This window comes from Sulfitobacter sp. W027 (genome assembly GCF_025143985.1).
Classification (GTDB): Bacteria; Pseudomonadota; Alphaproteobacteria; order Rhodobacterales; family Rhodobacteraceae; genus Sulfitobacter.
Genome location: NZ_CP083564.1, coordinates 1,910,894 through 2,023,122, shown reverse-complemented (window position 1 = coordinate 2,023,122; position 112,229 = coordinate 1,910,894). Strand labels below are relative to the sequence as shown.

114 protein-coding genes, 1 tRNA gene and 1 riboswitch (2 of these 116 running past the window's edge) are annotated in these 112,229 nt (G+C 60.9%); of the genes, 73 read left to right on the top strand and 42 right to left on the bottom strand.

The features are described 5' to 3' along the window. Window positions 1-655 carry the 5' portion of a cellulase family glycosylhydrolase gene (locus tag K3759_RS09905; protein ID WP_259981476.1) on the bottom strand. Its footprint begins 311 nt before the window's first position, so 655 of the gene's 966 nt are visible here — the first part of the coding sequence; the start codon lies at window positions 653-655; its stop codon lies beyond the left edge, outside the window. Window positions 656-935: 280 nt separating this feature from the next. Here K3759_RS09905 and K3759_RS09900 point away from each other — a divergent pair, with 280 nt between their 5' ends. After that, a complete protein-coding gene (locus tag K3759_RS09900; protein ID WP_259981475.1) occupies window positions 936-2,069 on the top strand; it encodes a GNAT family N-acetyltransferase in 1,134 nt (377 codons plus the stop codon). On the opposite strand, the gene K3759_RS09895 is transcribed toward K3759_RS09900, so the two are convergent. Continuing rightward, complete coding sequence (locus K3759_RS09895) at window positions 2,050-3,360, bottom strand: polysaccharide biosynthesis/export family protein (protein ID WP_259981474.1); 1,311 nt, start codon at window positions 3,358-3,360, stop codon at window positions 2,050-2,052. The genes K3759_RS09900 and K3759_RS09895 overlap by 20 nt on opposite strands. Window positions 3,361-3,507: 147 nt before the next feature. On the opposite strand from K3759_RS09895, the gene K3759_RS09890 reads away from it, so the two are divergent. From K3759_RS09890 to K3759_RS09880, 3 genes are read left to right on the top strand one after another with little or no spacing between them, the layout of a single operon-like run. After that, entirely contained in the window at window positions 3,508-4,908 is a 1,401-nt protein-coding gene (locus K3759_RS09890) for a hypothetical protein (protein WP_259981472.1), read from the top strand. A 22-nt stretch (window positions 4,909-4,930) separates the two neighbouring features. Further along, window positions 4,931-5,164 carry a hypothetical protein gene (locus K3759_RS09885; RefSeq protein WP_259981470.1) on the top strand — a complete coding sequence of 78 codons (234 nt, stop codon included), beginning with the start codon at window positions 4,931-4,933 and terminating at the stop codon, window positions 5,162-5,164. Further along, on the top strand, window positions 5,161-5,415 hold the full coding sequence (locus K3759_RS09880) for a hypothetical protein (RefSeq protein WP_259981468.1): 255 nt from the start codon (window positions 5,161-5,163) through the stop codon (window positions 5,413-5,415). The genes K3759_RS09885 and K3759_RS09880 overlap by 4 nt, the downstream gene beginning before the upstream one ends. 37 nt (window positions 5,416-5,452) lie before the next feature. Here K3759_RS09880 and K3759_RS09875 read toward each other — a convergent pair whose 3' ends face one another. The 14 genes from K3759_RS09875 to K3759_RS09810 form a co-directional block, all read right to left on the bottom strand. Then, window positions 5,453-6,550, bottom strand: a complete 1,098-nt coding sequence (locus K3759_RS09875) for a UDP-glucuronic acid decarboxylase family protein (protein WP_259981465.1) — start codon at window positions 6,548-6,550, stop codon at window positions 5,453-5,455. Window positions 6,551-6,867: 317 nt separating this feature from the next. Then, window positions 6,868-7,620, bottom strand: a complete 753-nt coding sequence (locus K3759_RS09870; protein ID WP_259981464.1) for an ABC transporter permease — start codon at window positions 7,618-7,620, stop codon at window positions 6,868-6,870. After that, entirely contained in the window at window positions 7,620-8,387 is a 768-nt protein-coding gene (locus tag K3759_RS09865) for an ABC transporter ATP-binding protein (protein ID WP_259981462.1), read from the bottom strand. The genes K3759_RS09870 and K3759_RS09865 overlap by 1 nt, the downstream gene beginning before the upstream one ends. Continuing rightward, window positions 8,354-9,037 (bottom strand): TenA family protein, encoded by a 684-nt coding sequence (locus K3759_RS09860; RefSeq protein WP_259981460.1) that lies wholly within the window; start codon window positions 9,035-9,037, stop codon window positions 8,354-8,356. The genes K3759_RS09865 and K3759_RS09860 overlap by 34 nt, the downstream gene beginning before the upstream one ends. Continuing rightward, the gene (locus K3759_RS09855; protein WP_409202481.1) at window positions 9,034-9,981 is read right to left on the bottom strand and encodes an ABC transporter substrate-binding protein; all 948 of its coding nucleotides are present in this window, start codon (window positions 9,979-9,981) and stop codon (window positions 9,034-9,036) included. The genes K3759_RS09860 and K3759_RS09855 overlap by 4 nt, the downstream gene beginning before the upstream one ends. Window positions 9,982-10,018: 37 nt before the next feature. After that, window positions 10,019-10,981: a HesA/MoeB/ThiF family protein gene (locus K3759_RS09850; RefSeq protein WP_259981457.1), complete on the bottom strand. Its 963-nt coding sequence runs from the start codon at window positions 10,979-10,981 to the stop codon at window positions 10,019-10,021. Then, window positions 10,978-11,574 (bottom strand): thiamine phosphate synthase, encoded by a 597-nt coding sequence (locus K3759_RS09845; RefSeq protein ID WP_259981455.1) that lies wholly within the window; start codon window positions 11,572-11,574, stop codon window positions 10,978-10,980. Before K3759_RS09845 ends, K3759_RS09850 begins: the two co-directional genes overlap by 4 nt. Beyond that, window positions 11,571-12,332: a thiazole synthase gene (locus K3759_RS09840; protein ID WP_259981453.1), complete on the bottom strand. Its 762-nt coding sequence runs from the start codon at window positions 12,330-12,332 to the stop codon at window positions 11,571-11,573. Before K3759_RS09840 ends, K3759_RS09845 begins: the two co-directional genes overlap by 4 nt. Before the next feature lie 3 nt (window positions 12,333-12,335). Beyond that, window positions 12,336-12,533 carry a sulfur carrier protein ThiS gene (thiS, locus tag K3759_RS09835; protein WP_259981452.1) on the bottom strand — a complete coding sequence of 66 codons (198 nt, stop codon included), beginning with the start codon at window positions 12,531-12,533 and terminating at the stop codon, window positions 12,336-12,338. Then, complete coding sequence (locus tag K3759_RS09830; RefSeq protein WP_259981451.1) at window positions 12,523-13,503, bottom strand: FAD-dependent oxidoreductase; 981 nt, start codon at window positions 13,501-13,503, stop codon at window positions 12,523-12,525. The genes thiS and K3759_RS09830 overlap by 11 nt, the downstream gene beginning before the upstream one ends. Next, a complete protein-coding gene (thiD, locus tag K3759_RS09825) occupies window positions 13,496-14,299 on the bottom strand; it encodes a bifunctional hydroxymethylpyrimidine kinase/phosphomethylpyrimidine kinase (protein WP_259981450.1) in 804 nt (267 codons plus the stop codon). The genes K3759_RS09830 and thiD overlap by 8 nt, the downstream gene beginning before the upstream one ends. A gap of 66 nt (window positions 14,300-14,365) precedes the next feature. Next, a riboswitch (TPP riboswitch) is annotated at window positions 14,366-14,462 on the bottom strand. 111 nt (window positions 14,463-14,573) lie between these two features. Further along, window positions 14,574-17,903 carry an error-prone DNA polymerase gene (locus K3759_RS09820; RefSeq protein WP_259981449.1) on the bottom strand — a complete coding sequence of 1,110 codons (3,330 nt, stop codon included), beginning with the start codon at window positions 17,901-17,903 and terminating at the stop codon, window positions 14,574-14,576. Beyond that, window positions 17,903-19,390, bottom strand: a complete 1,488-nt coding sequence (locus K3759_RS09815) for a DNA polymerase Y family protein (protein WP_259985615.1) — start codon at window positions 19,388-19,390, stop codon at window positions 17,903-17,905. Before K3759_RS09815 ends, K3759_RS09820 begins: the two co-directional genes overlap by 1 nt. Further along, window positions 19,338-20,072, bottom strand: a complete 735-nt coding sequence (locus tag K3759_RS09810; protein ID WP_259981446.1) for an ImuA family protein — start codon at window positions 20,070-20,072, stop codon at window positions 19,338-19,340. Before K3759_RS09810 ends, K3759_RS09815 begins: the two co-directional genes overlap by 53 nt. Window positions 20,073-20,216: 144 nt before the next feature. Here K3759_RS09810 and K3759_RS09805 point away from each other — a divergent pair, with 144 nt between their 5' ends. Further along, complete coding sequence (locus K3759_RS09805; RefSeq protein ID WP_259981444.1) at window positions 20,217-20,396, top strand: hypothetical protein; 180 nt, start codon at window positions 20,217-20,219, stop codon at window positions 20,394-20,396. Next, window positions 20,393-20,872, top strand: a complete 480-nt coding sequence (locus K3759_RS09800) for an SOS response-associated peptidase family protein (protein ID WP_259985613.1) — start codon at window positions 20,393-20,395, stop codon at window positions 20,870-20,872. Before K3759_RS09805 ends, K3759_RS09800 begins: the two co-directional genes overlap by 4 nt. Here K3759_RS09800 and K3759_RS09795 read toward each other — a convergent pair. Both K3759_RS09795 and K3759_RS09790 read right to left on the bottom strand, forming a co-directional pair. Continuing rightward, complete coding sequence (locus K3759_RS09795; RefSeq protein WP_259981442.1) at window positions 20,869-22,299, bottom strand: UdgX family uracil-DNA binding protein; 1,431 nt, start codon at window positions 22,297-22,299, stop codon at window positions 20,869-20,871. The genes K3759_RS09800 and K3759_RS09795 overlap by 4 nt on opposite strands. After that, complete coding sequence (locus K3759_RS09790) at window positions 22,299-23,534, bottom strand: putative DNA modification/repair radical SAM protein (RefSeq protein ID WP_259981440.1); 1,236 nt, start codon at window positions 23,532-23,534, stop codon at window positions 22,299-22,301. The genes K3759_RS09795 and K3759_RS09790 overlap by 1 nt, the downstream gene beginning before the upstream one ends. Window positions 23,535-23,760: 226 nt before the next feature. Here K3759_RS09790 and dctP point away from each other — a divergent pair, with 226 nt between their 5' ends. From dctP to choV, 14 genes are all read left to right on the top strand, one after another. Further along, window positions 23,761-24,732: a TRAP transporter substrate-binding protein DctP gene (gene dctP, locus K3759_RS09785; RefSeq protein WP_259981438.1), complete on the top strand. Its 972-nt coding sequence runs from the start codon at window positions 23,761-23,763 to the stop codon at window positions 24,730-24,732. Between the two features lie 7 nt (window positions 24,733-24,739). Then, window positions 24,740-25,234 carry a TRAP transporter small permease gene (locus K3759_RS09780; protein WP_259981436.1) on the top strand — a complete coding sequence of 165 codons (495 nt, stop codon included), beginning with the start codon at window positions 24,740-24,742 and terminating at the stop codon, window positions 25,232-25,234. 1 nt (window position 25,235) lies between these two features. Next, a complete protein-coding gene (locus tag K3759_RS09775) occupies window positions 25,236-26,552 on the top strand; it encodes a TRAP transporter large permease (RefSeq protein WP_259981433.1) in 1,317 nt (438 codons plus the stop codon). A 177-nt stretch (window positions 26,553-26,729) separates the two neighbouring features. Further along, on the top strand, window positions 26,730-28,247 hold the full coding sequence (locus tag K3759_RS09770; protein ID WP_259981430.1) for a malonyl-CoA synthase: 1,518 nt from the start codon (window positions 26,730-26,732) through the stop codon (window positions 28,245-28,247). A gap of 198 nt (window positions 28,248-28,445) precedes the next feature. After that, complete coding sequence (locus tag K3759_RS09765; protein WP_259981428.1) at window positions 28,446-31,304, top strand: monovalent cation/H+ antiporter subunit A; 2,859 nt, start codon at window positions 28,446-28,448, stop codon at window positions 31,302-31,304. 1 nt (window position 31,305) lies between these two features. Further along, window positions 31,306-31,653 carry a Na+/H+ antiporter subunit C gene (locus K3759_RS09760; protein ID WP_120350813.1) on the top strand — a complete coding sequence of 116 codons (348 nt, stop codon included), beginning with the start codon at window positions 31,306-31,308 and terminating at the stop codon, window positions 31,651-31,653. Further along, window positions 31,650-33,194, top strand: coding sequence for a monovalent cation/H+ antiporter subunit D (locus K3759_RS09755; RefSeq protein ID WP_259981427.1), 1,545 nt, complete (start codon window positions 31,650-31,652; stop codon window positions 33,192-33,194). The genes K3759_RS09760 and K3759_RS09755 overlap by 4 nt, the downstream gene beginning before the upstream one ends. Window position 33,195: 1 nt before the next feature. Beyond that, a complete protein-coding gene (locus K3759_RS09750) occupies window positions 33,196-33,696 on the top strand; it encodes a Na+/H+ antiporter subunit E (RefSeq protein WP_259981425.1) in 501 nt (166 codons plus the stop codon). A gap of 68 nt (window positions 33,697-33,764) precedes the next feature. Then, window positions 33,765-33,980, top strand: a complete 216-nt coding sequence (locus tag K3759_RS09745; RefSeq protein ID WP_243254371.1) for a K+/H+ antiporter subunit F — start codon at window positions 33,765-33,767, stop codon at window positions 33,978-33,980. After that, the gene (gene mnhG / locus K3759_RS09740; protein WP_259981423.1) at window positions 33,977-34,372 is read left to right on the top strand and encodes a monovalent cation/H(+) antiporter subunit G; all 396 of its coding nucleotides are present in this window, start codon (window positions 33,977-33,979) and stop codon (window positions 34,370-34,372) included. Before K3759_RS09745 ends, mnhG begins: the two co-directional genes overlap by 4 nt. A gap of 119 nt (window positions 34,373-34,491) precedes the next feature. Beyond that, window positions 34,492-36,120: a caspase family protein gene (locus K3759_RS09735; protein ID WP_259981421.1), complete on the top strand. Its 1,629-nt coding sequence runs from the start codon at window positions 34,492-34,494 to the stop codon at window positions 36,118-36,120. A gap of 128 nt (window positions 36,121-36,248) precedes the next feature. After that, on the top strand, window positions 36,249-37,169 hold the full coding sequence (locus K3759_RS09730) for a choline ABC transporter substrate-binding protein (RefSeq protein WP_259981420.1): 921 nt from the start codon (window positions 36,249-36,251) through the stop codon (window positions 37,167-37,169). 86 nt (window positions 37,170-37,255) lie between these two features. Beyond that, on the top strand, window positions 37,256-38,089 hold the full coding sequence (gene choW, locus K3759_RS09725; RefSeq protein WP_007120044.1) for a choline ABC transporter permease subunit: 834 nt from the start codon (window positions 37,256-37,258) through the stop codon (window positions 38,087-38,089). After that, a complete protein-coding gene (choV, locus tag K3759_RS09720; RefSeq protein ID WP_259981419.1) occupies window positions 38,086-39,105 on the top strand; it encodes a choline ABC transporter ATP-binding protein in 1,020 nt (339 codons plus the stop codon). Before choW ends, choV begins: the two co-directional genes overlap by 4 nt. Window positions 39,106-39,182: 77 nt before the next feature. Here choV and cueR read toward each other — a convergent pair whose 3' ends face one another. Then, on the bottom strand, window positions 39,183-39,578 hold the full coding sequence (gene cueR / locus K3759_RS09715; protein WP_259981417.1) for a Cu(I)-responsive transcriptional regulator: 396 nt from the start codon (window positions 39,576-39,578) through the stop codon (window positions 39,183-39,185). 9 nt (window positions 39,579-39,587) lie between these two features. After that, window positions 39,588-42,095, bottom strand: coding sequence for a heavy metal translocating P-type ATPase (locus K3759_RS09710; protein ID WP_259981415.1), 2,508 nt, complete (start codon window positions 42,093-42,095; stop codon window positions 39,588-39,590). Between the two features lie 309 nt (window positions 42,096-42,404). On the opposite strand from K3759_RS09710, the gene K3759_RS09705 reads away from it, so the two are divergent. Then, the gene (locus K3759_RS09705) at window positions 42,405-47,639 is read left to right on the top strand and encodes a DUF11 domain-containing protein (protein WP_259981414.1); all 5,235 of its coding nucleotides are present in this window, start codon (window positions 42,405-42,407) and stop codon (window positions 47,637-47,639) included. A gap of 245 nt (window positions 47,640-47,884) precedes the next feature. Here the strand turns inward: K3759_RS09705 and egtB are convergent, their stop codons facing one another. Beyond that, window positions 47,885-49,147, bottom strand: coding sequence for an ergothioneine biosynthesis protein EgtB (gene egtB, locus K3759_RS09700; protein ID WP_259981412.1), 1,263 nt, complete (start codon window positions 49,145-49,147; stop codon window positions 47,885-47,887). 224 nt (window positions 49,148-49,371) lie between these two features. On the opposite strand from egtB, the gene purU reads away from it, so the two are divergent. The 15 genes from purU to K3759_RS09625 all read left to right on the top strand — a co-directional run bounded on the left by purU (window position 49,372) and on the right by K3759_RS09625 (window position 60,799). Then, window positions 49,372-50,256, top strand: coding sequence for a formyltetrahydrofolate deformylase (gene purU, locus K3759_RS09695; RefSeq protein ID WP_259981410.1), 885 nt, complete (start codon window positions 49,372-49,374; stop codon window positions 50,254-50,256). A 336-nt stretch (window positions 50,257-50,592) separates the two neighbouring features. Continuing rightward, complete coding sequence (locus K3759_RS09690; protein ID WP_259981407.1) at window positions 50,593-51,780, top strand: integrase arm-type DNA-binding domain-containing protein; 1,188 nt, start codon at window positions 50,593-50,595, stop codon at window positions 51,778-51,780. A gap of 73 nt (window positions 51,781-51,853) precedes the next feature. After that, a complete protein-coding gene (locus K3759_RS09685; protein WP_259981406.1) occupies window positions 51,854-52,033 on the top strand; it encodes an AlpA family transcriptional regulator in 180 nt (59 codons plus the stop codon). Beyond that, window positions 52,026-52,742: a hypothetical protein gene (locus tag K3759_RS09680; RefSeq protein ID WP_259981403.1), complete on the top strand. Its 717-nt coding sequence runs from the start codon at window positions 52,026-52,028 to the stop codon at window positions 52,740-52,742. The genes K3759_RS09685 and K3759_RS09680 overlap by 8 nt, the downstream gene beginning before the upstream one ends. 112 nt (window positions 52,743-52,854) lie before the next feature. Beyond that, on the top strand, window positions 52,855-53,034 hold the full coding sequence (locus K3759_RS09675) for an AlpA family transcriptional regulator (protein ID WP_259981402.1): 180 nt from the start codon (window positions 52,855-52,857) through the stop codon (window positions 53,032-53,034). Between the two features lie 112 nt (window positions 53,035-53,146). After that, the gene (locus K3759_RS09670) at window positions 53,147-53,512 is read left to right on the top strand and encodes a hypothetical protein (protein ID WP_259981400.1); all 366 of its coding nucleotides are present in this window, start codon (window positions 53,147-53,149) and stop codon (window positions 53,510-53,512) included. A 100-nt stretch (window positions 53,513-53,612) separates the two neighbouring features. Next, window positions 53,613-54,053: a hypothetical protein gene (locus K3759_RS09665; RefSeq protein ID WP_259981399.1), complete on the top strand. Its 441-nt coding sequence runs from the start codon at window positions 53,613-53,615 to the stop codon at window positions 54,051-54,053. Beyond that, entirely contained in the window at window positions 54,053-55,231 is a 1,179-nt protein-coding gene (locus K3759_RS09660; RefSeq protein WP_259981396.1) for a helicase RepA family protein, read from the top strand. Before K3759_RS09665 ends, K3759_RS09660 begins: the two co-directional genes overlap by 1 nt. A 187-nt stretch (window positions 55,232-55,418) precedes the next feature. Further along, complete coding sequence (locus K3759_RS09655; protein WP_259981393.1) at window positions 55,419-55,865, top strand: DUF5681 domain-containing protein; 447 nt, start codon at window positions 55,419-55,421, stop codon at window positions 55,863-55,865. Continuing rightward, window positions 55,862-56,140 (top strand): hypothetical protein, encoded by a 279-nt coding sequence (locus K3759_RS09650; protein WP_259981391.1) that lies wholly within the window; start codon window positions 55,862-55,864, stop codon window positions 56,138-56,140. The genes K3759_RS09655 and K3759_RS09650 overlap by 4 nt, the downstream gene beginning before the upstream one ends. Window positions 56,141-56,142: 2 nt before the next feature. Beyond that, window positions 56,143-56,430, top strand: coding sequence for a hypothetical protein (locus K3759_RS09645; protein WP_259981390.1), 288 nt, complete (start codon window positions 56,143-56,145; stop codon window positions 56,428-56,430). A gap of 42 nt (window positions 56,431-56,472) precedes the next feature. Next, entirely contained in the window at window positions 56,473-56,727 is a 255-nt protein-coding gene (locus K3759_RS09640; protein WP_259981388.1) for a hypothetical protein, read from the top strand. A 26-nt stretch (window positions 56,728-56,753) separates the two neighbouring features. Then, complete coding sequence (locus K3759_RS09635; protein WP_259981387.1) at window positions 56,754-56,885, top strand: hypothetical protein; 132 nt, start codon at window positions 56,754-56,756, stop codon at window positions 56,883-56,885. 9 nt (window positions 56,886-56,894) lie between these two features. Further along, window positions 56,895-58,232 carry a hypothetical protein gene (locus tag K3759_RS09630; protein WP_259981386.1) on the top strand — a complete coding sequence of 446 codons (1,338 nt, stop codon included), beginning with the start codon at window positions 56,895-56,897 and terminating at the stop codon, window positions 58,230-58,232. Beyond that, the gene (locus tag K3759_RS09625; protein WP_259981383.1) at window positions 58,232-60,799 is read left to right on the top strand and encodes a hypothetical protein; all 2,568 of its coding nucleotides are present in this window, start codon (window positions 58,232-58,234) and stop codon (window positions 60,797-60,799) included. The genes K3759_RS09630 and K3759_RS09625 overlap by 1 nt, the downstream gene beginning before the upstream one ends. A 16-nt stretch (window positions 60,800-60,815) precedes the next feature. On the opposite strand, the gene K3759_RS09620 is transcribed toward K3759_RS09625, so the two are convergent. Then, a complete protein-coding gene (locus tag K3759_RS09620) occupies window positions 60,816-61,625 on the bottom strand; it encodes a hypothetical protein (RefSeq protein WP_259981382.1) in 810 nt (269 codons plus the stop codon). Between the two features lie 585 nt (window positions 61,626-62,210). Here K3759_RS09620 and K3759_RS20285 point away from each other — a divergent pair. Next, the gene (locus K3759_RS20285) at window positions 62,211-62,774 is read left to right on the top strand and encodes an excalibur calcium-binding domain-containing protein (RefSeq protein WP_409202517.1); all 564 of its coding nucleotides are present in this window, start codon (window positions 62,211-62,213) and stop codon (window positions 62,772-62,774) included. A 149-nt stretch (window positions 62,775-62,923) separates the two neighbouring features. Here K3759_RS20285 and K3759_RS09615 read toward each other — a convergent pair whose 3' ends face one another. After that, window positions 62,924-63,448 carry a nicotinate phosphoribosyltransferase gene (locus tag K3759_RS09615; protein ID WP_259981380.1) on the bottom strand — a complete coding sequence of 175 codons (525 nt, stop codon included), beginning with the start codon at window positions 63,446-63,448 and terminating at the stop codon, window positions 62,924-62,926. A 164-nt stretch (window positions 63,449-63,612) separates the two neighbouring features. Between K3759_RS09615 and K3759_RS09610 the strand changes: the two genes are divergently transcribed. After that, on the top strand, window positions 63,613-63,981 hold the full coding sequence (locus K3759_RS09610; RefSeq protein WP_259981378.1) for a response regulator: 369 nt from the start codon (window positions 63,613-63,615) through the stop codon (window positions 63,979-63,981). Window positions 63,982-64,682: 701 nt separating this feature from the next. Here K3759_RS09610 and K3759_RS09605 read toward each other — a convergent pair. Beyond that, on the bottom strand, window positions 64,683-64,919 hold the full coding sequence (locus tag K3759_RS09605) for a helix-turn-helix transcriptional regulator (protein ID WP_259981377.1): 237 nt from the start codon (window positions 64,917-64,919) through the stop codon (window positions 64,683-64,685). A gap of 104 nt (window positions 64,920-65,023) precedes the next feature. Between K3759_RS09605 and K3759_RS09600 the strand changes: the two genes are divergently transcribed. The 4 genes from K3759_RS09600 to K3759_RS09585 all read left to right on the top strand — a co-directional run bounded on the left by K3759_RS09600 (window position 65,024) and on the right by K3759_RS09585 (window position 67,190). Then, window positions 65,024-65,629, top strand: coding sequence for a hypothetical protein (locus K3759_RS09600; protein WP_259981374.1), 606 nt, complete (start codon window positions 65,024-65,026; stop codon window positions 65,627-65,629). 55 nt (window positions 65,630-65,684) lie between these two features. Further along, a complete protein-coding gene (locus tag K3759_RS09595; RefSeq protein ID WP_259981373.1) occupies window positions 65,685-66,104 on the top strand; it encodes a hypothetical protein in 420 nt (139 codons plus the stop codon). Then, entirely contained in the window at window positions 66,101-66,613 is a 513-nt protein-coding gene (locus K3759_RS09590) for a hypothetical protein (protein ID WP_259981372.1), read from the top strand. The genes K3759_RS09595 and K3759_RS09590 overlap by 4 nt, the downstream gene beginning before the upstream one ends. Window positions 66,614-66,683: 70 nt before the next feature. Continuing rightward, a complete protein-coding gene (locus K3759_RS09585; protein WP_259981371.1) occupies window positions 66,684-67,190 on the top strand; it encodes a hypothetical protein in 507 nt (168 codons plus the stop codon). Window positions 67,191-68,613: 1,423 nt separating this feature from the next. On the opposite strand, the gene K3759_RS09580 is transcribed toward K3759_RS09585, so the two are convergent. Beyond that, a tRNA-Thr gene (locus tag K3759_RS09580) sits at window positions 68,614-68,689 on the bottom strand. Window positions 68,690-68,816: 127 nt separating this feature from the next. On the opposite strand from K3759_RS09580, the gene K3759_RS09575 reads away from it, so the two are divergent. After that, a complete protein-coding gene (locus K3759_RS09575) occupies window positions 68,817-69,692 on the top strand; it encodes a hypothetical protein (protein WP_259981370.1) in 876 nt (291 codons plus the stop codon). On the opposite strand, the gene K3759_RS09570 is transcribed toward K3759_RS09575, so the two are convergent. Both K3759_RS09570 and K3759_RS09565 read right to left on the bottom strand, forming a co-directional pair. Beyond that, window positions 69,689-71,095: a pyridoxal-dependent decarboxylase gene (locus tag K3759_RS09570; protein WP_259981369.1), complete on the bottom strand. Its 1,407-nt coding sequence runs from the start codon at window positions 71,093-71,095 to the stop codon at window positions 69,689-69,691. The two genes, K3759_RS09575 and K3759_RS09570, sit on opposite strands and share 4 nt — an antisense overlap. Next, window positions 71,092-71,289 (bottom strand): hypothetical protein, encoded by a 198-nt coding sequence (locus tag K3759_RS09565; RefSeq protein WP_259981367.1) that lies wholly within the window; start codon window positions 71,287-71,289, stop codon window positions 71,092-71,094. Before K3759_RS09565 ends, K3759_RS09570 begins: the two co-directional genes overlap by 4 nt. Between K3759_RS09565 and hpaR the strand changes: the two genes are divergently transcribed. Then, window positions 71,282-71,752, top strand: coding sequence for a homoprotocatechuate degradation operon regulator HpaR (gene hpaR / locus K3759_RS09560; protein ID WP_311198989.1), 471 nt, complete (start codon window positions 71,282-71,284; stop codon window positions 71,750-71,752). The two genes, K3759_RS09565 and hpaR, sit on opposite strands and share 8 nt — an antisense overlap. Before the next feature lie 12 nt (window positions 71,753-71,764). Here the strand turns inward: hpaR and K3759_RS09555 are convergent, their stop codons facing one another. Further along, window positions 71,765-72,643, bottom strand: coding sequence for a 2-dehydro-3-deoxygalactonokinase (locus K3759_RS09555; RefSeq protein WP_259981365.1), 879 nt, complete (start codon window positions 72,641-72,643; stop codon window positions 71,765-71,767). A 172-nt stretch (window positions 72,644-72,815) separates the two neighbouring features. Here K3759_RS09555 and K3759_RS09550 point away from each other — a divergent pair, with 172 nt between their 5' ends. The 14 genes from K3759_RS09550 (at window position 72,816) to K3759_RS09485 (ending at window position 86,991) form a co-directional block, all read left to right on the top strand. After that, the gene (locus tag K3759_RS09550) at window positions 72,816-75,107 is read left to right on the top strand and encodes a bifunctional salicylyl-CoA 5-hydroxylase/oxidoreductase (protein WP_259981364.1); all 2,292 of its coding nucleotides are present in this window, start codon (window positions 72,816-72,818) and stop codon (window positions 75,105-75,107) included. Beyond that, window positions 75,104-75,835: an SDR family NAD(P)-dependent oxidoreductase gene (locus K3759_RS09545; protein ID WP_259981363.1), complete on the top strand. Its 732-nt coding sequence runs from the start codon at window positions 75,104-75,106 to the stop codon at window positions 75,833-75,835. The genes K3759_RS09550 and K3759_RS09545 overlap by 4 nt, the downstream gene beginning before the upstream one ends. Next, a complete protein-coding gene (locus K3759_RS09540; RefSeq protein ID WP_259981361.1) occupies window positions 75,832-76,293 on the top strand; it encodes a MarR family winged helix-turn-helix transcriptional regulator in 462 nt (153 codons plus the stop codon). The genes K3759_RS09545 and K3759_RS09540 overlap by 4 nt, the downstream gene beginning before the upstream one ends. Continuing rightward, the gene (locus tag K3759_RS09535; protein WP_259981359.1) at window positions 76,283-77,083 is read left to right on the top strand and encodes an enoyl-CoA hydratase family protein; all 801 of its coding nucleotides are present in this window, start codon (window positions 76,283-76,285) and stop codon (window positions 77,081-77,083) included. The genes K3759_RS09540 and K3759_RS09535 overlap by 11 nt, the downstream gene beginning before the upstream one ends. A 47-nt stretch (window positions 77,084-77,130) precedes the next feature. After that, entirely contained in the window at window positions 77,131-78,279 is a 1,149-nt protein-coding gene (locus K3759_RS09530; protein WP_259981357.1) for an acyl-CoA dehydrogenase family protein, read from the top strand. Beyond that, window positions 78,279-79,937 carry an AMP-binding protein gene (locus tag K3759_RS09525; protein WP_259981355.1) on the top strand — a complete coding sequence of 553 codons (1,659 nt, stop codon included), beginning with the start codon at window positions 78,279-78,281 and terminating at the stop codon, window positions 79,935-79,937. The genes K3759_RS09530 and K3759_RS09525 overlap by 1 nt, the downstream gene beginning before the upstream one ends. Beyond that, window positions 79,898-80,725, top strand: coding sequence for a tryptophan 2,3-dioxygenase (locus K3759_RS09520; protein ID WP_259981353.1), 828 nt, complete (start codon window positions 79,898-79,900; stop codon window positions 80,723-80,725). The genes K3759_RS09525 and K3759_RS09520 overlap by 40 nt, the downstream gene beginning before the upstream one ends. Continuing rightward, window positions 80,726-81,913 (top strand): kynureninase, encoded by a 1,188-nt coding sequence (kynU, locus tag K3759_RS09515; RefSeq protein ID WP_259981351.1) that lies wholly within the window; start codon window positions 80,726-80,728, stop codon window positions 81,911-81,913. Between the two features lie 86 nt (window positions 81,914-81,999). After that, window positions 82,000-83,145 (top strand): ABC transporter substrate-binding protein, encoded by a 1,146-nt coding sequence (locus K3759_RS09510; protein ID WP_259981349.1) that lies wholly within the window; start codon window positions 82,000-82,002, stop codon window positions 83,143-83,145. Between the two features lie 87 nt (window positions 83,146-83,232). After that, entirely contained in the window at window positions 83,233-84,150 is a 918-nt protein-coding gene (locus K3759_RS09505) for a branched-chain amino acid ABC transporter permease (protein WP_259981348.1), read from the top strand. A gap of 1 nt (window position 84,151) precedes the next feature. Beyond that, on the top strand, window positions 84,152-85,135 hold the full coding sequence (locus K3759_RS09500) for a branched-chain amino acid ABC transporter permease (protein ID WP_259981346.1): 984 nt from the start codon (window positions 84,152-84,154) through the stop codon (window positions 85,133-85,135). Then, entirely contained in the window at window positions 85,128-85,883 is a 756-nt protein-coding gene (locus tag K3759_RS09495; protein WP_259981345.1) for an ABC transporter ATP-binding protein, read from the top strand. The genes K3759_RS09500 and K3759_RS09495 overlap by 8 nt, the downstream gene beginning before the upstream one ends. Next, entirely contained in the window at window positions 85,880-86,569 is a 690-nt protein-coding gene (locus tag K3759_RS09490) for an ABC transporter ATP-binding protein (protein WP_259981344.1), read from the top strand. Before K3759_RS09495 ends, K3759_RS09490 begins: the two co-directional genes overlap by 4 nt. Window positions 86,570-86,592: 23 nt before the next feature. After that, window positions 86,593-86,991 (top strand): RidA family protein, encoded by a 399-nt coding sequence (locus K3759_RS09485; protein WP_259981343.1) that lies wholly within the window; start codon window positions 86,593-86,595, stop codon window positions 86,989-86,991. A gap of 67 nt (window positions 86,992-87,058) precedes the next feature. Here the strand turns inward: K3759_RS09485 and K3759_RS09480 are convergent, their stop codons facing one another. The 3 genes from K3759_RS09480 to K3759_RS09470 are packed head-to-tail and all read right to left on the bottom strand — an operon-like array spanning window position 87,059 to window position 89,092. Then, on the bottom strand, window positions 87,059-87,865 hold the full coding sequence (locus K3759_RS09480; protein ID WP_259981341.1) for a metal ABC transporter permease: 807 nt from the start codon (window positions 87,863-87,865) through the stop codon (window positions 87,059-87,061). Further along, window positions 87,858-88,616 carry a metal ABC transporter ATP-binding protein gene (locus K3759_RS09475; RefSeq protein ID WP_259981339.1) on the bottom strand — a complete coding sequence of 253 codons (759 nt, stop codon included), beginning with the start codon at window positions 88,614-88,616 and terminating at the stop codon, window positions 87,858-87,860. The genes K3759_RS09480 and K3759_RS09475 overlap by 8 nt, the downstream gene beginning before the upstream one ends. Then, entirely contained in the window at window positions 88,613-89,092 is a 480-nt protein-coding gene (locus tag K3759_RS09470) for a Fur family transcriptional regulator (RefSeq protein WP_093925919.1), read from the bottom strand. The genes K3759_RS09475 and K3759_RS09470 overlap by 4 nt, the downstream gene beginning before the upstream one ends. An 83-nt stretch (window positions 89,093-89,175) precedes the next feature. Between K3759_RS09470 and K3759_RS09465 the strand changes: the two genes are divergently transcribed. Further along, window positions 89,176-90,228 carry a zinc ABC transporter substrate-binding protein gene (locus K3759_RS09465; protein WP_259981338.1) on the top strand — a complete coding sequence of 351 codons (1,053 nt, stop codon included), beginning with the start codon at window positions 89,176-89,178 and terminating at the stop codon, window positions 90,226-90,228. 83 nt (window positions 90,229-90,311) lie between these two features. Here the strand turns inward: K3759_RS09465 and K3759_RS09460 are convergent, their stop codons facing one another. From K3759_RS09460 to K3759_RS09445, 4 genes are all read right to left on the bottom strand, one after another. After that, window positions 90,312-92,333 (bottom strand): PhoX family phosphatase, encoded by a 2,022-nt coding sequence (locus tag K3759_RS09460; protein ID WP_259981336.1) that lies wholly within the window; start codon window positions 92,331-92,333, stop codon window positions 90,312-90,314. 63 nt (window positions 92,334-92,396) lie between these two features. Further along, window positions 92,397-93,455 carry a YeeE/YedE family protein gene (locus tag K3759_RS09455; RefSeq protein WP_259981335.1) on the bottom strand — a complete coding sequence of 353 codons (1,059 nt, stop codon included), beginning with the start codon at window positions 93,453-93,455 and terminating at the stop codon, window positions 92,397-92,399. After that, window positions 93,448-93,786 carry a helix-turn-helix transcriptional regulator gene (locus K3759_RS09450; RefSeq protein ID WP_259981334.1) on the bottom strand — a complete coding sequence of 113 codons (339 nt, stop codon included), beginning with the start codon at window positions 93,784-93,786 and terminating at the stop codon, window positions 93,448-93,450. Before K3759_RS09450 ends, K3759_RS09455 begins: the two co-directional genes overlap by 8 nt. Then, the gene (locus K3759_RS09445) at window positions 93,783-94,145 is read right to left on the bottom strand and encodes a hypothetical protein (RefSeq protein ID WP_259981333.1); all 363 of its coding nucleotides are present in this window, start codon (window positions 94,143-94,145) and stop codon (window positions 93,783-93,785) included. Before K3759_RS09445 ends, K3759_RS09450 begins: the two co-directional genes overlap by 4 nt. A 97-nt stretch (window positions 94,146-94,242) precedes the next feature. Here K3759_RS09445 and K3759_RS09440 point away from each other — a divergent pair, with 97 nt between their 5' ends. The 12 genes from K3759_RS09440 (at window position 94,243) to K3759_RS09385 (ending at window position 104,759) form a co-directional block, all read left to right on the top strand. Continuing rightward, on the top strand, window positions 94,243-94,980 hold the full coding sequence (locus K3759_RS09440) for a cytochrome c biogenesis CcdA family protein (protein WP_243260813.1): 738 nt from the start codon (window positions 94,243-94,245) through the stop codon (window positions 94,978-94,980). A 22-nt stretch (window positions 94,981-95,002) separates the two neighbouring features. Next, on the top strand, window positions 95,003-95,587 hold the full coding sequence (locus tag K3759_RS09435; protein ID WP_409202480.1) for a thioredoxin family protein: 585 nt from the start codon (window positions 95,003-95,005) through the stop codon (window positions 95,585-95,587). A gap of 136 nt (window positions 95,588-95,723) precedes the next feature. Further along, on the top strand, window positions 95,724-96,197 hold the full coding sequence (gene soxX, locus K3759_RS09430) for a sulfur oxidation c-type cytochrome SoxX (RefSeq protein WP_409202479.1): 474 nt from the start codon (window positions 95,724-95,726) through the stop codon (window positions 96,195-96,197). 114 nt (window positions 96,198-96,311) lie between these two features. Next, on the top strand, window positions 96,312-96,731 hold the full coding sequence (soxY, locus tag K3759_RS09425) for a thiosulfate oxidation carrier protein SoxY (RefSeq protein WP_067628363.1): 420 nt from the start codon (window positions 96,312-96,314) through the stop codon (window positions 96,729-96,731). 33 nt (window positions 96,732-96,764) lie between these two features. Next, the gene (gene soxZ, locus K3759_RS09420) at window positions 96,765-97,094 is read left to right on the top strand and encodes a thiosulfate oxidation carrier complex protein SoxZ (protein WP_067941571.1); all 330 of its coding nucleotides are present in this window, start codon (window positions 96,765-96,767) and stop codon (window positions 97,092-97,094) included. Between the two features lie 41 nt (window positions 97,095-97,135). Further along, window positions 97,136-97,984, top strand: coding sequence for a sulfur oxidation c-type cytochrome SoxA (soxA, locus tag K3759_RS09415; protein ID WP_067628358.1), 849 nt, complete (start codon window positions 97,136-97,138; stop codon window positions 97,982-97,984). Between the two features lie 88 nt (window positions 97,985-98,072). After that, complete coding sequence (soxB, locus tag K3759_RS09410; RefSeq protein ID WP_259981330.1) at window positions 98,073-99,773, top strand: thiosulfohydrolase SoxB; 1,701 nt, start codon at window positions 98,073-98,075, stop codon at window positions 99,771-99,773. Between the two features lie 73 nt (window positions 99,774-99,846). Continuing rightward, window positions 99,847-101,106, top strand: coding sequence for a sulfite dehydrogenase (gene soxC / locus K3759_RS09405; RefSeq protein WP_259981328.1), 1,260 nt, complete (start codon window positions 99,847-99,849; stop codon window positions 101,104-101,106). Beyond that, on the top strand, window positions 101,090-102,151 hold the full coding sequence (locus K3759_RS09400; RefSeq protein ID WP_259981327.1) for a c-type cytochrome: 1,062 nt from the start codon (window positions 101,090-101,092) through the stop codon (window positions 102,149-102,151). Before soxC ends, K3759_RS09400 begins: the two co-directional genes overlap by 17 nt. Before the next feature lie 121 nt (window positions 102,152-102,272). Continuing rightward, the gene (locus K3759_RS09395; protein ID WP_259949629.1) at window positions 102,273-102,929 is read left to right on the top strand and encodes an ATP-dependent Clp protease proteolytic subunit; all 657 of its coding nucleotides are present in this window, start codon (window positions 102,273-102,275) and stop codon (window positions 102,927-102,929) included. Window positions 102,930-103,052: 123 nt separating this feature from the next. Further along, window positions 103,053-104,321 carry an ATP-dependent Clp protease ATP-binding subunit ClpX gene (clpX, locus tag K3759_RS09390; protein ID WP_007120001.1) on the top strand — a complete coding sequence of 423 codons (1,269 nt, stop codon included), beginning with the start codon at window positions 103,053-103,055 and terminating at the stop codon, window positions 104,319-104,321. 69 nt (window positions 104,322-104,390) lie between these two features. After that, the gene (locus tag K3759_RS09385) at window positions 104,391-104,759 is read left to right on the top strand and encodes a RidA family protein (RefSeq protein ID WP_259981326.1); all 369 of its coding nucleotides are present in this window, start codon (window positions 104,391-104,393) and stop codon (window positions 104,757-104,759) included. Here the strand turns inward: K3759_RS09385 and K3759_RS09380 are convergent. Next, window positions 104,756-106,531 (bottom strand): FkbM family methyltransferase, encoded by a 1,776-nt coding sequence (locus K3759_RS09380; protein ID WP_259981325.1) that lies wholly within the window; start codon window positions 106,529-106,531, stop codon window positions 104,756-104,758. The two genes, K3759_RS09385 and K3759_RS09380, sit on opposite strands and share 4 nt — an antisense overlap. Window positions 106,532-106,655: 124 nt before the next feature. On the opposite strand from K3759_RS09380, the gene K3759_RS09375 reads away from it, so the two are divergent. Both K3759_RS09375 and K3759_RS09370 read left to right on the top strand, forming a co-directional pair. Next, a complete protein-coding gene (locus tag K3759_RS09375; protein WP_259981324.1) occupies window positions 106,656-107,039 on the top strand; it encodes an NADH:ubiquinone oxidoreductase subunit NDUFA12 in 384 nt (127 codons plus the stop codon). Between the two features lie 55 nt (window positions 107,040-107,094). Then, window positions 107,095-107,457, top strand: a complete 363-nt coding sequence (locus K3759_RS09370; RefSeq protein WP_259981323.1) for a DUF2155 domain-containing protein — start codon at window positions 107,095-107,097, stop codon at window positions 107,455-107,457. Here the strand turns inward: K3759_RS09370 and aat are convergent. The 6 genes from aat to K3759_RS09340 form a co-directional block, all read right to left on the bottom strand. Then, window positions 107,421-108,056, bottom strand: a complete 636-nt coding sequence (aat, locus tag K3759_RS09365) for a leucyl/phenylalanyl-tRNA--protein transferase (RefSeq protein ID WP_259981321.1) — start codon at window positions 108,054-108,056, stop codon at window positions 107,421-107,423. The genes K3759_RS09370 and aat overlap by 37 nt on opposite strands. Before the next feature lie 6 nt (window positions 108,057-108,062). After that, a complete protein-coding gene (accC, locus tag K3759_RS09360) occupies window positions 108,063-109,415 on the bottom strand; it encodes an acetyl-CoA carboxylase biotin carboxylase subunit (RefSeq protein WP_259981320.1) in 1,353 nt (450 codons plus the stop codon). Window positions 109,416-109,424: 9 nt separating this feature from the next. Next, entirely contained in the window at window positions 109,425-109,931 is a 507-nt protein-coding gene (accB, locus tag K3759_RS09355; protein WP_259981319.1) for an acetyl-CoA carboxylase biotin carboxyl carrier protein, read from the bottom strand. A gap of 198 nt (window positions 109,932-110,129) precedes the next feature. Continuing rightward, the gene (locus tag K3759_RS09350) at window positions 110,130-110,882 is read right to left on the bottom strand and encodes an ABC transporter ATP-binding protein (RefSeq protein WP_259981317.1); all 753 of its coding nucleotides are present in this window, start codon (window positions 110,880-110,882) and stop codon (window positions 110,130-110,132) included. Window positions 110,883-110,932: 50 nt separating this feature from the next. After that, window positions 110,933-111,697 (bottom strand): ABC transporter ATP-binding protein, encoded by a 765-nt coding sequence (locus K3759_RS09345; RefSeq protein WP_259981315.1) that lies wholly within the window; start codon window positions 111,695-111,697, stop codon window positions 110,933-110,935. A 10-nt stretch (window positions 111,698-111,707) separates the two neighbouring features. Then, on the bottom strand, window positions 111,708-112,229 hold the 3' end of the coding sequence (locus K3759_RS09340) for a branched-chain amino acid ABC transporter permease (RefSeq protein ID WP_259981314.1). Its footprint extends 684 nt past the window's final position; the window shows 522 of its 1,206 coding nt (coding positions 685-1,206); its start codon lies off the right edge, out of view — the gene reads right to left on this strand; the stop codon is at window positions 111,708-111,710.

The following is a 112,229-nucleotide window of genomic DNA, read 5'->3' as shown; positions in this document are numbered from 1 at the left end:
GATAGCCGTAGGGGTGGAACGCAAAGATATCAAAGCAGCGTCCCGCTCCGAGACTGAAAAGTGTCTTCATGGTGCTTTCTGGGGGCAGCGTTCGACGACTGTCCGCGGCGATGCCGCCTAGTACTACGAACCCATTAGGATCAATGGCGCGCACGGCCTCATTCGCACGTGCGAGAAGGAGCGTATACGCGCCCAAATAAGGCTCTGCGGGCTCTTTGTCGCTTAGCCAGCCATAGCCCGTTAGATTGGGTTCGTTAAACACCTCCCAATAGTGCACCCCCTGCGCCGCATAGCGCCTAACCACTGCACGTGAGAACTTACTGAATTCGGCGTCGATAACGCCCCAGTCTTTTGGGAGGGCCTGAGGGATATAGGTCATGATTCCCAATACATTTATGCCCCGCGCGTTGTAGGCTTGCACCATCCGATCGTAGCTGCCCCACTGGTAAGTACCGCCGGGTTTTGGCTGGATCAGCGACCAATGAAACTCCGCTCGAACCCATTTTACTCCTGTGTCCGCGATCAGGTCGATAACGCCGGGATCTCTAGCGTGGGGATCGCTAATGCCGACAATTCCGCGCGCGGGACTGCGGGACGTTGTGCGGCATTCGGCAGTCGCGGCGCGGACGGTTCCCGGATCAGGGCGGGTAGACATTAGGTCCGCCATTGCCGGGTAGGCTGGCAACAGTCCACATAGAATTACTAAAAGAGATTTTATCATGATGATCGTTCCTTTGATAAAGGGAACCACTGACGCAAGGACCGGAGCCGGTGCGTGAGTGGTGAGGTTACCAGCGCAGGCGTGACGCCACAACGAACACGGGCTCTAGACCATGAATCCTGCGAGAGACCGCCTATGCGGCAGCTATCGCTGAGTGGGGTTTCACTCTATTATTAGAATAAGCAGCTGAGGATATTATCGGCGCTAGGCTGAATTGAAACGTGACGATATCCATTATTTTGGAGGCACGACTTTGTTAAAAACCAGAATGCTGACGGCCAGAGATGCGCTGGCATCGGACAGTTATCTGGCGTCACTCACCGGCGTCGCTGAAACTCATCCAACTATCTGCCCGGCATGGCTGGGTGCCTATTATCGCGCTTTTGGTAATGCTGATCGTGACCCCGTTCTTCTGGTACAGCGCGAGGATGGCTCGACGGCCGGTTATCTTGCGTTGACCCGGCGCAGGGGAGGGATGGGGAACCTTTCGCGAGACCTGTGGTCAACAACGAATGGTCATTCTCAATACACGGCTCTCTGGGCGCAGGAAGGGGAGGAGGCCGACGTGGTCACTGCGATCTTCGAAACTCTTGGTAGGCGCAATGATTGGGACCGGATATACCTTCAGGGTCTGCCGGAGTTCTGGCTCGACGTGATCCGGGCGCAGGTGCCGCACTACCACCCCGCAGTCGTTCATCAGTTTGAAAACCGCATGGTGGCCGCGGGTCCCGACGCAATCCTGCCCGAACACCTACCGTCAAAAAAAACGCTGCGGAAGCTTCGGGGACAGATGAGACAACTGTCCGATCAAGGCATTCTGCAGTTAGTCAAGACCACAGACCCCACCGAGCTTGGCCCAACGCTGGCGCGGTACATTTCCGCCGAACGCAACAGCTGGAAACGGCAGGAGAGCGGAGAATTGTTAGCGGATGATCCGGCTGTTGACGCGTTTTACTATGACATTGTTGCACAGGCAGGGCGCGCGTTTCGCCCGACAATCTGGACCTACGAGTACGAAGGAGACGTCGTCGCGGGACTGCTGATGCTCGAAAACCCTGCCGAATGGGTCATGCTCAAAGTATTCTACCACGCTGAATATGCGCGCTATTCTCTGGGGCGGAACCTACTGTTCGCAGCAGTGGCAGCGGCGCGGAATGACGCCACCTGTATCAAACTGGACACGTTTTCCCACCTTGCCAAATATGATAGTTTTGCCAGTCACGCTGAATGCCATGGGGACCTAATCGGATGGAATGGTGGATTGCGGGCACGGTCGCTGCGCGCGGCCTACGGCGGTTTGTCTCGCCTGCGCGCCTACCGGTTAAAGCCTAGTCAGTCACTCGTGTAATCAGCAGCGTATCGCCTGGCATCATTGCAGTCGCAGCGGTGACCATAGCGGGCGCGCTACCCAAGTGGATCGGTCTAGTCAGATGATAGGTTACAGCCCCCTCAGTCGACCCGGTCCCGGTGCCCCTGATGTAGGGCGCTGATAGCGCTGCCGCTCTTTCCACGGCGTTAAGCCGGGCACGCTCTTCGATTAATTCTGTTTGTACAGTTTCAAGTTGCGCACCAATGGAAAGCCGTAAGCTACCCGCAAAATTCTCCAAGGCCAGCTGGAGAACGTGTCGGTCCACTTCTGCGTTAGCTATGGCATCGACGATCTCAAGCTGCGTAGATGTCGCTTGTGAAAGGGCCGTCTGGGCGTCAAGCACTTGATTGATCCGTACAAGCCCATCCTTTTTTAGCGCCAGAACGTCAGTTAATCGCGCGTCCAGCGCCACGATCGTGTCTTTTACAATGTCGCGCCGAGCCCGCAGCGCAGAGAGCCGTTCAGTCGTGGCTTCGGATTGCCGCAAAAGCGAGCTGTATTCAGAAAGATTGGTGGTAATCCAGTCATGGAACTGCTCGTTATGGGTATGGCGCAACACAGTAAACTGAGGGTCATCGGCAACAGTACCCGGAAACCGCAACATTGGTTGCCCGGCAAGTTCTGACCAAATTTCTTGTTTCTCCGTAATGTCGCGTGTTGCGAATACGGCAATACTTCGATCCAGCGAGCCTACTGACATTACCCGCGCAATACCTGACAGATCGACTGCCACTACAGCATCTGCATCCACTTGGAAGTCAGCGTCAAAGGCAATGGCAGCCATAGTGGTCTGCGCGTTCAACCGCACTTCGCGCGCCTGCAAGTTGGCGATCCGCTGAACCAGTGCCGAAAGTGCCTCAGCGCTCCGATAGGCTGTGAGCACATTGTTAAAGTTGTCGATGGCTGCGTTGCGTTGACCACCTGCGCGGACCACGGCCTGCCCAACACTTAAGCCGGGGAACCAATCATAAGCTCCAGGAACGGCCACAGCCCCGTCGACAAATATGTCAGCGCGGCGCAGCACCTGAACGGTTACACTCGGCTCGGTTACCAAACCAGACTGCAGCATTTCGCGCAGCAACGTCTGCTCAATTTCTGCGGCTGTTAGACCGCCAATTTCTTGCCGGCCCAAAAGCGGCACTGCGACTCGTCCAGTAAGATCTATTACATACTCACCGGACAAATCTTCACGGTCATAGAATTCGATCGCAATTTCATCGCCGGGAACCACGGGAATGTCCTGCGCCAGCGCAGATGTAAACAATGTCATGAAAAACGAAACGCACAATGCCGTTTTCCGAGAAGCGCTTCGGTTCATATCAAAATGCCCAATAAGCTAGCTAAGTAAAGGATAACCTGATTATAATTAGTTGTCATGCGTTTCTGCCGCGAGCTTAACTGCGACGGAGGATCAAATTTGTCTGAACAACCTCTGCACAATCACTGGAGCGACCTGTACCAGCGACGGTGGCTGGTGTTGTTTACCATGATTGTTGCCAGCCTTGTTGCTTACCTGTTCAGCACCTCGGTCGCGCCCGTCTATCAGGCGAAGACGACGTTCTTTCTTTCCTCGGCGCAACCGGCACCGCAATTTGTTGCACAAACGCCCGACGCCGCTCCGCGACCATTGCTACCAATTGCGGATGAAAAGACTGCCGCTCTCGACGTTGGTATTCTGCGCGGTCGGGTGCTGCTTGAGCGCCTGTCTGATCAGGTCGGCATGGCTCCAGAGGCATTGGCCAAGGCAATGGTGGTTACGGTCAGTGGAGAATTCATGATCGACGTGTTTCTCAGAGACCGCGACCCCGAGCGTGCGGCTGAGATTGCCAATGCCGTTCCAGATGCCTACGCAGCGTTCCACGAAAGATCAATGCGTGAGCGCGCCGAGGTCGTGGCCGACGCGATTTCAGCATCGCTTGAAAAGCTTGAGGCAGAACGCGAAGCGCTGCTTATACAACTTCAAAATACGCGGCGCGAAAGTGTCAGCACCGCAGATCTCAGTGCCTTGGCCGCCCTACAAATGCGTCGAGAGGCAGCCTTGATTGAACGAGAGGGGTTGGACGCGCAGATTAACCGCGAGGAAGCGCGCCGTCAGTCGTTGGCAAATACTTTAGAGTCAGAGGCAGAATTGTACCGCGCCGGGCAGACGATGGAAACCACTCGAACGGCCGATGAGATGCTTACCGCGTTGCTTGAACTGCGGGTACAACTGGCGTCAGAGGGCAGCGCACCTAATAGCCCGCGTGTGCGTAGGATTCAGGAACAGGTCGACGAACTCGAACGTCAGATGGACATTGAACGTGCGAAAATCGGCAGTGCAGTCGCTAAGTCCTTTGGGAGCATGCACGAGGAACTGCGGCTGCAACACGCTCTCAGCGTCGCATCTCAGGCTGGGCTCAGAGCGGCGCGCTCGGCCGCTGACAGCCGATTAACCGAAGAGACCGTCCGCTTTACTGAAGCCTTGGCCGCTGTGACGAATTCCGACCAGATCGCCACCAGACTGGCCGCGCTGGTCACTCAAATTGACACCGCCCGCACCAATCTCGATGCTGCGCGTATCCAAGCCGCAAACGTTAAGGCACCGCTCGTTGTCGTGGAGGCAGCGGCTGTGCCAACGCGCCCCGCATTTCCGTTACCGATTTTGAACGCAATTGTGGCTGCGCTGACGGCGCTAATGTTGGGCAGCTATTTTGCGTTGTTGCTGGCACATAATGATCGGGTGGGAACCCGGTTACGTTTGAGAGCAACGCAGATACCGTTACTAGACGATAATGATTTATCCGTGCTTAACCCTGCCGCCATCAAGGGTGAGATATGATCCTGCGACACAGGAGGTACTATTGGCTGACCAATTATCGCCACAAGCGCAGTATGCTGTGAAAGCACAGGCAATGCGGGCCAACGCGCAAATCGAACGCACTTACTTTGCGTATCTCAGTCGCTATGCACGAATGACCCGGCAGCTGGGGCGGCTTTACGGGGCTTTTGCATTGGGGGTCCTTTCGGCGGGACTCGCTGTTTTTGCTGTTATGATCGTGCTGAACGCAATCTTTCAATACGCACCTCCATTATGACTTTCGCGCAAAAGAAACAGACGCCCCGCGATGTCATCCATCGCACAATCATGCGAGATGCCTATACGCGGATCGCGCGTGGCGAAGTACTAATGGATGGTGAATGGATCGCTCCTGAAGAAGTTAAACACCGCCGCCGGAGGATGCGGCTAAGCGCAACGGGGCGTTTAATCGAAACCTTGGTGTTTCAAACTATTATCGCGCTGGCCGGATTTGGATTGCTGCTATTGCCTGTACTTTTACTCGTTTAGGTACATATCAAGGTTCGCATGGCAGGCTGCCAAGTTTTCAGCTTATTGCTTTGGAGAGCGCACTAAGCGATGTGCCTGGTTGAGGCGTGGCATTATGCAAGTGCGGCCAGACGCCCAATCCCCCCAACGGCATAACAGGCTCTTGAATGGCGCGTTTTAATAGTTTGCTATGCAGCAGCCGGGTTGAACGTCGCTTGGCCTTTAGGACGCCGTCGAAGTAAGGGATTGTCCTGCGCAAACCTTCGTCCAATTTGACCTTCGGCTGCCAGCCCAAATGCCGCCGCGCCTTACTGATGTCCGGGCAACGACGGGTTGGGTCATCCTGCGGTAGCTCAAGGAAGTTCAGTTTGATTTCGCAATTCAGGATATCACCGATCATAGCGGCCAGTTCGGCTATCGTGAACTCCTCTGGGTTGCCAAGGTTGCACGGATCGACAACATCTTCGGATTCCATCAGAGTCCTAAGGCCTCGCACCATATCGGATACAAAGCAGAATGACCGCGTTTGCGTGCCGCTACCGAACATCGTGACAAGTTCGCCTTTAAGCGCCTGCAGAATAAATGTTGAGACTACGCGGCCATCGTTTTCGGCCATGCGGGGCCCATAGGTATTAAATATCCGCGCTATGCGAATATCGACACCATACATGCGAGAATAGTCGAAAAAGAGCGATTCAGCGGCGCGTTTCCCCTCGTCGTAGCACGAGCGTGGACCGAATGACGTAACGCAGCCGCGGTAGTCTTCGGGTTGAGGGTGCACTTCGGGCTCGCCGTAAACCTCAGACGTCGAGGCCTGCAAAACCCTCGCGCCTGTACGACGGGCAAGTTCCAGCACATTGATCGAACCTAGTACATTGGTGCGCATGGTTCGCACAGGATCTGTTTGGTAGTGGATTGGACTTGCTGGACAAGCCAGGTTGTAAATCCGGTCGACGCTTTCGACAAAATTTAAGGGAAGTTCCACATCCCATTGGTTGAAGTGGAAGTTAGGGTAGGCGCTTAGAGGGGCGATATTGGTGAAAGAACTGGTTTGCAGGTTATCTACACAAAGAACCTGATGGCCCTCGATAGAGAGTTCTTCACAAAGTTTCGAACCGATGAAGCCGGCACCACCCGTGACAATTACGTTGGCCATAAGATCCCCCCCCCAGGGAATATGAGAAACTGGAAACAATAAAATGGTAAGTTCGACGCGAAAAAGGCAGCTGTAGAGAATGGCAGCGTAGTGCGGATCAACAATCCGTGAGCTGAATAGAAGATTGTCGACTTTTTTAGCGTAAAGTTAACATAAGGTCAACTTTTTTGAGTTTCAGAAGGTTTTGCCAAGGGAGGTAAGATAAGCGGCCTGGTTTATGCCAGCCTCTGCCTATGAAGCCGAAAATGTGTCATATGATGCTGTTGTGCCGCCTAATGGCCTGAATTCACTGCCAACCGCGTTCTACGTCGAGCCCCCTATATATAGAACCGCCGCGCCGCCCAGCGGGCCAGTGCCTCTACCACTATCCAAAACACCAGCGACAGCGCTGCCAGCAAGGTCAATGCCGCGAACATCAGCGCCGTCTGGCCGCGGCCATTTGCCATCAGCATCAAATGCCCCAGCCCGCGTGAGGAACCAACCCATTCACCGATGAGCACCGCCAGCGGCCCATAGACCACTGCAAGGCGCAGGCCCGAGATCAGGCCGGGCACGGCATAGGGCAGACGCAGCAGAAGCGTTTCGCGCCAGCGGTTGGCACCCGAGAGCCGCGAAAGATCGTTTAGTCCCGTGGGCAGCGCCATCAACCGGTCGAAAAGGGCAGAGGCGATGGGGAAATAGGTAACGAGTGCGATGGTCACGATTTTGGACGGCATGCCGTAGCCGAGCCAGAGTGTGATCACTGGGGCGAGGGCGAAGACAGGCACGGCTTGGGCCACCACCAGCATCGGGCGCAGCAGCCAGCGCGCGCGGCGCGAAAGGGTGAGCAGCAGCGCGGTCTCGATCCCCAGAAAAATGCCGAGGCTCAAGCCAAGCGCGAGATTGCCTGCCGACCAAAGCGCGTTCTGCCACAACAGCGCGGCATGCGCGCCGAGCGCCTGGACAACGAGCCATGGCCCCGGCAGGATGAATCGCGGCACGCCGCTGAGAGTGACAACCAACTGCCAAATCGTGAGAGCGAGCAGAAAACTTGCCGCGCCACGCCATATTCTATGTAAGGCAATTGGCATCAGGCGGCTTTATTTGGCGACGCCAGCCCCATGCGACCAAGCAGATCGGCTTGGGCGGTGAGGGTCTCTGGCGCGTCAATACGACGGGGTGGGCGCGTGGCGGGAAGGGTGCAGGGGGTGACCCCTTGCCGCTCCACGATCCACGCGTGATCGGCCAGTCGCAGGGCCTCAGCAGGGTCGTGGGTGATTAAGACAACGGTTCGCCCCTTGAGGAGCCGCGCGGCCAAGTCCTGCATCTTATGGCGGGTCAGTACGTCGAGCGCAGAGAATGGTTCATCCAGCAGGACCACGGGGCGGTCTTCGTACAGGGTGCGCGCAAGCGCGACGCGTTGGCGCTGACCGGCGGAGAGTTCGGCAGGTTTGCGGGCCATTTCTGCGCCAAGCCCGACCTCCACCAGAAGCGCGCATGCACGGTCCGGGTCGGGCCGTTCTCCGCGCAGGCGGGTCGCGATTACGACATTCTCAATGGCGCTGGCCCAGGGCAGCAACTGGTCGTCCTGCGCCATCATCGCCACCCGAGGCGGGAGGGGGGCTTGGTCTTGCGCCTCAATCCGACCTTCGAAGCGCGCCGCACAGGGTAGATTAGCGATCAACCGCAACAGCGAGGTTTTACCGACCCCGGACGGGCCGAGCAGCACGCTCCATCGACTGGCAGGCAGGGTGATGTCGCATCCGTTGATCAAGGTGGCCTCGGCCCCCTCAAGCCCCCCCGACAAATGAATGGCTGGCCCCGTCATGCCGATGCGGGCGAGAACGCCATGTCCCAAAAGCCCACCTCAAGCCGCGTGGCGGTATCGAAGTGCGCTTGCAGGGTTTTCGCGCGCGGTAATGATTGCCAATCTGGCCCAAGACGCCGCTCTACGGCACCGTCTATGAGCGCCCCCACGTCCCGGCAAAGCGCTTGATACTCCTGCCCTCCATAGACGGCGCACCAGTCCGCATAGGGGCCACTGCTGCCTTGAAGGTTTAGCCCAATCTCCCCATAGCCCAGCACGCAGGGCGCGAGGGCGGCCATGAGATCGAGGAAATCCCCTGAATAGCCGGCCTCAAGCACATAACGCGTATAGGCGAGGTTGCCAGATGCCTCTGCCGTGGCCTCAAGCGCTGCGCGGTCAATGCCGTGGGCCGCACAGGTTTCCACATGCAGGGGCATTTCCACATGGACCAGCGCATGGACTGTGGCGCTGGCGGCGGCCATCTCATCCAGCGTTTCCGCCTTTGCTGCAGCCAGCGCCCAAGAGCGGGCGAAGTGGATGAGAAAGACGTAATCCTGCCGCAGGTAATGCAGGTAGCTCGCCTGTGGCAGGGTGCCGTCGCGCAGCCCTTCGACGAAGGCATGGCGGGTGTAATCCCGCCAATCCTGTCCGGCCCCAGCGCGCCATGCGGCAAAGGCTCGGCCATAGTCGGTGGCCGTCATGGCTTGGCCTTCGCGGTCACATCCACTACCAGATCGGTGGCAGGGATTGTCGTCTTAACCACGCCGCTTTCCTGCATGAAGGTCTCAAAACGATCGTAGCGCCCATGGTCCACGGCAGCGGGGCGGGTAGCAAAACGCGGCCAAGTGTCTTCCCACGCGCGGGTGTTCAACTCGTTACGCAACTCGGCGTCGGAGGCAAAGAAGGTCTCTCCGCTGGCGGTCGGATCATTCACGATATCCGCTGCGGCGCGCTCAGTAGCGCGTAGGAAGCGGGCGATCATGTCGCGGTCCATATCCTCGGCATTGGCGACGTAGATCAGTTCGTCATAAGCGGGCACGCCTTCGGCTTCGGGATAGAAGCAGCGGCCTTCATGGCCTTCGATCTGCATCTGGTTCAACTCGAAATTGCGGAACGCGCCGATTACACCATCAACTTGGCCTGACATCAACGCGGGCGAGATCGACCAACCGATGTTGATCTGCTCAACCTCTGAGGGGTCCACACCATTGTTGCTCAGCATTGCGTCCAGCAGCATCTCCTGCACGCCCGCCACGGCAAAGCCGACCTTGCGGCCTTTAAGGTCGGCCATCTCCTCCACCGGGCCATCGGCGCGGACGACAAGGCAGGTGAGCGGGGTCTCAATCAACGTGCCGACACGGCGCAGGTCCAGCCCTTCGCGCTGGGCCAAATGCAGTTCTGGTTGGTAGGAGACCGCAAGATCGACCTGACCCGCCGCGACCATGCGCGGCGGCTCATTCGGGTCGGCGGGGGAGATCAGTTCAACCTCCAGCCCCGCATCGGTGAAATAGCCGTTCTCCTGCGCCAGAATGATCGGCCCATGATCGGGGTTGATGAACCAGTCCAGCATGACGGTCATCTTGTCTTGGGCCATGGCGGGGGCGGTGATCAGTGTGAAGGCGAGGGGGGCGAAGATATTTTTCAAGGGAGAGGCTCCAATATAGTGTTTGTTCAGGAAAGGATTAGGCGCCGGGCAGGGCCAGCAGGGCGATCTGGACCGGCCAGCGGGTGCGAAGGGTGTTAGCGGCGTGATGGGCGCGCAGGCCGGTGCGGCAGGCGAGCACGATGCGCGATGTATCGGGTGGTAGCGGCAGGTCTGGCAGCGCCTCGGGCGGGACATGGCGTGCTTGGGCCGAGAAGGGGGCGGGCGCTTCGGTGCGTAGGTCGATGACCAGATCGCGGGGGGTGATCTGGCATTCGGCTATGAAAGGCGTCAGCGTTTCAGGCTCGGGCGCGGCGTCAAATCGAAAGCCCGACATGCGCCAATGTGCGGCGTCCCAGATCATCAGCTGCCCAAGCGGGGAGGGCGACAGCCCCAGCAGCACCGAGAGCGCCATCTGCGCCTGCGCCGCGCCGATCATCCCCACCACAGGGCCCAAGACGCCCGCCGTGTCACAGGTGGCTGCCGTCTGCGGCAGGTCGGGGAAAACGGCGCGGAGCGACGGGGCAGGCCCACAGAAGCCGCCAACATAGCCCGACAGTCCAAGCGCGGAGGCCGAGATCAGCGGTTTGCCCTGTGCCAAGGCCCCATCCGAAAGCGTCAGACTGGCGGCGAACGTATCCGCGCAGTCGAGGGCGATATCGCATTCCGCAAGCAACGCGGGCGCATTGGCGGGGGTGAGCCATTCAGCGCGGGGCGTAACCGTCGCCTCGGGGTTCAGAGCCGCCATCGCCTCGGCGGCGGCCTTGACCTTGGACCTGCCAATATCATCCATCCGGTAGAGCGGTTGGCGGTGCAGATTGCTCATCGCCACCACATCGCCATCGACCAACGTGATCTGCCCAACACCGGCCCCGACGAGATATTGCAGCACCGGCACCGCCAGCGCTCCGGCACCAACGACCAGCACATGCGCCGCAGCCAGCCGAGCCTGTCCCTCGGCACCGACCTGCGGCAGAACGGTCTGGCGGGCATAGCGGCTCATGCCGTCACCTCAAGCCATTCGCGCATCCGCGCTTCGGGGTCGGGGTTCAGGGTGATATCCGTGACCGCCGCCACCGTATCGGCCCCGGCGGCAAAGACCCCCGGCGCGCGGGCGACGCTCATTCCGCCGATGGCGCAAAGCGGGATATCCCCGATCCGCGCTTTCCATTCCGTCAGCCGGTCGAGCCCCTGTTCGGTCCATTTCATCTTTTTCAGGATCGTCGGATAGACGGGGCCAAGCGCGATGTAATCGGGGGCGAGGGCCAGCGCGCGGCCAAGCTCAGCATGGTCATGGGTGGATAGGCCCAGCTTGAGTCCCGCCCGGCGGATGGCGGGGATGTCGGCCACGTCCAGATCCTCTTGGCCCAGATGCAGCCACTCGGCCCCCAGTTCGATCGCCAGTTGCCAGTGGTCATTCACCACCAGCAGCGCGCCGTGCTGGCGGCAGAGGTCAAGCGCGGTGGTGATCTCGCTCCGCAACACCTCTTCAGGTGCATCCTTGATGCGAAGTTGCACCAGCCTCACGCCCAAGGGCACTGCCCGTGCTACCCATGCAGCGCTGTCAAAAACGGGATAAAAACGCGGGAGGGTCATAGCCAAGCCTTTCCGATCACGGGGGTGGAGGGCACGGCCATGTCGCGTTGACCCATGGGACCAGAAGCGGCGGCAAGAGCCCCCGCGCGGCAGGCCAGTGCAAAGGCTTCGGCCATGGCGGCGGGGTCGTGGGCCTCGGCGACGGCGGTGTTCAGGAGCACCGCGTCGAACCCCATCTCCAAAGCCTGCGCCGCATGGCTGGGCAGGCCGAGACCTGCGTCAATTACCATGGCCACATCGGGAAATGCCGCCCGCAGGCTGCGCAGCCCGTGGAGATTGTTCAGCCCCAGCCCGGAGCCGATTGGAGCACCCCAAGGCATCAGCACCCGGCAGCCCGCATCGACCAGTCGGGCAGCCAGCACCTGATCTTCTGTGGTATAGGGGAAGACCTCGAACCCATCGGCGCAGAGCGCCTCGGCGGCCTCGACCAGCCCGAAGGGATCGGGTTGCAGGGTGTCGGCATGACCGATGACCTCCAGCTTGATCCAATTGGTGCCGAAATACTCCCGCGCCATCTGCGCTGTAGTGATCGCCTCGCGCGCGGAATGGCAACCGGCGGTATTGGGCAGCAGATGCACGCCAAGCCCGCGCACCATGTCCCAAAACGCCTGACCCGCGCCCTGTTCGCGGCGCAGCGAAACGGTTGCAACCGGGGCGGCACTTTGGCGAAAGGCGGCCTCCATCACGGTGGGCGACGGGTAGCGCGCGGTGCCCAGCATCAGCGGCAGGGGCAGGGCGGTGCCGTAAAAGTCGCGCATCGTTCAGCCCCCCTGCATGGCGCTGAGAACTTCGAGCCGGTCGCCATCGCTGAGCGTCGTCGCACTCCGAGCGCCTGCGGGAACGAAGGCGCCGTTGAGCGCGGTGGCGACTTTCGCCTCGCCCCAGCCTAGTTCGGCCAAGGCCGCGCCAAGCTGCGCGGCGGTGATCTCACGCGTCTCGCCGTTCACTTCAATCTTCACGGAATAAATCCCTCGTTGTCGCTGTTGCAAGAAAGGCCGCCGCTTGTTCGGCCAAGGCCGGCGCCATTAAAAATCCATGCCGAAACAATCCATTAAGGTGCAGCACTGCACCGCGTTGCACGATGCCGGGCAGGTTGTCGGCAAAGGCCGGGCGCAGGTCCGCGCCCATCTCGACGATCTCCCCTTCGGCAAAGCGCGGGTCGAGCGCATAGGCCGCCGAGAGCAATTCCAGCGCCGAGCGAGCCGTCATCTTGGCGCGGCTGGCGCTTTCGATCTGGGTCGCGCCCAGCATGTAAAGTCCGTCGCCACGCGGCACCACATAAAGCGGGTGGCGCGGGTGCAGCAGGCGGATCGGGCGGGTGAGGGTGATCTCAGGCGCGCGCAGCAAGATCATCTCGCCGCGCACCGCACGCAGGCTGGGTAGGTCGGCGCTGGCGGCCATGCCTCGGCAGTCAATCACCGGGCCTGTGACCTCCGAAGGGGTGAGGGGCGTGGTCTCGACCTTCACTCCTTGGGCGGTGAGCGTTTCGGACAGATCATGCAGCGCTTGGCGCGGGTTCAGATGCGCTTCTTCAGCAAAGAACAGCCCGCGCCGATGACGCCCTGCGAGGTCCGGTTCTAGGGTCGCGATGGCCTCCGCGTCGGAAGTGCTGTGGCTTTCGGTCCGGTCGGCAAACCGCTGGATTTCAGCGCGGTCACGTTCGGGGGCGAGGACCAGCGTGCCCCTGTGGGTGACTTCCGTGACCTCTCCCCACAGCACCGCGGCACGCCGTCCGTGGCTCACCACCGCAGGTTCGCTTACCGCCCCTTCGCAGAAGGGCGCGAGCATCCCGCCCGCCCACCACGAACACCCATGCGGGCCGGGCGTGCCTTTGCGGTCAACCAACCGAGGCCGTAGCCCCTGCGCCAGACAGGCCTGTGCGGCCCAGAGCCCCGCAACCCCTGCGCCGATGATGGTGACGTCACTCATTGCGCCAGACCGCGTGGAAATGGTGCACCGGCCCGTGGCCGCTGCCGATGTTGAGGGTGTCGGCAGCGGCAATGGCGCGTTGCAGATAGGCGTGGGCCGCCTGTACGGCGTCTTGCAGCCTCTGCCCCCGCGCCAGCCCTGCGGCGATGGCAGCAGAGAGGGTGCAGCCGGTGCCGTGGGTGTTCGCGGTATGCTGGCGGGGCGCGGAAAGGCGCAGGGTTTCATCGTCGGTGATCAGCAGATCGACGCAGGTCTGCCCCTTGCCATGCCCACCCTTCATCAGCACCGCGCCGGGACCGGCAGAGAGCAGGGCGCGGCCCTGTTCCAGCATGGTGGCCTCATCGGTGGCTTCCGGCCTGTCCAGCAGCCGTGCGGCCTCGGGCAGGTTCGGCGTCAGCACATGGGCGAGGGGCAGCATCCGGTCGCGCAGGGTCGCCACCGCCTCGGCAGAGAGCAGCGCATCGCCGGATTTCGCCACCATCACCGGGTCGAGCACCACAGGAGCAGCGCAGCTTGCCAGCCCCTCGGCCACAGTATTGATCGTCTCTGGATCGCCCAACATACCGACTTTGACCACGCCAATCGCCAGATCGTCAAAAACCGCTGCCATCTGTGCGCGGATCATTTTGGGGGAGATCATCTCGACCCCGGTGACCGCGCGGGTGTTCTGCGCGGTCACGGCGGTGAGCACGCTCGCCCCATAGACGCCAAGCGCGCTGAAGGTCTTGAGGTCGGCCTGAATCCCCGCCCCGCCGCCGCTGTCGGACCCCGCAATCGTCAGTGCTTGAAACGCCATTTGGCCCCCATGTGTTAGATGGGCCTAGGGCGTGTGGATACGGGATAAACGACGGGCCGCATGGGGCCGATGCGTGGTTCCGTTCCCTACGCCGGTACGACCCGGATCAGGTTCGATGGGTCGGTTTTCACCTCTCAGCCTTGCGGCACCCCAACGGATTGCGGGCAGGCTAGCGAGGCGGGGTGGCGGGGTCAACTGGTGACGGTTATTTTATGTATTGTATATAATTTTCAGATTCTTGCGGGAGTTACTTCATCTACTACATGAAGATTCGTTAATGAAAATCCCGCGACTTGGGGATCACACGCGCGTCGCGTGGATGCGAATGCATCGCCACCTGACCGGGCAGCGGGTGGGTTGGATGATCGCCCCGCGTAGTGATCCCGGGCATCGGTGCGTCCGACAGCGAAGCAAGCCTGTCAGAGCGGTCCTCAAGCCGGTCGGCCACCACATGGATCACCCGCCCGTCGGTCTGCACGCGGCCCTCGACCACCAGAAGCCGCGCCGACATGATCGTGGGGCGGTAGAGCTTGAACATATTGGGCCAGATCACGAGGTTCGCCACGCCGAATTCATCCTCCAGCGTGATGAAACACACCCCCTTGGCGCTGCCGGGTTTTTGCCGCACCAGCACCAGCCCGGCCAGTTTCACCCGCCTCCCATGCCCCATGCGCGAGAGGTCCCGGGCCGAGGAAAACCCCTGTGCGGCGAGGCTGGAGCGGTAGAAAGACATCGGATGCGCCTTCAGCGATAGCCGCAGCGTCTGGTAGTCGGCCACCACCTGTTCGGCTTTCGGCATCACCGGCAGATGCACTTCCGGCTCCGGTCCGCGGGCCGAAGCCTCGGCATGGTCGAAGATCGGCAAGGCAGGCGCGTCGCGCAGCCCTTGTGCCTGCCAAAGCGCCTGGCGCCGGTCGATCCCCATGCTGCGCATCGTGTCGGCGGCAGCGAGTTGACGGATCGCCTTGGCGTCGAGGCCTGCGCGGCTCTTGAGGTCCTCGACATCCGCGTAAGGCATCTCGCGCCGGTCCATGATCCGCGCGCCGGCCTTCTCCTGCAGCCCGTCCACCATGCGCAGCCCCAAGCGCAGGGCAAATCCGTCGCCGCAGGGTTCCAGCGTGCAGTTCCAGTCCGAGAGGTTCACATCCACATCGCGCACCTCGACCTGATGCTCGCGGGCGTCCCGCACGATCTGCGCGGGCGCATAAAACCCCATCGGCTGCGAGTTCAAGAGCGCGCAGGCAAAGGCCGCCGGGTAGTGGCATTTCATCCAAGACGAGACGTAGACCAGCTTGGCAAAACTCGCCGCATGGCTTTCGGGAAATCCGTATTCGCCAAACCCCTTGATCTGGTCGAAACAGCGCTGCGCGAAGACCGGGTCATAGCCGCGCTTGGTCATCCGGCCCACCATCTTGTCCTGTAGCTTTTCAATCGTCCCGCGCGAGCGGAAGGTGGCCATGGCCTTGCGCAGTTCATTGGCCTCGGCGGGCGAGAACCGTGCCGCGTCGATGGAGATCTTCATCGCCTGTTCCTGAAAGATCGGCACGCCCAAGGTCCGGCTGAGGATGCTGAACAATTCGTCCTGCGGATAGGCCGGGCCGGGGGCGGGGTAGACGACGCTTTCCAGCCCCTGACGGCGGCGCAGATAGGGGTGGACCATGTCGCCTTGGATCGGGCCGGGGCGGACGATGGCGACTTCGATCACTAGATCGTAGAAGACGCGCGGGCGCAGTTTCGGCAGCATCGCCATCTGCGCGCGGCTTTCGACCTGAAAGACCCCCAGACTGTCGCCCCGGCAGAGCATATCATAGGTGGGCCGCCCGGTGGCGTCGTCCTCGTGGTCCTCCACCGGGACGGTCGCCAGTTCCAGAGGGCGGTCGTAATGCGCCTCAATGAGGTCGAAACATTTGGCGATACAGGTCAGCATGCCGAGGGCCAGGATATCGACCTTGAAGATCTGCAACGCGTCGATGTCGTCCTTGTCCCATTCGATGAAACTGCGCTCGGGCATGGCGCCGTTGCCGATGGGCACGATCTCGGTCAGGGGGCGTTCGGTCAGGATGAAGCCGCCGACGTGTTGGGATAGGTGGCGCGGCATGCCAATCATCTGGCTGGCCAGTTTCAGCACCATGCGCAGATAGGGGTCGGACAGGTCCAGCCCCGCCTCGCGGGCGCGGTCGTCGTCCATCTGGCCCTCGAAACTGCCCCAGATCGTGCCCGCAAGCTTTGAGGTCACGTCTTCGCTGAGCCCCATCGCCTTGCCGACCTCGCGGATCGCCGAGCGCGGGCGGTAATGAATCACCGTGGCGCAAAGCCCGGCGCGGTGGCGGCCGTATTTGCCATACATATACTGGATGACTTCCTCGCGTCGTTCATGTTCGAAATCCACGTCGATGTCGGGCGGCTCGTCGCGTTCCTCGGACAGGAACCGCTCGAAGAGCAGGTTGTGCACCGCCGGGTCGACCGAGGTGATGCCGAGGCAGAAACAGACGGCGGAATTGGCCGCAGAGCCGCGCCCCTGGCAGAGGATCGGCGGCTGTGCCTCCTCGCGGGCGAAGCGGACGATGTCGTAGATGGTCAGGAAATAGCGGGCGATCTTTTTGGACCCGATGAGGGCGAATTCCTTGTGAATGGTCTTCTCCACCGCCTCGGGCACGCCGTCGGGGTAGCGCCGCGCAGCACCCTCCCATGTGAGGCGGGCGAGTTCCTCCATGGGCGTGCGGCCTTCGGGGACGATCTCATGCGGGTATTCATAGGCCAGATCGGTGAGGCGGAACGCGATGCGGTCGGCCAGACGGCGCGTCTCGGCGATGGCATGGGGCCAGTCGGCGAAGAGGCGCAGCATCGCCTCGGGCGATTTCAGGTGCCGTTCGGCATTGGCGGCCAGCAGGTAGCCCGCCTTGGGCACGATCACGCCCTCGCGGATCGCCACCATCACGTCCTGCAAGGGCCGCCGGTGGCGCGCGTGGTAGAGCACGTCGTTGGTGGCCAAAATCCTCAGCCCATGGGCGCGGGCCAGTGCGTCCAAGCGGTTGATCCGGGCCCGGTCATCGCCACGATAAAGGAAGCTTGCGCCCACATGCCGCATGTCCGGCAGTGCTTTCACCAGACGCGGCAGGCCAGCGGCAAAGACATCGAGGTTTTCGGGCGGCATGACGATGAGGTGCAGCCCTTCGGCATGGCTTTGCAGCATCTCAAGCGTCAGATGGGTCTCGCCCTTTTGCTGCCATTCGCCGTCGACCGATTGCATCTTGCCCGCCGAGAGCAGGGTGGAAAGCCGCGCATAGGCGGCGCGGTCCTGCGGGTAGGCGAGGATCTCGGTGCCGCAGAGCAGCACCAGCCGTGCGCCGATCAGCGGGCGGATATGGGCCTTTTCCGCCTCCACATGCAGCCGCACCACGCCCGCCAGGGTGTTGTGATCCGCGATGCCGAGGCTGTCGTAGCCAAGCTGATAGGCCCGCTCCACCAGATCCACCGCATCCGAGGCGGCGCGCAGGAAGGAGAAGCAACTGGCCAGCCCAAATTCGACGTAGTCCGCCCGGGGCGGGGCGCTGAATACGTCCTCGCCCAGCGTGCGGCGTTTATGTCCCTCTTGCTCCGGCATCAGGCGAACATCCCATGCAGAAACCAGCGCGGCTCGGCCCCGCGGCCGTCGTGGATCACGCCCTCGCGGTAGAGCCAGAAGCGCTGGCCGCCTTCGACCTCCACCTTGTAGTAATCGCGCAGACGGGTGCCGGGGCGGTCGCGCCACCATTCGGGGGCAATGCGCTCGGGGCCCGCGTGGCGGGTGGTCTTGTAGGTGACGCGGCGCCAGTTGAACTGCGAGGGCGGGCCTTCGGGCACGGCATAGATGACGCGCACTTCTTCGGGCGGGGTGAGCAGCCGCAGGGGGCGCTCGCGCAGCAGCGTGGGGGCGGCGGTGGGGGTGGCCTGCAGCGCCGGGGCGCGTTCTTCCACCCGTTCGGGCTTATGGGTCTCGCGCCACTGCGGCCAGCTGACCTTTCCCGGCCCCAGCTTGGCCACCAGACGGTCCAAGAGCCCGGCCACATCCGCCGAGGGGTCGCGCTTGCCGTCGAGGTGGTCCTGCATCAGCGGCAGCGGCTCGCTGGCCAGCGCCTCCAGCGTCAGCAAATCAAAACCGAAGCCGCTGTCGATATTCTCCAGCTTGCCGTCGAAGAGCCGGCGCAGATGCGCGGCATCCCGGCTGGCGCGGGCGGTGGCGACGTCGAGGCCGCGCCAGTCGCCGTCGATGCGGTAGACCGTCAGCCGCAGCCGCCGCGCGCCCAGTTCGGCGCGGGCCAGTTGCCCGCAGAGGTCCTCGACCAATGCGGGCAGATGCGGGGCGGGGTCAAGCACCGGCTCGGGCAGGCGGCTGCGGGCCATGAAATGGCGGTGATCGGGCGGGGCGTTGAGCGGGTCAGAGGCTTTGCCCAAGGCCTTGTCGAGCAGGATCAGCGGGTTGCGCTCGGGCTTCAGGCTGGCGAAGCGGCGCATCAGCGCGGCGCGGGGCAGATCGCTGAGCGCGCCGATGGTCTTGAGACCGAGCCGGTCCAAGAGCCGCGTGGTCTGTGCGTCGAGCCGCAGGGCGGCGACGGGCAGGGGGGCGAGGGCGGAGGCCACATCCTCGGCGGTGCAAATCTGCGCGCCGGAGCCGAAGCGCGCCAGCGCCTGCGCAGCGCCGGGGGTGGGGGCCATGGCAAGCCGCGCGGTCAGCCCCTGCAGGGCAAAGCGGCTGCGGATGTCGCGCAGCATCGCCGCCTCGCCGCCGAAGAGATGGGTGCAGCCGGTCACGTCGAGCAGCAGGCCGTGGTCGACGTCCCGCGCCGTCCAGGGGCACCAGCGCCGCGCCCAATGTATCAGCCGCTTGATCAGGGCGATATCCCCTTCCAGATCGGCGGGCTCGACATGCAGATCGGGGTGGATCGCCTGCACGTCGACCACCCGCGCGCCGATCTCGATGCCCCGGGCGCGGGCGGCGGCGCTCAGCCCATGGACCACCGGCCCATGGGTCCCATCGCGGGACAGGACCACCGGCACCTCATCCCCCGGAACGCTGCGGTATTGGCTGATCACCCGGCGCCACCGCTCCATCGTCAGCTCGGGGAACCAGACGGAGACGATCCGCGGCGCGGGGGCTGTGGCGTTTGTCGGGCTCATGGGCGGCCACCCAGCGGCCGGGCGCATGGCCACGTGCACGAAACAGCTCGAGGTCCCACCGCGCCGCGCCGGGGGCCTGCGCATCGTATGGATGGGCCTGAGAGGGCAGCGAGGAAATGCGCCACCGCATCCGCGCCGCACTCAAGCCGCCGGGATCGCCGCTGCGAATGAGATAGAGCGGCACATTTGAGGCCTCGGCCCTGAGCGACAGCCGTTTGGTGGCGGTGAAATCCAGCACCTCGGGCCCGCCATGGACCTCGCCCACCACGGCCGAGAGCCCCGCGCAGGCCGCGCCTTCCTCCATCGTCCAGAGCACGTCGCGCGGGTGGCTGGCAGTGACCAGAAGCACCGGCTGTTCCAGCCCGAAAGCCGCAAGGCTCGGGGTATAGGGCGCGCCGTTCTCGCGCCGCGACAGGAAGTCCTGCACCCAGAGCACCGGGCCCTTGCCGCGCGGCAGCAGCGACAGCACGAAACCGGTGGCCGGGGCGCTGGCGAAGGCACCGGGAAAGACATCCGTCAGCGGCGCATGACTGGCCAAAACCCCCGGTTCGGGGGGTGTCGACGGCCTGCGCCGCGGCAGGGTAAGGACCTGCCCATATGTAGAATCGGTTGTCATGCACGACTCCATATGTTCACATTTTGTTCTATTCATAAACGATGAACTGCGGTTCTGTCAAAGATTTGAGCGGTGCCGCGAAGCTCTTGCCGGGGCGCGGAAAAACCGCATCTACTGAGCCAAGGGCGGCGACAGGAGGCGAAAATGTGCAATCTCTACTCCCTCACCAAGGGGCAGGACGCGATCCGCGGCTGGTTCGACGGGATCGAGGACCGCGCGGGCAATCTGCCGCCGATGCCCGGCATCTACCCCGATTATCCGGCCCCGGTGGTGCGCCACGGCGACACCGGCCCGGTGCTGGAGATGATGCGGTGCTGGAGATGATGCGGTGGGGGATGCCCTCGCCGGCCTTTGCGCTCAAGGGCAAGAAGACCGACCGAGGTGTGACCAACATCCGCAACATCGCCTCACCGCATTGGCGGCGCTGGCTGGTGCCGGAGCAGCGCTGCGTCGTGCCCTTCACCGCCTTTTCCGAGCCGCTGAACCGCCCCGGCGAACGCTCACGTCCGATCTGGTTCGCGCTTGGCGAGGACCGCCCACTGGCCTTTTTTGCCGGGGTCTGGACGCAGTGGACGTCCGTGCGAAAGCTCAAGGATGGTGAGACCACCGACAACCTTTTCGGTTTCCTGACCACCGAGCCCAATGCCGAGGTCGGCGCCGTGCACCCCAAGGCGATGCCGGTGATCCTGACCACGCCCGATGAGGTGCAACGCTGGCTGAGCGCCGAGACCGCCGACCTGCCAAAGCTGCAACGCCCGCTACCCGACGGTGCCCTTCAGGTCATCGATCCCGAGGATTAAGCCGCCTCGGCCATCATCCGCGCCGCCATCGCCAGATCGGAGCGGAACTGCGCCTCGGCCTCCTCGCGCACACGGGGGTCGGGTACGCGCAGCAGGTAGGAGGGGTGTAGGGTGATCAGCACCGGGATGCCCTCCGGCCCCGCCTCGATTGTGCCGCGCCGCTTGAGAATGCCCGTGCCCTTGCCGGTGAGGCTCTGCGCCGCGGTGGCGCCCATCGCGAGGATGAGCTTCGGCTGCACCTGCGCCACTTCGGCGTTCATCCACCAACGGCACTGGTCGATCTCGGGCGTCTCGGGGCGCTGGTGAATGCGGCGCTTGCCCCGGGCGGTGAATTTGAAGTGTTTGACGGCATTGGTGACAAAGGCCGCCTCGCGGTCGAGCCCGGCCTCACCGGCGATGCGGTCGAACATCTGTCCCGCCGGCCCGACGAAGGGACGGCCCGCGAGATCCTCCTGATCGCCGGGCTGTTCGCCCACGACCATGAGATCGGCATCCCGCGGCCCTTCACCCGGCACGGCTTGCGTTGCGTGGCAATGCAGCGGGCAGCGGGTGCAAGCGCGGATGGCATAGGGCAGTTCTTCCATCGGGCCGTCCCAAGCGGATGAGAAGGCTGAAAGCTGCGCCTGCACGCGGTCCATGCGGACGGGTGGCAGGGTCGGTGCCGCTTCGGCCATGGCGCGGGCGCGGGCCGGGGCTTCGGCGATCATCTGGGGGATGAAAGCGGCCTCGGGCATGTTTTTCCAGTATTTCTTGGGCATCTCGGACTGCATCGCCTTCACCATGAGGCGGGCGGGGTTAAAGATGTTCTGGAAATAGGTGATCCATAGCTGCTCGCCCGCGTCTTCGGGCAGGTCGGGTTTTTCGTGGCCCTCTTGGAACGTGAGTTTGCCGTTCTCGAAGATCGCCGAGACATCGGGCGTCAGGATGCGCCAATCCATGTCCGCAAACCGCCGCACGAAGAAATCCGCCGTGGGCTCCACCGTATGATGCGTGGGCTCGAACCACGCGGCGAAGCTGCGGCGCGGGGCGTTCGGGTCACCGATCTCGCGGAAGCGGACGAAGGCCTTCATCTTGTGTTGGCAGCGGCGGACGTTCTTCTCCATCCCCCGCAAGACCGCGAGATCGGCATCGCCCCGGTCGGACATCAGATGCGGCGCGTCCTTTACGCGCCAGAGAAAGGCATAGAGCCGCGCGAAACGTTCGGGATCGCTGTGCCAGACCGCCGTCTCGGCCATCGAGATAAAGCTGCGCGGCACCGCGACGCGGCCCGTAGCCACCGGTGCGGCCTCGCCGCCAAAGAGGTCCGGCACGGCGGCATGGTCGCCCCAGAGGATCTGCTCGGGCGGCACGCCGGCGGCCAGAAAACCGCGCGCCGCTTCGCGCCATGCCTTCGCGGTGCCGATCGGGGGCAGGGAGACGCGGTGCATCAGAACAGGGTCAACTGCTCGGGCGGCGGCGCGAAACGCGCGCGCAAGTTGGCGCTGTCGGTGAGCGTGCCGGGCGACCAACCGCCTGCCGTGACAAAGGCGCGGGCCTTTTTCATCGAGGCGCCCATGCGGGTCAGGTCTTCGTAGCGCAGGGACCGATGGCGGCGGGCGGCGAGGATGCGATTCACCGTTTTGACGCCAAACCCCGGCACCCGCAGCAGCATCTCGCGGCTGGCGCGGTTGACGTCGAGCGGGAAGTGTTCGCGGTGCACCAGCGCCCATGCGAGCTTGGGGTCGACCTCAAGGTCGAGATTGCCGTCGCGGGTGACGGAGGTGATCTCGTCCAGTTGAAAATCATAGAAGCGCAGCAGCCAATCGGCCTGATACAGCCGGTGTTCGCGTTGCAGCGGCGGGCGGATCAGCGGCAGTTTGGCGGAACTGTCGGGGATCGGTGAAAAGGCGGAGTAATAAACCCGCTTAAGCTTGTAGCTGGAGTAAAGCCGCGTCGATTGGCCCAGCACTGTGGCGTCGTTCGACCCATCCGCGCCGATGATCATCTGGGTGGATTGACCGGCGGGCGCGAAGCGGGGCGGGCGCTTGCCAGAGAAGGATTTCTCTTTGCTCGCCTCCTTGGTCATCCGCACATTCGCCATCGCGCGGCGGATCTGCTCGGGCTTCTTCTCGGGCGCATATTGCTGGACCGCGCTGTCGGTGGGCAGTTCCACGTTAATGGATAGACGGTCGGCCAGAAGACCGGCTTCCTCAATCAACTCGGGCGAGGCATCGGGGATGGTCTTGAGGTGGATATAGCCACGAAAGTTCTCCTCGTGCCGCAGCTTGCGGGCGATCTGCACCATGTCGGACATGGTCGCATCGGGGGAGCGGATCACGCCCGAGGACAAGAACAGCCCTTCGATATAGTTGCGGCGGTAGAACTCAATGGTCAGTTTCACCACCTCATCCACGCTGAACCGCGCCCGATCCACGTTGGACGACACGCGGTTGATGCAATAGCTGCAATCGTAGATGCAGAAATTGGTCATCAGGATCTTGAGCAGGCTGATGCACCGCCCGTCGGGGGCGTATGCGTGGCAGATGCCGCTGCCTTCATTGGAGCCCAGCCCCTTACCATCGCGCGAGTCGCGTTTGGTGGAGCCGGAGGAGGCGCAGGAGGCGTCGTATTTCGCCGCATCGCTGAGAATCGCCAGTTTTTGATCGAGTGTCTGTTTTGCCATGCGTTCTATATATGTTCTCATGGCGGGGCTGTCATTAAACTATCTTAATGCCCCGACAATCTGCGCAGGGAGCCGCTTATGGTGCGGGAGCGGGCGGGGATGAGAGTTTGAATTGACGTAGCGAAATCTTGTCGCTACGAATTACATGCAGATACATATTATGCATATGCATGCGAGGGCACCGGGGCAAAGATCGCGGGCCTTTGATCACAACTGGGAGACGATCATGAAAACAACAACCACGCTCAGCGCGGCGCTCTTTGCCGTCAGCACCCTTGCCACCACCAGCACCGCCAGCGCCGACGAAGTGACGCTGCGCGCCGTTTCGGCCTTTACCCTTGGCACCGCCTTTAGTCGCGAGTTTGAATCCTTTGTCGAATGGATCAACGAGAACGGCAAGGGGGTCGTGCAGATCAATATGGTCGGCGGGCCGGAGGCCGTGCCGCCCTTTGAATTGGGCAACGCGGTGCAATCTGGCGTTGTCGATATCGCCAATAACACCACGGCCTATTACCCGAACCTGCTGCCCACGGGCGACGCGCTGCATCTGGCGGAAAACACCATTCAAGAGCAGCGCGAGAACGGCTGTTATGAGTTGGTCGACCGCATCCACCAAGAACAGATGAACGTCAAATACCTGGGCCATGGCGGCGACGGGATCGGCTATCACCTCTATCTGACCAAGCCGGTCGAAGGGCCGGACCTCAGCGGTCTGACCATCCGCACCACGCCGGTCTATCAAGCGATGTTCACGCAACTGGGGGCCAACCTCGTGCGCACCGCGCCGGGCGAAGTCTATAGCGCGTTGGAACGTGGTGCGATCGACGGCTATGGCTGGCCGAGCCAAGGCGTATTGGATCTGGGTTGGGACGAGCAGACGAAATACCGTGTCGATCCGAGCTTCTATAACGTCGACGTGAACCTGCTGGTGAACCTCGACACATGGAACGGGCTGACCGACGAACAGCGCGCCAAGCTCGAAGAGGGCGCTGCTTGGATGGAAGAGCTTAACAACGACAACGCCGACCGCAACGCGACGGAATACGCCGCACAGGCGGATGCGGGGATCGAGACGATCACCTTCAGCGATGCCGATGCCAAAGCTTGGACCAATGCCGCGCGCGATGCCGGTTGGGCGGCGGTTGAAGAGGTCGACGCCGATCTTGCGCAGCAGATGCGCGCCTGCATGACCAAGTGATCGCCCGATGATCTCAACATTGTTTGACCGGACACTCCGGGGGCTGGCCGTTTTCTCGGCCGGTATCCTCGGGGTGATCGCGGTGTTTATCGCGATCAACGTGGTACTGCGCAATCTCGGCTTGCCGGTGGTCTATGGCGCGCTGGATGCAATCCAATATGCGTTGATGATTGCCACCTTCCTTGGCGCGCCTTGGGTGCTGTCAATCGGCGGGCATGTGAAGGTTGATCTGATCACCAGCAACCTATCGCGGGGCACCGCCCATGCTTTGACCCGGATCACCAGCGCCATCGGCGCGGTGACGGCGGGGGTGCTGGGCTGGTACGGGCTGCAAGCGGTGCTGGCCTCTGCCGCACGTGGGTCGATGATCCGCACGTCATTCGTGATCCCGGAGTGGTGGATGCTGGCCTTTGTGCCGCTGTCGCTGGCGCTTTGTACGATCATCTTTATCCGTCGTCTGCTCTATCCGGAAACGGCCGAGCGTAGTTTGAGTGGTCTTTGAGATGGATTGGGGCCTGACACTGACCTTGATGCTGGGCGGATTGGCGGTTTTGCTGTTGATCGGTCTGCCGGTCGCCTTTGCCTTCATCGCCGTGACAACCGTGGGCGCGTATTTCGTGCTGGGCGGAGACCGCGGCATCCTGCAACTGGCACGCAACTCAGCGCAGTCGGTGGCGAATTTCCAGCTCGCGCCGATACCGCTGTTTATCTTGATGGGAGAGATCCTCTTTCAAACCGGGGTCGCGCATCGCGCCATTGACGCGATTGAGCGGGTGGTGACGCGGATACCGGGCCGCATGTCGGTCGTGACGATCTTTGGCGGCACGATCTTTGCAGCCCTCTCCGGCTCAACCATCGCCAATACCGCGATGCTGGGTGGCACGCTGCTGCCGGGGATGCTGAAACGCGGCTATCATCCGTCGATGGCGATGGGGCCAATCATGGCCTCGGGCGCGATTGCGATGTTGATCCCGCCCTCGGCGCTGGCGGTTCTGGTAGGCTCGCTCGCGGGCATCTCCATCGCCGGGCTGCTGATTGCGGGGGTGTTGCCTGCGCTGCTGCTGGCGGTGCTTTTCGTGGCCTATGTGGTGGGGCGGAGCCTTCTGGACCCGAAGGTCGCGCCGCCCGATGTCTATGAGGAAATGCCGCTGCGCGAACGTTGGACGCCCTTCGTGATCTATGTGCTGCCGCTGTCGGTGCTTTTTGCTGTGGTCATCGGCTCGCTTCTGGCGGGGATCGCAACGCCCACGGAAAGTGCCGCCCTCGGCAGCATCACCGCTGTGATCATCGGGGCGGCCTACCGCGCGCTGAGTTGGGAGAAGATGGGCCGCGCCTTGATGGAGACGCTGAAGCTGTCGGTGATGATCCTGTTCATCATCGCGGCCAGCCAGACCTTCGCGCAGGTGCTGTCTTTCTCGGGGGCGACCAATGGGCTGATAAACGCAATCAACGCGGTCGATCCGACGCCTTTGATGGTGCTTTTGGGGATGATCGCGATCCTGCTGTTTCTGGGGTGTTTCATCGATCAGGTGTCGATGCTCATGGTCACCGTGCCGGTTTTCGTGCCTCTGGCGAATGCGATGGAGATCAACGAGCTGACCCTCGGCGTCGTTTATCTGCTGACCATGGAGATCGGTTTGCTGACCCCGCCCTTCGGTCTGCTGCTGTTTGTCATGCGCGGGGTCGCCCCGCCGGAAATTCGTATGCCGCAGATCTATGCCTCGGTGATGCCGTTCTTGCTGATCAAGCTCTTCGTTCTGGCCCTCATCGTCTGGCTACCGGGCATCGGCACTTGGCTGCCCAGCCTGATGGGCCGGTAAAGACCTCAAGGGCGGTGAGGACCAGCGCCGCCCTGCAAGTTGCTGCCATAATTCGACATTTGCCTGCACCATGTGCTCGGCAGGGGCGTGCGTCCGCTTGCATTACCCCGCGTAATACGTTTGTAATCCCGCGCGGGGGCTATGCTTTCCCACCCCTAACACGCGAGGAGCACCGTGATGGCAAACCCCCTTTATGACACCCTGTTTGGCCGTCACGCTGGCAAGACAACAGCCTTTCTGCATCTCGAAGGCGGGGTGACCCTGACCCATGCGGGATTTCTGGGCCGTGCCGCGCGATTTGCCCATGTACTGACCGGGCTGGGGCTGAAACCCGGTGACCGGCTGGCGGTGCAGATCGACAAATCCGCCGACGCATTGGCGCTCTATGCCGCTTGCGTGCAGGCCGGGGTGATCTTCTTGCCGCTCAATGCTGCCTATACCGCGGATGAGGTGCGCTATTTCGTGACCGACAGCGGGGCGGCGGCCTTCGTCTGCCAGCCCGCGCGCCGCAATGAGATGGCCCCGGTGGCCAAGGCCGCAGGCTGTCAGCTTGAGACCTTGGGCACCGAAAACGATGGCAGCTTTGCAGATCGTGCGACTTCGGCCTCCGACAAGTTCGAGACCGTCGCGCGGGCGGCGGATGACCTCGCGGCCTTCCTCTATACCTCCGGGACCACGGGGCGCTCTAAGGGCGCGATTCTGACGCAGGCGAACCTCTTGTCGAACGCGCAGACGCTGGCTGAATTGTGGCGCTTCACCGCGCGGGACGTGTTGCTTCATGCGCTGCCGATCTTTCACACCCATGGTCTGTTTGTAGCGACGAATGTGACGCTGGTGGCGGGGGGCGCGATGATCTTCATGCCCAAGCTCGACATCGACCGGTTGATCGACCGGATGCCCCACGCCACCGCGATGATGGGCGTGCCGACCTTCTACACCCGACTATTGGACGACGCGCGTTTCACCCGTGAGACGGCGGCGAATATGCGGCTGTTCATCTCCGGCTCGGCCCCGCTTTTGGCGGAAACCCATGTCGATTTCGAGGACCGCACCGGCCACCGGATCCTTGAACGCTATGGCATGACCGAGACCAATATGAATACCTCAAACCCCTATGAGGGCGAGCGCCGTGCGGGTACCGTGGGGCTGCCGCTGCCGGATGTAGAGTTGAAGATCACCGACCCCAAGACCGGCGCGATCCTCCCGGACGGAGAGATCGGCAGCATCGAGGTGCGCGGCCCGAATGTGTTCAAGGGCTATTGGCAGATGCCAGAGAAGACCGCCGCCGAGCTGCGCGAAGACGGTTTCTTTATCACCGGCGATCTGGGGCGGCGCGATGCGGATGGGTACGTCACCATCGTGGGGCGCGACAAGGACCTGATCATTTCGGGCGGCTACAACATTTATCCGAAGGAAGTCGAATTGCTGCTCGATGACCAACCCGGCGTGCTGGAAAGCGCGGTGATCGGTGTGCCGCATCCCGATTTTGGGGAGACTGTGGTGGCGCTGCTGGTGGCGCGCAAGGATGCAGTGTTGGACCTTGATCAGATTTCCACAGATATGGCCGCGTCGCTGGCCAAATTCAAACAGCCGCGCAAGCTGATCGTGCTGCCGGAACTGCCGCGCAACACCATGGGCAAGGTGCAAAAGAACGTGCTACGCGACACCTACCGGGACTTGTTTCAAACAAGTTGAGGGACATGGGCGGGCAGGGGGCTGACGCCTGCACGGCGACATGTCTCGTGTGAAATCGGCATCCGCCTGACCGCCACGGGTCTGCCTTGGCTGCGTAACCTGCGACAAACTGGCGTTTAATGCCCGGTTTCGCTTGAGGTGCCGGGAAAATTTCTACAGAACGTGGTGACCTTTCAGTCCGCCAGATCAGGAGTTCGCGTGTCCCTCTTCCTTATCGTTGCCTTGCCTTTCCTTGGCGCATTGTTACCCGGACTGATGAACTCTGCAGGGCGTCAAGCCTGTGCCGGGGTGACCTTTATGGTGACCCTCGTGGCGCTGGTGGGCTTGCTGACGCATCTGCCTGCCGTGCTGGCGGGCGAATTGGTCACCGCGCGGGTTGACTGGATCCCGCAGCTTGGCTTGAACCTGACCCTGATGCTCGACAGTCTGGGCTTTTTCTTTGCCTGTCTGATCCTTGGCATCGGTCTGTTGATCATCGCCTATGCGCGGTACTATCTGGCGCGGGGCGATCATATGGGGGAGTTTTTCACCTATCTGCTGCTGTTCCAAGGCGCGATGGTCGGTATCGTCCTCAGCGATAACGTACTGATCCTGCTGATCTTCTGGGAGCTGACCTCGCTGTCGTCCTTCCTGCTGATCGGCTATTGGAAGCACCTGCCCGAAGGCCGCCAAGGCGCGCGGATGGCGCTGACCGTGACCGGCATGGGCGGGCTGGCGATGATCGGTGGCATGTTGCTGCTGGGTCAGATCGTCGGCAGCTATGACCTGAGCGTGATCTTGGAAAACCGCGAGCTGATCCAAGCCTCGCCGCTCTATCTGCCCGCGCTGATCCTGATCTTGCTGGGCTGTTTTACCAAATCCGCGCAGTTCCCGTTCCACTTCTGGTTGCCGCACGCGATGGCCGCGCCGACACCGGTTTCGGCCTATCTGCACTCTGCCACGATGGTGAAGGCAGGCATTTTCCTGATGGCACGGATGTGGCCGGTGCTGTCGGGCACGCCTGAATGGTTTGTCATCGTCACCACGGCGGGGCTGATCACCATGGTGCTGGGCGCGGTGATCGCGCTGTTTAAACATGACCTGAAGGCTTTGCTGGCCTTCTCGACCGTCAGCCACCTTGGCCTGATCACCATGCTTTTAGGGACCGGCACGGCCTTTGGTGCGCTGGCGGCGGTGTTTCACATCTTGAATCACGCGACCTTTAAGGCCGCGCTCTTTATGTCGGCGGGGATCGTGGATCACGCAGTGCATACGCGCGACATCCGCCGCTTGGGCGGGTTGCGGCATCTGATGCCGGTGACCTTTGTCATCGCCACGCTGGCGGCGCTGTCGATGGCGGGGATTCCGTTGCTCAACGGCTTCCTGTCGAAAGAAATGATGCTGGAAGAGACCCTGCACACCACGCTGTTTGACATGCCGTGGCTGGTGCCGGGGCTGGCGACCTTTGGCGCGCTCTTCTCGGCGGCCTATAGTTTCCGTCTAATCGGCCATGTCTTCTTGGGCAAAGAGCGCGACGACTACCCTGACCATCCGCATGATCCCAAGCCCGGTCTGTGGCTGCCGCCCGCGCTGTTGATCATTCCCGTGGTTGTGATCGGCCTTGCGCCCTTCTTGGCCGAGCCGTTCGTCAAGCTGGTAACCGCATCGGTTCTGGGCGGCGCAGCCGAGATGCCTTCGGCGCATTTCAAAATCTGGCATGGGCTGGGTCCGGCGCTTTATATGTCGATTATCGCGGTTGTTGGCGGTCTGATCCTACTGGCGCTCTTCAGCCCGCTGCTGCGGCTTTGGGAGGCCACGCCCCGGCCCGAGGCCAAGTCGATCTTTGACCGGATCATTGCGGCCTTTGTCGGTCTATCTCAGGCGATATCGCTGCGTCTGCACAACGGGGCCTTCTCGCGCTATGCCGCGATTATGGCCGTAACCGTGGTGGTGGTGGGCTATTATGCTTGGGCCACCGGAACCGTAGGCGCGGCGACCCGTGAGTTGCAGCCGGCCAATGCGGTTCAGATCGCGGGCTGGCTGATGCTGGTGGCGGCGGCCTGTGGGCTGGTGTTCCTGCACCGCAACCGCCTGCTGTCGCTTATCTTGATCGGCATCGTCGGCCTGATCGTCTCGGCCGGTTTCGTCTTCTTCAGTGCGCCCGACTTGGCGATGACCCAGCTGACGGTTGAGGTGGTCACGATCATCTTGCTGTTGCTGGCGCTGAACTTCCTGCCCAACCGCACCCCGATCGAAAGCAGCGTTTTGCGGCGCAGCCGCGATGTGGTGGTGTCCGTCGGTGCTGGTCTGGCGACCATGGCACTATCTTACCACTATCTGCTGCGCGACACCGTGGCGCCGAGCATTTCTGAATTCCACCTTGCCAACTCCTACAAGGGCGGCGGCGGCACCAATGTGGTGAACGTGATCCTCGTCGATTTCCGGGGGTTCGACACCTACGGCGAGATCATCGTGCTGGGCATCGCCGCACTGCTGATCTACGCGCTGACCGAGACGCTGCTGTCCGGCCCAGTACGCGCACGCCTACTTAACCGCAAACCGGACCAGCCACGGGCAGGGGACCGGCACCCGATGATGATGGTGGTGATGACCCGCGTAATCATGCCGGTGGTGATGATAGTCGGCTTCTACATCTTCCTGCGCGGCCATAACGAGCCGGGTGGCGGTTTTATCGCCGGGCTGATCGTCTCGATCGCCGTGGTGATGCAATATATGGCCAGTGGCTTTGCCTGGGCCTCCGCGCGGTTGCGCTATCCCTATCACGGGATCATCGGCACGGGCGTTTTGATCGCGGGGCTGACGGGGATTGGCTCATGGCTTTTTGCCAAGCCGTTCCTGACCTCGGATTTCACCTATGTGCGCATCCCGCCCTTCGACAAGTTCGAACTGGCGACTGCCGCGCTCTTTGACCTTGGCGTGTTCCTTGCCGTCGTCGGTGCAGTAATGCTGTCGCTGGAAAGCTTCTCGCGGCTTGCCCGCCGGGCGCATGTGCCGGAGGCCGATCATCCGATGGACATCGACCCATCGCGTGAAGACAACACCAAGGCGGAGGCATAATATGGAACTTCTCGTCGCATCCGCCATCGGCATCCTGACGGCTTCGGGCCTCTACCTCGTGCTGCGCTTGCGGAGCTTTCCGGTTATCATGGGTACATCGCTGCTGACCTATGCGGTGAACGTTTTCCTCTTCGCGTCGGGCCGTCTGACAGTGGGCGCGCCGCCGATCCTGACGGATGCCGCACGCTATACCGATCCCCTGCCGCAAGCGCTGGTGCTGACCGCCATCGTGATTTCCTTTGGCATGACAGCCGTGGTGGTGATGATCGCGCTTGGCGCCTATCTGGGCAACAATGACGACCATGTCGACGACCCGCTGACCGATACCAAGGCGGAGGACCGCACATGACCCATTGGCTGATCCTGCCCATCGTGCTGCCCGCCTTTATCGCCCCCTTCATCGTGCTGGCGGCGCGCTATCACATCACCATTCAGCGGGTGCTATCGCTGTTTGGCGCTGTGGCCTTGATCCTTATTGGGCTTGGCTTGTCGCTTGAGGCGTCCAGCGGCGATGTCATTCTCTACCGTCTCAGCGATTGGGCCGCGCCCTTTGGCATTGTGCTAGTGGGCGACCGCCTGTCGACCCTGATGGTCACGCTGACGGCGGTGCTGGCGCTTTTCGTGCTGCTTTATGTCATCGGCTCGAAATGGGACGAACGCGGGCGGCATTTCCATGCGCTGTTCCAGTTCCAACTGATGGGCATCATGGGCGCTTTCCTGACGGGCGACCTTTTCAACCTCTTCGTCTTTTTCGAAGTGCTGCTGATCGCCTCCTACGGTTTGATGATTCATGCCGGCGGCACGCCACGGCTGCGGGCGGGGGTGCAATATGTGCTCTATAACCTCTTGGGCTCGACGCTGTTCCTCTTTGCGCTTGGCGCGATCTATGCCGAGACGGGGACGCTCAACATGGCCGATCTGGCGCAGCGGGTGGCCTTGATCGATGCAGGCGCGACCGTGGGCATCCGCATCGCAGCGGTGCTGCTCTTGATGGTCTTCGCGGTCAAAGCTGCCGTGGTGCCGCTGCACTTCTGGCTGCCATCCAGCTATGCCGAAGCACCCGGCCCGGTGGCGGCGCTTTTCGCCATCATGACCAAGGTCGGCGCCTATGCAATCATCCGCGTCTATACGCTGATCTTCTCGCCCGAACTGGCAACCACGGCGGATTTGCACACCACATGGCTGCTCCCTGCCGCGCTGCTGTCGCTGGCGCTTGGCATGATCGGGGTGCTGGCGGCCAAGCAGTTGGACCGTATGGTGGCCTTCTCCGTCATCGGCTCCATGGGCATGGTGATGATCTCTATCGCGCTGTTCACGCCCGAGGGGATCGCGGCGGCGCTTTACTATATCGTGCATTCGACATTGGCTGCGGGCGCGCTGTTCTTGATTGCCGATCTGGCGCGGGCAGGGCGGGACAACCTTGATCTGACGGCGCAGCCGCAGGTGTCGGGGGCCAAGCTGACCGCCGCTCTGTTCTTTATTGCGGCAATCGCCATGGTCGGTGTGCCGCCGCTTTCGGGCTTTGTCGGTAAGCTGCTGATCATGGGCGCCGCCGCCGAGAACGAGTTCTGGGTCTGGATCTGGGCCGTGATCCTGGGCGCGAGCCTTCTGAGCCTTGTCGGCTTTGGCCGCGCGGGCAGTGTGGTCTTTTGGAAGTCCCGGAGCATCGCGCCCGAAGAGGGGGGCAACCCTGCCGAAGCGCCCTCTGCATTGAGCTATGTGGCGGTCGGTGGTCTTTTGGCGCTGTTAGTGGCGCATACGCTGCTGGCGGGCCCGGCCACGCAATATGCCACAGCGATCTCAAAACAACTGTTCAGCCCTGAGCGTTACCTGACCACCGTGCTGGAGACCCCCGGCAAGCTGTCGGACGGCAAAGAGGAGGCCCATTGACATGATGCGACCTATCCGTTGGCTTTTGCCGCATCCGTTTCTGACCCTGCTGCTGACTGTCGTCTGGATTCTGCTGCAAAATGAATTCAGCGCTGGCATGGCGGTCTTTGGTCTGATCCTTGGGATCGTGATCCCGGCGCTGACCGCGCGTTGGTGGACCGACCGGCCCCAAGGCATTCGCCCGCTGCGCATGATCGCCTATGTTATCTTGGTCCTGTGGGATATCATCATCGCCAATATCCAAGTGGCGTGGATCATCTTGACCAAGTCCAACGCCAGCATGTCGCCCGCCTGGGTTGTCGTGCCGCTGGACCTGAAAGAACCCGAAGCGATCAGCATTTTGGCGGGCACCATCACGCTGACCCCCGGCACCGTCTCGGCTGATCTGTCGGACACGGGCCGCTATCTGCTGGTCCATGCGCTGGACGCACCCGACCCTGATGCGGTGCGCGATGAGATCAAAGACCGTTATGAACGCCGGCTGAAGGAGATTTTCCTGTGACCCAAGCAAGTGATTTTCTCACCCTCACGCTCTATGGCGCGCTGACGCTGGTCGCCATTGCACAGTTCATGGCGATGATCCGACTGTGGATCGGCCCCGGCACCGGGGACCGCATTCTGGCGCTGGATACGATGTTCATTAACGCCATTGGCATCATCGTGCTTTTGGGCATCCTGCAAGGCACGCAGATTTATTTTGAGGCGGCGCTGATCATTGCCATGCTGGGTTTCGTCTCAACCGTGGCCTATGCCCGTTTCGTTCTGCGCGGAGATATCATCGAATGAGCCCTGAGATCATCGCCACCTATGCCGTCGCCGTCTTGCTGGTCATCGGCAGCTTCTTTGTCACTGTCGCCGGGATCGGCCTGCTCAAGCTGAACGACCCCATGACCCGTCTGCACGCCCCGACCAAAGCTGCGACACTGGGCATTGGGGCGTATCTGCTTGCGGCTATGATTAATTCTTTCCTCTCGGGGACGGGGTCATTGCATGAATTGCTGATCATGGCCTTTATCTTTGTCACCGCGCCCGTCTCGGCCAATTTCATGGCAAAGGCGAATATCCACCGCCGCGATTGCCTGCCCAATCCGCCGGAACTGCCGGACGGAGACATATGGGCCACGTTGAACGTCCCCGAGGAAGACCGCGACGTCGAAGAGACGCTGCCCAACGCCTGAGGTCCGGCGGAACCGGTAGGATTCGTTTCAAACTGTTACGATGGTGGAAACCTTTTCGTGCCAGCATAGGTTAATGGGCGATGCCGCCCAACCAATGCCGCTTGAAAGGAGACTGCCCTATGCGTCTGACCGCGATCCTCATTATGTTGTTGCTGCCCCTCGCGGCAGTGGCCCAAGACCGCGTAGCCTTGGTGATTGGCATCTCCGCCTATGAGGGCGCTGCCGCCACCGATGGCCCCCGCGAAGATGCCGAAGCGCTCACCGACGCGCTGGAGGGGCAGGGGTTCGAGGTCACCACGCTGATCGACGCTGAGAGCGCCGCCCTCAAAGAGGAGCTTTCCGACTTCGCGTTTCAGGCTGAAACGGCAGATATTGCGCTGGTCTATTATGCTGGGCAGCGTATCGCCTCTGGTGGTCAGAGCTATCTGATCCCGGCAGACGCGCCTTTGGCTCCGGCTTCGGCGCTTCGGAGCGAGGGGGTGGCGCTGCCAGCATTGCTACGCGCGGCGGGGAAGGCGCGACAGATACGGCTCGTGGTGCTCGACAATTGCCATGCGGCCCCGCTCCAGTCGAACACTCCCTTGCCGCCGCCCGAGCCGCGTCAAGGCACGCTGGTGATCACTTCCGGAGAGGTGGGCGCCTGTGACGCCAGCGGCAACAGCCCCGGGATCTTCGCCACCACGCTGGCAGAGGCATTGGCCGAGCCGGAGGTTGAGATTGGGGCAATGTTGGACGGCTTCCGCGCCGAGCTGCGCAGCCGCAGTGGTGGCAGCCTCTCTGCGCGCCGCTTTGGTCGGTTGAACCCCACGCCGACCTTCATCGGCGGTTCTGGCGCAACGGAAAAGGCCGAGGCCCCCCGAACATGGTCGGGCCTGAACGAAGCGCAGGGTCAGCGCTTGGCGGAATTGGCACGTGCGGGGGATACCCGGTCTCAGCTGGGCTTGGCTGCGCTGTTAAGCGACGCTGACGATCCGCGCTACGACCCTCAGACCGCCGCTCAATACCTCCAGCAGGCTGTGGCGACTGGCTCGCCGGAGGCGCGGTATCAGTTGGCGCAGCTTTATGAAAAGGGGCAAGGCGTGGCGCAGGATCACGCCCGCGCCCTCGAACTCTACCAAGCCGCTGCCGCCCGGGGCCATGCGGCGGCGCTGAACGATCTGGGCTTCATCTACTTACAGGGCGCATTGGGACAGAAGGCCGACCCCGATCAGGCGCTTGACTACTTCCGCCGTGCAGCCGATAGGCGACACCCGGCAGCCATGTTCAACTTTGCCGCGATGATCGACGACGGCAAAGTGCCCGGTCGCGGCGCTGCGGATGCCGCGCTTTATCTCTACCGCGCCCTGCGGGGAGGGGACGGCACGCTGCTGGGGCTGATGCAGGATGAGCCGCAATTGTTCGACAGTGAGACCCGTAAGGCGCTGCAGCGCAAGCTCTCGGATGTGGGCTTTTATGACGGTGCGATCGATGGGCTTTATGGGGCCGGAACCCAAGCTGCGATCCGCGCTGCATTTGGCATGGACGAGACCGAGGTGCAGGCGGAAGCTGCTGAAACCATTGCCGAAACGGAAGAAGGCGACGCCGTGGCGGACCCAGTAGTTAAAGCCTCCGCGACGCCGGAGGAAGCGCCCACCGAAGAGCGGGCAGAGGCGGGCGAACCTTCGCCTGAGATCGATGCCGAACCCGAGCCCGGTGCGGATAAAAACGTCACCCCCGTTTTGCGCCCCAAACAAGCCAAGCGGGAGTGACCCCTGAAACAAGTAGTATTGAATTTCGCCCTGAATTAAGTTGGCGAAATTAATCCGGTTGCAATATCAGGGCCGATGGCTTTTGATTGGCGCATCAGTCAATAAAAACTTCTCTGGGGAGAACACCAATGAAAAAACTGCTTACGACTTCCGTTTTGGCGATGACTGCAGCGACTTCACTCGCTGCTGCCGAATGTACCGAAGTCACCTTCTCTGACGTAGGCTGGACCGACATCACCGCGACCACCGCCGCCGCTTCCGTGGTGCTGGACGCGCTTGGCTATGACACCGAGACAAAGATCCTCGCCGTGCCGGTGACCTACACGTCGATGGCTGCGGGCGACATTGACGTATTCTTGGGCAACTGGATGCCCACCATGGAAGGCGATATCGCCAAATACCGCGAAGAGGGCAGCGTCGACACCGTGCGCGCCAACCTTGAAGGCGCGAAATACACGCTGGCCGTGAACAAAGCTGCCGCCGACATGGGCATCAAAACCTTTGCCGACATCGCCGCCAATGCCGATGCGCTGGAAGGCAAGATTTACGGCATCGAGCCGGGCAATGACGGCAACCGCCTGATCCAATCGATGATTGACGACAATGCCTTTGACCTTGGTGAGTTTGAAGTCGTGGAGTCTTCCGAGCAAGGCATGCTGGCTCAGGTGGAGCGTGCCACCCGCAAGGAAGAGCCTGTTGTCTTCCTTGGCTGGGAACCCCACCCGATGAACGCCAACTTTGATCTGACCTATCTGGAAGGTGGCGATGATTTCTTCGGCCCCGATCTGGGCGGTGCAACGGTCTATACCAACACCCGCGCCGGTTTTGTTGAAGAGTGCCCGAACCTTGGCAAATTCCTGAACAACCTTGAGTTCACACTGGCCATGGAGAACGAGATCATGGGCGCGATCCTCGATGATGGTGAAAAGCCGGAAGAGGCCGCCGCCGCTTGGATCAAAGCGAACCCCGACGTGCTGGGCACTTGGCTTGACGGTGTGACCACTGTTGACGGTGGCGATGCGATGGAAGCTGTCGCTGCGCTGAAGTGATCCTCACGCTATGATGGAAAAGACCCGCCCCAAAGCGATGGGGCGGGTCATTCTCATGCGCAATTCTCCAATCCTGAAGGACTGACATGGACTGGCTGACAGAAAACAAGATCCCCGTGGCCGATGTGGCCGAAGACGCGCTGGATTGGCTGCAAACGAACGGGGCGTGGTTCTTTGACGGGCTGGCGGACCTGATGGAACGGCTGATTGAGGCGATCCTCTGGGTGCTGCAAACCCCGCATCCGCTCATTCTGATCGCCGTCTTCGCCGCGATCACTTGGGGTATTCAACGCAATTGGAAAACCGTGGCCTTTGTGGTGCTGGGCTTCCTGTTCATCCTCAACCAAGACTACTGGGAAGAAACGATGGAGAGCCTGACGCTCGTGCTCTCGGCCTGTGTGGTCTGTATGGGCGTGGGCGTGCCGATTGGCATCGCCGTGGCGCATCGGCCCCGGCTTTATGCGTGGGTGGCCCCGGTTTTGGACCTGATGCAGACGCTGCCGACTTTCGTCTATCTGATCCCTGCGATCGTCTTTTTCGGCATCGGTATGGTGCCGGGGCTGATCGCCACGGTGATCTTCGTGCTGCCCGCGCCGATCCGGTTGACGCAACTGGGCATCTCCTCGACCCCTAAGGCGCTTTTGGAGGCCGCGCAGGCCTTTGGCGCTAAGCCACGTCAGACGCTGTGGAAGATCGAACTGCCCTATGCTTTGCCGCAAATCATGACAGGTCTGAACCAGACGATCATGCTGTCGCTGTCGATGGTGGTGATTGCAGCACTGGTGGGCGCAGATGGCTTAGGTGTGCCGGTGGTGCGTGCCTTGAACCAAGTGAACACAGGCTTGGGATTTGAATCCGGGTTGGTGATTGTCGTCGTGGCGATCATGCTCGACCGTATCCTGCGGGTGGGACGGAAATGAGTAAAGCAGTAGAATTCGATAACGTATCCATCGTCTTTGGCGACAAGCCGGAGAAGGCTCTGCCGCTGATGGACGAGGGCCAAAGCCGCGCCGACATTGAATCGGCGACAGGGCAGGTGCTGGGCGTGCATGACTGCTCGCTCACCGTTGAGAATGGCGAGATCCTCGTGCTGATGGGGCTTTCGGGCTCGGGCAAATCGACGCTTCTGCGTGCGGTTAATGGGTTGAACCCAATGGTGCGCGGCACGGTGCATGTGCATGACGAAAACTGGTCTTGTGACATTCATGCCAGCAATGCCGCCGAGCTGCGCCGCGTGCGCCGTGAATGTGTGTCGATGGTGTTTCAGCAGTTCGGCCTGCTGCCCTGGCGCACGGTGCGCGACAATGTGGCGCTTGGGCTGGAACTGTCGAATGTCCCCAAGGCCGAGCGGTTGGAACGGGCCGAGCGGCAGTTGAAACTGGTGGGCCTCAGCGATTGGGCCGACCGCAAGGTAGGCGAGCTTTCGGGCGGGATGCAGCAGCGTGTGGGCCTTGCCCGCGCCTTTGCTACCGAGGCGCCCATTTTGTTGATGGATGAGCCATTCTCGGCGCTCGACCCGTTGATCCGTACGCGGTTGCAAGATGAGCTGCTGGACCTGCAGCGCGAGTTGAATCGTACGATCATCTTCGTGAGCCACGATCTTGATGAAGCCTTTAAGCTGGGCGGGCGCATCGCCATCATGGAAGGCGGCCGCATCGTGCAGATCGGCACTCCGCGCGAGATTTTCTCGAACCCTGCATCGGACTATGTGGCGGAGTTCGTGGCCAATATGAACCCGCTTGAGGTTCTGACGGCGCGCGACGTGATGGGCGCGGATGACGGTGCTGCCACCCAAGGCGAAACCACATCCGAGACCCCGGTGCGCGAATTGATGGACCGTCTGCGTGGGGCCGATGCCGCGATTGCCGTTATGGAAGACGGCGCTCAGATCGGGACGGTCACAGCACATAGTATCGTGGACCGCCTCAAAGCCTAGGCTGTGGTCCGACTTGAACGCAAAATGGCGCCGCCCAGATTGGCTGCGCGGCGCCTTTTTTGTATTTAGAGCGATGGTTATGACGCCGCGGCCGTGCCAAGCGTCTTTAATATCGGGCAGTCGGGTCGATCGTCCCCGGCACAGTTGTGGACCAGCGTGCTTAACGTGTCGCGCATCTCTTGCAGGCCGCTGATCTTGGCTTCGATCTGCGCCAGATGATCTTCGGCAATCGCGCGCACGTCGGCACTGGCACGGTTCTTATCCTCCCAAAGCGCTAGCAGGTTGCGGCAATCTTCGATGCTGAACCCCAACGTTCTGGCACGGCCCAGAAAGGCCAGCTTGTGCATCTCGCTTTCCCGGAAGGCGCGGTAGCCATTGGCGTCGCGCAGCGGTTTGACCAGCCCGATATCCTCGTAATAGCGGATGGTTTTCGGCGGCAGGCCCGTGTGTTGTGAGACTTCTCCAATGTTCATAATGCGCTCCTATTCTGCGGCCACGGGGGTGGCGGCCCGTGGTTCTTTTTCTGGGGTGGCGTTTTCGGCCAAGGGGGCTGCGATCCAGCGCAGGCGCAGCGCGTTGCTGAGGACGAACACGCTCGACAATGCCATCGCCCCGGCGGCCAGCGCGGGCGACAAGAGCCAGCCGGTCAGCGGGTAGAAGGCACCCGCCGCCACCGGGATCAGCAGCACGTTATAGCCAAATGCCCAAAAGAGGTTTTGACGGATATTGGCCATGCTGCGTTGGCTTACATCGATGGCATTGACCACGCCGCGCAGGTCGCCCGACATCAGCACCACATCTGCGGCCTCAATCGCCACATCGGTGCCGGTGCCGATGGCAAGGCCTACATCGGCCTGTGCCAAAGCGGGTGCATCGTTAATGCCGTCGCCAACGAAGGCGATGCGGTTGCCGCCCTCTCTCAACTTGTCGATGGCGGCCACTTTGCCATCCGGCAGCACTTCGGCGATGACCCGATCAATGCCCAGTTGCGCCGCGATAGCATCTGCGGTGCCCCGGTTGTCACCAGTGATCATCGCTACATCAAGACCAAGGTCGTGCAGCCCCGCGATGGCTTCTGGCGTGCCGGGTTTGATCGGGTCGGCTACGGCGATCACAGCGGCGAGTTTCCCGTCCAAAGTGGCATAGAGCGGGGTTTTCCCGGCCTTCGCCATCTCTGACGCGATCCGCCCGGTGTCGCCCAAATCGATCCCGTCGCGGATCATAAGGCGGTCCGCACCCAAGGTAACCTTGCGGCCCAAGACCGTCGCGCTGACGCCAAAACCGGTGTGGGATTGGAAATCGCTGACCTCGCCGGGCACAGGGCCCGCAGCTTCTGCCCGGCGCAGGATGGCTTGGGCGATGGGGTGCTCCGAGCGTGCTTCGACCGCGCCGATCAGGGGCAGCACCTCATCTTCGGTCAGGTCGTCCATCAGCACCAGATCGGTAAGTTCGGGCTTGCCCTTGGTCAGCGTGCCGGTCTTGTCCAGCGCCACGGTCTTGACGCCTTGCAGGCTTTGCAGCGCATCGCCCTGACGGAAGAGCACGCCCAATTGCGCCGCGCGTCCGGTGGCCACCATGATGGAGGTCGGTGTGGCCAGACCCATCGCACAGGGGCATGCGATGATCAGCACCGCCACCGCCGCCACCAAGGCGTGGCTGAGCGAGGGGCCGAAGGCGAGCCAGACCCCGAAGGTCACCTGTGCCACGGCAATCACGGCGGGAACGAACCACAGGGTGATGCGATTGACCAAGTCTTGAATAGGCAACTTTGCACCTTGGGCCTCTTCGACCATGCGGATGATCTGCGCCAGCATCGTGTCGCCGCCGACTTTGGTCGCGCGAAACGTGAGGCTGCCGGTGCCATTGACCGTGCCGCCGACAACCTCTGATTCCGTGGCTTTCTCAACCGGGACAGGCTCACCCGTGATCATGCTTTCATCGACGTAGGATTGGCCCGCAACAACAACGCCGTCGGTCGCGATCTTTTCGCCGGGACGCAGGTGGATGATGTCGCCCGCAATGATCTCATCAATGGGCAGCTCAACGACCGCGCCGTCCCGTTCGACCCGCGCGCTGCTGGCACGCAGGCCCATCAGTTTGGCAATCGCCGCCCCGGTGCGCCCCTTGGCGCGGGCCTCAAGATAGCGGCCTAGTAAGATCAGCGTCACAATCACCGCCGCGGCTTCGAAATAGACCACGCGGCTGCCTTCCGGCAGCAGTCCCGGCGCAAAAAGGGCGGTCACCGAAAAGAGCCACGCCGCCCCTGAGCCGAGCGCCACCAGCGAGTTCATATCCGGTGCGCCCTTTGTCAAAGCGGGCAGGCCCTTGGTGTAGAAATGCCGCCCCGGCCATGCCAGCACGAGGGTGGTGAGGATGAACTGGATGAACCAGCTTGTCTCCATCCCGATGGTCGCCGCTATCCAATGGTGGAATGCCGGAATCAGATGGCCGCCCATTTCCAACACGAATACCGGCAGCGTTAGGGCGGCGGCCAGCAGGGTCATCCGCTTGAGATGGGTGGCCTCTGCTTCTTTGCGCGCTGCGGCGTCGGGGCTGCCTGTGTCTGGGGCATCGACGGTCGCCGGATAGCCTGCCTGCGCCGCCGCGTCGCGAAGGGCGGGCAGCAGATCGGCATCTTCCAATGTTTCCACCTGCGCCTCTTCGGTCGCGAGGTTCACCGAGGCCGAAATCACGCCCGGCACAGCAAGAAGCGCCCGTTCCACACGGCCCACGCAGGATGCGCAGCTCATGTTGGAAAGAGTTAACCGATGTATCGCCGTCCGGGCCTGGTAGCCCGCCTGCGTTAAGGCAGTGGTAATATTTGCCGCATCAAACCCCGGCTCTGCCGTGATCCGCACGTTCTCAGAAGCGAGGTTCACCCGCGCTTCACGCACCCCATCGACCGCGTTCAGTGCTTTCTCCACCCGTCCAACACAGGACGCGCAACTCATGTTCTGCACGCCAAAAGTGAGTGTATCTGCTTTGTCCATTTCAGGCCCTCTATGCATGGTTAACCCTGATATGGGGCTTCCAGTGACTGGAGGGTCAAGAGCTCATATGAGAAAAAGTTAACCAGACGACTGAAGAGGCGCGAATCAGAGCTAATGAACTGCCAAGCGGCGCGAGGGTTCCCCCCGATATTCGCGTTCATTCAGGCAAAACCGCCTATCCCCGCGAAGTATCAGCGCCTAGAAGCACGGCCCCGCTATATTCGGAAGCATATCTTAATACCTTTCTGCACAACTGCTCCCAACTCGCTTCGTCGCTAGGCTGGTTAAAAAGGGTAGTGAGCAAAAGATATGCATTTTGACTTTCGTTTTATTGGCTTGTTTGTGGCGCACATTTCGGGGTGGCTCACGTATTTCGCCCGGCCGGGCAATGGGGCGGATACATCCACGCTGCGGTTTGTCTGTGCTGCACTTTTGGGTCTGCTTCCTCTCGCTCTCCTTCCCAAGGCCGCCTTGGCGCAGCAGTTGATCCTTGCTCCTGTCGGCGCGCCCACTGTGGTTGGGGCTGGAATCGGGAAACGCGCACTGTGGTCTAACGCGGGCACGGTCGGCGGCGTGGCAGTGGATATCGTGGGGGAGATGGCCTTTGCGGGGCGGGACCATATCTTCACCACCGGCAACGGATTGATCCAGATCACTTCGACCGGGCAAGATCCGCATTTTATCGATTTCTATATCTATGAGGCCGGCACCCATAACATCACGACCAATTCTGGCGGTGTGCCGGTGGTGGCCGACGTCTTCTTTCAGGTCAATGACATCGACGGACCTTTGAATGAGCAAGTCTATGTGAATATCTGCGACGGCTCGGTCGAATACGTTCGGATCGATCGAAGTGCGACCACCTATCGCGGCTATATCGAAGGGCCGGATGCGAACCTCGGGACAGAGGTATTCTATCTTGCCGGGGACCGCAGCTATAGCAACCAGCCGGTGTCCGGGCTTGAGATCTTCTATCCGCAGGCCTCGACATTCAGCTTTGGCCGTACCGCGAACAATGGCTTCCTCGTGTTGCTCGCCAACCCGACCTATGATGAAGCGCAGACCTATGACCTGCAGTGCGGCGACTTTAAAGCGCCGGTGTTGCAGGACGACCTGAAAGAGCAAGTTCTAGGTGAGCCGGTCGTGCTGAATATCCTCTTCAACGACAGTGTGGCGACAGAAAACAATAATGCCCCCGCCAATAATTCGGGTGAGCCGAGCGAATATTCCAGACAGGCGGTCGATCTGATCCCCCCCACCGGCGCGCTGAATATCGTAACCGATTCCGACGGCCACCGTGTCGGATTTGATGTGTTGGGGGAAGGGACGTGGAGCTATGATGATCTGACCGGAGAGTTGACCTTCACCCCCTTCGCGGCCTTTTTCGCAGCGCCGACACCGATCAATTACCGCTATCAGTCACCCATCGTCCTGCCCAACGAGCCGCAGGCCTATTCCGCCCCGGCGCAGGTCTCAATCGATGTGGGCTCTGTCGGTTTGCTGAAGCTCGCGCAATTGGTGGATACAAACCTGAACGGCTATGCCGATCCCGGGGAGACGATTGCCTATGTCTTCACGGCGGAAAACTTCGGCAACGTCGATCTGACCAATGTGCAGCTTGCCGAGACGCAGTTCAGTGGCAAGGGCGTGCCGCCTGTGATTACCTTTCAGGCGGCGACATCGCTGTCGCCCGAAGGCACGCTTCTGGTCGGGGAACGGGCGGTCTACACGGCGACCTATACATTGGTGCCCGAAGATTTGGACACCACGATCTCCAATCAGGCAGAGGTAACCGCGCAAACGCCGGGTGGGACGAATGTGTCCGATCTATCCGACTCGGAAAACCCCGGCGATGGGGATGGCACCCCTTCGAACGGGCCGGGGGAAGGGCGCGATGATCCGACGACGATCTACGCCGGATCCGGCCCGGATCGGGGGGATGCGCCGATCACCTATGGTGATCCGCAACATGCCGACACCTCGCAATATTGGATCGGCGCGCTTAATGGCGACGGCGACGGTTCGGCGCAGCATTCCGTCGACGGGACGGGCGACGACTTGGACGGAAAAGACGACGAAAGCGAAGAAGCCTTTCCACAGCTCTACGGCGATCTGACCCGCACGGCGACAGTGGTCGTGAATGAGCCATCGCCCGGCAGTGGCTATCTACAGGCCTTCGTCGATTTCGGGGGCGATGGTCTTTTCCTTGGGGATCAGGTCGCGACCGATATCCAAGACGGCGGCCCGCAGGATCTCGACGGGGTGGTGAATGGTGAGATTTCATTCCCCATTGCCGTGCCCGTGACAGCGGTGCTGACCCCGACATTCGCCCGTCTGCGCTGGTCTTCGGCTGCCGGGGTGGATGCCCTGACCGCCGCCTCCGATGGGGAGGTTGAGGACTGCGGTATCACGATCAAGACCCCGCCGGATGCTGACCGTGGCGATGCGCCAGCGAGCTATGGCGATCCGCAGCATATCATCGAAGGCCCCGGTGCGCCTGAGGTCTATCTGGGCACGGTCCCACCGGACATTGATCTCTTGGCACAGAACTCCATCGGTGCCACGGGCGACGATGCGGATGGGTCCGACGACGAAGACGGGGTGGTTCTGCCGCAGTTCTATCGCGGGGGGCTGGCCGAGATTGCGGTCACGGTCAGCGATCTCAGCGGCGCTGCAAGATCGTCGTATCTACAGGCCTTTATCGACTTTGACGGGGACGGCACCTTTAACCAAGCCGGGGAGCAGGTGGCCCTGAACCTGCAAGATGGCGACCCGCTTGATAAGGATGGTGCCACCAACGGGTCGATCCTCTTTGAAGTCGCGGTTCCCGCTGGGGCCACAACCCTGCCCACCTATGCCCGCTTTCGCTGGTCGACCGACAGCACTGGTCTTAACACCGCTTTTGAGGGCGAAGTGGAAGACTACACGCTCACCATCTCCAGCGATCCGCCGCCGCTCGTTTGCGATGCATCGCTCTATGCGATCGTCGACAGCCCCTCAACCCTTGTGCGGATGACCTTCCGTGACGGCGGGGGCAGCTACGCCACAACGGTGAATTCCTCTGCTTCAACAGGGGATGACCGGGATGGGGCATGGGGATATAACGCGCTGGATGGCTATATCTATGGCGTGGATGCGAACACCCGCAGGCTCTACCGGATCGATGGGTCTGGGAGCATCACGGACTTTGGCAATATCTCAGGCGCGGACGATGCATTGAATGCCGGGGATATCCTGCCCAATGGTCGGCTGATCTACGAAGTAGACCAAGGTACCTGGCAGATCGTCGACCTGACCAACCCCGCCGCGCCAATCGCATTGGGAACGATCAATCTTACCATTGGAGTTAACCCGGAAGACCTCGCCTATAACCCCGTCGATGGGATCATGTATGGGATCGACAGAAACTCCGGTTTCCTGTTCCGCGCGGCGGTCAATAACGGCACACCGGGGAGTGTGACACCGCAAGCGATTGGACCGGCTGTCTATGCGGGCATGTTCGACGCGCTGTGGTTCGACCGTGACGGCAGGCTTTATGGCTATTCCAACACCACCAATAACCTCTACGTCATCTCCACCACGACGGGTGTGCCGCAGCTGATCTCTACCCTCACCTTTGACGAAGGCGGGCGCAGCGATGGTATCTCTTGCCGGGGGCCTGCGCCGATCCCGCTGGGGGCCATCTCGGGCAATATCTATGAGGATGCGGACGCGTCGGATGTGAAGGACAATGGGGAAACCAATTTCGGCGCAGGCGTGGGCATCTCGGTCTACGCCGACAATGGCACCCCCGCCAATACCGCCGATGACATCTTCCTCGTGACGACCGATACGCAGGCCGATGGCACCTATGCGGTGGGCGACCTGATGGTAAACACGACCTACCGTGTCGCGCTGGATGAGGCGGACCCCGATCTGCCCTCGGGGCTGACCATTGGCACTTCTAACCCGCTGATTGGCGTCCCGGTCTCGGGCAATAGCGTCACCACGGATCAGGATTTCGGGTTCGACCCGGCGGGCAGTGACCTTGAGCTGACAAAGATCGCCGTGGCCACCGGCACCAGCACCCCGATCAGCAATGTCTCAGAAGGGGACACGATTGATTGGATCATCACCATTACCAACGTCAGCGGCGGCTCGCCCTCAGGCGTGAAGGTGATTGACCAAATCCCCAGCGGCTTTGCCTATGTCTCTGACGATGCCCCTGCCACCGGGGATACCTATGACCCCAATACCGGCTTGTGGTTCGTGGATGAGCTGCTCAGCGGGGCAAGCGAGACCCTGACCATCACCACCACGGTGCTTGGCAGCGGAGATTTCACCAATCAGGCCGAGATTATCTATAGCTCGCTGCCCGATCCCGACAGTGATCCCAACACCGGGCCACTGACCGATGACCTGTTCGACCAACTGCCTGATGACGATGAGGCATCCTATTCAGTGAACCTGGTGACGGGCGAGCGGATCTTGTCGGGTCGGGTCTTTATCGACAACGGCGCTGGCGGCGGCACTGCGCATGACGCGCTGCTCAACGGAAGCGAAGGCGGGGCGTCCTCGGCAGTTCTGGAGATCCTCGACAGCGGCGGCGCGGTGCTGGCAACACCCGGCGTGGCGACGGATGGAACGTGGAGCTATGGGCTCTCAGGTGCCTACAGCGGGGCCATTACAATCCGCGCAATCCCGGCCAATGACTACCGCGCGATCTCGGAAGCAACGAGCGGGCTTCCCGACCTTGTGAATGCCAATCCGCATGATGGCGAATTTACCTTCACGCCAGAAGCCTTCGGTAATCGCATGGGGTTGGACATTGGCCTGCTGAAACTTCCCACTTTAACGAACGATCGGACAACGACGGTTGCACAGGGTCAAGTCGTCACCCTGCCGCATATCTATACAGCCACCTCCGAGGGGCAGGTGACCTTCTCCTACGCCGGGGCCACCTCGACCCCAACCGGTGCCTTCAGCGCAGCACTTTACCAAGACATTGGCTGCGACGATGCTCTTGATGGGCCGATCACCGGCCCCATCGGGGTCACCACGGGGCAAACCATCTGTATCGTCTCGCGGGTCTCTGCAGGGTCCGGCGCTGGGCAGGGCAGTTCTTACGTCTATCAGGTGCTCGCGGCGACCTCCTTCGCCCGCACTACGGTGACGAGTTCGGCCAGCAACACCGACGAGGTCTCGGTCGGGGGGCAATCCACCCAGATTGAACTGCGCAAAACGGTGGAGAATGAGACCCAAGGCACGTTGGAGAGCACCACCAACCTCGGCAGCGTGAATGACATCCTGCTCTACCGGATTTATCTGCGCAACAACGCGACCACGCAGGCGTCGAACGTCAAGATCTATGACATGACCCCGCCCTATACGAGCTTGTCGGAGCCCATCGTTAATCCACAACAGGTCTCGCCCAACCTCAGTTGCGATCTGGTGCGTCCCGCGAGCAATGTGGCGGGCTATGCTGGTGCGATCGAGTGGAACTGCACCGGGCAAATGTTGCCGGGCGGGACGGGCGCTGTGCAGTTCAGGGTTGGGATTCAATGATCCTTGGCCCCTCGCGGGCCGGGGCATCCTGATGCCCCGGCACTTCGGCCTCATCTGCGTTGTGCGAGACATCGACTGGACACAAGCGTTGATGGGGATGGAAGTATGTCGGGGAGACTCGTGCGCTCAGATGTTTCAATGCCAAGCATTACCCCGCGCCGCGCGCCAAACGATAGGTCCTCATTTCCTCTGTGGACGTGGATAGAGGAAAGTCCAACCACTGGGGCACAGCCGATCCTCCGGTCTTATCCCGCGTCCTGTGCCAAACGCAGGCCCATCATCTGCCAACGCTGATGCGGATAGAAGAACGTCCGATAGCTCGGGCGCAGCTGGTCCTTGGGCGTGGCGCAGGAGCCGCCACGCAGCACCCGCTGGTTGACCATGAACTTACCATTGTATTCGCCCAAAGCGCCCTCCGGCGGGCGGAAACCGGGGTAGGGGGCGAAGTCTGAGGCGGTCCACTCCCAAACGTCGCCCCAAGTGCCTTTCCCGGGAAGGGGGCGCAGGGCGCCGAGCGCTTCGGCATCACCCATCAGGTTGCCGCTGATCGGGACATCGCGAAAGGCAACCTCATGCTCCGCCTCGGTGGGCAGGCGGGCTCCGGCCCAGCGGGCAAAGGCCTCGGCTTCGTAATAGCTGACGTGAACCACCGGTGCGTCGAGCGCTACGGGCTGCGGCCCGCGCAGGGTGAAGGTCCACCATGTGCCATCCTGCTGCCACCAGTAGAGCGGGTGCTCCCATGCCTCGCGCTGCGCCACGGCGTGGCCTTCCATCAGCCAAAGCCGCGCGTCCCCGTATCCGCCGTCTTCCATGAAAGCGATCCATTCGCGGTTGGTCACCGGCCGGTCCGCGATCTCGAAAGGGTCGAGCCAGACCCTGTGGCGCGGCCCTTCGCAGTCGTAGGCAAAGCCGCGCCCGTCATGGCCGATCTCAACGAGGCCGCCCGCGTGGCGGTTAAAGTTCAGCGGGCTTTCTTCGGTGACCGGCAACGGTTCAGGGTCTTTGTAGGTGGGCAGGAGAGGGTTAAAGCTCAGCCCGTGGAGAAGGTCGGTGATCAGCAACTCCTGATGTTGCATCTCATGATGGCAGCCCAGTTCTACCAGTTGTGCGATCTCATCAGTATCATTGCGGCTGGCGTTCATCAGATCGTTCAGACTGTTCTCCACATGGTCCCGATAGGCCCGCACCGCAGCGCCATCGGGGCGTGAGACCAAGCCACGTTTGTCACGCGCATGACGCGGCCCGGCCTGCACATAGTAGGAGTTGAACAGCACGGCGAAACGGTCATCGGGAGAGCTATAATCCGTGACGCGAGGCTTGAGGATGAACTCCTCAAAGAACCACGTCGTATGGGCCAGATGCCATTTCACCGGCGAGGCATCCTCCATACTCTGCAGCATCATGTCTTCGGGGCAAAGTGGCGCAGCCAAGGCCTGCGTCCGGCTGCGGGTTGTCGTGAAAAGACTTAATGCCTCATCAGGGGACAGGGGCTGGGGCTTGGCGTTCATCTTGGGTGCTCCTTTGGTGGTCCGCAGACAGGCTCCACTATGGGGAAATTTAAGGCCGCCGCGTAGATTTCAAGCGATAACAGGTGCTCACAATTAGGAATGGGCCGCTTTGGCGCCGCCGCGCGCGTCCTATTGCTTGCCTTCCCAAGCTGAGCCTGCAATCGGTTGCACGAGTAAAACAGGCCCCAAGCCGCCTCGTTCAATCGCCCCAAGGACCGCCCCCGATGACCCAATTCTGCCTGACCGTGACCTGCCCCTCGACACGGGGGATCGTTGCCGCGATCGCCAATTACATCGCCGAAACCGGCTGTAACATCACCGACAGTGCGCAGTTCGATGATACGGAGAACGGCCAGTTTTTCATGCGCATCAGCGCGGAGGCCGAAACCGGAGCCACGCTTGAGACCCTGCGCGAGGGCTTCGCCGCCGTCGCGGAACCCTTTGGCATGGCTTATGAATTCCACGACCAAGGCACCACGATGAAGGTCGTGGTCATGGTTTCGCGCTTTGGCCATTGCCTGAACGATCTGCTCTACCGGGTGCGGATCGGCGCGCTGCCGATTGAGATCGTCGCCGTGATTTCGAACCACATGGATTACCAAAAGGTCGTGGCGAACCATGACATTCCGTTTCACTGCATCAAAGTGACCAAGGAAAACAAACCGCAGGCCGAGGCGCGGATTATGGAGGTGGTGGAGGATACCGGCGCCGAACTGATCGTGCTGGCGCGCTACATGCAGATCCTGTCAGACGCCATGTGCCAGAAAATGTCGGGGCGGATTATCAACATCCACCATTCCTTCCTGCCGTCCTTCAAAGGGGCGAACCCCTATAAACAGGCCTATGAGCGGGGCGTGAAATTGATCGGTGCCACGTCGCATTACGTCACCGCCGATTTGGACGAAGGGCCGATTATCGAACAGGACACCGTGCGGGTCACCCATGCGCAAAGCGCGTCTGACTATGTCTCGCTGGGCCGTGATGTCGAGGCCAGCGTCTTGGCCCGGGCGATTCATGCCCATGCCCACCGCCGGGTGTTTCTGAACGGTAACAAAACCGTGGTCTTTCCGGCATTTCCGGGGAGTTACAGTTCAAAGCTGATGGGGTGAGGGGGCGAAGCCTCGTGATCGCCGGATATGGCATGGATCACGGAGGCTTAGCACCTGCGTGATATCTGGGGCAGGGCGTGTAATCGGCCCGCCAAAGCCTGTGCGGATACGTTCAACGCTCTGACAATACACCATCAGGGCTGTGCGGAACGGAGAGGGTGATCAAGCTGGAGAAGTGGTGCCCCCACACGGCATTGAACTAACGTATCATCTGGTGTCAGCCTGTTCCAATAAATCTCCAAACCGCTGTTTTTAGTGCGTTTGGTTGTATCGTCCTGTTTCATCCAGTGCCATGCTATGCTACATATAGGGGTGGATTGATAGGGGGATAGGAATTTGGCGGCATTGAACAAGCTTTCTTCGGCCAAGGTCAGAAATGCCGCTCCGGGCAAATACTCGGACGGGGGCGGGCTTTGGTTGGTTAAGCGCGATGACGGTGGTGCTCAATGGGTGCTGCGAGTCACCGTCCACGGGCGGCGGCGCGAAATGGGTATCGGCAACCTTCAGGCTGTTTCGTTGAAGGAAGCAAGAGCGGCGGCAGAGAAATGGCGAGCCGTGGTGCGAGAAGGTAAAGACCCCATCAAAGAGCGTGACCGGCTGAAGCGATTGGCCGCTAAGGATGAGCACACCCTATCATCGGTTGCGCTAGAGGCATTCGAGGCTCGCAAGTCTCAGCTTAAGGGTGACGGTAAGGCCGGGCGCTGGTTCTCCCCGCTCGAACTGCATGTGCTTCCGAAAATCGGCAAGGTTCCCGTAGAGGAAATTGATCAGCAAGATATCAAAAACGCCTTGGAACCCATCTGGCATGAGAAGGCGGACACGGCCCGGAAAGCAATGAACCGCTTGAACATAACACTGGAGCATGCAGCAGCAATGGGTCTCAATGTGGATCTTCAGGCAATCATGAAAGCGAAAGCGCTTCTGGGGAAGTCGCGGCACAAGGCGAAGAACATTCCCTATATGCCTTGGCCAGAGGTGCCAGCTTTTTACAAGAGCCTTGCTGAGCAGACGCCCACCCATCTTGCATTGCGCCTGCTGATCCTGACATCGGTTCGGTCATATGGAGTTCGCTTTTGTCATTTGGATCAAATTGAAGGCGACGTGTGGACCGTACCCGAAGATAACACAAAAGGGCAGGTTGGTGCTGTAACCGACTTCCGAGTGCCGCTATCGAAAGAGGCTCTCGCCGTCATTGAACTGGCGAAGCCGCTAGCGCGGGATGGATACCTGTTCCCCGGTGCTCGAAAAGGAGTGATTTCGGATGCAGCGATGAGCCGCCATATGGAGCGGCAGGGGTTGGAGGCTCGTCCGCATGGGTTCCGATCAAGCTTCAAGACTTGGTGCGAAGAAACCACCGACGTACCCGAAGTGGTTGTTGAAACGTCATTGGCGCATGTCGACGGCAACAAGGTCAAGCGGTCCTACCGTCGGACGGACCTACTGGAGCGCCGTCGCCCGCTGATGGCTCGTTGGGCGGATCACGTCACAGGCAAGAATGCCAGCAAGGTGATCAGAATTGCGTAAGCCCCGTTCCTTAAATTTTGCCTTAACCGCAATCTGCTACGAATGGCATCATTCATTTAACAAAGAGATAACGATGACTGATAAAATTCTACGCTGCCGAGACGTTCAGGAGGTCACTGGTCTCAGCAGGTCAACAATTTACCGGATGATGAGCCGGAATGATTTTCCCAAAGCTACCAAGTTGGGCGTTCGCGCCATCGGCTGGCGGCAAAGCGCTGTGGATAGCTGGATCGAGGGGCGGTGTGATGGCTGACATATGTCTATCGGACCGACAGAGGCATGTGAGGACGAATGCCTGTCTCGAGTTGCGTATAAATGCCGCCATACCCAAAGACGACGGAAGTCTAGACCAAGCTCTAGCAATTCTTGCGCTGGAAAAGGCACGTTGGGAAGCACGGGGGACAGAAATCTATGAGCCGTCATGGCTGGCGCGAACGGTATTGGATGCCTTGCACCGCCAAATCGGCAGGAAAACGGTGGCTGGATTGACTGCACTGGCGATGACTTGCCTTGATAATGCTGGCAAGCGGATGAGCCTTCGAAGTGCAGCCGAGGTAGTCGCCGAATATGCAAACTCCATATCTGGCCTTCAGTTTATAGCTTGGAAAGGAGGGGCATACGAGGAAAGCGTAAAGCCGCTTGTAGGCGACGAAGCAACTATCAAGAAAATCTTTAGAGAATATCGCTCTGTAGCGCATATTTGTGCGGCTGAGATAGTCGCCGCTGACTACCTCGACTTTGGCCTGCCCTTCGAAACTAAGCCCGAGGCAGACGCCTGCTTCATTTCAACGGCAATCTATTATCAACTGCGATTACAGAAAGCGGAAAACTCTGCTCAATGGGGTCTTAGGAAGATCCGTTTTTCGCCACCATATTCCATCGAAGACTACCCTCCGCTGATTGCTAATGAACAGCTCGTTCAGAACCTGATCGGCCCTTGGTTGGACAGCAGAACAGCATAGGTCCCAAACGAATGGGGAGGGCTTACCGGAGGGGGGGAACATAATGTACCCCCGTTCCGTGCGGTCATTTGCGCATTCATATTCACTTCACCAAGACATCAAAAGGTGAAGCATGAAATACCTCAACCTCAACCAACTATCTGACAAACTGGGTGGCCGCTCCCGGTCCTCACTCTATCGCGACGTTGATGAGAAACGCATCCCCGCGCCGATCAAAATCGGGCAGAGGCTGTACTGGGTTGAAAGCGCGGTAGACGATGCCATCGCTTCTGCCCAACAGCATGCCGCTTAATGCAAACCCCCGCCCAATCCAAAGGATCAAGCAGGGGAGCTAATCATTCGACAGTCTTGGCGGACTACCCGAATGATAGCCGCGCTTGGTCCAAAATTCAAGGACCGATTATATGAGCAGCAACACAACGATTAACGGCAATCCCCCGGCAAACGCCCGCCGGAACAACCGGTGGCGCGACTTCCCGAACACCGTCAGTCCGGCCCAGTATCGGGTCACTGATGAAACCGGCAAAGCCCGAACTGTCACGGTTTCGAAGAACAAGCGCCGGGTGCTGGAAGGGCTGATGCAAGCCCCAATGTATTGCGCCAGCCCCGTTCGCATCTCGGACTTGGTTCACCTCCTCAAGCGTGACTACGGCGTAGACATCGCAATGGACCTTTACGCCAATGACAGCGATACCGACCGTGCCAAATTTGGGGTCTACACCCTTAAGAGCAAAGTTGAGTTGATCAACGGGAATGGGGGCGCATGCTGATGGCCCTCAAAATACAGATTGCCCGCTTGCAACGCCTCTATGGCCTGACCGCAACCCAAGCCCGCCTTGTCGCTGGCCTGCACTACGGGGAGGGCGTTTGATGGACGGGTTGCAGATGCCCGCGAACGACCGGGGCCATCGCGCCTCGGTCAACCGCACTGCCCGCCGTATCGATAGCGTATCCCGGTCTCTGGGATACTGCTTGCATCTTGATGACCTCGACGCATGGCTGGGCTTCGCAGTCATCCTGCGCGCTCGTCTGAGCGAAACCGGGCGGGCAGCGCTGGCCTATGTCGCGTTGAAGGCGTTGCCGCCACATCAGGCGCAGGCTGTCGCAGAGGCAGCGCTGAACAGTGCTATGCCATCGACAGCGGGGCAACCCATCGCACCCCTGTTCAACCATATGGACGAGGCCGCATTTTGGGCCGATATGGCAGCCCCTGACGAGCGGGAGGCCTATTGCCTCGCCAGCTTCAAGGCGATGCCCTACGAGCGCCAGTCGGCCTTTCTCGACTTCGTACAGGGGAGGCAGGCAGCTTGATGCGCGATTTCACAGCAATGGCCGTGCAACTGGATCAGCACCGGGCGGAACACCCGACCGGCACTCATCGCTTGCCAACGCCTTTCATCTGGCAGGACCCCAACAGCCTGCCTCTCCGCCCGTGGGTCTATGGGCGGCATCTACTGCGCAAGCAGGTCGCCGTGACGGTTGCTCCCGGTGGGGTGGGCAAGTCCTCTTTGACCATTGTGGAGGGGCTGGCGATGGTATCTGAGCGTGAGTTGCTCGGGGAATGGACGGCTAAGGGCTTGAACGTCTGGCTCTACAACCTCGAAGACCCGCGCGACGAGATGAACCTGCGCATCACAGCAGCCATGCAGCACCATGATGTGCGGCCCGATGAAGTCGAAGGGCGGTTGTTTGTAGATACCGGGCGCGAGCGCGAGCTTTGCACGGCGGCACAGACCCGCGAGGGCGTCGTGATCGTAAAGCCTGAGATTGAGGAACTGGCGCGGGAAATCGCTGAACGGCAGATTGACGTGATGATTGTTGACCCGTTCGTCTCATCGCATCAGGCGGGTGAGAATGACAACGTCGCCATTGATCTCATCGCCAAGGAATGGGCGCGTTTGGCGGATCGGTGCAACTGCGCAATTGAACTGGTTCACCATACCCGCAAGACCAACGGCGTGGAGGCCACCACAGAGGATAGCAGGGGCGGCTCTGCGCTGTTGGCGGCAGCACGGTCTGGACGGGTGCTCAACCGCATGACAGCGGACGAGAGAGAGCAGGCAGGCATTCAGCCCGATGACCTCACCACCTACTTCACCGTGACCCGCGACAAGTCGAACCTCGCGCCCGTGGGTAAGCGCACATGGCGGCGCATGGTCTCTGTCGAATTGGCGAACGGTGAAAGCGTCGGCGTGGCCGAGGTCTGGGAATGGCCCGATACGTTCGATGGCTTCACCGGAAAGGACCTGCTGGCCGTGCAGCATGCCATTGAGGGCAAGCACCCGCGCTACTCGGATCAGTCGGGCAAGGACTGGGCCGGGGTTATCGTTGCCGATGTGCTGGGGCTGGATGCATTGAAGGACAAGCGCCGGATTAAGAAAATGATTGAGGCATGGCTGCATTCCGGGGCGCTTGTGAAAGGCAGCAAAACCGGCCCCATCAGAAAGCCAGTTCCGACGATTGAAGTCGGCGAATGGGCAAACGAATGATGTGCGTCACCACCCCCGAAAAGCAGGTGACGCAAGGTGACGCAAACACCCCCCAAAACCACTGCGTCACCACCCCTCCCCCTAAAGGGGGGGAGGGGGTGGTCACGCGCTCAGTTGGTTCTCGCGAGGTGGTGACGCAAACCGACCTGTCTCAGCAGCAAAAACATTCTCAGGAAAGGCAATCCGCATGAGCAAAAAGAACGACCGAAACAGCGGCGCGAAAACGGAAGGCCGGAACGCTGACGGCACCTTCGCCCCCGGCAACCCCGGCAAGCCCAAAGGATCACGCCACAGGGCCACGCAGGCCATTGAGGCGATGCTAGAGGGCCAGCAGGAGGCTTTGACGCAGGCAGCCATAGACAAGGCTCTGGAAGGCGATGTCACCGCTCTGCGCCTGTGCCTCGACCGTATCGCACCCGCCCGCAAGGATGCGCCAGTATCCTTTGCCCTGCCGGAAATTGAAACGGCAGAGGACGCCGCCAAGGCGGCAAGGGCCATTCTCAAAGCAATTGCTGACGGAGACGTGACCCCGCTGGAGGCAGCGACCGTCATGGCCGTGGTTGAGCAGTTCCGCCGCACCTTGGAAACCACAGAGATTGAACGCCGGATCACGGCATTGGAGGCAAGCAAATGAGCAGCACGAAACACAGACTTCGGGAACTTGAGCGCGGCAATCAACGCTTTGAAGTGCGACTAACATCACTGACCTTCGACATCTGCGGCGACACCGCTCAGGAGGGCAGTCAGACAGCCGCCTTCCACTGCGATGGCTTTGTCTTCGAAATCACCCGCACCCACGATGAAGACACAGACGCGTTTGCCCGCAGAGCAGAGGCCGAAGGCATGGCGCTGGCGCGGGCTGAATATCCCAAGGCCATCATATTGGCCCCCGGCGCAGAGGACCTTTGACCATGATACGAGAAAGCAGAGTGCAGCGTCTTGAAACGGCCTTCGGAGCGCCGCGCAAGACCATCATCGCTGTTGTTCCAGAGGCTTGGGACGAGGACGATGTACAGGCAGGCATCGCCAGACTTCGGCAGACCTCGGCGCTGCCCTCCACATGGGAGGTCAGTCTAACACGGGATCAGAACATCACCGCTGAACGCCTTCTGTTCGCGGGCAGCCTAGAGGCCTTATCCAAGCACGTTGCCAAACACAGCAGCAGGATCGGCGTAGCAATGCGGGAGGGGCAGGCATGAACCTCTTATCGAGATTTGAGCATCTGTAAAGGATACGCCGCAATGGGAATTAAGAACCGTATCGCTCGTCTTGAGGGCCATCACCCCGGCGCTGAAGAAATAGGCCCGGTTGTTGTACATTTCGTCAGCCCTGTTGAGGGCGAGGGCTATGGCATGGGTTATGCAACTTTTCTCGGCACAGGCATTCCCCAAATTTGGCGGGATGAGGGCGAAACCCGAGAGGAATTTGAAGCCCGAGCTGATCAGATTTGGAGCACGCGGGACCGTAAAGCACGTGACCGTAGTGAGGTAATATGATACCATCAACCAAAGGAGCGCGCGCCATGAATGACCCCGTAAAAGAACCCGCCCAGAACACGGAAAAGACGATGGGCGACATCATGCGCGAGATCATGGCTTGGCCTCTCCCAGCCTTGCCGCGCCCAACCCACAACGCCCCCGAGCGCAACCAGTAGGAAACAAGCATGTCACTGGACCCCCGTATCATCCTCGCCGGAACTCAGCCCGACTTCGTGAACGTGCTTGCGCGCTCTAATGAAGCCGCACAGCAGAAGAACGAGTTTCAGCGCACCAACGCGCTCAACAGCCTCTATCAGGAGCAAGGACCGCAGATTGCCGCAGGCGATCAGAATGCGCTTAACGCCCTAGCCGGGTTCGACCCCAAAGCCGCCCTTGGCGTACAGTCCGCCCGTCAGAACATGCGGATCAACGAGGAGGAGCTAAGTCTCCGCAAACAGTCTGCCGCACGAGAGTCGGCGAAGTGGGCACAGACGCAAGACGACCGCACCAAGGCAGAGCAGGCCCAAAAAATGCGTCAGGGGCTTATGGCTGCGGGTTCTGCGTTTGAAGCGGGGGACCAAGCGGGGCTTGACCGTATCTTGCAGGGGTATGGCGTTGAGCCTGTGCCGCTGGCTGAGTTCCCCTATCTTGCCGCGCAAGTGGAGGGAGCGCTTGAGGGGCTTTCTGCGGCAGGCCAGTTTAGCAAACCGCCCGCGCCGAAGTGGAAAGTGACCGACAGCGGGCAGGCAATCAATGAACTTGACCCGTTGGCCGGGGCACAGGACATTCCGAACTTTGAGGCGAATCCAAAGACGTCCGCCGCAGAGCAGAAGATTGAGCGTATCATCTCTGAGTATGGCGTTGACCGGCGCACCGCTGTCGGGATTGTGGACGGCGTCTTGAACGTCTCCCGCCACCCGCTCGACGGCTCGGTTGTCGTCACAGACCTTGCGACAAATCAGGTGGTCACACCGCAGCAGGCAGAACCCACGCCTCCGCCGGGTGGGTTGCCAGAGCGCACCAATTCATTCGAAGGCACGAACCCTCGTGGCGCGGTTGGTTTACCCGGCGTTGCGGCATCCCTCGCAAACACCATTCTCGACAGCGTGGGCCTTGGTCAGGCGGCACCGGACATTGACCGCGCGCAGACTGCAATGGACAGCCTTGCTACACGAACCGTGCAGGGGCTTTCAGCGCAGTGGCCGGGGCGTCCTTCCAACCTCACCCGCGAGATGATCGACAACATGACCGTGCGGCCCGGTGACTTTACGACTGGCCCCGGCAGAGCGGCAAACAAAGTTGCCGACATGAAGCGCGAAATCGAGCGGGCGATTGCCTCTGCCCACGAGGTTGCCAGCAGCCAAGGCAAGTACAGCAAGACGCAGATAGCCGAAGCGCAAGCGGCCTTGAACGACCTGTTGCCGCTCTACCAAGACTACATCGACCTTGGCAGTGCTCTCGGCGGCCATGCTGGCGCGGGCGAAGGGCAGACCAAAAGCGGCATCAAATGGAGCGTTGAATAATGGCAACTCTGAACATTGAAGGCCGCAAGGTCAAAGTTGACGATAGCTTTCTGAGACTGTCGCCGGAGCAGCAAGAGGCAACGATTGAAGAAATTGCGTCCAGCCTTGGCGTGAAGGGCGCGCAGCATCCGATCATGTCTCAAGTGAACCGGGGCATTGCCGATGGCGTGGGCGGGCTAGTGGATCTGATCAACCCGTTTGATGGCGACGAATTTGGCTTTTCCACCGGGTCGGCCAAGGATGGATTGCGCGGTGCCATGGAGGCAAGTGGCGTTGAGGTGGCCCAAGGCGAAGCGGAGGGGTTTGCTGACAACTTCTGGCGGGGCGCCGGAACAGGTGCTGCCGGGATGGTTCCCGCTGCCAAAGGTCTGCAACTGGCGCAGCGTGCCCCCGGTATGGTCGGGGCCATTGCCCAACGGCTTGCCCCTCAGGCAGCGACGACAGGGGGCGCAGCCACTGAAATGCTCGCCGCTGGCACAGGTCGAGGGTCGGGCGAGTTGCTTGAACAAGCAGGCGCGCCTGAATGGGCGCAGCAGACTGCGGAAATTGCCGCCCCTGCTGTTGCCTTGCCTGCCCTTGGGGCCACCGCGCGTGGCGCTGGTCGTGTCGCTTCCAAAGCCCCCGGCGCAGCACTTGCCCGCAGAACGGCTCAGGAGGTCAAGCGAGGCGTGTTGCCTATGACCCAACAGGGAGCCGAGGAAGTGGCCGCAGAACGCCTGAGAGGCCTCGTAGGGGGCGAGGAGCGCGCGGCAGAGCTAGGGCGCCGGATTGAGGCTGACAACGACCTAGGGCTTACGCCCGCGCAGCAGACGGGCGATCCTAACCTTCTGGGGCTTGAAGCGCAGGCGATGCGTGAAAACCCGCTTCTGCGCGAGGCCTTGGAAGCCAACAAAGCCGCATCACGGCAAAAGGCGGCAACCGCTATCGATGCCACCACCGGCGATGTGCAGGACGCGACAGGCTACTTTGAACGCAGGCTTGATGGGTTCCGGAAAAGTCTGAACGCGCAAGCTATCTGGGTCAAGGCAAAAGCTGGCGCGACTGAGGCAGGCACAACGCCCAATGCCACCGAGACGGAGAACTCAATACGGGTAGTCGATGCTATCCAAGGTCAGCTTGATGTCGCGTTGAAGCGTGAAGGCGCATTGTGGGGCGCTGTTCCCCGAGGGGCGAAGGTGAGCACCGACAATGCCCGCGCTGCCGCCCAGAAGGTTACCGACAGCATTCCCTATGCGCAGCGGGAGGATATCCCCAAAGCCGTCAGCGATATTCTGAGCGCCGATGTCTATGCCGAGGGGGCGACCGTCAACGACATGCACGGAGCCTATTCTAAGCTGCGACAGGTGGCTCGTTCAGCAATGGCGGGGACCGATCAGAACAAGAACCGTGCCCGCATCGCCAATGAGGTCGCAGAGGCCATCTTGAAAGACCTAGGGGCAGTCGATGGGGCAACGGATATTGGCCGCAAGATCAACGCGGCCCGCGCCTACAGCCGTGCTCTTCATGAGACCTTTGATCAAGGGACAGTCGGCAAAGTCTTGAACCGCACGATTGACGGGGACGGCACCATAGCACCTGAAACAGCTTTGGGGCGCACGGTGGGACGTGGCGGCGCTGTAGCGAAGGTTTCCGCCGAGGATTTGGAAAAGGCGGCACCCGAGGGCGGCGCGGCTATCGGTGACTTCCTCAAGGGGCGGTTTGCGGCTACCATGCGAGACGCCAGCGGCACCTATACGCCGAAGCGGGCGCGGGAGTGGATGCGCAACAACAGCGAACTTATGGGGCGCTATCCCGAACTGCGGGGCGAATTTGCGAAGGCTTTGCAGAGCAGCGATAGTGCATCTGCGTTTGCGGCGCGGGCCGAAGCCTGGATCAAGCTGGCTGACAAGAGCGCAGCGGCTCAGTTTGCGGGGACTAGGGATGGCAAAGCGGTCCTATCGATCATCGGTGCGGACAATCCGGCGAAGCAGGCCCGAGCGGTCGTATCCACCGCCCGCAAGGACCCGACTGGGAAGGCTTTGGCAGGCGTTAAGGCTGCTTTTTCTGATCACCTGATTGGCGGTGCGACCTCGAAGGATGGTGCGTTGTCCGGCAAGGGGCTGCTGGCGCTGATGCAGGACAAGCAAATGCAGTCTGCTATGGCGCAGGTGTTCGATAGCGGAGAAGTTGCGCGCCTGCGCAGGATCGCCGTTCAATTGGCGAAAGTTGACGCGAAGCCTGCCGCAGACGTGGGGAATGTGATGGACAGCCCCGCGAACAAGATGGTCGAGATGGTCGTCAGAATTGCCGCAGCACGGCATGGCGGCAGCATGGGTGGCGGGTCCATGGGGGGCAGCATCCAGACCGCCAACATCTTCACAGAGCGTGCCCGAAAGGCCCTCCGCAATCTGACAAACGACAGGGCAAGGCAACTGCTGCTGGATGCGGTAGAGGACCCAGACTTGTTCAAGGAGTTGCTGCGTACGCCTGCGAGCATTCGGCTGTCGGGGCCGAAGAAAAGCAGGCTTGCGCCTTACTTGATTGGTGCAGGCGCTGCGGTGGACTCTGAAGGTGGAGAGGGCGACTAACTATATTAATGGGAAGCTATACTAAGTGATCCGCCCATCGCATAAGTTCTGCGTTTGGGTGGAAGTCACCTTTTTCGAAAAGTTCATCGATTTTACGCAGGCGTGCCATGTCTTCAACTGGTAGTTCCACGGAAATTCCGAACTCTGCTTGGAGAATCTCCGTCACGTGATCGGCTAGACCTAAAACGTATCGGGCTACATTCCTTTCCTCCGAAACTTCAAAAAGGTCAGGCATTTCCACGTCAATTTTCTTTAGTGCAGTGCGCCTCCTTGCAAGACCTGCTGGATCTTCCGTCGGGTTTCCCGACTCTGCTGACAGCATCTCACGTGCTTTCGAATATGCACTCCCGATAGCCTTCCGTATGTCTTCCGACAAATACTGGACGGCATCAAATACCATCACCCTGTAAATTCTTTCTTTCAGAGGTAGGAAGTCAATTGTTTGGCCTAGCGTATCATGCTGGTCCACTAACTCCTCGTAAAGTGCCCACCGATTAGGCCATTCAGCACCACCGCCGAATCTTCCAGCCATCACCCTAGCTAGTACTATCTCTCGAGTATAAACTTGGACTATGCTCGTCAGGCGGTCGATCAGACTTGCTGCCTCTTTCTGTTTATCTTCCCAAAGCTCGGCCTCAACGCCAAAGCCTTTGAACCTTTTGAACCTAGATACGTTGGCGTAGATAAGGCAGAGAAAGAACATCACGAAGGCGGCGGTTGCTCCTGTTACGTCTGAGCTGACCAGAAATTTGACACTGAATACTAGGAACAGAAGTGATGCTAGATAGAGCAGCCCGCGCTCCCAATTTGTCTTGATCCAGTTCAATGTACTTAACTCCGATTTTCGACCAAACCTACACGCCGCTTAGCCTAGGGGGTAGATGCTTTCCGATCCCCGACTTGCCGAGTGACCGGTTTTCGCTATCAATTCATTTAAGGAGATTTTTGATGATAAGGTTCGTGCCAATATTGCTGATTGGCCTTGCGGGATGCGATATGCCCCAGCCGCAACCGCTTAGGCCAAGCCCGGCCATGCAGAAGATTCTGGAATCTTGTGAAGCCGGTAACCTCGAAGCATGCGCGTTTGCGGAGAAAACCTACCAGCAAGAAATGCAACGACGCGCGTCTATACCGCCTCCTGTATTTCAGCCCTACTATCAAAACCCTGCCGACTTTCAAACGCCGCAGCGGCGTCAGACGGTTTGCAGGAACAGCTTTGGCCAAGTGATCTGCGAAACGTCTTAGGGCCGATGCCCTGCCTGATGCTTGGATATCGCAAGCTTTCAAGCTGCAACCCGGCTGCAACTTTTTTGGTGCCAGATAATGAGAAAGATGCCACTACTTGTGCGTGCATATTTGATCGAATTATTTGGGAGTGGTTATCTTGACGAAAACATATTTAGCAGCAGCTATGATAATCTCGTTGGCAGCGTGCTCGGCGAACACTAACACAGGCCCACAGGATGTCGCGCATTCGTTAGCCTTTTCAAAGCAACTCTCAGCTTCAAGCACTGGTAGCCTTTGTGCGACCTACACCTCTTCGGCCACGACTCCGCTGGTTAAGATGATGCTTGAAGCGGAGTTGGGCGCTCGCAACGTTGCCCACTGCGACCGCACACATGTCGGCGGGCAGTCTGTGGCCCAATACAATCGGCCCAGCTTTAATAGAGCAGATGGCGAAGGTGCTACGTTGGCCTCAGATAAAGATTGCAGCGACTTTGTGAATGGAGCGCACGCACAGAGGTTTTTTCTGGCAGTGGGTGGACCATCGAGTGATCCGCACCGCTTGGACAGAGATGGCGATGGTTTGGCTTGTGAGTGGGGAACTGCTGTCACACGCCTATACAGCAAAGCGCTTGCCCCCATCCGTCGCGCCACGCCCCGCCGAACGAGCAGTTCGCGTTGCTACGTAGGCCCGCGTGGCGGCACCTATACTATTACAGCAAGCGGCAACAAAAATTACGGCGGCTGCTAGCATTTGGCCGCCAGAGCCGAAGAAAAGCAGGATTGCACCGTATCTGATTGGTGCCGAGACTGCGGTGGCTCTGGAATAAACCAAAACGCCACGCTGTATTATGCAGCGTGGCGTAAGGTGCCTAGGGTGTCACACGTGACATGGCTGCATTACTGGCTGTCGTCTACCACCAAGGTGATTTCACCAGAATTGGCGGAGTTGACTGCAACCACCTGATCAACCGAATATCCTTCGGCCTCCAACGCGGCCATCAACTCTGCGTTTGCCTCAATCTCCGTGCGCAGGTCAGCAATGCTTTCTTCCTGCTTACTCAGAGCATTGTCTAAAGCGCTTGCGTTCTCCGCAGCTTCACCTTTCAGATCAGATAGCAGTGTGATCGTCGCGTCAGCTTCCGCGTCAAGGCCGGACACTACTTCCGCAGATACCTCGGAACTCTGGAGGCCGGAGATCAGCTGTCCATAGTTCCCCTTCGCAGCTTTGGAATTGCCTTTGTCTGCTGCGGCGTTGCTGTTGCCAGATGCATTGGTCGACGCATCTGCACCTGCACTCGCTCCTGCACTAACGTCAGCACCAACACCAGCGCCTGCATCTGTGCTGGTGGATTGAGCGAAAGCTGCTGTGGAAACTGTTGTTGCCATCAGTGCAGACATCAGAGTTTTCATAGTCATTGGCATAGTGGTTCCTCCTTCATTCTGCCCATGGGTTACGGGCAGGGTAAGGCTGGAACTTCGATGGGTTGCCTTAGTTCCGGCGTGGTTTTAACGCTTGGCAAGATAGCGCCAGATAGCATTCATTTCGGCGAAACCTTGCTACCAAAATGGACAGCAGAAAGGACGATATGATTAAGCTCTTACTTGTCGAAAATGACTTAGACATTTGTGAATTAGTGAGGCTTTCGTTAGAACTCCATGGTGAATTCGATGTGGTCGATTGCTCTTCAGGAGAGGAAGCACTCCGCATAGTTGGCGACTATAGGCCGGATGTTTTCTTGCTCGATTTCATGATGCCTGAAATGTCCGGTCCGCAGGTGCTTAAGAGGTTTCGTGAAGTTCCGGAGCTTGCAGACGTGCCTGCAATTTTTCTTACTGCCCGAACATGGGAAGCCACCAAATCCGAATTGATAGATTTGGGAGCCAAGGAAGTTATCTATAAGCCATTCAAGCCCACTATACTTGGCGCTCAGGTCAAAGCAGCAATCGAGCGATGATGGCGCACTGCGCGGCCTATCCAGTATCGGTCAGTGTTGCAGCCATGTATGCATCCACTGAACTTAAACCGCGATCATGCCGCATGGCTGATCAAGAGTAGGAGCGACATTAAAGCGGCTACTCCGGCGCAATATAAACGTAGGAATTTCATATCGTCCTCCCACAGAGATTTCATATCACCCTCCCACGAAGTAAGTATTATGTAGTCTGTATTTAGGCGACCACAAGCAACCCAAGGGTGAACCGACCGTTACTGCGCGCCTAACAGTGCAACGCTTTTCTAAAATTTGGTTACGGAAACACCGCAGAAAAGTATCGCAACATTGGAGATACCCCGCTTCCGATGTTGTGTTACATTCCTCCGGTGTTGTCGTACTCAACCCGGCGAGTAACGGGGGGAGAAGCCTTACAGACGAGTTACGAGGCTTCTTTGTGGCTGCATCGCCACCCACTTTGTTCAGAAGCTAATTCCGTAGAGTGGCCCAATGGTGGCGCGCTAACATAACTCTGATGTCGAGGGCGCTCCACAGGACGCCGAACAAGCCAGCAACAATAATTGCATCCATAGCCGTAGGCGGCTGGAACCCTTCATTGCGCCAGTAGCCGACAGCAGCTGCCCCTAGTGCAAGTATTATGGGAATCCATTCGCGTTCCCGCTCAAGCCGCCTTACTTCTTGTATTCTGTCATCCGGTTCGGTGTTCATTTTAATTGCTCCTCCATGCAAATTGACGCCGAGGTTGTCACGTCACCGGCAGCCAAGAATTTGACGCCCATATTTTCATAAACCGCCCGAACAGCGTTGATGGTTGACTGCTTTGCATCAGAGCCGTTCTCAATTCTGGAAATTGTGTTCGGAGTTACACCTGCGGATGATGCAATTTCGCGCACACCGAGCTTTACCAATGCGCGCGCCATCCGTGCCTGATTGCTATTCATAGCTACCATGTCCTTTTTATAGATACGACGTATTGACTACGCGGTATGGGTTCATATATACAGTGTATCGATACGACGCTACTGATGCAAGAAAGGGACGGCAAATGACTTACAATCGCAAAGCTATCATGACCGCAGCTTGGGAAATCGTTCGCAAAGCCAACGTGGCTCTCCACGGCTTCCGGGCCATCATGCGCCGCGCCCTGAAAGCCGCATGGGCCAATGCTAAGCATGAACGGGCGATGGAAGTGCGGGAGGCAAAGCAGGCGCTGGCATCCCCTGAAGTGACCCGCATCCAAGGCAAAATCGCGATCCTCGAAAGCAAGACCCATTGGGAGCAGCCCGACTATGCCCGCATCGGTGTCCTGCGCGCCGCACTGAGAGCGGCACAGGAGCACGACGCCGCAGCCCAAGACTATGCCGCCAAGCGCGACCTGATCGCCTCTGCCGGTGGCCGTTTCTGCGCTGTCACGTTTACGAAGGCCGACGGCAGCGAGCGCACCATGCAGGTGCAGCCTGCTACCTTGCAGCGTCATGTGAAGGGTGATGCCGCCACAGAGGCCGGAAAACGGGCCGTAGGAACGCGCAAAGCTCGCCACCCTCATCTGCTGCCTGTCTGGGACGCAAAGGCCCGAGCGCCCCGCTCTGTGAATCTGGCGACCATCTTCCGCATCGTCGTCGATGGGGTTGTCCACGAATACCGCGCTTGATCCCGAGCGCATGGCGGGGCTGATGCCTCGTCAGCTTAAACCAAAGGAGACTACCATGAACGACCTAGAAACAATCCGCTTCCGGCTCAACCAATTCGCAGAGAGTGCAGGGGATACCGCGCCTTCAATGATCCTAAGCGCAGATGGCGCACCAAGCCGAGAAATCATGGATTACTGCGACAAGCATCACCTAACGCTCGACTGGGCGCTTCTCGGGGACGGTCCGACCCATCGTAAGCCAAAAGCGCCCTTGCTGGCCGATGTCGAATTCGACGCAATCTTCCTGCATGGCCTGCTGCAAGGGCTGGACCTGCTGATCAGTGAAGCTGAAAGCAAATCCTCGCCCGCTTCGAACGCCGCTCATGCCTTGGCACAAGAGGTGATCAGCAAGAGCGAGCGCTTGGCCGCTGACTTGTCCAGTCTGGTGGATGCCACCCCTAACGCACGGAAGGCGCAACTGGAGGCGAACCAATGAACATGAACCTCGCAGCCGCAATCTCCAATGCATATGATCTCAGCAGCATTCTGCGCGTGTGTGTTCGCTCTCTCGAAGGAGATGCGCCAGAACAGCCGGGAGACGGAGAGGCAACAGCGCATACAGTCAAGCTGGCGGGGAACATGATTGGTGACCTAATCAGCACCCTTGAACTGGTTGAACTGAGAGGGGACCTGCCAAGCCAAGCTGCCAGCCTACGGACCGGTGCCGTTCGGCTGCTCAATCAATGGAAGGCCGAGCGCCGCAAGCGGGAAGCGCTGATCAATTCGACGCCCTCTGAACCGGAGGAGGAGCCTGCCGAAATGGGTGAGCTTGATCAAACCATTGAATGGCTTGCTGAACGCATTTCCTGCTTTGAGCCTCAATCAGATGAAGACGCAGCCGCCATGCTGGAATGGTGTGTTGAGGACTGCGCCGGAGAACTGCTGTGCGAGCAGTATCCGCGCGCGCAGAGGGCCGTGATTGAATACCTGCGGGCCAAGGTCTAACGAACCCGCCTGCGCCCCTCTGCCGGGGCGTGGGCAACGCGGTGGGGGCCGCATTGGAGACTGTCAGCAAATGAACTTCTACACCAACAACCGAAACTGGTCCGACAGGTTCTTGCCTGAGATTAAGCAACTCATCGGCGGTTATCTTTTGGAAACCGCTGCCGACCCATTCGACCACATTCAAGCCACCGACCTCATGATGCTGGATGCCCGCGACATGCGGGTTGCGGCACGGGTAAGGCGTCCCGGCTACGCGCAGCGCTATCCCTACCAGTTCACCATACGCTCAGCAGTGGCATCTGGCGCGCAGACCGAGCTTTCCAAAATTGTGAACGGTAACGGTGATTGGATGTTTTATGGCCATTCTAACGCCGACCAGACGGGCTTAGAGGCATGGTGGTTAATCGACCTACGGGCCTTCCGTGCGGCGCTCATCCGCAACAGGGTGAACGCTCCGCAAATTGTAATGGGTGACCAGCGCAATTCAGACGGGACGCGGTTCAAGTGGTTTGACTTGCGTTCGTTCCCCGATGACCCGCCGCTGGTAGTGGCGTGTTCAAGGGCGGGGCAAAACTAAACCGTTCTGTCTCAACATTTCCGAGATTTAGTGGTTTCGAGTTAATATAGATTATAGCGCCCCTTCCGATATCTGGTAGAAGGCTAGCGAAAGCGGCCCGAACCGTACCCATAAAATGAAAGTACGTTAAAGTCGGATGTCTTCTAAAAATAACGAGGATGAAATTCGCTTCATCCATAGAGCTCGTCGCTGGCGGAGGTCATACTGGTTGGCCATCGCAACCTTAGTCGTTCTCTGGGGCTATGCCGTCTATGAGGTGGTCGGTTACGTAGTGGGCAGCTAGCGCCGTCCCAAAGTGAGTTAGCCAAATTTTTTTAGTCAGCTTGCTTGCCATCGCATTGGATCAGCCCACTTTCTCGTCATGGCTGATGATGACGAGAAAACGAAGCGGCAAACACGTCGATGGACGCTTGAGCGCATTGCGTTCGCGGCGGCTGTTGGCATGCTGTGGTTACTTGGTCTCGCCGTAGCCCTCTACATCTGACTTTTGGCATCTTCTCTGGGTTTGCCGCGATTCCTTTCTCAGCATAGCTTTGCTAACTCGAACAGAAAAATGCATGGCAAGACCGATACCGCATGTCATTGATCACATTGCGTGAGCAACAAAGGGAGGCAACCTGAATGACTGACTCTGAGCGCATCAAGCTGTTAGAGGCTGCTTTGATTAAGTACGTAGAGATGTATGGGTTTATTGACGAAGCACGAGATTATTATCTCCGTTTGCACCAGCTCAAGTCTCTCAAGCCAAACTAGCAATATTTTATATTACGAAAAGCTAAGGGCTGGGGTACAGACGCCTCAAACTCCGACACAAAGTCGGCACTCTTGATAATTGTTAAACTAGCGCCAAGCGTGGTTGAGCGGTGCTCTGAACTTGATACTTCTGCGATGAATATTTTGCGGGGGTGGGCAATTGTCGTCTAACGATCACAACAATCAAAACATTTTGGCGCGGCTCATCCAGCGGTGGAAGCTAGCATATTTAATTGGAGCTTCGATCATAGTAGCGCTTTGGATTGCAGCAGCATATGAGCTGATCACCTACATGCTCGAAAGTTAGAAGAGGCAGCTCCCAATTTTCGACATGGGTGACTTGTCGCTTTGCTTGTCACCTCTACCTTGAGCCTATGGCATCTGAAGAGCAGAACAAAATGACCAAGAAACGGAAAGTCCGGGAGCGCAGGGCGGACAGCGGGCAGGTGCGAGAGCGCTTGGCGTTTATTCTGGCTTTGTTAGCGCTATGGTCGTTTGGCTTCTGGTTCGTGCTGACCCACTGATGCGCTGTGGGATTACCAGACTACAGCCCCAACAAATTGTGATTGAAATTAAACCTAATCGCACACAGTGGGGTGGATTGTAGGGTGGATGTAATTTGATCGGGCTTCGAAAAGCCTATCTATTTCAATTAGTTGCAATGCAATAGTGGTGCCCCCACACGGACTCGAACCGCGGACCTACTGATTACAAATCAGTTGCTCTACCAGCTGAGCTATAGGGGCACTGAGGGCTCATTTAGAGAAAGGACGCGGGGGGTGCAAGAGGGGAAATGCGAGTTTCTTTCGGATTTTACACGGGCCGCGCGACGGGCTATTCAACGCCAAGGTTTCAGCGGTTGAGCGGAGTATTATGCAGCTCGTTTTGCACACAGGTGTCCATTTCACAGAAGACGAGCGGCTGCTGAAATGCCTGCTGCGCAATCAGGACGATTTTGCCAAGACGGGCGTCAAGGTGCCCGGGCCCAGCACCTATCGCAACCTGTTTCGCGACACGCTTAATGCAATGCATAAGGCCGAGCCGTCAGAGGTGGCGCGCGATGTTTTGTTGGATGCGATTCTCGACGAGGGGACAGCCAAGCGGGTGATCCTGTCGGACGCGAATTTCTTCCGCTCGCCTGCCACGGCCCTGCAAGAGGGGGTGCTCTACCCCGCCGCCGCCGTTCGGATGTTGCGCATGGCGCAGCTTTTCCCAGACGATGAGATTCGCATCTTCATGGCGATCCGAAACCCCGCATCGCTGGTGCCAGTGCTTTACGAGAAAGCGGCAGATAAGACCTCGGCTGCGTTCTGGGGAGAGCGAGGGCCGGAAGACCTGCGCTGGTCCGAGACGATTTCCCAATTGCGTGAGGCGGCGCCGGGGATCCCGATCACCGTCTGGTGTAACGAAGATCTCCCGCTGATCTGGGCGCAGATCATCCGTGAGATGGCCGGATTGGAGCCGGAGACCAAGATCAAGGGCGGCTTTGATCTGCTGCATGCGATCATGTCCGAAGAGGGGATGCGGCGGTTCCGCAGCTATCTCGACACCCATCCCGAGATGTCCGAGGCGCAGAAACGGCGGGTGATTACAGCGTTTCTCGACAAATACGCGCTGGAAGAAGAGATCGAGGAAGAGCTCGATATGCCCGGTTGGACCGAGGAATTGGTCGAGCGGATGACGGCACTTTATGACGCGGATGTAGAAGTCATCCGCGCCATGCCGGGCGTCACCCTGATCGCGCCTTAAACATTGGCTTCAGCCAGTTCGGTGATCACATCGTAGGCCACGGCTACATCCTCGGCCGTGGCGGTGAAAGCGCCTGCTTGAAAGCGGATCACCAATGCCCCGTCGATGCGGGTCTGGGTCAGGTAGATCCGCCCATCGTCGTTGATCCGATTGAGCAGGTCTTGGTTATGCGCCTCATGGTCTGCGGTCGCCAAATGGCGGAAGGTGAAGAGGGAGAGCATTGGCGGGGTCACGATCTCGAACCCTTCCGTCGCCTCCAGCCGTGCGGCCAAGTCCTGCGCCCATGTCACATGGTTGCGGATCATCTCGCGCAGCCCTTCCAGCCCATGGGCACGGATCAGGAACCATAGTTTCAGTGCCCGGAAACGGCGGCCCAGCGGCACGGACCATTCGGAATAGTTCACAATCCCATCCGCGCCGTGGGTCTTCAGGTACTCCGGCTGGATCGCCAGCGTGCGGACCAGATCGTCAGGATTGCGCAGAAAATGCGTGGTGCAATCAAACTGGGCGCCCAGCCATTTGTGCGGGTTCATTACCACGGAATCGGCGCGTTCGACCCCGGCCCAAAGGGCGCGGAACTCTGGACAGATCATCGCTGATCCGGCCCATGCGGCATCGACATGGGTGTAGAGCCCTTCGGCCTCGGCCACATCCATCACGGCGGCGATGTCATCGCTGGCGCCCGCGCTGGTGCCGCCGGTGCAGGCGATGATCCCCGCCGGTAGATGCCCCGCCGCGCGGTCGGCAGCGATGGCGGCGCGCAACGCGTCCGCGTCCATCGCGCGGGTCGGGCCTTGGGTCGGAATGCGGACAAGGTTCTCTTCGCCTAGCCCTGCGATCCAGATGGCGCGGTCGACCGACGTATGCACCTCTGCCGAGCAATAGACCCGCAGGCGCGGCTGGCCTGACAGGCCCGCTTTGTTGCCCTGCCAGTCCAAGGCCCGTTCGCGCATGGTCAGCACCGCGCAGAGCGTGGCGGAACTGGCGCTGTCTTGGATCACCCCGGTGAACCCATCAGGCAGGCCGATCGCCTGGCGCATCCAGTCGCAGACGCGGGTTTCCAGCTCGGTCGCCGCCGGAGAGGTCTGCCAGAGCATGCACTGTGCCGCGATGGCCGAGACGAAATATTCCGCCAGCACCGAAACGGGTGCCGCGTTGGCCGGGAAATAGGCAAAAAAACGGGGGTGCTGCCAATGGGTCATGCCGGGCAGGATGGTTTGTTCGAAATCGTCGAAAATCGACTGCATCGCCTCGGCCCCCTCGGGCGGCGCATCGGGCAGGGCAGAGAGCACCGCGCCGGGCGCCACCTGTGCACGCACCGGACGGTCGCGCAAACCTGCGTGGTAATCGGCGGCCCAGTCGGCGGCGCGGCGGCCCCACTTTCGGAAATCTTCCCAGTTCATGCGCGGCTCCTGTCGGTTTTAATTCTGGTTGTCATCCGCATTTCCTGCCCCATGTTGTTGTATTGTCTCACTGTTGTTCCGCGCGGCTTGGCCTCTTCAAGAATGTTGTCGCAGCGGTTATGGTGATCGTCACGCCCTTTTGGGCAGTCTTTGACTTGGTAAGTAGCGATCAGGAAACCGTCAAGAATGGCCACAATGCCCCCCCTGCGCCGCACGGCCCGCTCCCTTCCGATTGCCCTGTTGCGCGCGCGCGAAAGGGTGATGGGGCCGATCCGGGAAATCCTGAACGAAAGCGGCATCTCGGAACAGAAGTTCCGGGTGCTGCGTGTCGTTGAGGAATCCGGCCCAATGGAGCAAACAGCATTGGCGCAGCAGGCCTGTCTGCTGCTGCCGAGCCTGACACGCATGTTGCGCGCGATGGAGGAAGAGGGGCTGCTGAGCCGTGCCAGTGATCCAGATGATGGGCGCAAGTCCATCGTCACGATCACCGATCAGGGCCAACAGATTTTGCAAGACCACGCGGGCGATGCCGCGGCGCTATTTTCCGATTTCGAGGCCCGTTTTGGCAAGCAGCGGATGGAAGACCTGCTGGATATGCTCGAAGACCTCGTCAATCTGGACATGCAGAAAAAGACCGACGGGCCGAAGAAAGACTGACGGGCAAGGGGTTTACGCCCCGTTCACCGCCCGCCGAACCGCGCAAATCCCCGCCAGGGTCATACGGCTGCCGTCAGCCTCGGTCGCGCGCGCGCCCTGTTGCGACAAGGCCCGCAGATAAAGCGGCGTAGCGCCGCCCGTGCCGATTACCGCCAGCTTCTGCCCCAGCCAATAGGCCCGCGCCGCCGCAAGTTCCGCGCCGATCAGGGTGCCGGCCAGCCGCGCCTCTGCAGTGGGGGGCGGGACGTTGCCCAATGCCAGATCAGCCCGGATGGAGGCTAGCCGTCCCGCCAGCCGCTCGGGCCGCGACAACCCGTCGCTGAGCGCGTCGTCAAAGGACGTGTCATCCAGCGCCGTGCCCTCGGCGGGCGTGCCTTGGCCCAAATGACCCAGTAATTCTCCGGTCAGGAAGGTCTGAAAGCTCACCACTTCTCCCGCGCTGACCTGCGCCCAGACCGAAGTCGCCCCCGGAAGGCAGATGACCCCGTCCCAGTCTTTGTTCAGGCTCAGAAACCCCGCGATCCGGGTTTCGGCCCCTTGCAGCAGCCCGCTTGGAGTCTGTTGTCGCAGGGCGGGGATGACCTGAAGGTCGAAGTTCCCTGTTGCGACCGATGTTGTCGCTTGGGCAATCGCATCGCAAGGGACCGCGCGGGGGGCGGCATTGGCCCAACCCGCAGGAAGCCCGGCCACAAATGCCGGTAGGCGCGGCAGATCCCACGGAGCGGTGAGGGTTTTCAGTATCGCGTCAAGCGCCTCAACAGAGGACAGCTGCGCGGCGTCGCCCTCTGCTGTAGCGGTCTCAAGGGCCGAGCTGCCCTGCATCGCCCAGAGCTGCAGGCGCGTCTCTTGCACCTCTACGGCCAGCCAGTTTGCCGTGCTCACGTCTGTCATCTCGCCGACCTTTCTCGTGAATTTCCCGTCTGGCATAGGCTTTGTGACCAGTGGGTTCAATCCTCCTGCACCCCATTCCCCAAGAGTTACTTTAAGCATGAAATATTTATCCTTGAACGAAAGGGCGACTCGTCCTAGGCTCCGTTTCAAAGCGAACCAGAGGGGAATTTCGATGCGTGCAATCTGTCTTGGCGGTGGTCCTGCGGGGCTGTACTTCGCGATTTCGCTGAAACTGCGCCAGCCCGAGGCTGATGTGACAGTGATGGAACGCAACCGTGCCGATGATACCTTCGGTTGGGGCGTCGTGCTTTCGGACGAAACGCTCGATAATCTTGAAGCCAATGATCCGGTCTCGGCACGCGAAATCCGCAGCCACTTTGCTTATTGGGACGACATCGCCCTGCACCATAAGGGTCACGTGATCCACAGCACCGGCCACGGCTTCTGCGGGATCGGGCGCAAACGTCTGCTGCTGGTCCTGCAAGAGCGGGCGCGCGAGTTGGGCGTGAACCTGCAGTTCGAGACCGAGGTCAAAGCCGCCTCCGAATATATGGACGATTACGATCTCGTGGTTGCCAGCGATGGACTTAATTCCAAAACTCGGATGGAATTCGAAGAGACGTTCCAGCCCGACATCGACGTGCGCCGCTGCCCCTTTGTCTGGCTCGGCACGCATCAGAAGTTCGACAACGCCTTTACCTTCATCTTTGAGAAGACCGACAAAGGCTGGATCTGGGTCCACGCCTACCAGTTTGACAAGGACACCGCGACATTCATCGTGGAATGCAGTCAAGAGACTTTCGACGCCTACGGCTTCGGCGAAAAGACCCAGGAAGAGACCATCGCGATCTGCGAGGAGATCTTCAAAAACCACCTTGGCGGCCACAAACTGATGACCAACGCCACCCACATTCGTGGCTCGGCTTGGATCAAATTCCCCCGCGTACTCTGCGAGAAGTGGAGCCACGAGAATGTCGTGCTTCTGGGCGATGCCTCGGCCACGGCGCATTTCTCGATCGGGTCGGGCACGAAACTGGCGCTGGAATCGGCGATTTCGCTGGCGAAACATGTCAGTGATGATGCGGACCTGCCGACCGCCTTCGAGAAATACGAAGAGGCCCGCCGCCTCGAAGTCCTGCGTCTGCAATCAGCGGCGCGCAACTCGGTCGAATGGTTCGAGGACGTGGAACGCTACCTCGACCTCGACCCGGTGCAGTTGAACTACTCCATGCTGACGCGAAGCCAGCGGATCAGCCACGAGAACCTGCGCGAGCGTGACCCCAAATGGCTGGAAGGGGCCGAGAAATGGTTCCTTGAACAGGCCGGTGCCGACACCAATGGTCCGGTCCGCGCGCCGATGTTCGCGCCCTTCCGCCTGCGCGACATGAAGCTCAAGAACCGCATCGTGGTCTCGCCAATGGCGCAGTACAAGGCGGTCGACGGCTGCCCGACCGACTGGCATCTCATCCATTACGCCGAACGCGCCAAGGGCGGCGCCGGGCTGGTCTATACCGAGATGACCTGTGTGAGCCCCGAGGGCCGGATCACGCCGGGCTGCCCCGGCCTCTATGCGCCTGAACACGAAGCGGCGTGGAAGCGCCTGACCGATTTCGTTCACGCCGAGACCGACGCCAAAATCTGCTGCCAGATCGGCCATTCGGGGCGCAAGGGTTCGACCCAGCTTGGTTGGGAAGAGATGGACGCGCCGCTGAAGGCGGGCAATTGGGAGATCATCTCGGCCTCCGCGATCCCGTGGTCCGAGAACAACGCGGTGCCCAAGGCGGCGACGCGCGCGGACATGGACACAATCCGCGACGAATTTGTCGAAGCCACCCGGATGGCCGACCGTGCCAACTTCGACATGGTCGAATTGCACGCGGCCCATGGCTACCTGATCTCGTCCTTCATCTCGCCGCTCTCGAACCAGCGCGACGACGAATACGGCGGCAGCTTGGAGAACCGCATGCGCTACCCGCTGGAGGTATTCAAAGTGATGCGTGACGCTTGGCCCGAGGAAAAGCCAATGTCGGTGCGTATCTCAGCCAATGACTGGGTCGAAGAAAACGGCGTCACCCCCGAAGAGGCCGTCGAGATCGCCCGCATGTTCCATGAGGCGGGCGCCGACATCATCGACGTCTCGGCGGGCCAGACCTCGAAACAGGCCAAGCCGGTCTATGGCCGTATGTTCCAGACCCCCTTCAGCGACCGCATCCGCAACGACGGCGGCATCAAGACCATGGCCGTGGGCAATATCTACGAGGCCGACCACGTGAACTCGATCCTCATGGCGGGCCGCGCTGATCTGGTTTGCCTTGCCCGTCCGCATCTGGCCGATCCCTATTGGACCCTGCACGCCGGTGCCGCCATCGGTGACCGCCACGCCGACTGGCCGCTGCCCTACGGGCCGGGCCGCGATCAGGCATGGCGGCTCGCGGACCGCGCTGCGGAGATGGAGAAGGTATGAGCCATATCGTCATCACCGGCGGCGGCACTGGCGTCGGTGCCGAAATCGCACACGCTGTGGCCGGAACCGGCGCGAAGGTGACCATCATGGGCCGCCGCGAAGCACCGCTGCGCGAACAGGGCTTGCCGTTCCAGACCTGTGACGTGACCGACGCGGACGCCGTTCAGGCGGCCTTCGCCGCCGCGCGCGCGGAAAACGGCCCGGTCACCGGCGTTATCGCAAACGCAGGGGCCGCGCATTCCGCGCCCTTTCACAAGATCACCGCGCAGGACATGAGCGACATGCTGGCGGTTAACGTCACCGGCGTCTTCAACGTCTGGCAGGCGGCGCTGTCGGAGATGAAAGAAGCCGAGCAGGGGCGGCTCATTGTCGTGGCCTCCACCGCGGGCCTTAAGGGCTATCCTTACGTCGCGGGCTATGTCGCCGCGAAACACGGCGTCGTCGGCCTCACCCGCGCGCTGGCGCTGGAACTGGCCCGCACGGGCATCACCGTCAATGCAATTTGCCCCGGTTTCATCGACACGCCGCTGCTGGAACGCTCGGTCGAGAATATCACCAGTAGCACTGGCAAGAGCGCCGAGGAGGCCCGTGCCCTTCTGAAACGCGCCAGCCCACAGAACCGCTTTGTCGAGACCTCCGAGGTCGCCAGTGCCGTGCTCTACTTGCTATCGGACGCCGCTGCCTCAGTGAACGGCCACGCTCTGTCTTTGTCTGGGGGCGAGGTATGAGCAGCGTGGCCAAGGATCGTGTACGTCTCTGGCTGCGACTGCTGAAAGTCGTGCGCGGGCTGGAGCAGGAGCTGCGCGACACACTGCGCCGCGAACATAACACCACGCTGCCGCGCTTCGACGTGATGTCGGCCCTCTCGCGCCATCCCGAAGGGCTGAAGATGAGCCAACTTTCGGGCGTGCTCCGCGTGTCGAACGGCAATGTCACCGGCATCGCCGACAGGCTGAGCGATGAGGGGCTGGTGGAGCGCATCCCCGTGCCCGGCGACCGCCGCGCGATGATGCTGCGGCTGACGCCCGAGGGGGCGGCGCAGTTCGCCCGCCAAGCCCAGGCGCATGAAGACTGGATCAACGAAAAGCTGCGCGGAATCTCCTCCGAGGAAGCCCGCGCTATGGCGGCCCGCCTACAGGCCTTCGCCGCCCAAACTGAAGAAAAGGAAAACGCCAATGCGCAGTGATGTGACGCATTTTCAATGCGAGATCAAAGACCGGATCGCCACCGTGCGGCTCGACCGGCCCGACCGTAAGAACCCGCTGACCTTCGACAGCTATGCCGAGCTACGCGACTGGTTCCGCGATCTGGTCTATGCCGATGACGTTGATGTGGTGATCTTCGGCTCCAACGGCGGCAACTTTAGCTCCGGCGGCGATGTGCATGATATCATTGGGCCTTTGACCCGGATGAACATGAAAGAACTGCTGCGATTCACCCGCATGACCGGCGATCTGGTCAAGGCGATTGTCAATTGCGGCAAGCCGGTGATCGCCGCCGTGGATGGCGTCTGCGTCGGCGCGGGCGCGATCATCGCCATGGCCTCGGACCTGCGGCTGGCGACGGCGGAGGCCAAGACAGCCTTCCTCTTTACCCGCGTCGGTCTGGCGGGCTGCGACATGGGCGCCTGCGCGATCCTGCCGCGCATCATCGGCCAGACACGCGCCGCCGAACTGCTCTACACCGGCCGCTCGATGTCGGCGGAAGAGGGCGAACGCTGGGGCTTTTACAACCGTCTGGTCACAGGCGAGACGCTGGAAGAGGAAGCGCTTAAACTGGCGCAGAAAATTCAGGCTGGTCCCAATTTCGCGCATATGATGACCAAGACGATGCTGGCCCAAGAATGGGCCATGTCCATCGAACAGGCGATCGAGGCCGAGGCGCAGGCGCAGGCGATCTGCATGCAGACCGGCGATTTCGAGCGCGCCTACAACGCTTTCGTTGCCAAGGAACGCCCGGTCTTCGAAGGGGACTGAGCCACTAACGAGAAGCCAAATGAAAATGACGCGGGGAGGCGTAAACCATGGCTGACAAAAGTTTTCTCGACTGGCCCTTTTTCGAGCCGCGCCACAAGGAACTGGCGCTGAAGCTCGACGATTGGGCCGGGCGCGAGCTACGAAACGTGGATCACGGCGACACCGACGGTGCCTGCCGCGATCTGGTGACGATGATGGGGCAGGACGGCTGGCTGCGGCACAGCGGGGCCGAGGGCGACGAAGTGCTTGACGTTCGTACCCTCTGCCTGATCCGCGAAACGCTGGCGCGGCATGACGGGCTGGCAGATTTTGCCTTTGCTATGCAGGGGCTTGGCACCGGGGCGATCTCGCTCTTCGGCAGCGATGAGCAGAAGGCTGAATGGCTGCCCAAGACGCGATCGGGGCAGGCGATCTCGGCCTTCGCCCTGACCGAGCCGCAGTCCGGCTCCGACGTGGCCAATTCAACCATGACAGCGAAACCCGTTGGCAACGGCTATGTGCTCGACGGGCGCAAGACCTGGATCTCCAACGGCGGCATCGCGGATGTCTACACTGTCTTTGCCCGCACCGGCGAGGCGCCGGGTGCCAAGGGGCTTTCGGCCTTCATTGTGCCCGCCGATACACCCGGCCTGAAGGTCGAGGAACGGCTCGAGGTCATGGCCCCGCACCCGCTGGCCACGCTGCATTTCGACGGCGTGAAACTGCCCGGCTCGGCGCTTCTGGGCGAGGCGGGGCGCGGCTTTGCCATCGCCATGTCGGTGCTTGACGTCTTCCGTTCCACCGTGGCCGCCGCCGCTCTGGGCTTTGCCCGCCGCGCGCTGGACGAAGCACTCATGCGCGTCACTACCCGTCAGGTGCAAGGCGCGCCCCTGAGCGAATTGCAGATGGTGCAGGGCCATATCGCGGATATGGCGCTTGATGTCGATGCCGCGGCGCTGCTGGTTTACCGCGCCGCCTGGACCAAGGACAGCGGCGCGCCGCGTGTGACGCGCGAGGCGGCGATGGCCAAGCTCTTCGCCACCGATCAGGCGCAGAAGGTGATCGACAAGGCGGTGCAACTGCACGGCGGCGATGGTGTCCGCAATGGCGAGGCGGTCGAGCGTCTTTACCGCGAAATCAGGGCCTTGCGCATTTACGAAGGCGCCTCGGACGTGCAACGTGTGGTCATCGCCCGTCAGACTTTGGGAGCCATGTGATGAAGCTGCACCCGACCGGACATGAAGACACCTTCGCCCGCGATAACCTGCCGCCCTTCGACCAGTGGCCGGACCTCCTGTTGGAGCGTTTCGATTACCCAGAACGTCTGAACGTCGGTGTCGAACTCACTGACAAGATGGTCGAAAAGGGCTTTGGAGATCACACCGCGCTGATCGGCAACGGGCGCCGGCGCACCTACAAGGAGTTGTCGGACTGGACCAACCGTCTGGCCGCTGCGCTGGTCGAGGATCTGGGCGTGAAGCCGGGCAACCGCGTGCTGATCCGCTCGGCCAACAACCCGGCGATGGTGGCCTGCTGGCTGGCGGCGACCAAGGCGGGCGCGGTGGTCGTGAATACCATGCCGATGCTGCGCGCGGGCGAGCTTTCGGCCATCGTCGATAAGGCCGAGATCAGCCACGCGCTTTGCGACACGCGGCTGATGGACGAGATGACGACCTGCGCGAAGTCGTCGAAGTTTCTCAAGGCCGTGGTGGGCTTCGACGGCACCAGCAACCATGACGCCGAACTGGACCGTCTGGCGCTGGAAAAACCCGTGCATTTTGAGGCCGCCGACACCGCGCAGGACGATGTGGCACTGCTCGGGTTTACCTCAGGAACGACCGGTAACCCCAAGGCAACAATGCATTTTCACCGCGATCTCCTGATTATCGCGGATGGTTATGCCCGCGAGGTTCTGAACGTCACGCCCGATGATGTCTTCGTCGGCTCCCCGCCTCTGGCTTTTACCTTCGGCCTTGGCGGCCTTGCCGTCTTCCCGCTGCGCTTCGGGGCCGCGGCGACGCTTCTAGAGACCGCCAGCCCGCCCAACATGATCGAGATCATCGAGAAGTACAAAGCCACCGTCTGCTTCACCGCGCCTACCGCCTACCGCGCCATGCTGCAGGCGATGGAGGAGGGCGCGGACCTCAGCAGCCTGCGCGCCGCCGTTTCGGCGGGCGAGACGCTGCCCGCGCCGGTCTACCATGAGTGGCAGGAGAAGACCGGCAAGCCCATGCTCGACGGCATCGGGGCGACGGAAATGCTGCATATCTTCATCTCCAACCGCTTCGACGACCACCGGGCCGCTTGCACCGGCAAGCCGGTGACAGGCTATGAGGCGAAGGTGATCGATGGGGAAGGGAACGAGGTCCCGCGGGGAGAGGTGGGGCGTCTGGCGGTACGCGGGCCGATTGGCTGCCGCTATCTGGGCGACAAGCGGCAAGCCGATTACGTGAAGGACGGTTGGAACATCACCGGCGACAGCTTCACGATGGATGAGAACGGCTACTTGCATTTCGCGGCACGCAATGACGATATGATCATCAGTTCTGGCTACAACATCGCCGGGCCAGAAGTGGAAGCAGCGCTGCTAAGCCACCCGATTGTGCGTGAATGCGGCGTCGTTGCGGCCCCTGACGAAGCGCGCGGTTCTATCGTGCAGGCGCATGTGGTTCTGGTTGACGGAACGCCGGAAGATGCCAATACAATCAAAATATTGCAGGACCATGTTAAAGCGACCATCGCGCCTTATAAATACCCGCGCGACATTCGTTTCATCAAGGAACTGCCGAAAACCGCAACCGGGAAGATCCAGCGTTTCGCGCTGAGAGAGGGTAAATGGGCACGTTTGACGAAGCCTCCAAGGGCGCGAAGATGAATTTTGCCAAGGATAAGTCCTATGGCGATTATCTGGGGTTGGACCAGATCCTGACGACGGAAAACCCGCTCGACATGGCGCATGACGGGCTGTTGTTTATCATCCAGCACCAGACCTCGGAGCTGTGGATGAAACTGGCAATCCACGAGTTGACCGCCTGCCGCAAATCGCTTCAGGCGGGGGAGTTGCGCCAAAGTTTCAAGATGTTGACCCGCGTGGCGCGAATTTTTGAACAGCTCAACTCCGCGTGGGACGTGCTGCGGACCATGACGCCCAGTGAATATACCCAATTCCGTCCGTATCTGGGTGCGTCGTCGGGGTTTCAGTCTTACCAGTACCGTTTGATCGAATATTTGCTGGGCAACCGGATCGCGGCACTGACCAAGCTGCATGAACACACGCCCGAACCTCATGCGGCGCTGGTCGCAGAGATGCAGCAGCCGAGCCTCTATCAGGTGGCGATTGATCTGCTTTGTGAGCGGATGGGCGAGCCGTCCCTCGCGGGCAGCCCGGAACCGAAGGCTTGGGAGGCCAAGCCAGAAGTCCAAGACCTGTGGAAACAGGTTTATGAAGACCCGACAACCAATTGGGAACTTTATGAATTGGCGGAAAAGCTCGTCGATCTTGAAGACTACTTCCGCCGCTGGCGTTTCAACCACGTTACCACCGTGGAACGCATCATCGGTTTCAAGCGCGGCACCGGGGGCACCTCGGGTGTGACCTACCTGCGCAAAATGCTCGAAGTGGAGCTTTTCCCCGAGCTTTGGCATGTAAGAGGAGCACTGTAAGTGTCTGTTTTGAAAAAATATCAGTTTGTCCTGCCCGAGGGCGTCATCTACCTTGACGGCAACTCGCTAGGGCCGCTGCCCAAGGCCGCCGCGGCGCGGGTGCAGGAGATGATCGCAGATGAATGGGGCGAGATGCTGATCCGCGGCTGGAACCAAGCCGGATGGATGGAACAGCCCACGCGGGTTGGTAATATGGTCGCGGGCATCGTCGGCGCGCCGGAAGGCTCCGTGGTAATGGGCGACACGCTGTCGATCAAGGTCTTTCAGGCGCTCGCCTCGGCGGTTAAACTGCGCCCCGGTCGCAAGGTGATCCTCTCGGACACCGGTAATTTTCCCTCGGACCTCTATATGGCCGAAGGCTTGGTCGGGCTGTTGGAGCAGGGCTATGAGCTGCGCAGCGTTGCCCCCGAAGAGGTGAAAGACGCCATCAACGAAGACATCGCCGCCGTGATGTTGACAGAGGTGGATTACCGCACGGGCCGCAAGCATGACATGAAGGCGATGACTGAACTGGCCCATGCCAGTGGCGCTGTGATGATCTGGGATCTGGCACATTCGGCAGGTGCGCTGCCGGTCGATCTGGCGGGCAGCAACTGCGAATTTGCCGTGGGCTGCACCTATAAATACCTGAACGGCGGACCGGGCGCGCCGGGGTTCATCTATGTGCGCCCCGATCTGGCGGACGAAGTACAGCCTGCGCTTGCCGGGTGGCTGGGGCACCGCCAGCCCTTTGCCTTTGATCTGGAGTACAAACCGGGGCAGGGCATTGAGCGGATGCGCGTCGGCACGCCGCCGGTGATCCAATTGACCGCGCTGGAAGTGGCGATGGGGCTTTGGACGGACGTAGACATGCAAGAGCTGCGCGCCGCCTCCATTGCATTGCAGGAGCAGTTCATCGAAGAGATCGAGCGCGACGTACCGCAACTGACCCTTGCCAGCCCGCGCAACAGCGCTGAGCGGGGCAGTCAGGTGTCGTTCCGATTTGAGGAAGGCTATGCCGCGATGCAGGCCGTGATCGATCGCGGCGTGATCGGTGATTTCCGCGCGCCCGACATCATGCGGTTCGGCTTCACGCCGCTTTATATCGACGCCGAGGACGTCTCCAAAGCCGTGGCGATCATCCGCGATGTGATGGAGAACCGCCTCTGGGACAACGAAAAATACAAGACTCGCGCGAGGGTGACCTGACAGGGACAAATCCCCTCGCTAAGCTGGCGATACGACCCAATAGAACGGGCCCGGACAAGAGGCCCAACCAACCAAGGGAGAATGAAATGAAGATGAAGTCTTTTGTGATGGCGGCCTCGGTCGCGGCATTGGCAGCGGGTGGCGCATGGGCCGAAGGGGGCAAGGTGAAGGTCGGCATGATCACCACCCTGTCGGGCGGCGGCGCGGGCCTTGGTATCGACGTGCGCGACGGGTTTATGCTCGCCACCAAGATGGCCGGGAATGAGAACCTTGAGGTCGTGGTCGAAGACGACCAGCGCAAGCCCGAGATCGCTGTGCAACTGGCCGACAAGATGATCCAATCCGAAAAGGTCGACGTGCTGACCGGGATCATTTGGTCGAACCTCGCCATGGCCGTGGTGCCTGCCGCGACGGCGCAGGGTAAATTCTACCTTTCGCCCAATGCTGGCCCTTCGGCACTGGCCGGAAAGGGATGCAGCCCGCTTTATTTCAACGTCGCATGGCAGAACGACAACCTGCATGAAGCGGCGGGGGCTTACGCCAATGACGCGGGCTACAAGAACACCTTCATGCTGGCGCCGAACTATCCGGCGGGCAAGGACGCGCTGACCGGCTATAAGCGAACCTATGAGGGCGAGGCCGCGGGCGAGGTCTATACCGACTTGGGCCAGACCGACTATGCCGCCCAAATCGCGCAGATCCGTGCTTCGGGCGCGGACAGCGTGTTCTTCTTCCTGCCCGGCGGCATGGGGATTTCCTTCCTCAAGCAATATGCCAACTCCGGCGTCGATCTGCCCGTTGTCGGCCCGGCCTTCAGCTTTGACCAAGGCATCTTGCAAGCCGTAGGTGAGGCCGCGCTTGGCATCAAGAACACCAGCCAGTGGAACAAGGATCTGGACAACGAAGCCAACAAAGAGTTCGTGGCCGCCTTCCAAGAGGAATACGACCGTTTGCCGTCGCTCTATGCCAGCCAAGGCTATGACACCGCGAACCTGCTGCTGAGCGCAATGGGCAAGGCCGATGTGTCGGATCAAGACGCCTTCCAAGCGGCGCTGAAGGAGGCGGATTTTGCCTCTGTCCGGGGCAAGTTCAGCTTTGGCAATAACCAGCACCCGATTCAGGACTACTACGTGCGCGAGGTGGTCAAGGAGGGTGATGTCTATACCAACAAGCTCGTTGGCCCTTCGCTGACCGATCACGCTGACGCCTACGCGGCTGACTGCAAGATGTAATCCCGCGCGGCCCCGGCGATAGGTCGGGGCCGACATTTCCAAGCAGACACGCCGGGTGCCGCCCGGCGCGCCGGGAGGCTTTGCCAAATGTCATTCATCCTGCTCATGGAACAGGTGCTAAACGGGGTCCAATCCGGGGTCATGCTGTTCCTGATGGCCGCGGGTCTCACGCTGATCTTCGGGGTGATGGGGTTGATTAACCTCGCCCATGGATCGCTCTATATGGTTGGGGCTTTTGCCGCTGCGGCTATGGCAGCGGCGACCGGGTCTTTCTTGCTTGCATTGGTCGCTGCACTGGCCGCTTCGGCACTTGCAGGCTGCCTGATCGAGATGACCGTGATCCGCAGGCTCTATGACCGCGACCACCTTGACCAAGTGCTGGCCACCTTTGCGCTGATCCTGATTTTTTCCGAAGGGACAAGGTTTCTCTTTGGCTCCTTCCCGCTGTTTCTCGAAATTCCGGCGGCCCTGTCGGGCCCGGTGATGCTGCCGGGGGACATTCAATATCCGCTGTACCGTCTGGTGATCATCGGTGTGGGGCTGGCAATTGCGGCGGGGCTTTTTCTGCTGATCGCGCGCACCCGCATCGGCATCCAGATCCGCGCAGGTGAAGCGGACCGCGAGATGATTGCCGCCTTGGGCATCGACATTGCCAAGCTCTATACATTGATCTTTGCCCTTGGCGCGGCGCTGGCTGGGTTGGCCGGGGCGCTGGTCGGTGCGATCCAATCGGTGCAGGTGGGCATGGGCGAGCCGGTGCTGATCCTCGCTTTTGTGGTCATCGTCATTGGCGGTATCGGCTCGATCAAGGGCGCGCTTATTGGGGCGCTGCTGGTGGGGCTGACAGATACGCTCGGCTCAGTGCTGCTGCCGCTGTTTTTCGCCAATTTCATGGAGGCTTCGGCGGCCACCTCCGTGGGCTCCTCGCTGGCTTCGATGTCGATCTATATTCTGATGGCGGGGGTCTTGCTGTTCAAACCCACTGGCCTCTTTGGGGAGGCGTAAGATGTCCCGCGAAACGATCCTTAACACGTTCCTCTTCCTGCTGCTGCCCGCCACGGCGCTCGCCGCCTTTGCGCTGGACGAGCCGTTTATCATCACGCTGGCGACCAAGGCCGCGATCCTGGCGCTGGCGGGCGTGGGGCTCAACATCGCGCTTGGGCTTGGCGGGTTGGTCAGCTTTGGCCATGCGGCTTTCTTTGGGCTCGGTGGCTATGCCATGGGCATTCTGGCGGCCCATGCCCAAAGCTACACGCCGATTATGGAGAGCCCGTTTCTGATCGAAGGCACCAAGTCCATGCCGGTGATCTGGCTGGTGGCGCTGGTGGTCGCGGGCCTCGCGGCGCTGCTGATCGGTGCGCTGAGCCTGCGTACCTCGGGCGTCTATTTCATCATGGTTACGCTCGCCTTCGGACAGATGCTGTTCTACTTCGCGATCTCTTGGCCCGCCTATGGCGGCGAGGATGGGCTGTCGATCTATGTGCGCAACGGATTTCCGGGGCTGAACACGCTTGAACCGCTGACCTTCTTTGCCATCGCTTTTGCAATTCTCGCGGTGGTGCTGTTCTTCGTGGGCCGTCTGGCCCGCGCGCCCTTTGGCCTTGCGCTCTCGGCGGCGCGGCAGAATGCCGAGCGGGTAGAGGCCGTGGGCCTCGCGCCCTTCCGGCTGCGGCTGGTGGCCTTTGTCATCTCGGGGGCGGTGACAGGGCTGGCGGGCGCGCTTTTTGCCGATCTCAACCGTTTCGTCAGCCCGACGATGTTCTCGTGGCAGACCTCTGGTGAGATCATGATCTTCGTCATCCTTGGCGGGGTGGGGCGGCTCTTTGGCCCCGTGGCCGGGGCGGCGCTGTTCATCTTGCTTGAGCATGTCTTGGGCGGGCTGTCGGAGTTCTGGCACATCTATCTGGGGTTGCTGCTCTTGCTGGTGGTGCTTTTCGCCCGCGGCGGCATGATCGGCCTGATCGCCGGACGGGAGGTGGCCCATGACTGAGGTGCTTTTGGATGTGCGCAACCTGCACAAGAGCTTTGGCGCGTTGAAGGCCACCGACGATGTGTCGATCACCCTGCGTCCGGGCGAGATTCACGCGCTCATCGGCCCCAACGGCGCAGGCAAATCGACGCTGATCAAACAGATCGCTGGCGGGCTGCGGTCGGACAGCGGGACGGTGCATTTCGCCGGGCAGGACGTGACGCCGCTCAGCACCGTGCAGCGTGCGCGGGCGGGGCTGGGGCGGACGTTCCAGATCTCCTCGCTGGCGATGGAATACACGGTGCTGCAGAACGCCGTGCTGGGGGCGCTAGGGCAATCGGGCCGGGTGATGCGTTTCTTCGCGCCGGTGATGCGACAGGCAGAGCTGCGGGCCGAGGCAATGCGCGCCTTGGAACTGGTGGGACTGGCGGATCACGCGGCAAAACGCACTGCTGACCTGTCGCACGGGCAACGGCGTCAGCTAGAGGTCGCTGTGGCGCTGACGCTGCGGCCCAAAGTGTTCTTGATGGATGAGCCAATGGCGGGGCTGGGGGCCAGCGGCTCGAAAGAGATGACCGTCTTCCTCAACAAGTTGCGCACAGAGGCGCCGATCTTGTTGGTGGAACATGATATGGACGCGGTCTTCGCACTGGCAGACCGTATTTCGGTGCTGGTCTACGGCCAGATCATTGCCAGCGGCACGGCAGCCGAGATCAAGGCCGACCCGCAAGTCCGCGTGGCCTATCTGGGCGAGGAGGACGCGGCATGAGCTTGCTGAAACTCAAGGGCATCGAGGCGTCCTACGGCCCGACGCAGGCGCTCTTTGGCGTGGATCTTTCGCTGAAGGAGGGCGAGGTCTGCGCGCTGATGGGGCGCAACGGGATGGGCAAATCCTCCACCATCAAAGTGATCTGCCGGATGCTGAAACACAGCGGTGGCAGCGTGACTTTCGATGGGCGCGACATCGGCGGTCTGCCCAGTTTCCGCGCCGCGCAGGCCGGGCTGGGGCTGGTGCCGGAGGGACGCCGCTGTTTTGCGCCGCTGACGGTGCACGAAAACCTCATCGCTGCCGCCCGGCCAGGTGAATGGGACGAGGCGCGGGTTGTCGCGCTTTTCCCCCGTCTGGGCGAAAGGCGCGATCAGGCGGCGGGCTCGCTTTCGGGCGGGGAGCAGCAGATGCTGGCCATTGGCCGCGCCTTGATGACTAACCCGAAGCTGCTGTTGCTGGATGAGGCGACCGAAGGGCTTGCCCCCGTCGTGCGCCAAGAAATCTGGGCCGCCGTCGCGCAGTTGAAACGTGACAGCGGGCTGGCGCTTTTGGTGGTGGACAAATCCCTCGCCGAACTGCGCCGCGTGGCGGATCACGCCGTAATTCTCGAACGTGGCCGCACGGTCTGGACTGGCCCGATGCCCGCGCTCGATTCCCATATCGCCGATCAATTTCTCGGCGTGTGACTGTTAACAAAAAGGAACACGACATGTCGCATCAAATCATTCAGCCCGAAGGTTGGGCCCCCGCCAAAGGCTACGCAAACGGTGTGCTGAGCGCGGATGGCCACCTGTTCGTCGGTGGTCAGATCGGCTGGACCGCCGAGCAGAAGTTCGAGTGCCATGACTTTATCGGCCAGATGAAACAGGCGTTGCAAAACATCCGCGACGTGGTCGAAGCCGCCGGTGGCACGCCCGAAGATATTACCCGTCTGACATGGTATGTCACAGATAAGAAAGAATATCTTGCCGCGCAAAAGGACGTGGGCCGGGCTTACCGTGAGGTTCTGGGCAAGCATTTTCCGGCGATGGCGATGGTTGTCGTTGCAGGGCTTGTCGAAGACGAGGCCAAGCTTGAGATTGAAGCCGACGCGGTGATCTCGCGCTAACAATGCACATCGTGGCGGGGATGGTCACCCTCCGCCACGCCTGTCTATATGAAAGCCGCTGCCGGTTTCAGCCCCGGCGGCGCAGCGCCGGAAGGGCCGCCGAGAAGGCCGAGGATAGGGCAAAGAGACCGGCGGCGATGCTGACGATGCTGGGCCCGGTCGGCGTGTCGAACTCCAGCGAGGCCATGAGCCCGCCCAGTGCCGCCAGCGCGCCCAATCCCATCGCCCAGACTGCCATGGTCTCAGGCGTGCGGGCAAAAGGGCGGGCGGTGGCGGCGGGGATGATCAACATGGCGGCGATCAGCAGTGCGCCCACCACTTTGATCGCCACAGCCACCATGATTGCCAGTGCCAGTGTCAGAATCAACTGCTCGCGCTTTGGGTTCCCGCCCGACGCCTGCGCCAGATCCGGGTTCAACGTGGCCGCCAGCAGCGCCGACCAGCGCCATGCCAACAGCAGAGCCACGGCCAGCGCACCGCCCCAGATCACGCCGAGGTCGAAGCGAGTCACAGCGAGGATTTCCCCAAAGAGGTACGACGACAGATCGACCCGCTGCCCAGGCAGCAGCGAGACAGCCACCAACCCAAGCGCCAGCGCGGAATGGGCCATAACGCCCAATAGCGCATCGGCGCTAACATTGCGTCCCGATAGGGTGCTGATAACCAACGCCATGACCAGCGCCACCAAAAGCACTCCTGCGGTGATCGGCAGATCGGTTGCCAGCGCCAAAGCGACGCCCAAAAGCGCTGCGTGGCTGGTGGCATCGCCGAAATAGGCCATGCGCCGCCAGATCACGAAACAGCCTAAGGGGGCGGCGGCCAGCGCCACGCCAAGCCCGGCGAGGGCGGCGCGCAAAACGAAATCGTCAAGCATTCTCAGTCTCTTGGTGGTGGCCTTCACAGGCGTCGCCGTGATGGTGGTGGTGGTGATCATGGTCATGGCGGTAAAGGGCCAGCGCTCCTTGGGTGCCACTGCCGAACAATGCGCGGTATTCCGGCGCATCGGCCACGGTCTCGGGTGTGCCTTCGCAGCAGACATGACCGTTGAGGCAAAGCACCCGGTCGCTCGCCGCCATGACCACATGCAGATCATGGCTGACCATCAGCACGGCGCAGCCCAAATCTTGGCGTACGGCCTCAATCTGGCGGTAAAACGCAGCAGAACCGGGTTGGTCGAGCCCTTGGGTCGCCTCGTCAAGGATCAACAGGTCGGGCTTCTCCAGCAGGGCGCGGGCCAGAAGCACGCGCTGGAACTGCCCGCCAGAGAGGTCGACCATCTGCCGCTCGGCCAATTCCGGCACACCGGCGGTGGAAAGGGCATCGCGGATCGCTTCGGGCGTTTGGCGGCGCGGCAGGTTGACGAAACGGCGCACGGTGAGCGGCAGGGTGGCGTCGATCTGCAATTTTTGCGGCACATAGCCGATGCGCAGCCCCGGTTTGCGGGTAATCTTTCCCGCCGCCGGTTTCATCGCCCCGATCAACGCGCGCAGCAGGCTGGACTTGCCCGAGCCGTTGGGGCCGACGATGGTGACAATCTCCCCCGGTTCGATGTTGAAGTTCACGTCGCGCAGGGCGACTTGCCCGTCGTGGCGCAGGGTCAGGCCACGGGTTTCAATCAGGCTCATGCACCGGTCTCCTGACAGGCGGGGCAAAGGCCTTCGGCCTCCACGACGCTACGCTCAATGCGGAACCCCGCGGCGCGGGCGGCATCGCCTAGGCGGCTTTTGGTTGGCGAAGTCTCGGCCTCTGCCACCGAGCGGCAGCCGCGGCAGATCAGGAAAGCGGGCGCATGGTCTTCGCCCGGATGCACGCAGCCGACATAGGCATTAAGCGCTTCGATCTTATGGGCCAGCCCGGCTTTGACCAAAAAATCCAGCGCGCGGTAGGCCACAGGGGGCTGCGCGCCCAAGCCTTCGGCCGAGAGATGGGCCAAGAGGTCATAGGCGCCCAAAGCGCGGTGCTCTGACAGCAAAATCTCCAACGCACGACGGCGCACCGGGGTCAGCCGCAGCCCGCGCGCGGCGCATTGCGCTTCGGCGGCCTGCATGGTGCTGCGCATACAAGCAGCGTGGTCGTGATCGCGGAATTCGATGGCGCTCATGAGGGACCTCAATTCGTTTGGCTATTGATATGTTATAACAGCGGTGTTAGCAAGGTGATACTATAACATTTTGAGGGTCTGCCATGTATCGTTTCTCGCTCCCCGCCGCTGTCTTCACCGCCGCCGCGTCGCCGCTTTGGGCCGATGTGCCTGCCGTCGCCACGGATATCGCGCCGGTCCATGCGTTGGTGTCTCAGGTGATGGAAGGCGTCGGTACGCCCGACCTCATCGTGCCGCCGCGCAGTTCGCCCCATGGCTATGCGATGCGCCCTTCCGAGGCGCGGGCGCTGAGCGGGGCCGACTTGGTCGTCTGGGTCGGCCCGTTGCTGACCCCTTGGCTGACCGATCCGCTGGAATCTCTGGCCAGCAGCGCGAGCCATCTGGCTTTGATGGAGCAGCCGGGCACCCGCGTACTGGCTTTCCGTGAAGGGGCGAGTTTCGAGGCCCATGATCACGGCGATGAGGGTGGTGAGGCGCATGGCGGCGCCGAGGAGGGGCATGATCACGAAGAGCACGACCACGGGGAACATGACCACGAGCAGCACGACCACGAGCAGCACGACCACGATGGGCATGACGCACAATCCTCTGAAGAAGATCACGACGGCCACACCCATAGCGGCGATGACCCCCACGTCTGGCTTGACCCGCACAACGGGCAGCTTTGGTTGGGTCAGATCGCCGAAGCACTTGCCGAGCTAGACCCCGAGAACGCCGCACGGTACCGCGAGAATGCCAAAGCGGCACAGTCCGAGCTTGCCGTCTTGGAAAAGGACATCGCCGAGGTTCTTGCCCCGGTCAAAGACCGCCCCTTCATCGTTTTCCATGACGCCTACCACTATTTCGAAGCGCGTTTCGACGTCGAAGCGCGGGGCGCCATCAGCGAGAATGACGCCCGCGCTCCGGGGGCGGCGCGTGTGGCTGAACTGCGCGACTTGGTGGCCGAGAGCGGCGCGAAATGCGTCTTTGCGGAACCGCAGTTCAACCCTGGCCTGATTGCCGCCGTGACCGAAGGGCAGGACACCGGGACCGGCACGCTTGACCCGGTTGGCGCGGAGCTGAAGCTTGGCAGTTCTTTCTACACCGATCTGCTGCGCGGCATGGCACAGAGCATGGCCGACTGCCTGTCGGATTGATTGAGGCGTGGCAACGAAAAGTGGTGCAGCCGGGGAAGCTGCACCACATCTTACATGCTGAAATAACTTTTATAGAATTCGGGTCAGACGGCGATTTTACCGCCGCCTTCTTTGGTGATGACAACCACCGCCGGGCGCGGAGGCATCTTGGGGTCGAAGTCGGGCCAACGGGTGGCCGGGTCTTCAAAGGTGCTCTCCCGCTCAAAACCGGGGATGTCTTTGGTGCCGTCCGTGCCCGGATGCTGCACCGCGACGAAGAGCGTCTCGCCATCTGCGGTGAAATAGGGGCCGCACATCTCACCGCCCACGGGGCAGCGGAAGAAGAGCTTTGAGCTGCCGCGCGCCTCGCCCTCGGTCTCCAGCGCGTAGAGCCCGTCGGATTTGCCGGTTTTACCCCAGCCGCTGCCCTGATCGGTGCTGATCCAGAGCCGCCCGTCGGCGTCCATCGCGGCGTTGTCGGGGCTGCCGAACCAGCCGTTTTCCGAAGTTTCAGGGTTCCACTGCGCGCCGACCTCGGCAACCTTTGGATCACCGCATTGCACAAGGATCGACCATGTGCCGCTTGTGGCGGCGTGGTCGGCATTTGCCTCTTTGATCTCGATGATATGGCCAAAACTGCTGTCGGCGCGCGGATTGGCGGCGTTGGTGTCGCCTTCTTTGCGCTTGGTGTTGTTGGTCAGCAGGATATAGGCCGTGCCATCGCCGCGCGGCTGCGCGTCTTCGGGGCGGTCCATCGGGGTGGCCCCCAGAAGGTCGGCGGCCAGACGCGTGTCGATCATCACGTCGCCTTGGTCGCTAAAGCCGTTCTCGGCGGTCAGCGGCCCGGAGCCATGCACCAGCGGCAGCCAGTTGATCGAGCCGTCCTCTTCAAACCGCGCGACATAGAGCGTGCCATCGTCCAGCAGAGAGCCATTGGCCGCCGGATCATCGGAAACGGTGCCTTCGGAAACGTATTTGTACTGGTAGTCAAAGCGGTTGTCGTCTCCCATATAGACCACCAGCTTGCCATCCTTGCTGACCGTGGTCTCGGCGCCCTCATGGCGGAAACGGCCCAGAGCGGTGCGCTTGACGGGGGTCGAGGTCGGGTCCTTCGGGTCAACTTCGACCACCCAGCCGAACTTGTTGGGCATGTTCGGCTCGGCATCCACGTTGAAACGGTCGTGTTTCTGGCCCCAAGCGTACCACATGCCCGGCACGCCGTAGCGGTCCCATGATTTCTCCTCCGCGGCACCGGTGATGTCGGGTTTGCCGTCGGCGTCCAGCTTGTCGGTCCAGAAATAGCCGTGGAAGTTCTCTTCGGCCATCAGCCATGTGCCCCAAGGGGTCAGCCCGCCCGCGCAGTTGTTGAGCGTGCCGATGACCTTGGTGCCGCTCGGGTCGTCGTTGGTTTTCAGCCGCGTGTGACCGGCGGCGGGGCCGCTCAGCGTCATCGCGGTGTCGAGGGGGGTGATACGGCGGTTCATCTTGCCGTCGCGCACCACTTGCCACTTGCCCATCTCATCGCGGGCGATCTCGACGACCGAGCCGCCGTGCGCCGCCATCTCAATGTCGATCAACTCAGGCGTCATGCCTTTGAAGTTCACCTTGTCCTGACGGCCAAGCCCGGGGAACATGACCTCTTCGTTGGTGTACTCATGGTTCACGCAAAGCAGGCCACGGCTGCCGTCTTCGGTGAGCGGCACAAAGCCCACGTAGTCGTTGTTATAGCCGAACTGCTTCAGCTGCGCGGCGGCGGTTTGGTTCATCACGTCGAACTCGGGCGCGTCTGCGGTGATCGGATCGCCCCACCGCAGCAGGATTTGCGCGTCATAGCCGGGGGCGACGTGGTGGGTCTCGTCGTTGCCCCACGCCAGCTCATCAAAGACATAGCGGCTGGTGGCGGCGCTGGCCTTGGAGGGGGCGATGGCGGCGGCGGTGCCGAAAAGCGCGGTGGTGGCCGAAACCCCAAGCATGCCGCGCAGGATATCACGGCGGCCATAGCGGGCGTTGATTACATCGCCGATGGTGCGCGACAGGTTCGCATTCGTGGGGATGTCGTCAAAGGCCTCAAAGGCTTCGGCCTTGTTGCCGATGGCGGGGTCGTTAAGAATTTCGCGGCGGGTCATCATGCTTCCTCTGGTGACTTGGCTGGCCTTCATCTGCACCAAGACTGTCACGGTTTTATGACGCTAGATCGGGTTGTTGCGAAATCCGACAATCAGTTGGCGCAGGCCGATCGCGGCCCCCGCAAAGATCGACGCCAAGGTTACAGGCCCGCTGAAAGCCAAGACCGAGATGGCCGAGATGCCTTGCCCGATGGTGCAGCCCATAGCGAGCACCGCGCCTGCGCCCATAAGCCCGGCACCGAATATCTGGCGGCGCAGTTCGCGTGGGTCTTCGCAGGCCTCCCAACGGAAATGCCCCTGCCAGAGAGAGCCGAGGAAAGCGCCGGCCCAGACACCCGAGACAGAGCCGATGCCAAAGCTGAGCGGACGGACCGACCCCTGCATCGCATAGAGCAGTGTCTCTCCCACGGGGGCGGCATAGCTGTGAGACATGAGCGTCTGGGTGCCAAAGCCGGTCTGTGCAAGCCACGCCGTGCCCGCCCAGCCTGATACGATGGCGAGACCGGCGATCACGCTCCAGAAGACCATACGGAAGTCACGGCGAAAGCTGCGGGCGCTCAGCATAAGGGCGCAGATCACCATCCCCAAAGCCACACCGATCATTGCCACCGATCCGCCCGTGAGTGCGGAAAGCGCATGGGCAATGCCATCGGGCGGGCCTGCGTTCAATTGCCGGGGGAAGAGAAACACGCGCGCCGGGGCGAGAGGGCCAGAGAGCACGGCAAAGGCCGTAAGCCCCATGACCAAGACGATGACAAAGGCCCGCAAATCACCCCCGCCAAGCCGCGCCAAAGCGCCAAAGCCGCAGGTGCCTGCCAGCGCCATGCCATAGCCGAAGATCAGCCCGCCAAAGATCGCGGGCGCCCAAGAGAAGGCGATGGTCAGGTGAAAGGCGCGGTCGATGTTGATCAGGCCAAACCCGCCAAGGGTGAAACTGCCCAGCATCGCCACACCGATCGCCAAGCCCCACATCCGCATCCGGTGGCTGGAGCCGCCGTAGAACAGATCTTCGATTGCGCCTAAAGTGCAGAACCGTCCCAATCGTGCGGCAAGGCCCAGCAATACGCCGCCCAATCCACCCAAGAGGGCGGCGGTCAGCGGCTGGCCCAGAAGCTCAATCATCCTTGCAGAACAATTCGTAGACCAGCTCCAGCATTTTGCGCGGGCGGTCATCGGCCAGCTTGTAGTAGATCGTTTTACCGTCCCGGCGCGGGGTCACCAGCCCTTCGAGCCTGAGGCGCGAGAGTTGCTGCGATACGGCGGCTTGCCGGGTCGACAGCAGGGCTTCCAACTCGCTCACCGACTTTTCACCCGAAACGAGGTGACACAGGATCATCAACCGCCCCTCATGGCTGATCGCTTTGAGAAAATTTGACGCGGTCACGGCGTTGGTCAGCATCCGGTCCATGTCCTCTTCGGACATGTCGGGGGTAATCACGGGCAGGGCTGTCATTCGGTCAGTTCCTTGAAATCAGTCTTGTCGCGTAATAGCATATTCAGCATCGGCCAGAAAAATTCCGCTCCGGGGTAGCCTTCGAGACGGCCCAGTTCGGCGTCATCATCAACCAGCAGGAAGGTCGGCGTAAAGACCACCGCGCGCTGGGGGGTGACGCTATCCTCGACCGCCGAGATGTCGACGCGGCGCAGCGGGGCGAATTCACCTTCGGCTGTTTTGGGGTAGGCAGGGGCGATCTCTTCATCCCAGCGTTCGCAATAGATGCAGCCGGGTTGTTCGACCATGACCAATTCCACAGCCAAGGCGGGCAGGGCGGTTAGAGCCGCGAGGCTCAGGGCGGTCATTATGCGGATCATCGGCTTGCCTGATTGACGTTTGGACAACACTCAACGTAATTTGAATATGTGAATTGTTCAAGCGCGGCGGATTTCGTCGGCGCGGGCAGGGGGTAACATGTTCGACATCACCTATGCAGGTGCGCTTCTGGCGGGGCTGCTCAGCTTCTTTACCCCCTGTATTCTGCCGATGGTGCCGTTCTATCTGAGCTATATGGCAGGGCTCAGCGTGACCGAATTGCGCGGCGACGGCGCGATTGCGCCGGGGGCGCAGCGGCGGTTGGTGCTGTCATCGGTGCTCTTTGCGCTTGGGGTGACGACGATCTTTGTGCTGCTGGGCATGGGGGCCACGGCCTTGGGGCAGGTGTTTACCCAGTACCTTGAACCGCTGAGCTGGGTGGCGGCGGCGATCCTGCTGGTCTTTGGTCTGCATTTTCTAGGCGTCATCAAAGTGCCGCTGCTTTACCGCGAGGCGCGGCTGGAGGGCGGTGGCAAGCCCACGTCGATCTGGGGCGCTTATGTGATGGGGCTGGCCTTTGGCTTTGGCTGGACGCCCTGTGTGGGCCCGGCACTGGCGGCGATCTTGATGATTGCCTCGGGCATGGGTGACATCACGCGGGGTGGGCTGCTGTTGGCGGCCTATGGCGCGGGGATGACCGCGCCCTTCGTGGTCGCGGCGCTGTTTGCAAAGCCGTTTCTCAACTGGGCGGCGCGGCATATGGCGCTGGTCCAAAAGGTGGAAAAGGCGATGGGGGTCATGCTGATCCTCTTTGCCGTGCTGATCGTGACAGGCGGGGTGCAGTTGATCGCGGATGCAATGATCCGTTGGTTCCCCAGCTTCACGACGTTAGGGTAACCGCAACAAGGAGGACGCCGATATGATGATCGCTAGGATAGGGGCCGCAGCCGCTGCAATGCTGCTGGCATGGCCATTGGCCGCCGCGGAACTGGGCGACGACGGTCTGCACAAGACGCCGTGGATGCGCGACACCTTCAAAGACCTGCGCGAGGATTTGGAGGAGGCCAACGCCGAAGACAAGCGCCTGATGCTAATGTTCGAACAGCGCGGCTGCATCTACTGTACCAAGATGCACGAGGAGGTCTATCCCGCCCCCGAAATCGGCGGCTATATCGAAGAGAATTACTTCGTCGTGCAGCTCAACCTGCATGGGGACATCGAAGTGACCGATTTCGATGGTGAGACCCTCTCGGAAAAGCAGATGGCGCGGAAATGGGGGATTCTCTTTACCCCGACGTTGATGTTCTTGCCCCAAGAGGTGGCCGAAGACACGACCGCGCCGCAGGCGGCGGTGGCGGTGATGCCGGGTGCCTTTGGCAAGGGCACGACGCTGGATATGCTCACTTGGGTCAATGAAGAACGTTATGCGCTTGAAAGCGAGGAAGATTTCCAACGCTACCACGCGCGGATGATCCAAGAGCGCAACAATGGCAGCACGGATTAACCCGTGAAAAACAGCAGCGCGGATGTAAAGCTATTCAAAAGTTTGAATTTGTTGTTGCGCCGCGCCGCATCCCTGTCTTAGGGTCAGGTAAACCGGATCACACATCACCGTGATCGGCACTGGGAGGAAGTTTTCGATGATGAGATGGATCGCCGCCGCAATTGTGTCGGGCGCGCCTGTTCTGGCCGCCGCTGAAACCGTGGCACCTGCCGACGTGACCTATGATGATTACGGTTCGGTTGAACAATCGCTGACCGGAACACCGGGGGATGCTGCCAATGGTGCCGCCATCGTTGGCAACAAGAAGGCCGGCAACTGCGTGGCCTGTCACCAGTTGGGTGCGCTGAGCGATGTGCCCTTCCAAGGGGAGATCGGCCCAATGCTCGACGGGGCGGGCGACCGCTGGTCAGAGGCAGAGCTGCGCGGCATTGTCGCCAATAGCAAAATGACCTTCGAAGGCTCGATGATGCCCTCCTACTACAAGACAAGCGGGTACATCCGCCCCGGCGATGGTTTCACCGGCAAGGCCGGGTCTGAGCCGCTGCCGCCTCTGTTGGACGCTCAGCAGATCGAAGATATCGTGGCGTTCTTGGTCACGTTGAAAGAGTAACGCCGAGGCTTCCCGGCCTAGGGGCCGCGGACGGCTCGACAGATCATCGCGGTCAGCGCACCGCGGCAATGGAATAACGGTGCAGAGCGCCGCTGACGCATAAGGAGATGAGAGATGAACTTCTCAAGACGTGAAACTTTCGGCCTCGGCCTTGGAGCCGTGGCGCTGACCATGCTGCCCGTGGGGGCTTCTGCCGCCACGGTTGACGAGCTGATTGCGGAATTCACCGGCGGGGCCGATATGGCCGACACCGGCGTGACCCTGACTGCGCCTGAGATCGCGGAAAATGGCAACACCGTGCCAATCTCGGTCGAAGCGCCCGGTGCGTCTGCGATCATGGTGCTGGCCACTGGCAACCCGACCCCGCCCGTGGGCACCTTCAACTTTGGCCCCTTGGCCGGTTCGCGCAGTGCCTCCACCCGCATTCGTTTGGCCACGACCCAAGACGTTGTCGCCATCGCCAAGCTGGAAGACGGCACCTTTGCCCGCACCAGCGCAGAGATCAAAGTCACAATCGGCGGCTGCGGCGGCTAAGCCCGCGCGCCCCAATTTTTAGGAGTTTTCAAAATGGCAGAAGGTGTAACCCCTCGCGTCAAAGTGCCGAAAAAAGCCGAAGCAGGTGAGGTCATCACGATCAAGACCCTGATCAGCCACCCGATGGAATCGGGCCAGCGCAAAGACGGCGACGGCAATGTCATCCCGCGTTCGATCATCAACCGCTTCACAGCTGAGTTCAACGGCGAGAGCGTGATCGACGTGAAGATGGAACCGGCGATGTCGACCAACCCTTATTTCGAATTTGACGCCACTGTGCCTGAGGCCGGCGACTTCAAATTCACTTGGTACGATGACGACGGTTCTGTCTACGAAGAAGTCAAATCTATCACGGTTGGCTGACCCCGCGTCAGCCAACCGTGCGTGGAACAGGGAGGAAAGACATGAAATTCAAGGCAATGACCGCGGTCGCGGCGCTTTTGGTGGCCGCCCCCATGCTGGGGATGGCCGATGAGGAGGCCGAGCTTGTCGTCAACGGCGAGATCGAGATGGTGACCAAGACCGATGCGCCTGCGCATCTTGAGGGGGCTTTGCCGGAAATCATGTCTGGCTGGCGCTTCCGCTCGGATGAGACGCAACAAACTCAGATGGACGATTTCGACAACCCCGGCATGATCTTTGTCGACCAAGCCCAAGCGGTTTGGGACACGGCAGAGGGCAGCGAGGGCAAGTCCTGCGCGTCTTGTCACAATGACGTGGAATCGATGGAAGGCGTCCGCGCCGTCTATCCCAAATGGAACGAAGAGGCGGGCGAGGTCCGCACGCTTGCGATGCAGATCAACGACTGCCGCGAAACCCAGATGGGCGCCGAGCCGTGGAAATACGACGGCGGAGACATGACTGCGATGGAGGCGCTGATCTCGGTCCAGTCGCGCGGCATGCCGGTCAACGTGGCCATCGACGGCCCGGCCCAGAGCGTTTGGGAACAGGGCAAGGAGATGTACTACACCCGCTACGGTCAGTTGGAGCTGAGCTGCGCCAATTGCCATGAGGACAACTACGGCAACATGATCCGCGCCGACCATCTGAGCCAGGGTCAGATCAACGGCTTTCCGGTCTACCGTCTGAAGAACACCAAGCTCAACAGCAGCCACGCCCGTTTCAAAGGCTGCATCCGCGACACTCGGGCCGAGACCTTCAGCCCCGGCAGCCCCGAGTTCGTGGCCCTTGAGCTTTACGTCGCCAGCCGCGGCAACGGCCTGTCGGTCGAAGCCCCTTCGGTGCGTAACTGATTTAACATCCGGGCTTTTTGCCTGACATGATCCCGCCCCCCAAACCGGGGGCGGGGCCTTTCCCTGTTTTTAAGTGCTGGAGCGTAACATGCTGTCTCGCCGTGATTTTCTTCAAATGTCCATGGCTGCGGCCTCCATCTACGGCGGCTCGGGCTTCGGCAACTGGGCGCGGCTGGCGGCGCAGGACCGCTTTGATCAGGACGCGCTCTTGGAGTTCGAGAAGTTCGGCAATGTGACCCTGATGCATGTCACCGACATTCATGCGCAACTGAAGCCGATCTATTTCCGCGAGCCCTCGGTCAACATCGGCGTGGGCGAGAACCGCGGCAAGGTGCCCCATATCACCGGCGAGGATTTCCGCATCCGCTACGGCATCGGCGGTGGCACGCCGCTTGATTACGCGCTGACATATGACGATTTCGTCGCCCATGCGCAGGCCTACGGCAAGGTCGGCGGGCTGGACCGTGTGGCGACTGTGCTGAACGCGATCCGCGCCGACCGCCCCGATGCGCTGCTTCTGGACGGCGGGGATACGTGGCACGGCTCGATGACCTGCCTGAAGACCGAAGGTCAGGATATGGTCAACGTGATGAACGCGCTGAAGCCCGATGCGATGACCTTCCACTGGGAGTTTACGCTGGGGTCTGAGCGGGTGCAGGAGATCGTGCAGGGGTTGCCCTTCGCGGCGCTTGGCCAAAACATCTTTGATGCGGAATGGGATGAGCCTGCGGAACTCTTCAAGCCCTACGAATTCTTTGAGCGCGGCGGCGTGAAGATCGCCGTGATCGGGCAGGCCTTTCCTTACATGCCCATCGCCAACCCCGGCTGGATGTTCCCTGAATACTCCTTTGGCATCCGCGACGAACATATGCAGGAGATGGTCGATGAGGTCCGCGCGCAGGGCGCTGAACTGGTCGTTTGCCTGAGCCACAATGGTTTCGATGTCGACAAGAAGATGGCCGGAATCGTCAAAGGGATCGACGTAATCCTCTCGGGCCATACCCATGACGCGCTGCCCGAACCGGTGCTGGTGGGGCAGACGCATATCATCGCCTCTGGATCGAACGGGAAATTCGTTTCGCGCGTGGACCTCGACGTGCGCGACGGCAAGATGATGGGCATCCGGCACAAGCTGATCCCGATCTTCTCGGACCTCATCACGCCAGATGCGGAGGTGGCAAAGCTCATCGACGTACAGCGTGCACCCTATCTCGACGAGTTGACCCATGTGGTCGGGCAGTCCGACGCGCTGCTGTACCGGCGCGGCAACTTCAACGGGACATGGGACGACCTCATCTGCGACGCGCTGCTGAGTGAGCGCGATGCCGAGATCGCGCTCAGCCCCGGGGTTCGCTGGGGGCCGTCGATCCTGCCGGGCCAAGACATCACCCGCGAAGACATTTTCAATGTCACTTCGATGACCTATCCCAATGCTTATCGCACGGAAATGACGGGCGAATTCCTGAAGGTCGTGCTGGAGGACGTAGGCGATAACCTGTTCAACCCCGACCCCTACTACCAGCAGGGCGGCGACATGGTCCGCGTGGGCGGCATGGGCTTCAAGATGGACATCGCCAAGCCGCAGGGCGAGCGGATCAGCGATATGACCCTGCTCAGTTCCGGTGAGCCGATTGATCCGTCGCGCAGCTATGTCGTCGCTGGTTGGGCCTCAGTCAACGAGGGCACCGAAGGTCCGCCGATCTGGGATGTGGTCGAAAGCCATATCGCCAAATTGGGAACCGTTTCTGATGGGGCCCGCACACCGGTGGAAATCGTTCTGCCAGACTGAGAAAAAGCAGAATAGGGGTTCTCACGCGGAAACAAATTCAATAAAATGAATTTGAATATATGAGGGCCACGACATGACTGAAGAAAATCAAACTGGACCATCGCGCCGTGCCTTTCTAACGGGGGTAGGGGCGGCGGCTGCGGGGACGCTGGCGGGCGGCGCCAGCGCCCAGACGGACCCGGCGATTGCCATTCATCCTTGGATGCAGGAGTTGGGCGATGGCGTTGACGCCGCGCCTTACGGGATGCCATCGCCGCATGAGGCAGATGTGAAACGCCGCACCGTGGAGTGGCTCACTGCCGATCCGGTGAGTTCAATCAATTTCACGCCGCTGCATGACCTCGACGGGACGATCACCCCCAATGGTCTGTGTTTTGAGCGGCACCACTCTGGCGTCGCCCGCGTTGATCCGGCCCAGCATCGGTTGATGATCCACGGGTTGGTCGACAAACCCTTGGTGCTGACCATGGAAGACCTCAAACGGTTTCCCCGGCAGAACCACGTCTACTTCCTTGAATGTGCAGCGAATTCCGGGATGGAGTGGCGCGGCTCACAGCTTAATGGCTGTCAGTTCACCCATGGTATGATCCATAACGTCATGTACACCGGCGTGCCGCTGCGGCTGGTATTGGAGGAGGCGGGGATCAAGCCTGAGGGCAAGTGGCTGCTTGCCGAAGGGGCCGATGCCGCCGCTATGACGCGCTCAATCCCGATGGAAAAGGCGCTCGACGATTGTCTCGTCGCCTTCAAGATGAACGGTGAAGCGCTGCGCCCCGAACAGGGCTACCCGGTGCGTCTGGTTGTGCCCGGCTGGGAAGGCAACATGTGGGTGAAATGGCTGCGCCGCCTCGAAGTCGGCGATCAACCTTGGCATCACCGCGAGGAAACCAGCAAATATACCGACCTCATGGCCGACGGCGTGGCGCGGCGCTTTACTTGGGAGATGGACGCGAAATCGGTCATCACCAGCCCCAGCCCACAGGCGCCGATCACCCATGGGCCGGGGCCGACCGTTCTGACGGGTCTGGCGTGGTCGGGCCGGGGCACGATCCCACGTGTCGATGTGACCATCGACGGTGGCATCACTTGGCATGAGGCACGGATGGATGGCCCGAGCACGCCCAAGGCACTGCACCGCTTTTACTATGATTTCGAATGGGACGGAAAACCGTTGCTGCTGCAAAGTCGCGCGCATGACAGCACCGGTTATGTCCAGCCGACCAAGGATGCCCTGCGCGAGATCCGGGGTGAGAATTCAATCTACCACAACAATGGCATCCAGACTTGGGCTGTTGACGCTGACGGAAAGGCCGAAAATGTCGAGATTTCTTAAACTTGCGCTGCTGGCCAGCGCCATGGCCAGCCCCCTTGCCGCCGAGCCTTTGGGACTTGGCCGCGCCGCCACGCCCGAGGAAATCGCCCTTTGGGACATCGACGTGCGCCCCGACGGTCTGGGCCTGCCTGCGGGCAGCGGCGACGTGATGACCGGCGATAAAATCTACACCGAGAAATGCTCGGCCTGTCACGGGGTCTTTGGCGAAGGCACAGGCCGCTGGCCGGTGCTGGCGGGCGGGCAGGGCAGCCTGTCCGATGCACGTCCCGTCAAGACGATCGGCAGCTATTGGCCATATCTCTCAACGGTTTACGACTATGTGAACCGCGCCATGCCCTTTGGCAACGCACAGTCGCTGACCCATGATGAGGTCTATGCGATCACGGCCTATCTGCTCTATCTCAACGATGAGGTGGATGAGGATTTCGTGCTCTCTTCGGACAACTTTGCCGAAGCGCGTCTGCCCAATGAGGAGGCCTTTAAACCCGACGATCGGGCCGAAGTGGAGCTTGTGGCCTTTAAAGAAGAACCCTGCATGACCGAGTGCAAACCATCGGTCGAAATCACCATGCGCGCCGCCGTGTTGGATGTAACGCCCGAAGAGACCGCCGCCAAAGTTGCCGCGAAGGCCGAAGAGACCAAAGCCAGCGCGGCTAAACCCGCACCTGAGACGCCCCCGGCCGAGGCTCCGGTGGTTGAGGTGGCCGAGGCACCTGCCGTTGATCCCGCCCTCATCAAAGCGGGGGAGAAAGTGTTCCGCAAATGCAAATCCTGCCACCAGATCGGCGCCAAGGCCAAAAACCGCGTCGGCCCGGTGCTGAACGGCATCGTGGATGGTCCAGCGGGTGCGGTCGAAGACTTCCGGTACTCCAAACCGATGGCAGCCGCAGCCGAGGCAGGTCTGGTCTGGACCGAGAGCGAGCTGAGCGCATTTTTGGGAAACCCCAAGGGCTATATGAAGGGCACGAAAATGTCCTTCCCCGGTGTGCGCAAAGAAGAAGACATCGCCGCTCTGATCGCCTACCTGCGTGACGCGTCGGAGTGATTGAGGCGATTAGAGAAAACTGACGTGCCTGCCCCCCTTGAACCCCCATACCGGGGGGACTAATCTCTGGGTAACAGTTTTGCGGGTATGGTCCCGCGAACAGGAACTGAGGCAGGCACGCATGAACGATCCGATCAACACCTATATGAATACGCTTGTCCCGATGGTGGTTGAGCAAACCAGCCGGGGCGAGCGGTCCTACGACATCTTCTCGCGCTTGCTGAAAGAGCGGATTATTTTCGTCAACGGCCCGATCCACAGCGGGATGAGCCATCTGGTCGTCGCCCAGCTGCTGCACCTTGAGGCGGAGAACCCGACCAAGGAAATCAGCATGTACATCAACTCGCCCGGTGGCGAAGTGACGGCGGGCCTGTCGATCTATGACACGATGCAATACATCAAACCCAAGGTCTCTACTCTGATCTGTGGCATGGCGGCCTCCATGGGGTCGGTCATCGCGATTGGCGGCGAAAAGGGCATGCGTTTCGCGCTGCCCAACGCCGAAGTCATGATCCACCAGCCGTCGGGCGGCTCGCAAGGCATGGCCGAAGATATCCTGATCTCGGCCCGCCATATCGAGCGCACTCGTGAGCGGATGTATCAGCTCTATGTCAAACACTCCGGCCAGCCGCTGGATGTCGTGCAAAAGGCGCTCGACCGTGATCTTTGGATGACCCCTGAAGAAGCTAAAGAATGGGGCCACTTGGACGAGATCGTCGAGAGCCGTGGCAAGGCAGATGATGCCGCTGCCAGCGGTAAGGACAAGAAAGACAAGTAATAGAGGGGCCCGGCGCTGCATATTTTGCGATTGTAGCGCCGGGATCACTGGCCTAAGCTTGAGGCCAAATCTCGCAGCCTCACGTTCGGGGCGAACATACACGACAGACCTGAAAGGTTTGAGATGGCGAATAATTCCGGCAACGACAGCAAAAATACGCTCTACTGTAGCTTTTGCGGCAAGAGCCAGCACGAGGTGCGCAAGCTGATTGCGGGGCCGACCGTGTTCATCTGTGACGAATGCGTCGAGCTGTGCATGGATATCATCCGAGAAGAGACCAAAGCCTCGGGGCTCAAAGCGACCGACGGCGTGCCAACACCCCGCGACATCTGCGGCGTGCTGGACGATTACGTGATTGGTCAGGCGATGGCCAAGCGCGTCCTTTCGGTGGCGGTCCACAACCACTACAAACGGTTGAACCACGCCCAAAAGGGCGGCGATATCGAACTGGCGAAATCCAACATTCTGCTGATCGGCCCCACCGGCTGCGGCAAGACGCTGCTGGCGCAAACGCTGGCGCGTATTCTGGATGTGCCTTTCACCATGGCAGACGCGACTACGCTGACCGAAGCCGGTTACGTGGGTGAGGATGTTGAGAACATCATCCTCAAACTGCTGCAATCGTCCGAGTACAACGTTGAGCGCGCGCAGCGCGGCATCGTCTATATCGACGAAGTCGACAAGATCACGCGCAAGTCCGAAAACCCCAGCATCACCCGTGATGTGAGCGGTGAGGGCGTGCAGCAGGCGCTCTTGAAGCTGATGGAAGGCACCGTGGCCTCTGTGCCGCCGCAAGGCGGGCGCAAGCATCCGCAGCAGGAATTCCTGCAGGTAGACACGACCAACATCCTCTTCATCTGCGGCGGTGCCTTCGCGGGCCTCGACAAGATCATCGCGGCGCGGGGCAAAGGCTCGGCCATGGGCTTTGGCGCTGACGTGCGTGACAACGACGCGCGCGGCATCGGTGAGATTTTCACCGACCTCGAGCCGGAGGACTTGTTGAAGTTCGGTCTGATCCCGGAATTCGTCGGCCGTCTGCCAGTTCTGGCAACCCTCGAAGATCTGGACGAAGATGCGCTGGTGACCATCCTGACAGAGCCGAAGAACGCTTTGGTGAAACAGTACCAGCGTCTGTTCGAGTTGGAAGACACGCAGCTGACCTTCACCGATGATGCGCTGACCGCGATCGCCAAACGCGCGATTGAACGGAAAACTGGCGCGCGGGGCCTGCGCTCCATCCTCGAAGACATCCTGCTCGACACGATGTTCGAACTGCCGGGGCTGGACACGGTGACCGAGGTTGTCGTCAACGAGGAGGCCGTGATGTCGGAGGCGAAGCCCCTGATGATCCACGCCGACAGCGAAAGCAAAGAACCAGCAAGCGCGGGCTAAGACCTGGCGCGAGGCAAAGAGATAGGGGGCGGGCCAATGGGTCCGCCCTTTTGCATGAAAGGAACGGTCATGAAGCGGATTTCATCGGGCGGTGCCTATGAAGAAAAGATCGGCTACAGCCGCGCAGTGGTCGCGGGCGGCATGGTCTATGTCTCGGGTTGCGTGGGCGAAGGGGCGGATGTCACGGCCCAATGCGCAGCGGCTCTGGCGACGATCAAGCAGGCTCTGGAAGAGGCGGGCAGTGATTTCGCCCATGTGGTTCGTGTCACCTACATGCTGCCCGATGCCGCGGAGTTTGAGCCCTGCTGGCCGCTTTTGCAGGCGGCCTTTGGCGCACACCCGCCTGCGGCGACGATGATCGAATGCGGGCTGATTGATCCCAAATACCGCATTGAGATCGAAGTCACCGCGATGCTGCGAGATGCGGCGGAGGGTTAAGTTTTCTCCGGCACCAATTCAAATTGATCCCCCAGCCGGGCGCGCACCTCTGCGGGATCAAGGTTTGTCCAAAGCGGCCCGCCGCCACCAATAAAACCCGTCTTCCGTAGGCTGTTTTGCAGCGCGGGCATATCAAGCTCCCCCATCCAAAGCCGCGCCTTGGCTTTGCCAAGCGGCTTCCACGAGCGAGTGAGGTGGCAGAGTGTCGCGGTGGTGATCCCCGCAAAACTTTGCAAATGCTGTTCCAACCCGCGCGTGGCGGAGGAGGGGCGGCGCACGACGATGGCCACTTGCTGCGTGGGCCGGGCGACCATCCCCAAGAGATGCAGGGCGGAGCCTTCGGCGGCGATGATCTGCTTGGCCCCCTTATAGACCGCGATCTGTTCGCGCAGCCCGTGTTTTTCGGGGTGAAAGACCATGTAGCCCTGTGCCGCGAGATAGGTTTCCAACGCCTCCTCGCCAATCAGATTGCCGCGCCCGGCGGGCAATTGGCTGCGGCTGATATAGAGCTTTTCCGGCCCTTCAGGCGCGATCTCACGCGCGAACCGATTGGCGATGGTGCTGCGGTAAGGCGCTGTGCCGGTGATCAAACTTCCCAGACCAAAGCCTTGTCCCGGCACGATCAAACGCTCAACCCGCGTCGGTGCGTCCAAACTGACCAGCGGCTTGTCGCAGCCCAGAAGGGCGAGGAAGTCACGCTGATACCCCGATACCTCTCCGCCATTGCGGGGGCGTTTGGGGATGAAAAGAACACCGTCGATTTCCTCCTCAAGGTGATCCAGCGCCCATAGGCGCGCGGTGCTCTCAACCAGAAAATGTCCGAAGTGCAGCCAGAGGACACCCCCCCAGAGCCATGTCCCTTTGCGTTCAGCCAGTCTGCCTTGCGGTGCCTCCGGCAGGGTGGTTAGCGCGCGCCCATTGCGCCAAAGTGCGGCTTGCGGGCAGGGGTGGCCATCGCTCAGCAACACCCCCGCAGGCTGCACCAACCCGCTGGTTTCGGGCAGGACGACAAGCGCATTGTCCAAGGTTGTGATCTCCGTTGACCAGCCCCCCTGAGGCACGGGCGGGCGCTCGGCGGGATCAAAGGTGCAAGCCCAGACCTGCCGGGTACAATGGCCGGGTGATTTGCGAAATCCGGCGCGCTCAAGGATGCGTTTGCATTCGCGCATCCCCTCGCGGCCATAGGCTTCGGGGTGAAATTCCAATACCACGGCGCGCAGCCCGTCGAGCGAGGCATGGCGCAGGAACTCCAATTCACCCCCTTCGATGTCCATCAACAGCACATCAGGCTTAAAGTTGCGGCAGATGTCGGCGTAGCCCGCCGTCGGCACCTGAACCTGCACCGTCTCGCGCGTGTCACTGTTGATCAGAGAGGAGCCGAGGAATGAGTTACGCAGATGAAACGGTAGGGTTTCGGGCCGGTCGGGGGCGGAAATAACCAGCTCGTTGCGCAGGGTGATCCGGTCTTGCAGCCCGTTGAGCGCATAGAGCGCGCGAATATGCGGGATCAGGTTCGGGTTTGCCTCGAAAGAAAGCACCGCCTCGGGCGCGGCCTTTTGCGCCACGATCGCCCCCACCAGCCCCAGTCCTGCACCCATCTCAAGCACGCGGTCGCCGGGGCGGACCACGGCCAGCGCCCCGGCAATTTCCTGCGCCTCATAGCGGCCTGCGTTGATCCGCTGGATCCGCGTCTCGTTCAGAAAAGGGGATTGGGGCACCTTGACGCCATGACATTCCGCCGCTGCCCGTATGGCCCCACCAACCTCAATCATCGCTGCCCTCATTCGTTTCTCTGACCCTAGCCAGAGGCCGCCCGCGCGCCAAGCTCCTTTGCGGCGAGGCTGGACGCCAAAGCCTCCATGGTGCATATAACGGACAACAGGAACGGAGACCTCGATGGGCATTCTCAATTCACTTCTGCGCGGCGTCACTTGGTGGAACGGCCAGACGCTGAACACCCAGTTTTTCACTTGGCGCAAGGGCAGCAAGGTGGGCGAAGACGCGCAGGGCAATATCTATTATCGCAACGCCGATGACAGCAAACGCTGGGTCATCTTCAACGGTGAGGCCGAGGCGAGCCGCGTCAGCCCAGATTGGCATGGCTGGCTGCACCGCACTTGGGACGAGCCGCCGACCGAAAAGCCTCTGATCCACAAACCGTGGGAAAAGGCGCATGTCGAGAATCGGACCGGCACGCCCATGGCCTACGCCCCGGCTGGGTCGCTGCGCCGCGCGGACCCGCTTGAGCGCAAAGACTATGAGGCCTGGCAGCCTGAATGATCGGTTGGCCGCGCCTGCTGCGCGGCCCCAAGTTTCACGCAATCCGGGTAGGTTAATGAAAAAGCTTCTGATCGCCGCATCTCTGCTGGCAGCGCCGCTTCATGCACAAGAGGGCGCTCAGGTCGCCAGCGCCACGGGCGGCGTCTTGCGGGCGTTGGACAAGATCTCTGGCGATACAATCGATCTGGAGATCATCAAGGGTGATAGTCACTCTTTGGGCAATCTGCAGATCACCATGGTAGACTGCCGCTATCCGGTGGGCGATCCGGCGGCCAATGCCTATGCCGCGCTTGAGATCACCGAAGAAGGCAGTAAGGGCGCGGTCTTCTCGGGCTGGATGATTGCCTCGGCCCCGGCGCTGCACGCGTTGGAACATTTTCGCTATGACATTTGGGTCATGCGCTGCAGCACATCCTGAAAGCTGTCTAAGACAGGCGCGTGGAACTGCGCATTGCCGCGTTTTGCCAGATCAAGCTGCGCTTGATACTTCGCGCGGCTGATCTCTTGCGCCCCGAGAGAGGCTAGGTGGTCGGTTAAAAATTGCGTGTCAAACAGGGTAAACCCGCCACGGCGGAGCCGGTCCACCAGTGCTGCCAGCGCCATTTTAGAGGCGTTGGTCCGCCGCGAAAACATGCTTTCCCCGAAAAACGCACGGCCCAGCGTAACGCCATAGACGCCGCCCACAAGCGCGTCGCCTTCCCAAACCTCAAGTGAATGGGCGTGGCCCGCACGGTGCAGTCCTGCATAGAGTGCCGCGATCTCTGCGTTGATCCAAGTGTCGTCGCGGTCGGCACAGCCGGCGACGACACCGCCAAAATCGCGGTTGATTGTATGGTGAAACGAACTGCGCCGCATCGCGCGGGCCAGTGAGCGCGATATGTGAAAGCCATTCAGCGGCATCACCCCACGACGCCGCGGATCGACCCAGAAAATCTCTGGGTCGTCGCGGTGTTCGGCCATGGGGAAAATCCCGATGGAGTAGCCGTGGAGCAGGATCTCTGGCGTCAGACCCGACATCTGATGTCAGGCGTTGCCGAGGTTGGTTTCCAGCCAATGCTCAAGCCAGTGGATGTTGTAGCCGCCCGATTGTACGTCCTCTTCGGCCAGAAGCGCGTGGAAGAGAGGAACAGTGGTATCGACGCCGTCCACGATCAGCTCCCCCAGGGCGCGACCCAGACGCGCCAGCGCCTCGGGGCGGTCGCGGCCATGTACGATGAGTTTGCCGATCAAGCTGTCGTAATAGGGCGGGATCGAATAGCCGTCATAAAGGGCTGAATCCATCCGCACGCCAAGGCCGCCCGGCGCGTGATACTGCGTAATCCGGCCCGGGCAGGGCGCGAAGTTCGGCAGTTTCTCGGCGTTGATGCGGACCTCGATGGCGTGGCCGTTGATCTGCAGGTCGTCCTGCGTGAAGGACATCGGCAGCCCTTCGGCGACGCGGATCTGCTCGCGCACCAGATCGACGCCAAAGATCGCTTCGGTCACCGGGTGTTCCACCTGAAGGCGGGTGTTCATTTCGATGAAATAGAACTCGCCGTTCTCATAAAGGAACTCGATCGTGCCCGCACCGATGTAATTGATGTTGGCCACGGCATCCGCACAGACCTTACCGATCCGGGCGCGCTCTTCCGCGGTGATCGAGGGGCCGGGGGCCTCTTCGAAGACCTTCTGGTGACGGCGCTGCAGGGAACAGTCGCGTTCGCCCAGATGCACAGCGTTGCCCTTGCCGTCGCCAAAGACCTGAATCTCGATATGGCGCGGGGTGGTGAGGTATTTCTCGATATAGACTTCGTCATTGCCGAAGTTCGATTTGCCCTCGGCGCGGGCAGTCTGGAAGGCGCGCTCCATGTCCTTGGCGGATTGGGCGACTTTCATGCCCTTACCGCCACCGCCTGCCGTGGCTTTGATGATGACCGGATAGCCGATCTCTTCGCCCAAGCGTTTGGCTTCTTCGAGCGAGGCCACGCCGCCTTCGGAGCCGGGCACACAGGGCACGCCAAGTTTCTTCATCGTGTCCTTGGCGGTGATCTTGTCGCCCATGACGCGAATGTGCTCGGCGGTGGGACCGATGAAGGTCAGGCCGTGGTCTTCGATCACCTGCACGAAACCGGCGTTCTCTGACAAGAAGCCGTAGCCGGGGTGGATCGCTTCGGCGCCGGTGATTTCACAGGCGGCGATGATGGCCGGGATCGAGAGGTAAGATTGCGTCGAGGAGGGCGGGCCGATGCAGACGGATTCGTCAGCCATGCGCACATGCATCGCATCGCTGTCGGCGGTGGAATGCACCGCAACCGTCTTGATGCCCATTTCGCGGGCCGCGCGGATGACGCGCAGGGCGATCTCTCCACGGTTGGCGACTAGGATTTTGCTGAACATGATCTGCCCTTATTCCAAGATCACCAGCGGGGCGCCGAATTCGACGGCATCGCCGTCACCGACGAGGATGCGCTTGACGGTGCCAGCGCGGGGGGCGGGAATGTGGTTCATCGTCTTCATGGCTTCGACGATCAGCAGCGTGTCGCCTTCGGAGACCGAAGCACCGACCGAGATGAAGGCGGGCGCGCCGGGCTCACCTTGGAGATATACCGTGCCGACCATCGGCGAAGTTACCGCGCCGGGATGATCCGCTGGATCGGAATCGGCAGCCGCTGGGGCGCTGCTGGGTGCGCTGGCCGGGGCAGCCGATGGGGCTGCGGCAGCGGGGGCGGCCTGATACTGCTGTTGCGGGGCGGCCATGATCTGCTGTGGCGGCTTGCGGCTCACACGCACGTTCAGGCTGTCGTCCTCGGCGTAGTCGCGTTTCACCTGAAGCTCGGTCAGGTCGTTCTCGTTCAGCAGCTCGGCGAGGGCCTTGATGAAGGCCACGTCACTGTCATGGGTGTTTTTTGTCATTGGATCCTCGAAGATTTCGACAGGCTGGCAGCCTATCGCTGCGCGATTGATTGTGCTCGCTTATAGGGCATGGGCAAAGCCATGAAAAGCCAACTGTTGTCTAGGGGGTAGGATCGGTTTTTTATCGCGCGGGCAGGCCCCGACGCGGGATGATGCGGTATTCGCTTTCTCGCGCGTCGGGGATGTTACCAAGTGGGTTCAAATCGCGAGGTATTCGGCGCGCAGCTCGGCATTGTCGAGGACTTCTGCCGCCGTGCCGTCGAAAACAATGCCGCCGGTGTCAAGGATCACCGCACGGTCCGCCAGCTTCAATGCGCGCACGGCGTTCTGCTCGACCAGAATCGTTGTGATGCCCTGCGCCTTAATCAGCGCCAGTGTCTTTTCGATCTCATCCACGATCACAGGGGCAAGACCTTCGTAAGGCTCGTCCAAGAGAAGCACTTTGATGTCCCGCGCCAGGGCCCGCGCAATCGCCAGCATCTGCTGTTCGCCGCCCGAGAGGGTGGTGCCTTCTTGGTTCTTACGTTCGCCCAGACGGGGGAATAGGTCATAGAGCCGGTCCAGCGACCAGCCGATCGGGGGGGCGATTTGCGCCAGCTTCAGGTTCTCCTCGACCGTGAGGCCCGAGATGATGCGGCGGTCTTCCGGCACCAGCGCCAGTCCCGCCGCCGAAGCCTGATGGCTGGCCATATTGTGCAGCGGCTGATGGTCGAGCCAGATCTCGCCCCGCTTCAGTTCCGGATTACTGACGCGCGCAATGGCCCGCAGGGTCGAGGTTTTGCCGGCACCGTTGCGGCCCAGAAGCGCGAGGATTTCGCCCTCATGGACGTTAAAGCTCACCCCCTGCACGATATAGCTTTCGCCGTAATAGGCATGGATATCCCAGACCGAAAGGAAGGCCGGGGCGGTTTGGGCGTGGTTGGCGTTTTGGTCTAGCGTGTCGGTGCTCATCAATATGTCCTTGCGGTTCGGCCAGAGGGCCAAGATCAGAGGGGCGGGGATCAGGCAGCGTCTTGGCTCTCACCCAGATAGGCTTCGCGCACCTTGGGGTGGCCCTTGATCCGGTCGGGCGTGTCTTCGACAAGCGGCGTGCCTTGGGCCAGCACCGTGATGCGTTCGGCCAATGAAAATACGACGTGCATGTCATGCTCGATGATGGCGATGGTGATGTCGCGCTCGTCCTTGATCTGTTTCAGCAGGTCGATGGTGTTGTTGGTATCGGCGCGGGCCATGCCAGCGGTGGGCTCGTCCAAAAGGAGCAGGCGCGGGTCTTGCGCGAGGCACATGGCGATCTCAAGCCGCCGCTTGTCGCCACGAGACAGGGCCGCCGCATGCATGTGCCGCTTGTCGATCATGTTCATGTCGCGCAGCATTTCCTCGGCCTTGTTGATCACGTCTTTCTGGCCGACCACGCGGGACCACCCATTCAGCTGGAACGCCCCGTCGCGTTTGGCAAGGCAGGGGATCAGCATGTTTTCCATCACCGTGAGATCACCAAAGATCTCGGGCGTCTGGAACACACGGCTGATGCCCATCTGGTTGATCTCATAGGGCTTGCGCCCCAGCACCGATTGCCCGTCGAACATGACAGACCCGGTATCGGGAATGAGCTTGCCCACCAGACAGTTAAGCAGCGTGGATTTGCCCGCCCCGTTGGGGCCGATGATCGCATGGACGGAGTTCTCCGCCACGCTCAGGTTCACATCGCTCAGCGCCTGCAACCCGCCAAAGCGCTTGCCGACATTTTTGACTTCGAGAATGGCCATGATGTCTTTCCTATTCTGCGGCTTCGCTGCGTTGTTGGGCGGCGTCGGCCTCAACCGAGCCTGCATTTTTGTCCTTGCGGCGGAAGACACGGCCCAGACGTTGCCCACCTTCAACCAACCCACCGGGCAGGAAGATCACGACCAGCATAAAGAGCAGGCCCAGTGTCAGGTGCCAGCCTTTGCCAACGAAAGGATGGATGATGGCGACCATCGCGTCTTCCAATCCGTCGGGCATGAAGGCGAACCAGCCGTGCAGCACGTTGTCGTTGATCTTGGCAAAGATGTTTTCAAAGTACTTGATGAAACCCGCACCCAAAACCGGCCCGATCAAGGTGCCTGCGCCGCCAAGGATCGTCATTAGCACCACTTCGCCAGAGGCCGTCCACTGCATCCGCTCGGCCCCCGCCAGCGGGTCCATCGCGGCGAGCAGACCACCGGCCAGACCGGCATACATGCCCGAGATCACAAAGGCCGCCAGTGTGTAGGGCCGGGTGTTAAGGCCTGTGTAGTTCATCCGCTGCTGGTTAGACTT

Bases quoted from the DNA above. Each gene is read 5' to 3' on its own strand.
- K3759_RS09495 (WP_259981345.1), top strand. From the start codon at position 85,128: ATGACTGAGGTGCTTTTGGATGTGCGCAACCTGCACAAGAGCTTTGGC.
- K3759_RS09850 (WP_259981457.1), bottom strand. From the start codon at position 10,981: ATGAGCCGCTATGCCCGCCAGACCGTTCTGCCGCAGGTCGGTGCCGAG.
- K3759_RS09490 (WP_259981344.1), top strand. From the start codon at position 85,880: ATGAGCTTGCTGAAACTCAAGGGCATCGAGGCGTCCTACGGCCCGACG.
- K3759_RS09500 (WP_259981346.1), top strand. From the start codon at position 84,152: ATGTCCCGCGAAACGATCCTTAACACGTTCCTCTTCCTGCTGCTGCCC.
- K3759_RS09665 (WP_259981399.1), top strand. From the start codon at position 53,613: ATGGACGGGTTGCAGATGCCCGCGAACGACCGGGGCCATCGCGCCTCG.
- K3759_RS09345 (WP_259981315.1), bottom strand. From the start codon at position 111,697: ATGGCCATTCTCGAAGTCAAAAATGTCGGCAAGCGCTTTGGCGGGTTG.
- K3759_RS09770 (WP_259981430.1), top strand. From the start codon at position 26,730: ATGGCAAACCCCCTTTATGACACCCTGTTTGGCCGTCACGCTGGCAAG.
- K3759_RS09680 (WP_259981403.1), top strand. From the start codon at position 52,026: ATGGCTGACATATGTCTATCGGACCGACAGAGGCATGTGAGGACGAAT.
- K3759_RS09475 (WP_259981339.1), bottom strand. From the start codon at position 88,616: ATGAGCCTGATTGAAACCCGTGGCCTGACCCTGCGCCACGACGGGCAA.
- K3759_RS09445 (WP_259981333.1), bottom strand. From the start codon at position 94,145: ATGATCCGCATAATGACCGCCCTGAGCCTCGCGGCTCTAACCGCCCTG.
- K3759_RS09650 (WP_259981391.1), top strand. From the start codon at position 55,862: ATGAGCAGCACGAAACACAGACTTCGGGAACTTGAGCGCGGCAATCAA.
- K3759_RS09800 (WP_259985613.1), top strand. From the start codon at position 20,393: ATGATGCGGTGGGGGATGCCCTCGCCGGCCTTTGCGCTCAAGGGCAAG.
- K3759_RS20285 (WP_409202517.1), top strand. From the start codon at position 62,211: ATGATAATCTCGTTGGCAGCGTGCTCGGCGAACACTAACACAGGCCCA.
- choV (WP_259981419.1), top strand. From the start codon at position 38,086: ATGAGTAAAGCAGTAGAATTCGATAACGTATCCATCGTCTTTGGCGAC.
- K3759_RS09380 (WP_259981325.1), bottom strand. From the start codon at position 106,531: ATGATTGAGGTTGGTGGGGCCATACGGGCAGCGGCGGAATGTCATGGC.
- K3759_RS09670 (WP_259981400.1), top strand. From the start codon at position 53,147: ATGAGCAGCAACACAACGATTAACGGCAATCCCCCGGCAAACGCCCGC.
- K3759_RS09840 (WP_259981453.1), bottom strand. From the start codon at position 12,332: ATGCGCGACTTTTACGGCACCGCCCTGCCCCTGCCGCTGATGCTGGGC.
- K3759_RS09535 (WP_259981359.1), top strand. From the start codon at position 76,283: ATGCGCAGTGATGTGACGCATTTTCAATGCGAGATCAAAGACCGGATC.
- K3759_RS09510 (WP_259981349.1), top strand. From the start codon at position 82,000: ATGAAGATGAAGTCTTTTGTGATGGCGGCCTCGGTCGCGGCATTGGCA.
- K3759_RS09370 (WP_259981323.1), top strand. From the start codon at position 107,095: ATGAAAAAGCTTCTGATCGCCGCATCTCTGCTGGCAGCGCCGCTTCAT.
- K3759_RS09520 (WP_259981353.1), top strand. From the start codon at position 79,898: ATGGGCACGTTTGACGAAGCCTCCAAGGGCGCGAAGATGAATTTTGCC.
- K3759_RS09470 (WP_093925919.1), bottom strand. From the start codon at position 89,092: ATGAGCGCCATCGAATTCCGCGATCACGACCACGCTGCTTGTATGCGC.
- K3759_RS09745 (WP_243254371.1), top strand. From the start codon at position 33,765: ATGGCGATGATCCGACTGTGGATCGGCCCCGGCACCGGGGACCGCATT.
- K3759_RS09875 (WP_259981465.1), bottom strand. From the start codon at position 6,550: ATGGCCAACGTAATTGTCACGGGTGGTGCCGGCTTCATCGGTTCGAAA.
- K3759_RS09615 (WP_259981380.1), bottom strand. From the start codon at position 63,448: ATGCCAATGACTATGAAAACTCTGATGTCTGCACTGATGGCAACAACA.
- K3759_RS09530 (WP_259981357.1), top strand. From the start codon at position 77,131: ATGGCTGACAAAAGTTTTCTCGACTGGCCCTTTTTCGAGCCGCGCCAC.
- K3759_RS09505 (WP_259981348.1), top strand. From the start codon at position 83,233: ATGTCATTCATCCTGCTCATGGAACAGGTGCTAAACGGGGTCCAATCC.
- K3759_RS09465 (WP_259981338.1), top strand. From the start codon at position 89,176: ATGTATCGTTTCTCGCTCCCCGCCGCTGTCTTCACCGCCGCCGCGTCG.
- K3759_RS09655 (WP_259981393.1), top strand. From the start codon at position 55,419: ATGAGCAAAAAGAACGACCGAAACAGCGGCGCGAAAACGGAAGGCCGG.
- K3759_RS09450 (WP_259981334.1), bottom strand. From the start codon at position 93,786: ATGACAGCCCTGCCCGTGATTACCCCCGACATGTCCGAAGAGGACATG.
- K3759_RS09815 (WP_259985615.1), bottom strand. From the start codon at position 19,390: ATGGAGCGGTGGCGCCGGGTGATCAGCCAATACCGCAGCGTTCCGGGG.
- soxY (WP_067628363.1), top strand. From the start codon at position 96,312: ATGAACTTCTCAAGACGTGAAACTTTCGGCCTCGGCCTTGGAGCCGTG.
- K3759_RS09455 (WP_259981335.1), bottom strand. From the start codon at position 93,455: ATGATTGAGCTTCTGGGCCAGCCGCTGACCGCCGCCCTCTTGGGTGGA.
- K3759_RS09550 (WP_259981364.1), top strand. From the start codon at position 72,816: ATGCGTGCAATCTGTCTTGGCGGTGGTCCTGCGGGGCTGTACTTCGCG.
- K3759_RS09790 (WP_259981440.1), bottom strand. From the start codon at position 23,534: ATGGCAAAACAGACACTCGATCAAAAACTGGCGATTCTCAGCGATGCG.
- aat (WP_259981321.1), bottom strand. From the start codon at position 108,056: ATGTCGGGTCTGACGCCAGAGATCCTGCTCCACGGCTACTCCATCGGG.
- K3759_RS09605 (WP_259981377.1), bottom strand. From the start codon at position 64,919: ATGAATAGCAATCAGGCACGGATGGCGCGCGCATTGGTAAAGCTCGGT.
- K3759_RS09640 (WP_259981388.1), top strand. From the start codon at position 56,473: ATGGGAATTAAGAACCGTATCGCTCGTCTTGAGGGCCATCACCCCGGC.
- K3759_RS09385 (WP_259981326.1), top strand. From the start codon at position 104,391: ATGAAGCGGATTTCATCGGGCGGTGCCTATGAAGAAAAGATCGGCTAC.
- K3759_RS09480 (WP_259981341.1), bottom strand. From the start codon at position 87,865: ATGCTTGACGATTTCGTTTTGCGCGCCGCCCTCGCCGGGCTTGGCGTG.
- K3759_RS09460 (WP_259981336.1), bottom strand. From the start codon at position 92,333: ATGACCCGCCGCGAAATTCTTAACGACCCCGCCATCGGCAACAAGGCC.
- K3759_RS09760 (WP_120350813.1), top strand. From the start codon at position 31,306: ATGGAACTTCTCGTCGCATCCGCCATCGGCATCCTGACGGCTTCGGGC.
- K3759_RS09895 (WP_259981474.1), bottom strand. From the start codon at position 3,360: ATGACATTGTTTACATCTGCGCTGGCGCAGGACATTCCCGTGGTTCCC.
- K3759_RS09545 (WP_259981363.1), top strand. From the start codon at position 75,104: ATGAGCCATATCGTCATCACCGGCGGCGGCACTGGCGTCGGTGCCGAA.
- K3759_RS09880 (WP_259981468.1), top strand. From the start codon at position 5,161: ATGACTTTCGCGCAAAAGAAACAGACGCCCCGCGATGTCATCCATCGC.
- K3759_RS09590 (WP_259981372.1), top strand. From the start codon at position 66,101: ATGAACATGAACCTCGCAGCCGCAATCTCCAATGCATATGATCTCAGC.
- K3759_RS09375 (WP_259981324.1), top strand. From the start codon at position 106,656: ATGGGCATTCTCAATTCACTTCTGCGCGGCGTCACTTGGTGGAACGGC.
- K3759_RS09730 (WP_259981420.1), top strand. From the start codon at position 36,249: ATGAAAAAACTGCTTACGACTTCCGTTTTGGCGATGACTGCAGCGACT.
- K3759_RS09705 (WP_259981414.1), top strand. From the start codon at position 42,405: ATGCATTTTGACTTTCGTTTTATTGGCTTGTTTGTGGCGCACATTTCG.
- thiD (WP_259981450.1), bottom strand. From the start codon at position 14,299: ATGGCGTTTCAAGCACTGACGATTGCGGGGTCCGACAGCGGCGGCGGG.
- K3759_RS09585 (WP_259981371.1), top strand. From the start codon at position 66,684: ATGAACTTCTACACCAACAACCGAAACTGGTCCGACAGGTTCTTGCCT.
- K3759_RS09775 (WP_259981433.1), top strand. From the start codon at position 25,236: ATGGATTGGGGCCTGACACTGACCTTGATGCTGGGCGGATTGGCGGTT.
- K3759_RS09860 (WP_259981460.1), bottom strand. From the start codon at position 9,037: ATGACGGCCACCGACTATGGCCGAGCCTTTGCCGCATGGCGCGCTGGG.
- K3759_RS09710 (WP_259981415.1), bottom strand. From the start codon at position 42,095: ATGGACAAAGCAGATACACTCACTTTTGGCGTGCAGAACATGAGTTGC.
- K3759_RS09675 (WP_259981402.1), top strand. From the start codon at position 52,855: ATGAAATACCTCAACCTCAACCAACTATCTGACAAACTGGGTGGCCGC.
- soxA (WP_067628358.1), top strand. From the start codon at position 97,136: ATGAAATTCAAGGCAATGACCGCGGTCGCGGCGCTTTTGGTGGCCGCC.
- K3759_RS09870 (WP_259981464.1), bottom strand. From the start codon at position 7,620: ATGCCAATTGCCTTACATAGAATATGGCGTGGCGCGGCAAGTTTTCTG.
- K3759_RS09750 (WP_259981425.1), top strand. From the start codon at position 33,196: ATGATGCGACCTATCCGTTGGCTTTTGCCGCATCCGTTTCTGACCCTG.
- K3759_RS09350 (WP_259981317.1), bottom strand. From the start codon at position 110,882: ATGAGCACCGACACGCTAGACCAAAACGCCAACCACGCCCAAACCGCC.
- K3759_RS09845 (WP_259981455.1), bottom strand. From the start codon at position 11,574: ATGACCCTCCCGCGTTTTTATCCCGTTTTTGACAGCGCTGCATGGGTA.
- mnhG (WP_259981423.1), top strand. From the start codon at position 33,977: ATGAGCCCTGAGATCATCGCCACCTATGCCGTCGCCGTCTTGCTGGTC.
- K3759_RS09660 (WP_259981396.1), top strand. From the start codon at position 54,053: ATGCGCGATTTCACAGCAATGGCCGTGCAACTGGATCAGCACCGGGCG.
- accC (WP_259981320.1), bottom strand. From the start codon at position 109,415: ATGTTCAGCAAAATCCTAGTCGCCAACCGTGGAGAGATCGCCCTGCGC.
- K3759_RS09395 (WP_259949629.1), top strand. From the start codon at position 102,273: ATGAACGATCCGATCAACACCTATATGAATACGCTTGTCCCGATGGTG.
- K3759_RS09440 (WP_243260813.1), top strand. From the start codon at position 94,243: ATGTTCGACATCACCTATGCAGGTGCGCTTCTGGCGGGGCTGCTCAGC.
- choW (WP_007120044.1), top strand. From the start codon at position 37,256: ATGGACTGGCTGACAGAAAACAAGATCCCCGTGGCCGATGTGGCCGAA.
- K3759_RS09755 (WP_259981427.1), top strand. From the start codon at position 31,650: ATGACCCATTGGCTGATCCTGCCCATCGTGCTGCCCGCCTTTATCGCC.
- K3759_RS09810 (WP_259981446.1), bottom strand. From the start codon at position 20,072: ATGACAACCGATTCTACATATGGGCAGGTCCTTACCCTGCCGCGGCGC.
- K3759_RS09735 (WP_259981421.1), top strand. From the start codon at position 34,492: ATGCGTCTGACCGCGATCCTCATTATGTTGTTGCTGCCCCTCGCGGCA.
- clpX (WP_007120001.1), top strand. From the start codon at position 103,053: ATGGCGAATAATTCCGGCAACGACAGCAAAAATACGCTCTACTGTAGC.
- K3759_RS09610 (WP_259981378.1), top strand. From the start codon at position 63,613: ATGATTAAGCTCTTACTTGTCGAAAATGACTTAGACATTTGTGAATTA.
- purU (WP_259981410.1), top strand. From the start codon at position 49,372: ATGACCCAATTCTGCCTGACCGTGACCTGCCCCTCGACACGGGGGATC.
- accB (WP_259981319.1), bottom strand. From the start codon at position 109,931: ATGACAAAAAACACCCATGACAGTGACGTGGCCTTCATCAAGGCCCTC.
- soxC (WP_259981328.1), top strand. From the start codon at position 99,847: ATGACTGAAGAAAATCAAACTGGACCATCGCGCCGTGCCTTTCTAACG.
- soxB (WP_259981330.1), top strand. From the start codon at position 98,073: ATGCTGTCTCGCCGTGATTTTCTTCAAATGTCCATGGCTGCGGCCTCC.
- K3759_RS09795 (WP_259981442.1), bottom strand. From the start codon at position 22,299: ATGCACCGCGTCTCCCTGCCCCCGATCGGCACCGCGAAGGCATGGCGC.
- K3759_RS09435 (WP_409202480.1), top strand. From the start codon at position 95,003: ATGATGATCGCTAGGATAGGGGCCGCAGCCGCTGCAATGCTGCTGGCA.
- K3759_RS09635 (WP_259981387.1), top strand. From the start codon at position 56,754: ATGAATGACCCCGTAAAAGAACCCGCCCAGAACACGGAAAAGACGATG.
- K3759_RS09780 (WP_259981436.1), top strand. From the start codon at position 24,740: ATGATCTCAACATTGTTTGACCGGACACTCCGGGGGCTGGCCGTTTTC.
- hpaR (WP_311198989.1), top strand. From the start codon at position 71,282: ATGGCCACAATGCCCCCCCTGCGCCGCACGGCCCGCTCCCTTCCGATT.
- K3759_RS09625 (WP_259981383.1), top strand. From the start codon at position 58,232: ATGGCAACTCTGAACATTGAAGGCCGCAAGGTCAAAGTTGACGATAGC.
- K3759_RS09555 (WP_259981365.1), bottom strand. From the start codon at position 72,643: ATGACAGACGTGAGCACGGCAAACTGGCTGGCCGTAGAGGTGCAAGAG.
- K3759_RS09570 (WP_259981369.1), bottom strand. From the start codon at position 71,095: ATGAACTGGGAAGATTTCCGAAAGTGGGGCCGCCGCGCCGCCGACTGG.
- K3759_RS09485 (WP_259981343.1), top strand. From the start codon at position 86,593: ATGTCGCATCAAATCATTCAGCCCGAAGGTTGGGCCCCCGCCAAAGGC.
- K3759_RS09525 (WP_259981355.1), top strand. From the start codon at position 78,279: ATGAAGCTGCACCCGACCGGACATGAAGACACCTTCGCCCGCGATAAC.
- K3759_RS09830 (WP_259981451.1), bottom strand. From the start codon at position 13,503: ATGAGTGACGTCACCATCATCGGCGCAGGGGTTGCGGGGCTCTGGGCC.
- K3759_RS09400 (WP_259981327.1), top strand. From the start codon at position 101,090: ATGTCGAGATTTCTTAAACTTGCGCTGCTGGCCAGCGCCATGGCCAGC.
- K3759_RS09805 (WP_259981444.1), top strand. From the start codon at position 20,217: ATGTGCAATCTCTACTCCCTCACCAAGGGGCAGGACGCGATCCGCGGC.
- dctP (WP_259981438.1), top strand. From the start codon at position 23,761: ATGAAAACAACAACCACGCTCAGCGCGGCGCTCTTTGCCGTCAGCACC.
- K3759_RS09595 (WP_259981373.1), top strand. From the start codon at position 65,685: ATGAACGACCTAGAAACAATCCGCTTCCGGCTCAACCAATTCGCAGAG.
- soxZ (WP_067941571.1), top strand. From the start codon at position 96,765: ATGGCAGAAGGTGTAACCCCTCGCGTCAAAGTGCCGAAAAAAGCCGAA.
- cueR (WP_259981417.1), bottom strand. From the start codon at position 39,578: ATGAACATTGGAGAAGTCTCACAACACACGGGCCTGCCGCCGAAAACC.
- egtB (WP_259981412.1), bottom strand. From the start codon at position 49,147: ATGAACGCCAAGCCCCAGCCCCTGTCCCCTGATGAGGCATTAAGTCTT.
- K3759_RS09820 (WP_259981449.1), bottom strand. From the start codon at position 17,903: ATGCCGGAGCAAGAGGGACATAAACGCCGCACGCTGGGCGAGGACGTA.
- K3759_RS09540 (WP_259981361.1), top strand. From the start codon at position 75,832: ATGAGCAGCGTGGCCAAGGATCGTGTACGTCTCTGGCTGCGACTGCTG.
- K3759_RS09685 (WP_259981406.1), top strand. From the start codon at position 51,854: ATGACTGATAAAATTCTACGCTGCCGAGACGTTCAGGAGGTCACTGGT.
- soxX (WP_409202479.1), top strand. From the start codon at position 95,724: ATGATGAGATGGATCGCCGCCGCAATTGTGTCGGGCGCGCCTGTTCTG.
- K3759_RS09575 (WP_259981370.1), top strand. From the start codon at position 68,817: ATGCAGCTCGTTTTGCACACAGGTGTCCATTTCACAGAAGACGAGCGG.
- K3759_RS09630 (WP_259981386.1), top strand. From the start codon at position 56,895: ATGTCACTGGACCCCCGTATCATCCTCGCCGGAACTCAGCCCGACTTC.
- K3759_RS09645 (WP_259981390.1), top strand. From the start codon at position 56,143: ATGATACGAGAAAGCAGAGTGCAGCGTCTTGAAACGGCCTTCGGAGCG.
- K3759_RS09600 (WP_259981374.1), top strand. From the start codon at position 65,024: ATGACTTACAATCGCAAAGCTATCATGACCGCAGCTTGGGAAATCGTT.